Source organism: Daejeonella sp. (genome assembly GCF_046590655.1).
GTDB lineage: Bacteria > Bacteroidota > Bacteroidia > Sphingobacteriales > Sphingobacteriaceae > Daejeonella.
The window spans coordinates 1-106,044 of the sequence record NZ_JBKJUM010000017.1 but is presented as its reverse complement, the minus strand read 5'-3'; the positions used below and the strand labels follow the sequence as shown (position 1 = coordinate 106,044).

General features: G+C 41.4%; 84 protein-coding genes. 58 read left to right on the top strand and 26 right to left on the bottom strand.

What is annotated here, in order from left to right; all coding sequences use genetic code 11:
* From ACLL8Z_RS01760 to ACLL8Z_RS01745, 4 genes are all read right to left on the bottom strand, one after another.
* The coding region (locus ACLL8Z_RS01760) for a hypothetical protein (RefSeq protein ID WP_411273028.1) at positions 1-185 on the bottom strand (185 nt) is incomplete at its 3' end.
* A 404-nt stretch (positions 186-589) separates the two neighbouring features.
* Entirely contained in the window at positions 590-2,878 is a 2,289-nt protein-coding gene (locus tag ACLL8Z_RS01755; protein ID WP_411273027.1) for a glycoside hydrolase family 3 N-terminal domain-containing protein, read from the bottom strand.
* A gap of 472 nt (positions 2,879-3,350) precedes the next feature.
* A complete protein-coding gene (locus ACLL8Z_RS01750) occupies positions 3,351-5,549 on the bottom strand; it encodes a DUF5916 domain-containing protein (protein WP_411273026.1) in 2,199 nt (732 codons plus the stop codon).
* 127 nt (positions 5,550-5,676) lie between these two features.
* Positions 5,677-8,025: a glycoside hydrolase family 3 N-terminal domain-containing protein gene (locus ACLL8Z_RS01745; RefSeq protein ID WP_411273025.1), complete on the bottom strand. Its 2,349-nt coding sequence runs from the start codon at positions 8,023-8,025 to the stop codon at positions 5,677-5,679.
* A gap of 583 nt (positions 8,026-8,608) precedes the next feature.
* Between ACLL8Z_RS01745 and ACLL8Z_RS01740 the strand changes: the two genes are divergently transcribed.
* The 9 genes from ACLL8Z_RS01740 to ACLL8Z_RS01700 all read left to right on the top strand — a co-directional run bounded on the left by ACLL8Z_RS01740 (position 8,609) and on the right by ACLL8Z_RS01700 (position 19,494).
* Positions 8,609-9,985, top strand: coding sequence for a sulfatase (locus tag ACLL8Z_RS01740; protein WP_411273024.1), 1,377 nt, complete (start codon positions 8,609-8,611; stop codon positions 9,983-9,985).
* A 100-nt stretch (positions 9,986-10,085) separates the two neighbouring features.
* Positions 10,086-11,096: a formylglycine-generating enzyme family protein gene (locus ACLL8Z_RS01735; RefSeq protein WP_411273023.1), complete on the top strand. Its 1,011-nt coding sequence runs from the start codon at positions 10,086-10,088 to the stop codon at positions 11,094-11,096.
* A 175-nt stretch (positions 11,097-11,271) separates the two neighbouring features.
* Positions 11,272-12,528 carry an Nramp family divalent metal transporter gene (locus tag ACLL8Z_RS01730; protein WP_411273022.1) on the top strand — a complete coding sequence of 419 codons (1,257 nt, stop codon included), beginning with the start codon at positions 11,272-11,274 and terminating at the stop codon, positions 12,526-12,528.
* A gap of 6 nt (positions 12,529-12,534) precedes the next feature.
* Positions 12,535-13,797: an N-acetylglucosamine-6-phosphate deacetylase gene (nagA, locus tag ACLL8Z_RS01725; RefSeq protein WP_411273021.1), complete on the top strand. Its 1,263-nt coding sequence runs from the start codon at positions 12,535-12,537 to the stop codon at positions 13,795-13,797.
* Positions 13,798-13,916: 119 nt separating this feature from the next.
* Complete coding sequence (locus tag ACLL8Z_RS01720) at positions 13,917-15,233, top strand: sugar MFS transporter (protein ID WP_411273020.1); 1,317 nt, start codon at positions 13,917-13,919, stop codon at positions 15,231-15,233.
* Between the two features lie 165 nt (positions 15,234-15,398).
* Positions 15,399-16,214: an SDR family oxidoreductase gene (locus ACLL8Z_RS01715; protein WP_411273019.1), complete on the top strand. Its 816-nt coding sequence runs from the start codon at positions 15,399-15,401 to the stop codon at positions 16,212-16,214.
* 5 nt (positions 16,215-16,219) lie between these two features.
* Positions 16,220-17,416, top strand: coding sequence for a mannonate dehydratase (gene uxuA / locus ACLL8Z_RS01710; protein WP_411273018.1), 1,197 nt, complete (start codon positions 16,220-16,222; stop codon positions 17,414-17,416).
* A 174-nt stretch (positions 17,417-17,590) separates the two neighbouring features.
* The gene (locus ACLL8Z_RS01705; protein ID WP_411273017.1) at positions 17,591-17,890 is read left to right on the top strand and encodes a DUF485 domain-containing protein; all 300 of its coding nucleotides are present in this window, start codon (positions 17,591-17,593) and stop codon (positions 17,888-17,890) included.
* Positions 17,891-17,913: 23 nt separating this feature from the next.
* The gene (locus ACLL8Z_RS01700) at positions 17,914-19,494 is read left to right on the top strand and encodes a sodium:solute symporter family transporter (protein WP_411273016.1); all 1,581 of its coding nucleotides are present in this window, start codon (positions 17,914-17,916) and stop codon (positions 19,492-19,494) included.
* 303 nt (positions 19,495-19,797) lie between these two features.
* Here ACLL8Z_RS01700 and ACLL8Z_RS01695 read toward each other — a convergent pair whose 3' ends face one another.
* The 5 genes from ACLL8Z_RS01695 to ACLL8Z_RS01675 form a co-directional block, all read right to left on the bottom strand.
* Entirely contained in the window at positions 19,798-21,465 is a 1,668-nt protein-coding gene (locus ACLL8Z_RS01695; RefSeq protein ID WP_411273015.1) for an L-lactate permease, read from the bottom strand.
* Positions 21,466-21,620: 155 nt separating this feature from the next.
* On the bottom strand, positions 21,621-22,115 hold the full coding sequence (locus tag ACLL8Z_RS01690) for a RidA family protein (RefSeq protein ID WP_411273014.1): 495 nt from the start codon (positions 22,113-22,115) through the stop codon (positions 21,621-21,623).
* A 235-nt stretch (positions 22,116-22,350) separates the two neighbouring features.
* The gene (locus ACLL8Z_RS01685) at positions 22,351-22,494 is read right to left on the bottom strand and encodes a hypothetical protein (protein ID WP_411273013.1); all 144 of its coding nucleotides are present in this window, start codon (positions 22,492-22,494) and stop codon (positions 22,351-22,353) included.
* Positions 22,491-22,838: a hypothetical protein gene (locus ACLL8Z_RS01680; RefSeq protein ID WP_411273012.1), complete on the bottom strand. Its 348-nt coding sequence runs from the start codon at positions 22,836-22,838 to the stop codon at positions 22,491-22,493. Before ACLL8Z_RS01680 ends, ACLL8Z_RS01685 begins: the two co-directional genes overlap by 4 nt.
* A 24-nt stretch (positions 22,839-22,862) precedes the next feature.
* Positions 22,863-24,197: an amidohydrolase/deacetylase family metallohydrolase gene (locus tag ACLL8Z_RS01675; protein ID WP_411273011.1), complete on the bottom strand. Its 1,335-nt coding sequence runs from the start codon at positions 24,195-24,197 to the stop codon at positions 22,863-22,865.
* Positions 24,198-24,510: 313 nt separating this feature from the next.
* Between ACLL8Z_RS01675 and ACLL8Z_RS01670 the strand changes: the two genes are divergently transcribed.
* Entirely contained in the window at positions 24,511-25,047 is a 537-nt protein-coding gene (locus tag ACLL8Z_RS01670) for an RNA polymerase sigma-70 factor (protein ID WP_411273010.1), read from the top strand.
* A gap of 25 nt (positions 25,048-25,072) precedes the next feature.
* Positions 25,073-25,219: a hypothetical protein gene (locus ACLL8Z_RS01665; protein WP_411273009.1), complete on the top strand. Its 147-nt coding sequence runs from the start codon at positions 25,073-25,075 to the stop codon at positions 25,217-25,219.
* A 170-nt stretch (positions 25,220-25,389) separates the two neighbouring features.
* Here ACLL8Z_RS01665 and ACLL8Z_RS01660 read toward each other — a convergent pair whose 3' ends face one another.
* Together ACLL8Z_RS01660 and ACLL8Z_RS01655 are read right to left on the bottom strand one after the other, a co-directional pair.
* Positions 25,390-27,006 (bottom strand): amidohydrolase, encoded by a 1,617-nt coding sequence (locus ACLL8Z_RS01660; protein ID WP_411273008.1) that lies wholly within the window; start codon positions 27,004-27,006, stop codon positions 25,390-25,392.
* Between the two features lie 49 nt (positions 27,007-27,055).
* Entirely contained in the window at positions 27,056-29,056 is a 2,001-nt protein-coding gene (locus ACLL8Z_RS01655) for a prolyl oligopeptidase family serine peptidase (RefSeq protein WP_411273007.1), read from the bottom strand.
* 823 nt (positions 29,057-29,879) lie between these two features.
* Here ACLL8Z_RS01655 and ACLL8Z_RS01650 point away from each other — a divergent pair.
* Together ACLL8Z_RS01650 and ACLL8Z_RS01645 are read left to right on the top strand one after the other, a co-directional pair.
* Complete coding sequence (locus tag ACLL8Z_RS01650) at positions 29,880-31,094, top strand: exo-beta-N-acetylmuramidase NamZ domain-containing protein (RefSeq protein ID WP_411273006.1); 1,215 nt, start codon at positions 29,880-29,882, stop codon at positions 31,092-31,094.
* Positions 31,095-31,269: 175 nt separating this feature from the next.
* The gene (locus ACLL8Z_RS01645; RefSeq protein WP_411273005.1) at positions 31,270-32,802 is read left to right on the top strand and encodes a M20/M25/M40 family metallo-hydrolase; all 1,533 of its coding nucleotides are present in this window, start codon (positions 31,270-31,272) and stop codon (positions 32,800-32,802) included.
* Positions 32,803-32,952: 150 nt separating this feature from the next.
* On the opposite strand, the gene ACLL8Z_RS01640 is transcribed toward ACLL8Z_RS01645, so the two are convergent.
* A complete protein-coding gene (locus ACLL8Z_RS01640) occupies positions 32,953-33,189 on the bottom strand; it encodes a hypothetical protein (RefSeq protein ID WP_411273004.1) in 237 nt (78 codons plus the stop codon).
* 565 nt (positions 33,190-33,754) lie between these two features.
* Here ACLL8Z_RS01640 and ACLL8Z_RS01635 point away from each other — a divergent pair.
* The 12 genes from ACLL8Z_RS01635 to ACLL8Z_RS01580 all read left to right on the top strand — a co-directional run bounded on the left by ACLL8Z_RS01635 (position 33,755) and on the right by ACLL8Z_RS01580 (position 53,143).
* The gene (locus tag ACLL8Z_RS01635; RefSeq protein WP_411273003.1) at positions 33,755-34,924 is read left to right on the top strand and encodes a FecR family protein; all 1,170 of its coding nucleotides are present in this window, start codon (positions 33,755-33,757) and stop codon (positions 34,922-34,924) included.
* A 170-nt stretch (positions 34,925-35,094) separates the two neighbouring features.
* On the top strand, positions 35,095-38,670 hold the full coding sequence (locus ACLL8Z_RS01630; protein ID WP_411273002.1) for a SusC/RagA family TonB-linked outer membrane protein: 3,576 nt from the start codon (positions 35,095-35,097) through the stop codon (positions 38,668-38,670).
* Positions 38,671-38,686: 16 nt separating this feature from the next.
* On the top strand, positions 38,687-40,294 hold the full coding sequence (locus ACLL8Z_RS01625) for a SusD/RagB family nutrient-binding outer membrane lipoprotein (protein WP_411273001.1): 1,608 nt from the start codon (positions 38,687-38,689) through the stop codon (positions 40,292-40,294).
* A gap of 129 nt (positions 40,295-40,423) precedes the next feature.
* Complete coding sequence (locus ACLL8Z_RS01620; RefSeq protein ID WP_411273000.1) at positions 40,424-41,653, top strand: aminotransferase class I/II-fold pyridoxal phosphate-dependent enzyme; 1,230 nt, start codon at positions 40,424-40,426, stop codon at positions 41,651-41,653.
* Positions 41,654-41,791: 138 nt separating this feature from the next.
* Entirely contained in the window at positions 41,792-42,970 is a 1,179-nt protein-coding gene (locus ACLL8Z_RS01615) for a sialidase family protein (RefSeq protein ID WP_411272999.1), read from the top strand.
* A 282-nt stretch (positions 42,971-43,252) separates the two neighbouring features.
* Positions 43,253-44,251, top strand: coding sequence for a 2-dehydro-3-deoxygalactonokinase (locus ACLL8Z_RS01610; protein WP_411272998.1), 999 nt, complete (start codon positions 43,253-43,255; stop codon positions 44,249-44,251).
* The gene (locus ACLL8Z_RS01605; RefSeq protein WP_411272997.1) at positions 44,244-44,879 is read left to right on the top strand and encodes a bifunctional 4-hydroxy-2-oxoglutarate aldolase/2-dehydro-3-deoxy-phosphogluconate aldolase; all 636 of its coding nucleotides are present in this window, start codon (positions 44,244-44,246) and stop codon (positions 44,877-44,879) included. The genes ACLL8Z_RS01610 and ACLL8Z_RS01605 overlap by 8 nt, the downstream gene beginning before the upstream one ends.
* Positions 44,880-45,186: 307 nt before the next feature.
* Positions 45,187-46,497 (top strand): MFS transporter, encoded by a 1,311-nt coding sequence (locus ACLL8Z_RS01600; protein ID WP_411272996.1) that lies wholly within the window; start codon positions 45,187-45,189, stop codon positions 46,495-46,497.
* 205 nt (positions 46,498-46,702) lie between these two features.
* Positions 46,703-47,080, top strand: coding sequence for a transmembrane 220 family protein (locus ACLL8Z_RS01595; RefSeq protein ID WP_411272995.1), 378 nt, complete (start codon positions 46,703-46,705; stop codon positions 47,078-47,080).
* A 546-nt stretch (positions 47,081-47,626) separates the two neighbouring features.
* Entirely contained in the window at positions 47,627-50,704 is a 3,078-nt protein-coding gene (locus ACLL8Z_RS01590) for a SusC/RagA family TonB-linked outer membrane protein (RefSeq protein WP_411272994.1), read from the top strand.
* A 19-nt stretch (positions 50,705-50,723) separates the two neighbouring features.
* On the top strand, positions 50,724-52,274 hold the full coding sequence (locus ACLL8Z_RS01585; RefSeq protein WP_411272993.1) for a SusD/RagB family nutrient-binding outer membrane lipoprotein: 1,551 nt from the start codon (positions 50,724-50,726) through the stop codon (positions 52,272-52,274).
* A 260-nt stretch (positions 52,275-52,534) separates the two neighbouring features.
* Entirely contained in the window at positions 52,535-53,143 is a 609-nt protein-coding gene (locus ACLL8Z_RS01580) for a c-type cytochrome (protein WP_411272992.1), read from the top strand.
* An 86-nt stretch (positions 53,144-53,229) separates the two neighbouring features.
* Here the strand turns inward: ACLL8Z_RS01580 and ACLL8Z_RS01575 are convergent, their stop codons facing one another.
* On the bottom strand, positions 53,230-53,481 hold the full coding sequence (locus tag ACLL8Z_RS01575; RefSeq protein ID WP_411273030.1) for a four helix bundle protein: 252 nt from the start codon (positions 53,479-53,481) through the stop codon (positions 53,230-53,232).
* A 441-nt stretch (positions 53,482-53,922) separates the two neighbouring features.
* Between ACLL8Z_RS01575 and ACLL8Z_RS01570 the strand changes: the two genes are divergently transcribed.
* The 15 genes from ACLL8Z_RS01570 (at position 53,923) to ACLL8Z_RS01500 (ending at position 70,740) form a co-directional block, all read left to right on the top strand.
* Positions 53,923-54,861 (top strand): SMP-30/gluconolactonase/LRE family protein, encoded by a 939-nt coding sequence (locus ACLL8Z_RS01570; protein WP_411272991.1) that lies wholly within the window; start codon positions 53,923-53,925, stop codon positions 54,859-54,861.
* Between the two features lie 25 nt (positions 54,862-54,886).
* The gene (locus ACLL8Z_RS01565) at positions 54,887-55,354 is read left to right on the top strand and encodes a RidA family protein (RefSeq protein WP_411272990.1); all 468 of its coding nucleotides are present in this window, start codon (positions 54,887-54,889) and stop codon (positions 55,352-55,354) included.
* A 174-nt stretch (positions 55,355-55,528) separates the two neighbouring features.
* A complete protein-coding gene (locus ACLL8Z_RS01560) occupies positions 55,529-55,999 on the top strand; it encodes a c-type cytochrome (RefSeq protein WP_411272989.1) in 471 nt (156 codons plus the stop codon).
* Positions 56,000-56,050: 51 nt separating this feature from the next.
* Positions 56,051-56,722 carry a hypothetical protein gene (locus ACLL8Z_RS01555; protein ID WP_411272988.1) on the top strand — a complete coding sequence of 224 codons (672 nt, stop codon included), beginning with the start codon at positions 56,051-56,053 and terminating at the stop codon, positions 56,720-56,722.
* Positions 56,723-56,868: 146 nt separating this feature from the next.
* On the top strand, positions 56,869-57,795 hold the full coding sequence (locus ACLL8Z_RS01550) for an RraA family protein (protein WP_411272987.1): 927 nt from the start codon (positions 56,869-56,871) through the stop codon (positions 57,793-57,795).
* A gap of 37 nt (positions 57,796-57,832) precedes the next feature.
* Complete coding sequence (locus tag ACLL8Z_RS01545; protein WP_411272986.1) at positions 57,833-58,951, top strand: bile acid:sodium symporter family protein; 1,119 nt, start codon at positions 57,833-57,835, stop codon at positions 58,949-58,951.
* 34 nt (positions 58,952-58,985) lie between these two features.
* Positions 58,986-59,492, top strand: a complete 507-nt coding sequence (locus ACLL8Z_RS01540; RefSeq protein WP_411272985.1) for a nuclear transport factor 2 family protein — start codon at positions 58,986-58,988, stop codon at positions 59,490-59,492.
* An 81-nt stretch (positions 59,493-59,573) separates the two neighbouring features.
* Positions 59,574-60,206, top strand: coding sequence for an HAD family hydrolase (locus ACLL8Z_RS01535; RefSeq protein ID WP_411272984.1), 633 nt, complete (start codon positions 59,574-59,576; stop codon positions 60,204-60,206).
* Between the two features lie 145 nt (positions 60,207-60,351).
* Positions 60,352-61,299 carry a hypothetical protein gene (locus tag ACLL8Z_RS01530; protein WP_411272983.1) on the top strand — a complete coding sequence of 316 codons (948 nt, stop codon included), beginning with the start codon at positions 60,352-60,354 and terminating at the stop codon, positions 61,297-61,299.
* A 94-nt stretch (positions 61,300-61,393) separates the two neighbouring features.
* Positions 61,394-62,830, top strand: a complete 1,437-nt coding sequence (locus tag ACLL8Z_RS01525; RefSeq protein WP_411272982.1) for a PP2C family protein-serine/threonine phosphatase — start codon at positions 61,394-61,396, stop codon at positions 62,828-62,830.
* Position 62,831: 1 nt separating this feature from the next.
* A complete protein-coding gene (locus ACLL8Z_RS01520; RefSeq protein WP_411272981.1) occupies positions 62,832-66,983 on the top strand; it encodes an FtsW/RodA/SpoVE family cell cycle protein in 4,152 nt (1,383 codons plus the stop codon).
* A gap of 64 nt (positions 66,984-67,047) precedes the next feature.
* The gene (locus tag ACLL8Z_RS01515; protein WP_411272980.1) at positions 67,048-67,839 is read left to right on the top strand and encodes an FHA domain-containing protein; all 792 of its coding nucleotides are present in this window, start codon (positions 67,048-67,050) and stop codon (positions 67,837-67,839) included.
* The gene (locus tag ACLL8Z_RS01510; protein WP_411272979.1) at positions 67,839-69,464 is read left to right on the top strand and encodes a serine/threonine protein kinase; all 1,626 of its coding nucleotides are present in this window, start codon (positions 67,839-67,841) and stop codon (positions 69,462-69,464) included. The genes ACLL8Z_RS01515 and ACLL8Z_RS01510 overlap by 1 nt, the downstream gene beginning before the upstream one ends.
* A gap of 1 nt (position 69,465) precedes the next feature.
* The gene (locus tag ACLL8Z_RS01505) at positions 69,466-70,329 is read left to right on the top strand and encodes a family 16 glycosylhydrolase (RefSeq protein ID WP_411272978.1); all 864 of its coding nucleotides are present in this window, start codon (positions 69,466-69,468) and stop codon (positions 70,327-70,329) included.
* Positions 70,330-70,347: 18 nt separating this feature from the next.
* On the top strand, positions 70,348-70,740 hold the full coding sequence (locus ACLL8Z_RS01500) for a hypothetical protein (RefSeq protein WP_411272977.1): 393 nt from the start codon (positions 70,348-70,350) through the stop codon (positions 70,738-70,740).
* A gap of 80 nt (positions 70,741-70,820) precedes the next feature.
* On the opposite strand, the gene yidC is transcribed toward ACLL8Z_RS01500, so the two are convergent.
* A complete protein-coding gene (yidC, locus tag ACLL8Z_RS01495) occupies positions 70,821-72,683 on the bottom strand; it encodes a membrane protein insertase YidC (protein ID WP_411272976.1) in 1,863 nt (620 codons plus the stop codon).
* An 18-nt stretch (positions 72,684-72,701) separates the two neighbouring features.
* Entirely contained in the window at positions 72,702-74,312 is a 1,611-nt protein-coding gene (locus ACLL8Z_RS01490; RefSeq protein WP_411272975.1) for a CTP synthase, read from the bottom strand.
* A 283-nt stretch (positions 74,313-74,595) separates the two neighbouring features.
* Between ACLL8Z_RS01490 and ACLL8Z_RS01485 the strand changes: the two genes are divergently transcribed.
* Positions 74,596-75,822, top strand: coding sequence for a DEAD/DEAH box helicase (locus tag ACLL8Z_RS01485; RefSeq protein ID WP_411272974.1), 1,227 nt, complete (start codon positions 74,596-74,598; stop codon positions 75,820-75,822).
* Positions 75,823-75,988: 166 nt separating this feature from the next.
* Positions 75,989-76,858, top strand: a complete 870-nt coding sequence (locus ACLL8Z_RS01480) for an aldose 1-epimerase family protein (protein ID WP_411272973.1) — start codon at positions 75,989-75,991, stop codon at positions 76,856-76,858.
* Here ACLL8Z_RS01480 and ACLL8Z_RS01475 read toward each other — a convergent pair.
* Positions 76,851-77,585, bottom strand: a complete 735-nt coding sequence (locus ACLL8Z_RS01475) for a class I SAM-dependent methyltransferase (protein ID WP_411272972.1) — start codon at positions 77,583-77,585, stop codon at positions 76,851-76,853. The genes ACLL8Z_RS01480 and ACLL8Z_RS01475 overlap by 8 nt on opposite strands.
* A gap of 145 nt (positions 77,586-77,730) precedes the next feature.
* On the opposite strand from ACLL8Z_RS01475, the gene ACLL8Z_RS01470 reads away from it, so the two are divergent.
* The 7 genes from ACLL8Z_RS01470 (at position 77,731) to ACLL8Z_RS01440 (ending at position 84,942) form a co-directional block, all read left to right on the top strand.
* Complete coding sequence (locus ACLL8Z_RS01470; protein WP_411272971.1) at positions 77,731-78,972, top strand: DUF2130 domain-containing protein; 1,242 nt, start codon at positions 77,731-77,733, stop codon at positions 78,970-78,972.
* A gap of 107 nt (positions 78,973-79,079) precedes the next feature.
* Entirely contained in the window at positions 79,080-80,321 is a 1,242-nt protein-coding gene (locus tag ACLL8Z_RS01465) for a DEAD/DEAH box helicase (RefSeq protein WP_411272970.1), read from the top strand.
* Positions 80,322-80,595: 274 nt separating this feature from the next.
* Positions 80,596-81,162 carry a UbiX family flavin prenyltransferase gene (locus ACLL8Z_RS01460; RefSeq protein ID WP_411272969.1) on the top strand — a complete coding sequence of 189 codons (567 nt, stop codon included), beginning with the start codon at positions 80,596-80,598 and terminating at the stop codon, positions 81,160-81,162.
* A gap of 73 nt (positions 81,163-81,235) precedes the next feature.
* On the top strand, positions 81,236-82,555 hold the full coding sequence (gene mtaB, locus ACLL8Z_RS01455; protein WP_411272968.1) for a tRNA (N(6)-L-threonylcarbamoyladenosine(37)-C(2))-methylthiotransferase MtaB: 1,320 nt from the start codon (positions 81,236-81,238) through the stop codon (positions 82,553-82,555).
* A gap of 58 nt (positions 82,556-82,613) precedes the next feature.
* The gene (locus tag ACLL8Z_RS01450) at positions 82,614-83,786 is read left to right on the top strand and encodes a prolipoprotein diacylglyceryl transferase (RefSeq protein WP_411272967.1); all 1,173 of its coding nucleotides are present in this window, start codon (positions 82,614-82,616) and stop codon (positions 83,784-83,786) included.
* A gap of 3 nt (positions 83,787-83,789) precedes the next feature.
* Positions 83,790-84,584, top strand: coding sequence for an inositol monophosphatase family protein (locus ACLL8Z_RS01445; RefSeq protein WP_411272966.1), 795 nt, complete (start codon positions 83,790-83,792; stop codon positions 84,582-84,584).
* Positions 84,585-84,606: 22 nt separating this feature from the next.
* Positions 84,607-84,942: a heme-binding domain-containing protein gene (locus tag ACLL8Z_RS01440; RefSeq protein WP_411273029.1), complete on the top strand. Its 336-nt coding sequence runs from the start codon at positions 84,607-84,609 to the stop codon at positions 84,940-84,942.
* Between the two features lie 14 nt (positions 84,943-84,956).
* On the opposite strand, the gene ACLL8Z_RS01435 is transcribed toward ACLL8Z_RS01440, so the two are convergent.
* On the bottom strand, positions 84,957-85,520 hold the full coding sequence (locus tag ACLL8Z_RS01435; protein WP_411272965.1) for a NifU family protein: 564 nt from the start codon (positions 85,518-85,520) through the stop codon (positions 84,957-84,959).
* Positions 85,521-85,599: 79 nt separating this feature from the next.
* Positions 85,600-86,943, bottom strand: a complete 1,344-nt coding sequence (gene purB, locus ACLL8Z_RS01430) for an adenylosuccinate lyase (RefSeq protein WP_411272964.1) — start codon at positions 86,941-86,943, stop codon at positions 85,600-85,602.
* 198 nt (positions 86,944-87,141) lie between these two features.
* Here purB and ACLL8Z_RS01425 point away from each other — a divergent pair, with 198 nt between their 5' ends.
* From ACLL8Z_RS01425 to ACLL8Z_RS01410, 4 genes are all read left to right on the top strand, one after another.
* Positions 87,142-87,759: a TetR/AcrR family transcriptional regulator gene (locus tag ACLL8Z_RS01425; protein ID WP_411272963.1), complete on the top strand. Its 618-nt coding sequence runs from the start codon at positions 87,142-87,144 to the stop codon at positions 87,757-87,759.
* Positions 87,760-87,765: 6 nt separating this feature from the next.
* Complete coding sequence (locus ACLL8Z_RS01420) at positions 87,766-89,103, top strand: TolC family protein (RefSeq protein ID WP_411272962.1); 1,338 nt, start codon at positions 87,766-87,768, stop codon at positions 89,101-89,103.
* A gap of 115 nt (positions 89,104-89,218) precedes the next feature.
* On the top strand, positions 89,219-90,313 hold the full coding sequence (locus ACLL8Z_RS01415; RefSeq protein ID WP_411272961.1) for an efflux RND transporter periplasmic adaptor subunit: 1,095 nt from the start codon (positions 89,219-89,221) through the stop codon (positions 90,311-90,313).
* A gap of 41 nt (positions 90,314-90,354) precedes the next feature.
* Positions 90,355-93,744, top strand: coding sequence for an efflux RND transporter permease subunit (locus ACLL8Z_RS01410; RefSeq protein WP_411272960.1), 3,390 nt, complete (start codon positions 90,355-90,357; stop codon positions 93,742-93,744).
* A gap of 326 nt (positions 93,745-94,070) precedes the next feature.
* On the opposite strand, the gene ACLL8Z_RS01405 is transcribed toward ACLL8Z_RS01410, so the two are convergent.
* Positions 94,071-94,268, bottom strand: a complete 198-nt coding sequence (locus tag ACLL8Z_RS01405) for a hypothetical protein (protein WP_411272959.1) — start codon at positions 94,266-94,268, stop codon at positions 94,071-94,073.
* A gap of 137 nt (positions 94,269-94,405) precedes the next feature.
* Here ACLL8Z_RS01405 and ACLL8Z_RS01400 point away from each other — a divergent pair, with 137 nt between their 5' ends.
* Together ACLL8Z_RS01400 and ACLL8Z_RS01395 are read left to right on the top strand one after the other, a co-directional pair.
* Positions 94,406-94,972 (top strand): RNA polymerase sigma factor, encoded by a 567-nt coding sequence (locus tag ACLL8Z_RS01400; RefSeq protein ID WP_411272958.1) that lies wholly within the window; start codon positions 94,406-94,408, stop codon positions 94,970-94,972.
* A 9-nt stretch (positions 94,973-94,981) separates the two neighbouring features.
* Positions 94,982-96,067, top strand: coding sequence for a S1C family serine protease (locus tag ACLL8Z_RS01395; protein WP_411272957.1), 1,086 nt, complete (start codon positions 94,982-94,984; stop codon positions 96,065-96,067).
* Between the two features lies 1 nt (position 96,068).
* Here the strand turns inward: ACLL8Z_RS01395 and ACLL8Z_RS01390 are convergent, their stop codons facing one another.
* From ACLL8Z_RS01390 to pdxH, 3 genes are read right to left on the bottom strand one after another with little or no spacing between them, the layout of a single operon-like run.
* A complete protein-coding gene (locus ACLL8Z_RS01390) occupies positions 96,069-97,250 on the bottom strand; it encodes an NADH-quinone oxidoreductase subunit D (RefSeq protein WP_411272956.1) in 1,182 nt (393 codons plus the stop codon).
* Positions 97,251-97,304: 54 nt separating this feature from the next.
* On the bottom strand, positions 97,305-97,775 hold the full coding sequence (locus ACLL8Z_RS01385; protein WP_411272955.1) for an NADH-quinone oxidoreductase subunit C: 471 nt from the start codon (positions 97,773-97,775) through the stop codon (positions 97,305-97,307).
* Positions 97,776-97,806: 31 nt separating this feature from the next.
* Positions 97,807-98,460, bottom strand: coding sequence for a pyridoxamine 5'-phosphate oxidase (gene pdxH, locus ACLL8Z_RS01380; protein WP_411272954.1), 654 nt, complete (start codon positions 98,458-98,460; stop codon positions 97,807-97,809).
* Positions 98,461-98,712: 252 nt separating this feature from the next.
* On the opposite strand from pdxH, the gene ACLL8Z_RS01375 reads away from it, so the two are divergent.
* A complete protein-coding gene (locus ACLL8Z_RS01375; RefSeq protein WP_411272953.1) occupies positions 98,713-99,273 on the top strand; it encodes a YqgE/AlgH family protein in 561 nt (186 codons plus the stop codon).
* Here ACLL8Z_RS01375 and purE read toward each other — a convergent pair.
* The 4 genes from purE to ACLL8Z_RS01355 all read right to left on the bottom strand — a co-directional run bounded on the left by purE (position 99,270) and on the right by ACLL8Z_RS01355 (position 102,119).
* Entirely contained in the window at positions 99,270-99,785 is a 516-nt protein-coding gene (gene purE, locus ACLL8Z_RS01370; RefSeq protein WP_411272952.1) for a 5-(carboxyamino)imidazole ribonucleotide mutase, read from the bottom strand. The genes ACLL8Z_RS01375 and purE overlap by 4 nt on opposite strands.
* 29 nt (positions 99,786-99,814) lie before the next feature.
* Positions 99,815-100,954 carry a 5-(carboxyamino)imidazole ribonucleotide synthase gene (locus tag ACLL8Z_RS01365; RefSeq protein ID WP_411272951.1) on the bottom strand — a complete coding sequence of 380 codons (1,140 nt, stop codon included), beginning with the start codon at positions 100,952-100,954 and terminating at the stop codon, positions 99,815-99,817.
* Between the two features lie 95 nt (positions 100,955-101,049).
* Positions 101,050-101,532: an NADH-quinone oxidoreductase subunit B gene (locus ACLL8Z_RS01360; protein WP_411272950.1), complete on the bottom strand. Its 483-nt coding sequence runs from the start codon at positions 101,530-101,532 to the stop codon at positions 101,050-101,052.
* Positions 101,529-102,119, bottom strand: coding sequence for an NADH-quinone oxidoreductase subunit A (locus tag ACLL8Z_RS01355; protein ID WP_411272949.1), 591 nt, complete (start codon positions 102,117-102,119; stop codon positions 101,529-101,531). The genes ACLL8Z_RS01360 and ACLL8Z_RS01355 overlap by 4 nt, the downstream gene beginning before the upstream one ends.
* Before the next feature lie 204 nt (positions 102,120-102,323).
* Between ACLL8Z_RS01355 and ACLL8Z_RS01350 the strand changes: the two genes are divergently transcribed.
* Both ACLL8Z_RS01350 and ACLL8Z_RS01345 read left to right on the top strand, forming a co-directional pair.
* On the top strand, positions 102,324-104,588 hold the full coding sequence (locus tag ACLL8Z_RS01350) for a Tex family protein (RefSeq protein WP_411272948.1): 2,265 nt from the start codon (positions 102,324-102,326) through the stop codon (positions 104,586-104,588).
* Between the two features lie 280 nt (positions 104,589-104,868).
* On the top strand, positions 104,869-106,044 hold a 1,176-nt coding region (locus tag ACLL8Z_RS01345; RefSeq protein ID WP_411272947.1), incomplete at its 3' end, for an NAD(P)/FAD-dependent oxidoreductase.

Sequence of the window (106,044 nt, the reverse complement as noted above, 5' to 3'; positions counted from 1 at the left end):
TACAAAACATAGGCCGCACCAGCAATGTCTTTCGCAGCTATTTCATTTCGAATATCATTTTCGAATGAATCAAGGATAGCATTAGATGCTTCTGTGATGGTTTTCCGCATTGTACGGTTTCCACTTTGCTGCGCTATGGAAACCGTACAGAATAATATTAATAAAAAGCTGAGGCCTAATTTCATATTGATGATTTTGAAATAAAAGTATTGAGCTTTTCGGTGTCATGCACAAAAAATCCGCCATCGACAGAATTAACCAGGTAAACGTACAATTTTTTATGTTTATGCTGTTTATGGTGCAATCTCTGTCGTTTACAGAAAACAGAAACTTAGCTTAAGTATAAACCCTAAATTTGGACTTTACAATTAATTAAATACTATAATTGTTACATATTAGCTTGGCGGATTAAAATATTCCATTCCTTTAATAGGAAACTTTTTAGATGCCTTTTAATATTTCTAAGTGCAAATAATAAGTGCAACCCGAATATTTAAAACAGATGGGGCTAGCCCCATCTGTTTTAGGCTCAATTATTATATTCGTCTTGGATGAAAAAATACAATCATTCTATTTTATTAGCCAAAGCCTATTTATATGCGGCTACCCTTTCATCGGAAATTACTCCTTTCCAGTTCAGTCCGAATGCAAAATCATAGGCATTCCCATCAGAATCGACATAGGGCTTCATATCCCTTGGCACATCTTCAAATTGCTTTTCTACAGTGGTCATATCTGCAGGCATTTGAAAGGGTAACAAAGCAGATGGTTCTGTTGCTCCTGAAATGATTTCCATCAAGGCTTGGTCTTGCACGCCCATGTGTACCAAAATCGAAGAGGCATTTGACTCAATTTCAGAAAATATCATGGGTTTTAAAACATGAACAATAACGATAACGGGTTTACCGCCCATTTTTGCTTTTGTTTCATTGACCAATTTCATATCGGTTGTATTGTTGGTCTTCACTGTTTTGCCTTGGTATGTGCGATTTATAAAATCCTCCAAAGGGCTACCTCCGGCCAAGCTCGTTTCCCTGGCGTCCTTTGCCGTGTAGGATTCATATTGTAAGCTGATAGGCACATAACCATTGCTTCCTTTTTCGAGGTCAGCCCTATCATACCCTACACCACCATCCGGACTTTTGATGCCCACCAAGGCAAAGTCGGCTTCTTTTGGGTTTTCGACCACCTCGAAATACTTCGACACTACTTCTATATTAAAAGGATATTCTGTCTTTTCAGGTGTTACCACCCCCCTCCAATTGGTGCTGGGCGCGATGTATCTTTTGGGAATATACACTTTCTGTTTTTCCTTCAGCGGAAGTGCTTTCCCTTGGTTTTTGAGTAAGATCACCGAGCGCAACTGGGCATCATATCCCGCTTGCATATATTCGGCCTTACCAACAATTTTTTCGGTTTCTGCAACATCCAAATAGGGGTTTTCAAAAAGTCCGGTTCTAAAAATGTTCTTCAACAAACGAATGGCGGAAGTCTCAAAACGTTTTCGCATTTGGTCTTCACCATGTTCGGCAACTCCCATTTTATAGGCTTCGAGTACAGGCCCCAAAACATTATTGCCACCAAACTGGTCCATTCCGGCTTCGATTGCCTTATAATGACGTTCGGCTACGCTCATTGTCTCAACGCCCCAACTTTTCCCTTCAAACTTGTCCATAGCGGAAACATCCCTAGTAATTCCCCAATCGGTACAAAGTACTCCGTCATATCCGTATTCTCCTCTAAGAACATCGGTAATCAAGTATTTGTTAAATCCATTGCCAACGGCTTCCCCTTCTCCCGTTGAAATCGTATAATAAGGCATAACGGCAGAAGCCATTTTAGTCGCACCTTTTAATTTGAAAGCACCTTGGGTAAAAGGTTGTATGTGGTCTTTAAGGTTTTTTCCAGGATAGACAGCATATGCTCCGTAACCAAAGTGACCATCACGACCCCCTTCTTCTGGACCACCACCTGGCCAATGCTTGACCATAGCATTTACACTTTCAAAACCCCAATCACCTCCGTTCGTGGACTGAAATCCGTCTACATAAGCCCTAGCCAAATCAGTTGCCAAATCTGGGTCTTCACCCATGGTTCCATCAAAACGGCTCCATCTAGGTTCTGTTGCCAAATCGATTTGTGGAGATAACGCTGTAGTAATACCTAAAGCACGGTACTCTTTAGAAGCTATTTCTCCGAATTGCTGCATCAAGGTTGGGTCAAAAGAGGCGGCGATTCCCAAAGTCCCAGGCCACATAGAAATGGCTCCACCCGCACCGGCATTGAACTCCGCATACGAATCAGTACCGTGCCTTGGATCCGAACTTGTGTTGACCGGAATTCCAAAATCAAGACCTTCAGCGAAGGATTGTGCATTGTTATTCCATTGCGCCGCTGTCGAAGGAGTTTCAACACGGGTAATCAAGACATGCCTCAAGTGGTCGTCTTTTAAAAACTTTTTTTGTTCGTCGGATAGATCACTGGCCACAGCGCCACTTTCTCCAAAAGGTTTTCCATTATAATTCGAAGAACCAAACCCGCCACTCGCACCGGGAATAGATTGGTGCGAACTATATAACATTAAACCTCCAATATCTACCAAGGTCAATTTAGTAGCAAGGTCGTTTGCTCGCACATCAGCAGATAATCGCCAATCTTCATAAGAATCTAATGTTCCATTTTTGTTCAGATCCTTAAAGGCGTATCCATCAACGGTCAACAATTTCACACCAGATTCAGGATGATAGCCTAAGGTGCTTCCATCTCTGTTTGAGACCTGAACGTAGCCGTCTTTTTGTTCGGTTGTGAATTTTTCGGCACAGCTGGTCAAAAAAACTCCTGAAATTAGAAGTACTAGGGATAATTTTTTTTCTATCATTTTCTGATTTATTTTGATTGTTGCGGTTGTATGCGAATGTCCAATATATTCTATTTGACCTTTATATAAGACTCCAAATCTGTAACCGACAGTTTTATCCTGGTGAACGACACTGCTCCGTTTCTTTGGAGTTGTTCAGAGCGGTTATGTAATCAAGCAATATGAATCACGAAGGCCAAGGCAGTTGCTCCACCATTAGGATTAACTCGAGTGTAATATCCTCTAGTCACAATTGGCGGGTAAATGGTAATGATGCCCTTTATGCCTGCGAAACCAATATTTACGAAATTCATATAGGTTTTATTACAGATCACTTTATAATTATTATTTCACAGATCGCATAGAGTTTACTTAAACGATATTTTCCTTGTGTTAAAATATATTTTTAGAATAGAGTTTAATTGAAATCTAAGTTCATATAATAAGTGTAACACACTTAAGGGTTGAACTCAGCGTTGTTAAAGCCTTATTATTAAAGATTTAACCAATAGGTTAATTTCAAATTGATAGATCGGGTTTTAGGCTGAAAACTATCCACGAAGTAATTATCATTATAGACAATGTACAAATCTGAGAGCGGAGCAAAACGCCATTGTAATCTTGAATTGAACCCTAAGTTGTCTTTTTGATTACTATACTGAATTAATGTGGACCAAAAAATAGACTTACTAAAAGTGACATCAATTTTCGGACTTAACAACCAAATGTCAGCACTTGCGTAAGGGTCTGGTAACGTAATTTGATCATAATTTAAAACTAGTGAAAGAAAGACTTTTGGCTGAAAGCGTAAGGTCATCATACTTTCTACTGAAAAACGTTTTCCGTTGTAAAACTGACCAACCTCAGAGCCCCCTTTAAAAGCAAAACGTTTTCGCATATCTGATTGATATCCAAATTTTACACTATTATAATGATAGCCTTGATCGCCTGGTAGTTCTAATGCCCCATCCGTGTTGGTTGGGTCAAAGCTGTCAAATAGAAAGGTAAAACTATTCGTTAGTTCTATCTCGAATTTTGATTGATCTTTAAAAGTTGCTTTCCAAGAACTCATAAGGTCATAATCGGTATTTTTAAAATCCAGGCTAGGATCCCATAAAAAAATAGGAAAAAATCGAAATCCGTGATTTTGAATGATACCTTTTTTTGGCCAAAAAACACGCTCAGCACCTACAATGCCTTTGAAAATTCCTGTTCTTCTGATAAAGCCCAAATCAGATGAAAAATCTTCATCTATCGAAATTCCTTTAATGTCGAAGTTATATTTTCTAGACTGATATGAAAGAATTGCTCCGGCAGACAAATTACCTACATTATCATCGGGCTGAAAAGACTTGTGGGCATACATTTTACCAGTCCACGTATTATCTTTAGATGCCAAATTATAATCAAGACCAACCACCCTATTGTAGTCATCTTCCCGCTCAACAAATTCATTCTTTCCAATTGATTGCCTATTGATATAGAACACCCCAATATTTGACCTCGAAAAAACCCTTTGCTGAAGGGCTATCATGGTATTGTTGTTGGAGGGAATTTCATTTTCTTCATCTTTGGCCGTCTGAATATTCAAAACACCTACTCTCAAGTCTTTTGTCAATTTGCCACTTAAACGAACACCACCAATAATTTTATTTTCTATGGAATTACCTGCCGTATCTCTAGCTATACCGATGCGTCTAGAGAAAAACGGATTCGCATCGCGTTGATCTCCAAAACTTGCGAATAGATCACCATTATCAACAAAAAACTGTCTTTTCTCAGGAAGCGATACTTCGAACCGAGTTAAATTTGTTACTTGATCGTCAACTTCTACTTGTGAAAAATCTGGATTTAATGTCAAATCTAAATTCAAATTATTGCCAATAGCAACCTTGGCATCCCCACCCACTTTTAAGTTATTGAAACCTTCATTGGTTTTAAAAATTTTTTGCGATATGGCATTGATATATGGGATAATGGCCAGCGGACTTCTAGATTCACCCAGGGGTTTTTCGAAAACCATTTCACCCATAAATGCTAGATTTGAAATTGATTGATTTTGTGGAATTTTAACCCAACTGCTACGCTCATTTGATTGGGTGTCAATACGATAGCTATTAAATCTCCATTTAGTTGCCCCTTCCTTAAATTTTAAAGAGGTTAATGGTATGATTATTTCGGCAGTAAAATAGCCATCGTAAATTTTAGAGTCTCCCTGCCATTTTACGTCCCAGGAAAGATTCAAATTGTTGATGTCAGTACCTCCGTTCGAAATGAGACCTTCTCTAAGCACACCTTGCGGATTAATACCAAATAAAAACGCATTGGTGCCATCATTGTAGGTATCAAAAAGAAATGAAAAGCTGTCATTACCACTCCCTCTAAAATCGCGCCTTAAAGATTGTAGTGCATAGTTCTTGCCAATAGAGTAAGCTTTTATACCTATATATAGGTTTTTATCATCATACAAAATTTTAATTTCTGATTGGTTTTGTGCTTGTACGGTATCGAGCGGAAAATATTGATTAAAGGTGCTAATACTTGGGGTAGTTTCCCAAATAGGTTCTTCAAGAGCACCATCAGGTTTTATAATTGCTGTGGTATGTTTTACAACAAAACTTTTATTTTGACTTTGTCCAAAGGAAAAAATTGAAAAAAAAAGTACAGGTAGAAGTAGAATTTTTCTTGTCATTGGTTTTAATTAGATAGAGGAGCACTTTAGGATTTTTAACTTTTTATGAATCTCCAAAACTTTTAGTTTTTTCTTAAAAGCCTGAACAGTAGTTAAGAATATTTGCCAAGCAGATAATCTTGTATAATCATTTTTTCTTATACTTTAAAACCCTGGCGTCTTTTATTACCCCTTTCCAATTCAGACCAAAAGCAAAATCATATTTATTGCCTTCTGAATCTACATAGCATTCCATATCATGTGGTACATCTTCTTTTTGTTGCTCTACTATTTTCATGTTTACCGGCATTTGGAAGGGCAACAGGCCGAAAGGTTCTTTTGCACCGGAAATGATATCTAACAAAGCCTGGTCCTGCACACCAAAACTTGCAATAATGCCCGATACTTCTTTTTCAAATTCGGCCACCACCGCAGGGTTGCCAAGCGCCATAGAAACTATTACCGGTTTGCCGCCCATGGCAGCTTTGGTGTCTAAAATGGTTTTTAAATCGCTAGTGTTGGCAGCAGTAAAAACTTTGCCTTTGTACGACCGGTTGGTGTTGGAAGCGTCAACCACCGGGTCGCCGGCAGCCATACTTTGCGCTCTTGCATAGTCTGCAGTATAAGGCAGGTACTGTAACGAAATAGGTACATAACCATTAGCTGTTTCCCTGTCCTTTTGTTCGTAACCAACACCACCGGCAGGGCCCTTTACAAATACAAGGGCTACATCAGCTTTTGACGGATCGTCGGAAACGGTAAAATATTTTTTTACCAGCTCCATATTAACCGGGTACTCTATTTTTTCTGGCGTGATATTGCCAAAAAAATCTTTTGCAGCAGGTATAAAACGCTTGGGTATATATACCGTTTTCATTTTTGCCAGCGGTAGTACGGCTGCTTTATTTTTTAATACAACTATGGATTTCACCTGGGCATCATAACCGGCTTGCATAAATTCGGGCTTGCCAACAATTGTTACAGATACGGCCGGATCGATATACGGATTTTCAAATAAACCCACCTGAAAAATGTTACGCAACAAACGGGTGGCACTCTGCTCAAAACGTATACGCATAAACGCTTCGCCATGTTCTTTTACGCCCATTTGATACGCTTCTAATACAGGGCCTGCGGCGCTGTTACCGCCAAACTGGTCAACACCTGCCATTAGTACTTTGTAGTGCCGCTCTGCTATGGATAATTTTTCTACACCCCACGATTTACCGGCAAATATATCCGGCGTTTTCCCTTCGTCGGCGGTGATGCGCCAATCGGTACATACCACGCCATCATAATTATATTTGTTGCGCAACAGATCGGTAATAATATATTTACTAAAGGCATTGCCTACATTTTCACCATTGCTTTTATCCTGGTTAAACGATACGGTATAGTAAGGCATCACTGCCGCAGCCTTTTTTGTTTTGCCTGCTAATTTAAAAGCGCCATCCACAAAGGGTGTAAGGTGTGCCTGGAAATTATTGCCCGGGTACACAGCGAACTTACCATACGCAAAATGTGCATCTCTGCCAGCCTCTCCGGGGCCGCCGCCGGGCCAATGTTTAACCATGGCATTTACGCTGGTAAAGCCCCAGCCATTTTTGATTTCAGCAGCGCCAACGGAAGTTTGAAAACCATCCACATAAGCCCGTGCCATATCGGTCGCAAGGGTTGGGTCTTCACCAAAAGTGCCTACCATCCGGTTCCAGCGTGGGTCCGTGCCTAAATCAATTTGTGGGGATAAGGCAGTGGACATACCCAACGCCCGATATTCCTGTGCACCAATGGCGCCAAATTTTTGTACAATGGCCGGATCAAAAGTCGCCGCGAGGCCCAACTCTTCGGGCCACATCGAAATGCTGCCACCAGCGCCGAGGTTGTACTCTGTGCTGGCCACTGCGGTATGGCGTGGGTCGGTACTGTTGTTGGAGGGAAGCCCCAGGCCCAGACCCTCTACCAGCGCTTGCACATTATTGTTCCACCTGGCTGCCACATCAGAGCTTTGCACACGGGTTATCAATACATGCCTTAAATTATCTTCTGTCAAAAACGCTTTTTGCTGATCGGTAATGTCGGATGCCTTTGCACCACTCTCTGGGAAGGGCTTACCACCATAAGTAGCTGCGCCCAACGCACGTAGGTTGGCAGGTACCGCCTGGTGGCCGCTGTACAACATCAGGCCGGCTATTTGTTCTTTCGACATTTTCGCCGCAAGGTCTTTTGCCCGTACATCCACATCCAGCCGCCAGTCTTCGTATTTATCCAATTGGCCATTTTTGTTAAGGTCTTTAAAATTCAACCCGCCAACGGTAATAATTTTTACACCCGACGCCGGCGAGTAGCCCAACACAGGGCCGTTCTTGTTACTAACAGTTTTGAAATTATTTTCTACCGCCGCATTATTTTGCTGTGCAACCAGGTTAGCGGTTATAAACTGCAACAAAAAAACAGCGGCAATACTTTTACAAAAGCGGGAGGAGGAAATAGCAGGCATAAGTTAATTTTTAGATTTTATATTTCAAATTTAAACCACATTGGCTGGTATGTATAATTTACAATAATAGCCCCTATACATATATGTGCACAATCTTTAAGACGAAGAACGAAAATGTCGCGACGAACGGGAATTATAATTATCAAAAATTTTTTGTCCGGGCTACAATAGTTTACTTACACGAACCGCATTAATCTTATAAAACTGATAGTTGCTATTAAAATAATTGTATTTTAGCTGGACAGGTTGGAATTCAAATGGTTTAAGGAAAATGATTTTAATTGCAAGATGAAAAAAAGATAGAAATTTCCGCCCAACATCATCCCAGATATTTTCTGCTCACCTTCTTGCTTTGAACCGGATTATTGAGAGAATTGGTAAAGTTTCAAACGACTTCGGATAGTGTGTTTTTAACTCAATATCCCAGGCAGCTAAAGGCAAGCCACCTGGCTTTCGAAAGAATTCTCGAACGAGTGCGAAACCTTCCGGTTTATTTACATAAACACATTTTTTAAATACAACCTCCCAAATGAAACCAGCTATCAGTTCAAAGTACCCAATACTGATAAAAGCAGTTTGTCTAATGCTTTTATCCTTATTAGCACTTGATATTAGTGCACAAGATAGTCGGCCAGCAAAACCCAACGGGCTTTTTATTTCGGTTGATGATTTAAATGATTGGATTAATCCGGCAACTTTTGGAGGGATACCGGGATTTAAGACTCCTAACTTTGACCGCCTGGCCAGAATGTCAATGAGGTTCACAAATGCTCACGTACCTTCTGCAGCTTGCGCTCCCTCAAGGGCCGCAATTATGACCGGGGTGCATCCGGCAAGGTCAGGTATTACGGGTTGGAAACATGCCCAATGGAGAAAAGAGCCTGCTCTTATAGATATACAGACCATTGAACAATTTTTTAAGGCCAAAGGATACACAACTTTGGCCGGGGGAAAAATTTACCATACACTCTCACCTCCCCGGGCAACCGTAAATCAGTCGGAAGCACAAGGATGGGACTTCTATTACCCCAGTCATGCAATTCCTATACCGTTCCAGGTCAGGGCTCCGCTAAATGTCATTGATCCAAAACTGTTCATAGGTAAGCAGCCGGATTATTTTGCATGGGGACCGATTGATCTGGGGGACGAGTATATGGCCGATTATCAAATCGTTGACTGGGCTAATTATCAGCTTGCTCAAAGATATGATAAGCCTTTATTTCTTGCAGTTGGGTTAACTAAGCCACACGATCCATGGGAAGTGCCGCAGAAATACGTTGACTTATATCCTCTGGAATCAGTGCCCGATATAAAAATTAAAGAGAATGACCTTGAAGATGCGTCCTTTACGGATGCCATACTAGGCAGATTACTTGATGCTTTCGAAAAGTCAGCTTACAAGAATAACACGATCATAGTTTTATGGTCCGATCAGGAAATGCATATGGGTGAAAAGGAAAATGGGGAAAAGTTTACTCTTTGGGAGCGATCTACTAAGACTCCTTTCTTCGGGATGGCACCGGGGATCACAAAGGGTGGTTTGTCTACAAACAAACCTGTTGGAATTATCGACCTCTATCCAACCCTGGCAGAGCTAATCGGAGAGAAGGCACCGTCACATATTGACGGCGAAAGCCTTGTACCGATGCTAAAAGGTGAGAATTTTAGTCATAAAGGTGTGGTAACAGGTTACGAGTTAAAAGAAGCGGCAAACGCTCCTGGGGGTGATGGTTATACTATTCGCACGGATAGATATAGGTACATCTATTATCCGTTTATCAATCTCGAAGAACTTTATGATCATGAAGTCGACGATCACGAGTGGGTGAATGTTGCTGAACATCCTATGTCAGACAGAAACGACGACTCCAGATTTTATCATATTCCCTTTAAGATTAATAAATTTAACGGCATGCCGTATCGCAGGCTTGGGGGTCCGGCCTTGCTGTTTCGGATATAGGGCTTGGAACATGGAACTGTTGACTTAAATTTTATTTACAAAAGGGATATTTAAACTACAGACAGGCTTTAAGTTTTTAATTAATCTTAGATTAAACGGTATGAAAAACATCTTACAACTATTGGTGCTGTTGTGCCTCGTTTCAGTAAGTTTTAGTTGTACACAAAAAGTTAAGGAGCCTTCATTGGATTCTTCTGATATTTCGGTTGATACAGTCCCGGAGAGAATGGTTTGGATCCCGCCGGGTACTTTTAACATGGGTTCTAATGATCCGGCTTTTGCCGATGCGCAGCCAATTCATAACGTAAGCCTTAAAGGATTTTGGATGGATGAGCACGAGGTAACAAATGCCGAATTTGAACGATTTATAAATACTACAAAATACAAAACTGTAGCAGAACAACCTTTAAATCCGGCGGACTTTCCCGGCGTGCCTCTCGAAAGTCTTGTGCCTGGATCAGGCGTTTTCACGCCTACAACCCAGCCTGTAGCCTATGACAATCCATTGCAATGGTGGACTTATGTTAAAGATGCGAGCTGGCGCAACCCTAAGGGCAATCAGTCTTCCATTGCAGGGAAGCCGAATGATCCGGTTGTTCACATAAGCTACACCGATGCAGCAGCCTACGCGGAGTGGGCAGGCAAACGCCTTCCGACCGAAGCTGAGTGGGAATATGCTGCCCAGGGTGGAAAAGGTTTGCAAGCTTATTATTGGGGAACTGAACTTAAGCCCGGGGGCAGGTGGATGGCAAATATTTACCAGGGTAGTTTTCCCGATGCTAATACCAAGGAAGACGGGTTCGAAGAACTGGCACCTGTAAAGTCGTTCCCGGCTAATGGGTACGGACTGTATGATATGGACGGTAATGTATGGGAATGGTGCAGTGACTTCTATCGCCCTGATTATTATTCAAATAGTCCTGAGTTAGATCCTAAAGGGCCTCAGGATAGTTATGATCCGGATGAACCTGGGGTAAAGAAGCGAGTGCAGCGTGGAGGTTCGTTCTTATGCAGCGATCAGTATTGCATCCGATACAAGCCTGGGAGTCGTGGCAAAGGGGAGGTTAACAGTGCCAGCAATAATTTGGGTTTCAGATGTGTAAAGGATTAGTAGGAATAAGGCTGCAGAACGTTGGATAGGATAGAAGGTTATTTATATCACTAAGAAATAATCGAATATAGAAATATAAATTAGTAAGGGTTTATTAATTTGGTTCATATAATAATAGGGGTACATTCGGGTATCTTCCGTTCAGCGGTAAATATATTTTTAAAAGGGGAATTTAATGAAGATATCAGAGCCGGAAACAGTTGTAAACAGCACAGTTGACAAAAATGGTTTTAGCCGGCTAAAGAGTACTTTACTTTCCCTGGGTCCGGGAATAATAATCGCTGCTGTGGTTTTTGGGCCAAGTAAGATGACCATCACCTCAAAACTTGGAGCACAGTTTGGATACTCGTTGTTATGGATCGTCGTTGTAGCTTGCTTTTTCATGACCATTTTTACTATAATGGGAGCAAGGATTGGAGTCGCAACAAAACAATCGCTTTTAACAACAATCCGCAAAAAATGGGGAAGGGCAGCAGGTATAACAGTTGGTGTTGGAATTTTTATTGTTACCACGTCATTTCAGGCAGGAAACTCTATAGGAGTAGGTATTGCACTCGCTGAGGCTACTGGTACTAAACCTCTTCTCTGGATCGTTTTCTTCAACCTTATCGGGATAGGGTTGCTCTTTTTCAGAGGATTTTATAAAGTGCTTGAAAAGCTTATGGTTTTCCTGGTTGCACTCATGCTTTTTGCATTTCTAACTACTTTTTTCCTGATAAAACCTGATTTTTCAGAAATAGCTAAGGGATTAGTTCCATCTATTGCCCCAGGTTCTTTTGGACTCGTTATCGCTTTTTTTGCATCCACCTTTTCTATGGTAGCTGCATTTTATCAGGCATACCTGGTACAGGAGAGAATTAAATTCAACCCGGAAATACAGGAGCACAACAGTAATAGTATAACCGGTATCTTCATTTTAGGATTAATGAGCGCGATTATAATGATCTGCGCGGCCTCAGTCCTCAATAAGCAAGGTATCAACGTTGTTAACGCTTCAGATATGTCGCGTGCACTTGAACCACTATTTGGTAAATATGCTTCGACTCTTTTTTTAGTTGGACTTTTCGGTGCTTCGTTTTCTTCCCTTATAGGAAATTCTACAATTGGAGGAACATTAATGGCCGATTCGCTGGGATACGGAAGCAACCTTAATTCCGGCAAAGTGAAGTTGTTTATAGCATTGGTTATGATCTTCGGGGCCATTATTGCGTTCAGATTTGGAAAACTCCCCCTGGAACTGATTGTTTTCGCCCAAAGCGTTACTATATTTCTTGTTCCTTTTATTGGACTTGCATTATACTCCGTTTCGAATGACGAAAAGATTATGGGATCGTATAAAAACTCCCCTGTCGTAAGGATAACTGGGGCGCTAGGTCTTCTTATTTTAGTACTGCTGGCAATTAGCAATGTCAATGAGTTGTTTTTTAAATAATTTATAATGGACAATAATAAATTAAAGATTTTTAATGCGCGTGTACTTACTCCTTACAGGATTCTCGAAAATGCAACAATTCTTGTTGAAGGTGGTAAAATAATTCATATTAGCCAGGAAAGCGTTAACGTGGACGACGCTGTGGAGATCAACGCTGAGGGCAATTATGTTAGTCCTGGTTTTATTGATATTCATGTTCACGGGGGTGGGGGTCACGATTTTATGGATGGCACCGAAGAGGCATTTCTAAAAATTGCCGAAACGCATGCGATGTACGGTACAACGGGCTTAATGCCTACCACACTAACCAGTGAGCTGAACGAGCTTTACCACACACTCGATCTTTACAAACAAGCAGATAAGAATAATATTAAAGGCGCCCAGTTTCTTGGTATGCATCTGGAAGGACCTTATTTCTCTATGGCGCAGCGTGGCGCTCAGGACCCTCGTTATATCCATAATCCTGATCCAAAAGAGTATATGGAAATATTATCCCGATCTTCGGATATCAGGCGCTGGAGCGCCGCTCCAGAGCTGGAGGGAGCAATTGAGTTTGGTAACCACCTTCGATCCAAAAACATTTTGGTTGCAATGGCGCATACAGATGCTATTTATGAAGAAGCCCTGGTTGCTTTCGAAGCTGGCTATACGCTGGCTACGCACTTCTATTCGTGTATGTCTGGGGTCACCCGTCGTGAGTGCTTCAGATATGCTGGTGTAATTGAAACTGCCTATCTTATTGACGAGATGGATGTAGAGATCATTGCCGATGGGATCCATCTTCCTGCCCCGCTGTTGAAGCTGATATATAAAATTAAAGGACCCGACAGGATCGCATTAATTACCGATTCGATGCGAGCCGCTGGTATGCCTCCCGGTGAGAGCATCCTCGGAAGTAAACATAACGGATTAAAAGTGATTGTGGAGGATGGTGTAGCCAAACTGCCTGACCGTACCTCTTTTGCGGGCAGTGTTGCCACTTGCGACCGCCTTGTAAGGAATATGATCAATATGGCCGATGTTCCATTGCTTGAAGCCGTTAAAATGGCTTCGCTGACCCCGGCAAACATCCTTGGTATTTCCAATACAAAAGGTTCACTAATCAAAGGGAAAGACGCTGATATAGTCATCTTTGATGAAAATGTAAGGGTGAGCAGTACTATTGTTGGTGGGAAGGTCATATATAATATGATCAACCATTGCATACGTGATAGTGCCGGGAGCATTAAAAGCAAATGCGATAGCTCACACAATAAATTCGGACATTAGTGAATTATATCCGTCTACAATTTTGAGAAGAGATGATAATGCAATACTTTTCATAGATGAAGACAGCGCTACTAAACTTTAACAAATCCTAAAGAAACCGAAATCAAACTATAATATTTATGAAGGAAAACAAAACCGTTGCAGTTGGTTCCTTAAGCCAAAAGGATACTCTAACAGGACTAGTAATAATTGGATTTATGTTTTTTATGTTCGGGTTTACATCCTGGATAAACGCCATATTAATTCCGTATTTTAAGATCGCATTTCAGCTCAGTCATGTTGCTTCTTACCTAGTAGCATTTGCTTTCTATATTTCGTATCTGATTTTCTCTATACCTGCGTCATACCTGCTCAAAAGCGTGGGATTCAAGAAAGGCATGATGATCGGCTTTTGGGTAATGTCTGCAGGTGCATTTCTCTTTGTGCCCGCCGCAATAACCATGACTTATGGATTATTTTTACTTGGGCTGTTTTCGATCGGGGCCGGACTTGCGCTTCTTCAAACTGCTGCTAACCCCTATATCACAATTTTAGGACCTAAAGAAACGGCCCTCAGGCGCTTTAGTATAATGGGTATTTGTAATAAAGGCGCGGGAATTCTTGCTCCCTTATTATTTGCTGCTGTTATCTTCCGGGTTACGGATAGCGATATGTTTGATCAGCTTTCTCAAATGAGTACAGCGGAGAAAGATGCAGCACTGCACGAACTCATACAAAGGATTATTGTCCCATACGCATGTGTTGGTACGTTCTTATTTCTTCTCGGATTGTTTATACGCTTCTCTCCATTGCCGGAAATCGATACTGAACATGAAAGCGATGAAGTTGCGCAGGCCAATTCATCCAAGACTAGCATTATGCAATTCCCGCACCTCGTTTTGGGGGCTATTGCTATTTTTCTACATGTTGGAACACAGGTAATTTCCATCGACACCGTGATCAGTTATGCAGGTACAATGAACCTGAATCTTATCGAAGCAAAGGTGTTTCCATCATACACACTTACTGCTCAAATATGTGCCTATCTGGTTGGTATTACATTTGTTCCAAAGTTTTTATCACAATTAACAGCACTTAAAATCAGTACTGTATTTGGTCTGATTTTAACTTTCCTGATCATTTTCGCGAAAGGTCAGGTCACTTTTCTCGGACATACCACAGATATTTCGTTATGGTTTGTAGTAATGCTTGGATTAGCAAATTCTCTGGTATGGGCAGGGGTCTGGCCTTTGGCTTTAGATGGTTTAGGACGCTTTACCAAAATAGGTGCATCGCTAATGGTAATGGGTCTTGCTGGAAATGCGATCCTGCCTTTGATATACGGCTATCTGGTAGATATCTCAAATGCACGTGAGGCATATTGGGTGTTGTTCCCTTGCTATGCGTATTTGATTTTCTACGCGTTCCGTGGCTATTCGTTGAGGAAGTGGTCCTGAAGAGTTGTACGCCTGCCGGCAGGCAGGTTATACGTTTTACGTTGTACGTGATACGTTGATGTTCAAACTGAAACTTAAAATATTAACTTGCCTCTTTAATTGTAGGACATAACTTATTACCTGCCTGCTGGCAGGCAGGCGTAAAACTCATAACGTACAACATAAATGAATGATTTCTCCCTCGAAAACAAAGTAATTATAGTCACCGGAGGTACCGGTATACTCGGCAAATCCTTTATTGAAGGAATAGTAAATGCAGGTGGTTCAGTCGGAATCCTCGGCCGAAATAAGGATCTGGCCTATGAACGAGCAGATCTTATCAACAAAAACGGCGGAAAAGCCATAGCACTCATTGCTGATGCCATGAATGAAAGTCAGCTTCTAGATGCAAAAAATAAAGTTCTGGATAAATTCGGACGGATAGATGGTCTCGTTAATGGAGCGGGTGGAAATCAGCCTGAAGGAGTACTGCTTCCAACTGAAGATCTCTTTAAGATGAATCTCGATGGCATGAAAAAAGTGATGGACCTCAACACCTGGGGCACGTTAATCCCAACGCAGATATTTGGTGAGGCTATAGTTGAAACTGCCAAAAGAGGGAGCATTGTAAATATTTCTTCGATGAATTCCAAAAGAGCGATTACCCGGGTGCTAGGATATAACATGGGTAAAGCTGCCGTGGATTGCTATAATCAATGGTTCGCAGTCGAGTTGGCAAATCGATATGGAGACACGATTCGGATGAATGCTCTTGCTCCAGGATTTTTTCTTACAGAACAGAATAGAAACCTTTTGACTAAACCGGACGGTTCATTCACTGAGCGCGGCCAAAAGGTAATCTCACAAACACCTTTTAAAAGATTTGGCCATCCCGATGAACTAAAAGGGGCCTTAGTATGGTTATTAAGTGACGCATCAAAGTTTGTTACTGGTTCTATGATCTGTGTGGATGGCGGTTTCTCAATTAATGGAGGGGTTTAATGGCTATGAAAAATCAAAATAATGAGAACTACCGAATGCAGCAAACTATGCGGTGGTACGGGCCAAAAGACCCGGTTAGCCTTTCGGATATCCGTCAGGCGGGATGCAGCGGAGTGGTTACAGCGCTGCATCACATCCCGAACGGTGAGGTTTGGTCTGTCAAAGATATAGAGGCGAGGCGAATTGAAGTAGAGCAGGCAGGGATGATATGGAGCGTTGTTGAAAGTGTGCCTGTCCATGAAAACATAAAAACGCAGACAGGGAAATATTTAGACTACATCGAAAATTATAAGCAAAGCATCCGCAATTTGGCGGGATGCGGTGTAAAGTGCATTACCTATAATTTTATGCCAGTCCTGGACTGGACCAGAACTGACCTTGCTTACACTGTTGACGACGGCTCTAAAGCATTGCGTTTCGAAAAGGCGGCTTTTATAGCCTTTGACCTTTTTATTTTAAAGCGCCCTAATGCAGATAAAGATTATAATAACGAAGAGATCGACAGGGCCAGAACGCGGTTTTCCACCATGTCTGATGACGAGAAACACCGGCTTACAAGAAATATAATCGCCGGACTTCCCGGCAGCGAGGAAAGCTTTACTATAGAACAATTTCAGGAAGCTTTAGACACGTATAAAGGAGTCGATCGTACAAAGCTGCGAGCAAATTTGATATTCTTTTTAAAGGAAATCATCCCTGTTGCGCAGGGCTGCGGTGTAAATATGGTCATACATCCCGACGATCCTCCCTATGCCATTCTTGGTTTGCCAAGGGTAGTAAGTACAGCAGATGACATTGATGCATTAATATCGGCAGTTCCTTCCCTGAACAATGGGCTTTGCTTTTGTACCGGCTCTTTTGGAGTAAGAAAAGATAATGACCTTCCAGCCATGGTCGCTCGCTTTGCCGATCGCATCAATTTCCTGCATCTTCGCAGTACCAGGCGTAATGATTTTGGTGATTTTTTTGAGGACAACCATTTGGAAGGAGATGTTGATATGTACGCAGTTGTTAAACAGATTGTCGAGATATCCAACCAAAGAAAAGTTTCCATTCCCATGAGGCCGGATCATGGCCACCAAATGCTTGATGACCTTAAAAAACATACCAACCCAGGTTATTCCGCAATCGGCAGGCTGAGGGGATTGGCAGAGTTGAGGGGTCTGGAATGGGGGATTGTTCATACTTTTCCACCCTCGTAACTTTTTATTCCTGTACAAACTTTACCCGCTATTTCCAATTTATTTCAATTTTTTTTCATAGACTTATAAACTGATTTATTTAACCTAAATCAATAAAATTTACTGGTCTGGAATGCATTTGCACTTCAGATTTTCTTTAATAATTAACTATCTGAACTAATTCACAGAATACTTATGAATGAGACTAAAACAAACGAAATCCTTCAAAGCCCGGCTTTCAGAAAGCTGGTGAAAAACAGATGGAATATCTCCCTTACATTTACTTTCCTAATGCTTTTTGTCTATATCGGGTTTTTGATGGTCGTTGCTTATAAAAAGGATACACTTAAATTGCCGGTAGGTGACTCGCTCAACCTTGCCATTATTGTAGGCATCGGTATCATTATTTTTTCATGGTTGATCACAGGCGTGTACGTCTACTGGGCGAATAATTATTACGATGCCGCCGTAAAGGAAATTAAGAAAGATCTCTAATCAGTTCAAAATTCATATAAAATATGTCTCTAAACTTACTTGTCCAGGTCAACTCAGCCGCACCCGTTTCCACTCTGGGGACGGCAAATCCGGTGTCAATTGCAATCTTTTTTATCTTTGTTGTAGTAACACTTTATATAACATACTGGGCCGCTAAGAAGACTAAAACCGGCTCTGAATTCTACGCTGCAGGTCGTAATATCTCTGGGTTCCAAAATGGTCTGGCCCTTGCCGGAGACTATATGAGTGCAGCATCTTTCCTTGGAATTGCGGGTATGGTTGCCACAAAAGGATACGATGGATTAATATATTCGATCGGGTTCCTTGTAGGATGGCCTCTTATTATGTTCCTGATTGCCGAACCCCTGCGAAACCTTGGCAAGTATACCTTTGCAGATGTCGTAGCTTATCGCTTAAAACAGCGGCCAATCCGGATTGCTTCATCTGTAGGATCTTTACTTACTATTTCCTTTTACCTTATTGCTCAAATGGTAGGTGCGGGGACTCTGATTAAAACCCTTTTCGGACTTGATTATGAGATCGCGGTACTTATTGTGGGTATTGTTATGACCTGCTATGTGCTTTTCGGTGGGATGATCGCGACGACCTGGGTACAGATCATTAAAGCAGTCTTATTACTTTCTGGTGCAACTATACTGGTAGTCCTGGCTATGGCCAAATTTAATTTCAGCCCTGGCGAGCTTTTCAATTCTGTGAGAACTCAGTATGGGGAAGATATGCTTGCACCGGGGGGCTATATCACAAATCCGTTGGATGCGATATCTTTAGGCCTTGCCCTAATGCTTGGAACAGCTGGATTGCCGCACATTCTGATGCGTTTCTACACCGTTCCTGATGATAAAGCCGCACGTAAATCAGTCTTTGTTGCAACGGGATTTATAGGCTATTTTTATATTCTGACCTTCTTCATCGGCTTTTCTGCCATGGCGCTTGTAGGAAAAGATTCTATAGAAGTTCTTGACAAAGGGGGGAATATGGCTGCGCTTTTACTCGCTGAGCATACGGGCGGAAGTGCTTTCCTTGGTTTTATAGCTTCAGTGGCATTTGCGACTATCCTTGCTGTTGTGGCAGGATTGACATTGTCGGGCGCATCAAGTATTTCACATGACCTTTATGTGCACGTCGTCAAAAAGGGAGTTTCGGATGAAAAAGGAGAGATCAAAGTAGCTAAACGGGCAACGATTTTCCTTGGATTGTTAGCCATAGGTTTAGGCTTAATATTCAAAGGGCAGAATGTGGCATTCATGGTTGGTCTGGCTTTCTCAATTGCAGCAAGTGCAAATTTTCCTGCCTTACTGATGTCGATTATCTGGAAAGGCTTTACCACACAAGGAGCAGTATTGAGCATAGTCACAGGTGCCTTGCTTTCCTTAGTGCTTATCGTGTTAAGCCCGACAGTCTGGGTCGATGTACTTGGAAACCCTGAAGCAATATTTCCGTTGAAAAATCCGGCATTGGTATCCATGACTTCTGCGTTTGTGGTAGGTATCCTCGTGTCACTTATCAAACCGGAACCAGAGGCTGCAGCAAAATTCGAAAGCGAGAAACTAAGGACTTACCTAGGGGTTGGTTCTGAACAATAGTGTAAAAATACAAGTAACATGAAACGCAGAGACCTCTTTAAAGGGCTTACTTTACTCCTTTTGGTTGGTGGAGCCCTGGCACAAACAGCACAAGCCAAAGTTGGATAGGTTGTAGGCCTTCCTAAACGCGATTTGTATAAGGAACTTGGTGTTCGCACATTTATAAATGGCAGGGGAATAATTAACTTTATAACCGGCTCCCTGATGCACGATGAGGTTTTTGAAACGATAAAGGATACTTCCAGGGCAATTGAGCCGAGCTGAGCGCCTTCTAATCCATCCTTCCAGTTTGACAACTGGTAACTACTTTACCACCATATCCGAAAAAGGAACAACATAAGCTTGCATAAACACCAACAACCCTACCAACGCCGCAAGTGCAATACTATGAAAAAACACATAGCGTAAAATCTGTCCTTCATGTCCGTACCAGTTGGTAGCGGTGCTGGCAACGACGATACTTTGGGCATCAACCATTTTACCCATGACGCCTCCGGAACTGTTGGCTGCTGCCATAAGAATAGGGCTTACGTCTGTTTGTTTTGCGGTTATAGTTTGCAGACTTCCGAAAAGTACATTTGATGCCGTGTCTGATCCGGTTAGTGCTACACCCAGCCATCCGAGCATGGTGCCGAAGAAGGGATAGAGAACTCCGGTTTTTGCCAAAGCGAGTCCGAGTGTTGCATCGGCTCCGGAGTATTTGGTTACGTATCCCAGCGCAAGCATCGCGGCAATAGTGATTAATGAAAACCGTACCCTCCACATGGTTTCGAGATATACCCTAAGCATTTCTTTCAAGGAATAGCCAATGGCAAATCCGGCAACAATTGCTGCCAGAAGAATTCCTGTGCCTGTTGCCGATATCCAGTTCAATTTAAATACCGCCTCTTCAGTTTTGGCAGGCTTTTCGAGGGTTGGCTCTGGTGCAATGGGAGGAGTACGTTTAACGAGCTTATGTAAGTATGCCACTTCGAATTCTGGCGCGGAGACTTTATTCAAACCGGTTTTGATAGTGGGAACGCCCCAGGCAAAAATGAAAACTACCAGTATTGCCCATGGAGTCCAGGCCCTTATCATATCTTTTGTTGTTACAATAACAGGTTCCTTCTCCATTGGAACGGTATCATCCGCAAGAGGTAATTCCCAGATAGTCTTTGGCTGCCAGTATTTTAATAAGACTATCAGAGAAATGATTGAAGCAATCGATGCAAAAATATCAACCAGCCATGGACCATGATAATTTGAAACCAGGAATTGTGTGATAGCAAAGGAAAGACCGGCGGTTAATGCAGCTGGCCACACACCCATCATACCCCGAAAGCCCGCCATTGCCCAGATTACCCAGAAGGGCACTATAAGAGAGAATAGTGGAAGCTGGCGTCCCACCATCGCCGATAGCTTGAGTATATCAATGTCTGTAACAGCAGCAAGGGCAATTATAGGTGTTCCAAGAGCACCAAACGCTACGGGCGCCGTATTTGCTATAAGCGATAGTCCGCAGGCGGCAAGCGGTCTGAAACCAAGCTGCATCAGTATAGCTGCAGTAATGGCTACCGGGGTTCCGAAGCCAGCTGCACCCTCGAAGAACGCTCCGAATGCAAATGCAATGAGAATAACCTGAATCCGCGGATCGGGAGCAATAGTTGCCAGGTGCATTCTTATCAACGTAAAAAGGCCTTTATTTACCGTTAACTGATAGAGAAAAATTAGGTTCAGAACTATCCACCCTATAGGAAACAAACCGTAGGCGCTTCCGTAAAGTGTGGTAGCTGCCACCGATCCACCCGGCATTCTGTATATGAACACAGCAACCGCAACAGCTACAACAAGGCCCAAAATCGCGGCCAGGTGTATGCGCATATGAAATACCGCAATACATCCCAGAAGGACAATTATCGGAAGGGCTGCCAAAACAGTTGACATCCAGGGATTATTTAAGGGGTCGTAGTTTTGTGCCCAGATTTGGTCCATTTTGTTGTTGGTTGTTGGTTATTTGTTGTTCGTTGTTGGTTGTTGGTTGTTGGTTGTTTGTTGTTGGTTATTAGCATTAACCGCAAGCCCTAATTATCGCAACAGGTAGTTTCGGTGGGCTCTAACAACTAACAACCAACAACTACTTCTAAAAATTATTTCAAAGGATCCCCCGGCGTATTCGCCAATTCAAAAAGACACTCAATCTCCACGGGAATATTATCAGGCAGGGATCCAAATCCCACAGCGCTTCGTGTACCGATGCCGTTTTCTTTGCCCCAAACCGTTGCGAAAAGCTCGCTGCAGCCATTGATCACCTTAGGATGAGCTTCAAAGTCTGATGTACAATTTACCATACCCAAAACTTTGATCACCCTTTTTACTTTATTCAGACTTCCGAGGTTAGTCTTAATAGTCGATAGGATCGTTAATCCGACTTGCTGAGCGGCAAGTTTGCCTTGCTCAAGATCCATATCTTTCCCTATTCTGCCTCTGATTAGTTTTTTGTCGTTCTGCACCGGCCCATGGCCAGAAACATACAGGTATTTACCGTCAATAAGATATGGTTTATAAACTCCAATAGGAGTAGGAGCAGGAGGTAAAGTTAGTCCTGTCTTTGCGAAATTCTGTTCGGGAGTTAGTTCTGGCATGTTTTATTTTTATATAATGTATTATTAAAATTAGAAAAATTTTGGGAAATAGGGAATCGGTGATCGTGAGTCGGTAATTGGTGATCCTCTTAGAGCCAAGAATCAAGAGCATGATTCAAGACTTTCTGCCGGCTCTTATTCGGTAATTACAATTTTGTACCCAGCAATTAGTTCCATCCCATCGAACTTTTCACTTTTCCACTCCATTTTAAATTCTCCACTCTCAATTCTCAACTTATTTCTTGCCCGGTAAACTTATCTTCCAAATCCTCCCTCCAGCCGAATCCGCTGCACCATGTTTTAATACATAGATCTTATTGCCCAGTAATACAGCATCTACCGGGGCATTGAAATTGTTGACCAGACTCGTGATATTCATGTAAAAATTGTCTGCTGCTTCATTGTTCCGTGATTGGCAGCCGAGAATATTTTATGCTCTGCAGCTCTTGGAGAATCAAAATCAGAGATCCGGAATACGTTCCCGTCGAATGTAGAATACCAGAACTCCCCCGTTTTGGGATTGCGAATCAGCCTGACTCCTAGCGGGACGGTATCCATAACCTTTTCAATAATTATATCAGGGCGAAGAGATAAAGGTTTTTTTACTGGTGCTACCTGCCTGGTTGCTGCGGTACTTGTTTGCTGAGCCTCAGCAAGTAGCGTACACGACAAAAACAGGGCTGTAATCCCTGTTTTCTGTAAATTGCAATGAAAAAACGTCATTGATTATATTTAAATTTTGATTTCTTACGGATTTTGAGGTGCGTTTGCCGGTTTTTGTCCTGGTGCAGCTGGCAGGACATTTGGTTCAGCTATTGCATTTAGGTTATATACAATTCTGCCGGCTCTTATAGTCATTTCGGTTTCCAGCCTATCTTTTCCTGCAATTTTACCATCGCGTGCATAATAGCCAAAATTTCCTTTACGAAGTGTGAATATCGCGATGTCTGCTTCAGATCCTACAGATAAGTGGCCAAGCTCTGGTCTTTTAATCTGCTGTGCCGGGTTCCATGTTGAAGCTTTGATAACTTCTTTGAAAGGCATGCCCATCGCCATAAACAGCGACATAATGTTTGGCATATTTTTCATCGCATTATTCATACTTCCTGTGTGCAGATCCGTACTGATTGAATTCGGATAAAAGCCGCTTTTTATTGCCGGAATGCCCTGAGAGAAAAGGAAGCTCGATCCTCCAAAACCAACGTCAAATATAACACCGCGTTTCTGTGCCCTTACCGCATATTCTTTAACTTTCTTAGTGCTGATATCAACAATGGATTCTCTGCCACTTTGGGAACTTAAACCTACCTCAGGATTTCCACCAAAAGCATGTGTGTACATATCGCCAGGGCGGAATTTAATATTAAATAGAGAGTCAAGGGGTAAATAAGGATCAGCTGAACCGAAATCAACCATAATCGGAATATTAGCTAACCTGCCAGCCTCCAGTGTCCTCTCCGTAGGGATCCAGGTATGAGCAAGGGGCCCACGACCGCTATAATGCGCTAATTTAACCCCTACAATGTGTTCTGGGTATTTTTTAGCCATATCGGCTGTACTTTTTGGATCCATATGCTCAATATCACTCTCGTTCTGGCTATCCATTCCTTCACTTACAATATTCAGCATGGCAAGCACCCTTGTCTGCGACTGATCGATCGTTTGTTTTTTATAAAGTTCGAAGCTTTTCCATCCCGGACTGCCTGCATCAACTACAGTAGTTACACCGGCAGGAAAAGTGAATCCGTCGGCTGGCAATCCTGCGCGGGCATTCATATAACCTGAACCATCCTGTCCCCAGAAAAAGTGCACGTGAAGGTCGATTAAACCGGGAGTTATAAACATACCCTTTGCATTAACAAGCTGTGTTCCCTGAGTTCCGTCGATACTTTTAGCGATAGCTGCTATTTTGCCGTCCTTAATAGCAATATCCATCACAGCATCGATATCGTTCTTAGGATCAATTATGTGCCCCCCTTTAATTACAATACTGTAGGGTTTTGCGGGCCCTGTCTGCTGGGCAAAAGCTCCAGCACACATACAAAGAAGCATGGAAAAGAAAATGAGTTGTTTTGGTTTCATCGTTAGTAGTTTAGGTATTTCTTTAGTCAAATTTATTAAGTTGAAATTACACCGCTTTAGGATAATTAGTCCTCTGTCATAGATTTATAGAAGCTTATATAGGCACGCTACAGTTAAAGAGTCTGAAAAGTACTTTTTCCCCTAGTAGGTATAAAAATATTCATACGTTATTCCTGAATTTTTCAACATTTATTGTATCTGGCTACTCAAATGCGAATAATCCAGTTTGACCGATTGTTAAGAAGAGATAAGCGAATTGTTATATTTTGAATTATAATTCTTTTTAGATAAATTTAAACTTCAAATAAATACAATGAGACTTATTGAAGACACAGAGTTGATGGTGCGTCTGCGTGAGGGTGATGATCTGGCTTTAAAGCTCATCTATAAAAAGTACTGGACCCAGCTTTATACATCTGCTTATAATATACTCCACGACCAGCATGCATGTGAAGATATAATTCAGGACCTGTTTATAAATCTTTGGAATAAAAGAGAACAAATCGAAATTAAAGCATCCTTAAAATCCTATCTTTTTGCCTCAGTACGTTACGAAGTGTTCCGCCAGGTACGACATGGCTCAGTCAGGGAAGATATTTTTGAGAACATTCAGGATCGCTTTCAAACACCTTCTGAATATGGAAACATCGAGCACAGGGAATTACTTTCCTACGTGAATTCAATCGTAAATAACCTTTCAGAAAAGTGCAAAGTCGTTTATAAACTCAGCCGTGAAGAACAATTATCTCACAAGGAAATCGCTTCCAAGCTTGACATCTCTTCAAAGACCGTTGAAAATCACTTAAATAAGGCACTCAGGCAGTTGAGGACTTCTTTGGGGCTTTGGTGAGAGAGTGGAAAATAGAGAATAGGGAATGGAGAGGTCGAGACATATTGCAGGCAACTGGGGAACCAGCTACAGAGGCTTCAGGAAAATAGATTTAATGAAAGACAATAAAATCGCCACCTACGTGCTCAATCCAACGGTTAAGATTAATGAGCATGTATTTGTGGCGGTATAATATTATATCATTATATGTTCAGGAAGATATCAAACGGCATTAAGAAGTTTCTGGTTCTTTTCGCCACTACAGCGTCCCCTATGGTACAGTGAATTTTACAGATGAATATCTGATAAAAAGTCAGTAGAATAGGGAATTCACAGAAAGTTGCATTTCATCTTGAGCCCCGCTTATTTTTTTTCTAATTCCGGATATTGAATACCCAACTGTTCGAGATAGGTCTTAAATCTTGAAGGATCGTAGTAATATTTTTTTAGTTGAGGTCGGAATTCATCCATTATCTTTTGGTTGAGATGAATAGCTGGACGGGTGGCAGGTTCCAAAAATGGAATATACTTTACATCTTTTGTTTGTACATTCTTATGATAATCCCACGCATTTGAAATAATAGCTGGATTTGTTAACATATCCAAAAGTGTAGTGGCTACTACTTTACTTCCTGCTAATACTCCTTTGTGAGCGATAGGGGTGGCCATTGCAATGGCATCAGCCCAGTTGTGTCCAGGTGTGCCCGGAATATTCGCGGGGTATCGTAATACCACTGTTGGCACATTCCAGGCAATATCGGCGATATCATCGCTGCCTGCTCCCCAGGAAAATTGCACTGGCCCCCGCAATGTATCAAGCTTCGTTGCCAGCCCGTCGATAATTTCACCCGTAGGTGTTTTTGGGGGAGCATTGACTAGTTTCTGCACTGCTCTTGCCAACTGCTGATCCGAAGAATCCCAAACCGGCAATCCAATTTTTTTAATATTAGCAGATACAGCTTCTGCTATAGATCTATTGAAATGCCCTGGCCAAGCCGTGCCCAATAATTGATGGGATACTGTAGTACCAGTCATTGCAGCAACTGACTTTGAATAAAGAATAGCCTGATCGTACATTTCCTTAATATCCTCATAAGTTCTTTCCCTAAGATAATACCATACTGAGGCTTTTGACGGTACAACGTTGGGCTGGTCGCCGCCGTCGGTGATCACGTAATGAGAACGTTGGGTAGGTTTCATGTGTTCTCGTTTAAAATTCCATGCTACGTTCATTAGTTCTACAGCATCCAGTGCGCTTTTACCGCGCCACGGCGAACCCGCAGAATGGGCAGAGCTGCCTTCAAACTTAAATTCGACAGAGACCAGGCCGTTGTTTCCAGCATCACCCCATGACACGCCCATATTATTTCCCACATGCGTAAAAATGCATGCATCTGCATCCTTAAAGTAACCATCCCGAATGTACCATGCTTTAGTCCCCACTAGTTCTTCAGCTACTCCCGGCCAGATCATAAGAGTTCCAGATAACTGTTCCCGTTCCATGATTTTCTTTACCTCGAGCGCTGACAGGATCACCAAAGGTAAGCCTGAATTATGGCCTTCTCCATGCCCGGGTCCCCCCTCGACAATGGGCTCCTTATAAGCGACTCCCGGCTTTTGGGAAGCTTTCGGAATACCATCTATATCACTTCCAAGGGCAATAAAAGGTTTACCATTGCCCCATTTAGCCATCCATGCTGTGGGAATTCCCCCTATTCCTCTTTCTATGATAAATCCATTTTTTTCCAGAATATTTGTGAGATAGGCAGATGTTTCCGTCTCCTGAAATCCGAGTTCAGAAAAGCTGAAAACCATATCCACCATTTCCTGGGCTGTTTTAGACTTACCATCAAGTTTACTTATCACCTCCTTTTTCCAGGTTTCAACTTTAGGATTAAGATTTGCTTTCTTAGCCTGCGCACCCGCATACATGGCAAAAAAAAGAAAAAGCAGGCTCAGCATTGATTTTTTGTAGACCATAATTTTCGTTTAAAAAGATTCTATTATACTTCTTTATCAGTGATCCCAATCAAAATGCTTTTTCCTTCCCCAGTAAATAATGCTCCATCCAGTCAAGGTTAGTCTGGTTTACTTTCAGTACCATTTTAGGCTCAGTAGGCCCGTGCGGTTGCCGGGGAAGGACTAAAAACCGGACAGGTACACCTTTTCGTTTTAATGCATTATAAAACATGAGTCCTTGGCTGAAAGGTACACGAATATCGGCATCTCCGTGCTGAAGAAGTACGGGTGTAGTTACGTTCTGCACAAAGCGGAGAGGAGAGTGGGTATCGTAAACATTCCAATCTTCCCATGGCTGTTTTTTCATATAGGAAGGAAGGAAACCTGCTATGTCATCCGTCATGTTTTGGGCAGCCAGGTCTACTACCGGAGCCCCGATACTTGCCGCCTTAAACCGGTTAGTATGTCCAATTGTCCAGCTGCTCATAAATCCACCATAACTCCAGCCCATCACAGCCAATTTTGTTGAATCGGCCAATCCACTTGAGATTGTATAATCAACCCCCGCCATCAGATCTTTATAATCAGCACCGCCCCAGTCCCGCTGGTTTGATAGTCTGAACTCAACTCCATATCCGGTCGATCCTCTTGGATTGGGACGAAGAACAAAAATCCCCTTTTCAGCGAGGGCAGCAATCGGGTAGGCACCGCCATTGCCAGCAATAAACGTTTCCGCAAACACTCCCGCAGGACCCCCATGAATATTCAGGATCAGGGGATATTTCCTACCTGCTTCATAATTTAAGGGATAGGTGAGCAAACCGTCTATTTCTTTGCCATCAAAGCTTTTCCATTTAACTATTTCTGTTTTGGGAACAGGGTAAGAAGCAATTTCAGGATTGATCGTACTTATTTTGAGTGGTAAGAAGTTAGCTGTACTGCTCACATAGCCATCACTGGCAAGGGAAGAATTTTGCATCACAAACCCAAAATGGGATCCCTTGTCATTAAGGGCAACCAACGTTATCATATTTTTCAACCCGGTTTTCCATTCGGTAATCTCATTGCCATTTGCTGCCAGGCGAAATATTTTAGTGCTTGTATGATATGGCTCTGATGTATAGACAAATTGACCGTTGTTGCTCCATCCCAGCAATTCACCCGGTTCATTTGGCGTATTTGCTAAAGTCACCACCTGACCACCAGCAACAGATGTTACTTTGATATAGCTTTTCCCACCCCAAATTCCCTCCTCATTTGTAGCCAAATATGCTATATATTTGCCATCCGGACTAAAGCTTGGACTACTTTCTCCACCTGTTGTATTGGCCACGTTTTTTACTTCGCCCGAAGCTATCGTCACCAAAGCGATATCACTATTCATATTATCATTTACACCCGGAGAAAGAGCATGGGTGTAAGCGATAGATTTCCCGTCAGGACTCCAATCAATACCACTGATGTGGCGGTTATCATTTGTCAGCTTGAGTACATTCTGTTTGCCGCTGGAATCTTTTTCGCTGATCGAAATCAAATAAAGACGGCCCTGCTTGTGCTCTTCATTCATAAAATACCAGTCGCTCTTTGACTTTTTGTTCTTTTCTTCCACGTCAGATGGCGCGTCGCTCATAGTGTAAGCGATCGCCTTTCCATCAGGGCTCCATTTAAAATCAGCAACACTGGTTTTCACGTCCGTGAGACGCTCCGATTCGCCTCCGCCTACCGGCAGCAGATAAATATTGTTCTTACCATCGCGATTGCTAAGAAAAGCAATCCATTTCCCATCAGGGCTCCATCGCGGGTTGCTGTTGTTTTTGTCGCCCCTTGTTAAATGAACCGAATTATCTGTACTGGCGTCGGATAGATACAACTGGTTAATATACTCGCTGCGATCCTCCGTCATTACAGCTTCTCTTACAGCATAAACCACTTTTTTTCCGTCAGGAGAAACACGAACTGCTGTAATGTTTTTCATCCTGATGGTTTGTTCAGGAGACCAATACGTGCGGGATTGCGAATAAGCAGTGCCAATCATTAAAAGGACCATGCACATAATAAAAAATCTTTTCATAATGAAGGTTGATTTAAGGTGAAATCTTGTTAAGTGGATTAGTGTCATACGTTTTATGAATATTCCATTTGGCGTTCATGGCCACATTTACCTGTTAATTAGTCTGCAGCTGTGCTATAGGTTTCTTTGCCGCTTCCAATCGTATCTTCTTATTCTTCTCTGTAGCGGCTAGATTCGCATGATTTCCGCCTTTGCTGTATGCAGTATGCTTAGCCGATAATATTCTAATGCAAGGTTTTTTTGACCTGTTTCGGAGTAGAAGGTACACCAAGATGTAAGCCTTTTTATGATTCACGTACGTTGAATTAATTGCTGATCAATCATGCTTAAACTATCTCAGATCTGTAAGAAGAGAATAGAATCAAGTAATATCCTACAAGATACAAAAGTTATTTCTGAAGTAAAATTAACCTATGGTATGGGTCTCTGGGGATATAAGTATACCTTATAGTGGGCATCGTTTCGCCTTCGTCTTCGAATACTTTTACTCTAGTAAGTTGACTGCACCCCTTTATACCGGGCTACATTATAAAAAACTTCGAATTCTGACCGTATTTGAACGATTTTGACCTTCTGCTCCGCATAAACCCGCAAAAAAGGTTTTTTTGAAATAATACTGCGGGTTCCTGCACTTGGTAGAGCGTGTTTAAGATCTTTTTTATCTATGTGTGATCTAAGTTCTTAGACAGTGTTGTGAAAGGTTGAAGGAAGGATCAAGAAATAGTAATCACTGGACTATATATGGCTTGCATTATGAAAATTCTGCGGTGTTATGCGTGATTCTGAGATCAAAAAATTATCTTTAGTCACAAAACCAAAGACTATGAAGTTCTTATTCGCCTGTCTGGCAGCTATTACCCTCAGCTGTTCAACGACTAACTCTCAAAATGCATCACGCCTGAATTCGGCAGCGCCATTAAGGACCGGTGCTGAGCGTACAGAAGAATATGTTCCTTACCTAAGTGGGAAACGGGTAGCGATTCTTGCTAACCTTACCTCCATAATCGGGAAAACTCATTTGGTAGACAGCTTAAAGAGCTTGGGAATCAATGTAGTTAAGGTGTTTGGGCCGGAGCATGGTTTCCGGGGTAATGCAAGTGCCGGAGTACACGTAGCGGATGAAATTGATGCCAAAACCGGCATCCCTGTTATTTCCTTATATGGAAAAAAGAATAAGCCGTCAAAAGAAGACCTTGCTGATGTGGATGTTATGGTATATGACCTGCAGGATGTTGGTGTACGTTTCTATACCAATATCAATGCGCTGAGCCGATTAATGGAAGCCTGTCATGAAAATGGCAAGGAACTCCTTATCCTGGACAGACCTAATCCTAATGGCTACCTGGTGGATGGCGCAATACTCGACATGAAGTACAAATCAGGGATCGGTATGTTCCCAATACCTATGTCGCATGGATTAACAGTGGCTGAATTTGCTCAAATGGCAAATGGACAGGGATGGTTAACAAATGGGGTAAAATGTAAGCTGAAGATTGTTAAAAATGCGAATTACAATCACGACATGCCTTACACACTGCCTGTCAGTCCTTCACCAAATTTAAATACCCAGCAGGCAGTTATGCTGTATCCATCTACCTGTATGTTTGAAGGGACTTACATTAATCTCGGCCGCGGCACTAAATTTCCCTTTACTGTACTTGGGAGTCCGGAGCTTAAAGGAAAATACGAGTTTAATTATACACCAACCAGTATAAAAGGCATGGCAGAAACGCCACTATTCATGAACCAGGTTTGTTATGGTCTGGACCTGCGCAATTACGATGTGGAACAATTGAGGAAGAAGCAGCAGATAAACCTCGGATGGATCATGGAATTGTATAAAGCACATCCCTATAAAGAAAAATTCTTCGACTCCAAACTAAGCAACCAGATGAATAACATCGAGGTTCAGATAGGTTCGGGCCTTTTCAGAAAGCAAATTATTGATGGTGTGTCTGAAACTGTGATCAGGGCGAGTTGGGAGCCGGGGCTAAGTGAGTATAAGGAGATGAGGAAAAAGTATCTTCTATATAATTAGTGCGGGGATGGGTTTAAAAAATATTCATTGCCGCTCGTGCCGGCGCAACGGTAGCTTATTATGAACCGGTTGGGTGAAATTTGTCCTAAGCTTATGGATTATATTTGGATAAGCAATGTTGAATTCCAAACGCCTGTTTACATAACTCAAAATCATTACACTATCAATATATATCATGAAAAAATGGATCTTCTTTTTTCTGTTGAGTATTTCGATTACACAATCAGTCCCCGCCCAAACAACTGAATCGCTTAAGATCAGAGCGTACGGAAATGATAATGCTGGCAGCATTATCAAGGAGTTTACTAACTTTCTGACTTTACCGAATGTTGCTACAGATACTCCTGGCCTTAAGAAGAATGCTGCGTTTATTATGGGAATGATGCGAAAGCGGGGTATTCAAAAAGTACAGCTTTTAAATGCTGCCACGGCTGGTACGCCCCCGGCCGTGTACGGGGAAGTGCTTGTGCCCGGTGCAAAACGAACACTCATTTTCTACGCACATTACGACGGACAGCCAGTTAATCCTGCTCAGTGGGCAGCAGAGCTCGATCCATTTACTCCGAAACTATTCTCCAATGTCATTGATAAAGGGGGAAAGAATCTTCCTTTTCCAGCAGACGGTAAATATGAAAGCGACTGGAGGATATATGCTCGCGGTGCATCTGATGATAAGGCGGGTATTGCCGCTATTTTAAATGCCTATGAAGCCCTCACTATAAGCGGCATAAGGCCCGGTTATAATCTAAAATTCTTTTTTGAAGGTGAGGAAGAAGCCGGCTCACCGCACCTTAATGAAATACTGGAAAAATACCAGTCCTTACTCCAGTCTGATTTATGGATCATTTGCGACGGACCTGTTCACCAATCAGGTAAAAAGCAAATTGTATTTGGTGTCAGGGGCGATACCAATCTTGATCTGACAGTTTATGCTTCAAAAAGGCCGCTCCATAGCGGACATTACGGTAATTGGGCTCCCAACCCGGCTATGATGCTGGTAAAGTTGTTATCATCTATGAAAGATGAAAACGGAAGAGTGACTATTAAGGGATTTTATGATGATGTAACGCCATTATCCGCTTTTGAAAGAAAATCATTAAACGAAGTACCTCGGGTGGACGAACAAATGAAAACTGAACTGGGAATCCATTCCGTAGATATGCAAGGGGTATCCTTAAGTGAAGCTATCAATCAGCCTTCTTTGAACATTAACGGTATGCAAAGCGGTAATGTGGGAAAGATGGCTTCCAATCAAATACCCACCTATGCAACTGCTGTTCTTGATCTGAGATTGGTTATAGGCAATGATTGGAAGAGGCAGCAGCAAAAAGTAATTGACCATATAGAGTCAGAAGGCTTTTATGTAACAGATAAAAATCCTACCGATGAAGAAAGGCAGAAACACTCAAAGATTATTAAAGTCATAGGAAAGGATGGGATGAATGCACAGCGCACTTCAATGGACCTACCTGTAATACAAGAAGTTATAGCGGCCGTCAGAAGCACGTCACCAAATCAACTTGTCATTCAGCCGACAATGGGGGGTAGTTTGCCACTCTTCTTATTTGAAAAGTATCTGAATGCCAAAACAATAACCATTCCTATAGCCAACCATGATAACAACCAGCATGCTGAAAATGAAAACATTCGCATTGGAAATTTATTCGATGGAATGGAAATCATGGCGGCACTGATGATGATCAGATAGGCTCCGGATAAGGGAGTTTTTTTGATCATCTATTAATTGTGAGATTTTCTTTCTTTATTGATTGCAATATCTGCCTTAATGCAGAATATAACACATGGAAGCAATTAGAGCATCGTACCCAACTCGTCATCAAGTCAAATATTATGGATTTTAACTCAGTCTGAATCGCAAAGAGAGAGAGTGGCCGATCGCATTAAGCAGTTCAGGGTCTAAATGGCGAGTTCCTGAATTTTTTTGAGCCCAACCTGTTGGAGTTTTGCAAATAGAGATTTCTTCTTCTTCCAGTTTGATTTTGAACTCGGTGGTCTCTTTAGTGACCGGGCTGTCTTTAATTAATTTAAATATGTAATCGGAATTTTTGTGTGTTACTCTGAGAGGATGTTCCATATAACCTTTTCTAACGCACATTATACCATTATTGTATAGGAAATTAAAATAATTTTACTTCCTTTCACAAATCCCTGGTCCCATACTGGCGCACGTTTGTCGCGTGTACTATTTAATTTTTATACTGTAAAGAAACTGACCAGACAGAATTAGGCTCTTAGAAATTGCCTTTAAAATCACCATTCCGACTTTACTTGATTCAAAAGAACCTTTCTTCCTGGCTTACCGTTTATATCTATACCTTCAATTGCAACACGATAGGTACCTTTTTGCATGGCATCAATTCGACAGTTGCTTTTCCGAATTGATCTGTCAGGAAAAGTGGCTTCCAAAATACCGTATCAGAAAGCCTGGCCTTGTCGGGAACGCCAGTTTGCGTTGGGCAGACTTCGCTCCGCAATAACATGCTATTACTGACGGTAATCTTACGAGAGACTGAATAACAAATACTTGTTGCCCGATTAATTATTACCGATAACCAAATACCGATTCGAATAATATTTTCTTCATACAACTAGGGGATAGGCCCCAAATCTCACTCTTCCATATAAAATCATCTTATACTGTGGAAAAAGCAGCGTTTCTTATATTGCTGGATAAGTACATTTCGGGTAAAGCTTCTCCTGAGGAGGAGCAGCAATTGCTTAATTTTTACGGCAGCTTTAATAAATCCGATAAAGATCAGATTGATCGTGATATTTCGTCTCTTGATGATAAAATATACAACAGGATCATGGGGGGAATTGAGATTGAAAGCCCTGCTCCAACAAACCCTATACGAATTTTCAGGAACCTTTCGATAGCAGCCACGCTAATTGTTGCAGCGGCCGTATCGCTTTATTTCTATAATAAAGAGGAGAAGGTTGAGCCGGAGTATTTTACTGAGATAAGTCCGAAAAATGATATACTTCCCGGAGAAAATAAGGCGATATTGACGCTGGCAGACGGATCAAGGATCAGCCTTGATGATGCTGCCAAAGGTTTTGTAGCCAGCCAGGGAAACACCTCAATTACAAAGACAGAAGATGGGCAGATTGTTTATTTAAAAAATCAGGCCGGCATTTTAGGCACAAATGGTGCATCGGCTGCGAACACCATACAAACGCCTAAAGGCGGGAGGTATAAGATCAGTCTGCCGGATGGTAGTAAAGTATGGTTAAACTCTGCGTCTTCTCTAACTTATCCTACCACGTTTACCAGTGCTGAGAGGAAAGTTAAGCTTAGAGGCGAAGCATATTTTGAAATTGCTCGAAATAAGAGCCGCCCGTTCAGGGTTGAAAGTAATAATCAGGTTGTTGAAGTGCTTGGTACTCATTTCAACATTAATTCTTATGAAAACGAAGATTTTATCAAGACCACACTTTTGGAAGGTAGCGTACGTATTATACTAAACTCAGCAAAACCAAACGCCCAGTTATTAAAGCCGGGAGAGCAGTCGCTTACCAGTGCTTCGCATTCAGATATTAAAGTTCAGCATACCGACACCGAAAAAGCCATCGCCTGGAAAAATGGATATTTCAAGTTTAAAAATACGCCGATAATGGAAATAATGAAAGAAATAGAAAGGTGGTATGATGTCGAGCTTGTTTATGATGGCAAACTGGCTCCGGACGAATTTACTGGCTATATTTCGACGGATGTAAAAATATCCGGCGTGCTTAAAATGCTTGAAGAAAGCGGCGGTATTAAATTTACAGTAAAGGGCAGAAAACTTAAAGTTAAATCTATACAATAACAAACTTAAATAACGCAATATGAGAAAAAAGAATACCAGTTAATTGGAACTGGAAAGATCTTAAAAAAACCGCCCCGGAGTGCGCCCGGAGCGGCGTGTTTGTTAAGGTCTTTTTTGAATCCGTGAGTACGAAATTCTATTAATTCCAAAACAATTTAAAATGTAAAAATATGAAAAATGTTTTACTACGTGAATGGGGTAGTTCCTGCATAACAAGTGGTAATTTCCCTACCTTGAGACTCTCTAAAACGGTCTCAAATCAACTATTAAGAATCATGAAGCTGACTACCATTTTTATTCTAGTAACTTTTATGCAGTTAAGTGCTAAAGGCTTCTCACAAAATATTACGTTAAATGAAACGAACTCTAATCTGGATAAGGTTTTCACTGAGATTAGAAAGCAGACGGGGTATGATTTCTTATACAATACCAGGCTGCTGAGAAATACGGTACCTGTTACTGTAAAGACGAGGAATTCTCCGCTGGAGGATGTTCTATCGGTGGTTTTTAAAAACCAGCCACTGACCTATACCATTACTGAAAATACCATCATCCTTAAAAGAAAAGATGAGAGGTTTATGGAAGAGGTATCTAAATTTTCAATCATGCCTTCGAACCGTGATAGCAGGACTTTTACTGCAGGACAAACTGCCGGGGTTGTTTCAGATTTCGCAATAAAAATCCAGCGTATAGACGTGAGGGGTAAAGTAATCGACGCGAATGGCGAACCGCTGATTGGTGTAAGTGTGCGCATGAAAGGCTCTCAACTGGGTGCATCTACGGATGTTCAGGGTAATTTTACATTAGATGCACCCGCTAATGCTGTTCTGGTTTTTACCTATGTAGGTTATGTAACTCAGGAAGTTGCAGTAAACGGCAGAACCAGTGTTAACGTAACTCTTGCTGAAGATCGGCAGGCATTAAGTGAGGTTGTAGTAACAGCATTGGGGGTCACAAAAGCTAAAAGAGGTTTGGGATATGCAGTTCAGGAAGTAAGAGGCGACCAATTTACGGAGGCGCGTCAGAACAACATAGCAAACTCACTTACCGGTAAAATTGCGGGTGTTGATGCAACACAAGCGAATGCAGGTGTGGGTGGTTCCAGTCGTGTAATCATTCGTGGAAATACATCTCTAAACGGTAACCAGCAGCCATTATATGTTGTGGATGGTATGCCTATAAATAATACTAACCGTGGAGGTGGTTCAAGTACTGTTGGTTTGAATGTTGACCGTGGTGATGGTATATCAAGTATGAACCCGGATGACATTGCTACAATTTCCGTATTGAAAGGTGGGGCAGCTGCCGCACTTTATGGAAGTCAGGCTGCAAATGGTGTAATCCTTATTACGACTAAGAAAGGGACTGCACAGCAAGGAGTAGGTATTGAAGTTACATCTGATGCTAACTTCGGAACTCCATCCGTATTCCCTAACTGGCAATATCAATATGGCCAGGGTAATGACGGTGTTAAGCCGGCAACCGCTGCTGCTGCGCTTAGTTCAGGTCGTTTGTCGTATGGCGCTAAGCTTGATGGATCGATGGTTATGCAGTTTGACGGAGTGATGCGTCCTTATTCGGCGTTTAAAGTGAAAGATAATATTCTTAATTTCTACCAGACTCAACAAAATATTACAAATACAGTGGCATTTAATGCCGGTACTGAGAAGCTTAGAATGAGGTTATCTTTGAGTGACCTACGTTCTAAGGATCAGCAGCCAAATTCTGAATATTTCAGGAAAAATGCTGCTTTGAACGTTACTGGAAAAATGGGCAAAAATGATTTTATCACTATAGAAGGTAGCGCACAATATAATATTGTTGATGCGATAAACAGGCAGGGTATCGGATATGCTGAAATCAATGCAGCATGGCCAGTTTATCTTGCAGCCAATAATGTAGATGTCCGTAATATGGCTGGTACTGATCCAAAGAGGCCGGGAATCAAAGCTACAACCGGACGTGAATTAGATTGGAATCCTGTACCTGCTGCTGTGAATCCATATTACGCTGCTTATCAGTTAGGTAACGAGGATAATCAAAAGCGACTTATTGGTCGTTTGAGTGCCCAATTTAACATTCTAACTAACCTTTTTGTAAAGGGTACCGTGGCACTTGATAGCAGGGATTACAATGAATCTGCTTATGTTCCGATGACCAGTTCCTTTACGCCGCTTGGTTACTTCAATTCATATTATGATGATCAGGAAAAAACAAACTTCCAGGTTATCGCTAATTACAACCAGCGATTCTTATCCGAAAAGATTGGCTTTAATCTATTGGGTGGCGCGCAAAGAGAGCGTGATAATCGCTTAGAGAACGTCCTCAATGGAGATACCTGGGTTGTTCCAAATTTTTATAGTTTAACTAACCTCGTAAACAGAAGCCTCGTAAATGAGGGTGTAACATATAGCGGAACTAACTCAGTTTTTGGTGAAGCAAATATCGATTACAAAAACATCTTTTATCTCACTGTTACAGGCAGACAGGATTGGTTCTCTGTACTTAACCCCGGTTTTAATTCAATTTTCTATCCTTCAGTTGGTGCCAGTTTCATCCTTTCAGATGTTGTCAAAATGCCAGCTTTTCTGAATTATGCCAAATTGCGTTCTTCTTGGGCGGAAGTTGGTAGTGCCACGGTTAATGCTGGTAGTATAAACCAAACCTATGGAGTTAGTACAATTAATGCTTATGGATTACCAACTTTGAGTAACCCAACTACCCTGAATAATCCAAACATACGCCCGGTTACAGTGCAAACTGTAGAAGGTGGTGTTGAACTTCAAATGCTTGACAGCCGGATCGGTTTGGATGTTAACTACTATTCAAGAAGAACCCGGAATGATATCCTCTCTCCGCCGATTTCTGCAGCAACTGGTTTTAATGCTGGTCGTCGTAATCTTGGTTTAGTTACAAACAAAGGGTGGGAAATCAGTCTAAATGGAACACCAATAAAGAAAGATAACTTTAGCTGGGACGTTAATTATAATTTCGGGCATAACGTAAGTGAAATCGTTGAGTTAGCGGAGGGTATTACTACATTGACCCTCGGAAGCGCAATTGGTGGCCCAGCTCTGATCAATGCCGTTGGTCTGCCCTATTCAACAGTGAGAGCTAACGTGATGAGAAGAGATGCAAACGGCGTTTTGGTTTACAATGCAGCAACAGGCTACGAAGTTCAGGAACTTCGTGATTTAGGTGTAGGTAACCCTCCAACTCAAATGGGTCTGGGAAACAATTTCCGTTACAAGAGGTTCTCCTTGACGATTGACATCGACTCCAAATTTGGCGCCGTTGGTTACAGTAACCTTATCCAATATGCAACACGTTTCGGGCACACACCAGCAACATTGCCAGGCAGAGAGGGCGGACTGACTGTTACTGGCGTGACTACAACAGGCGCTCCTTTCACCAAGCTTTGGCCAGTAGTTGATCTGGATACGTATTATAACAATTTTGGAAGTGCATATCCTGGACAGTTTGTTTACAGTACAGATTTTGTAAAACTGCGTCGTGCTGTATTCCGTTACAACCTTCCTACAACTGCCCTTAAATTCATGAAAGTTCAGCAGGCTTCTATCGGTGTAACAGGTTTAAACCTTGCGATCCTTTACCAGGATAAGAGAGTTAAAGAAGCAGGTATAGATCCTGAAATGCAGGAAACCGTTGGTAACGCACAGGGAAGCCAGGGTGTTATGGCACCGAGAACAAGAAACATTGGCTTTAACGTGAATTTGAGATTCTAATTTTAAAACTAAGAACATGAAAAAGACATTATTTAAGATGATATATGCGGCGGGGGCAATTGTTCTGACCTTAGTGGCGCCTTCTTGTGATACAGAAGCGCTAACGGATCTGAATAGAAATCCCAATGCAATAGAAACCAACATACCGGAATATTCGTTCACAGCTTTAGTATTAGGTAGCGGCCCTGGCCAAAATTACAGGGCTCTGGGGCAAGGAATGCAATACTTTTCAAGTTATAAAGAAGTACCTGCGACCGGAGATAAGTTTTACAATTTCAGTGGTACAGCAGGTGATTTCGGGGTGTATACGGGTCAATGGAACAGGATTGTTAACCTGGTTGCTATGATTCCGGGTCCTGAGAACGTAAACAAAAGAGCAGCATGTGAAATCCTGAGAATATTGGATTTTCATCAGGCAACAGACGGCTTGGGTGACATGCCGTATGCTGAAGCAATGAAGGGGCTTGATAATCTTAAGCCTAAATATGATACCCAGCGAAGTATATATATTGCAATGCTTAATGAACTTGACGCAGCTTTAAAATCAATGGACGCGAGCAAACCTAATGTATTTGGTAACGCCGACCCCTATTTCAAAGGCGATGTAGCTAAATGGAAAAAGTTTGGCTATACATTAATGTTGCGCCTTGGAATGCGTATGTCCCAAGTTGATGCCGCTAATTCTAAAATATGGGTTGAGAAAGCTGTCTCAGGGGGCGTAATGACAGCCTTTTCTGATATCGCTTATATTAGATATGCAAACGTAACTGGTCAGATGAATCCACGTGTAGGTGGTATGATTAGCGGTGACTTTGCTGCACCTGGTGGTGATAACGTTGAAGGAAGCAAATGGACGACTCGGTTTATAGACCACTTGAAAAATACTCAGGATCCACGTCTGCCGGTTATATCTGTAGTTTGGGTTCCTTCTGGTAACTCATTTACTGCGAACAACACTTCAGCCATTCAGCGTGGAATGAAGGAGGGTGCTGTTAATACCAGGCCTTCAGATTTTGATAGTTATTCTGAGCCTTCTTTGCTTTATCTGGACCGCGCAGCGCCCATCATTACAATTGGATCTGCGGAATCTTTTCTAATACTTGCAGAGGCAGCCGCCAGGGGATGGAACGTTGGAACTACCGCACAAGCGGCATACACCGATGCAGTTCGCCAGGCGATGGCGCAATGGGCTTTATGGCCGACGGTTGCTCCGCACTCAGGAACGATAACGACCGCTCAGGTAGACGCTTATCTTGCTGCAAATCCATATCCGAGTGCAGGTACTTTTGCTCAGCAACTTGAATTTATTGCCACACAACACTGGGTTTCCATGTTAGGTGACGATTATGAAGTTTGGTCTAACTGGCGCCGTGTCAAATATCCGGTATTTAACTATGCAAACTGGACGAACACAGCTGGTCAAAAGGTTTCATATCCGGGTAATGTTACAGCTGGTAAGATGTTTAGAAGATTCTCCTATCCTCTAACAGAGCTTAATGTGAACCCAACCAATTATCTTGACGCTATAAAACGTCAGAATTTTACAGAGCAAACTGTTGACCTTCTTCAGGGAAGAATGTGGTGGGATGTTGGACCGGGAACCGGACAAAGTAACGTTAATTAACAATTATGTTATATCCCTTTATGAGTAGCTTTTCCACTCATATAGTATATTAGTAGTACGATAAGGGGAGATTAGATTATAATTTCCTCTTATTATTTCAAAAAATTCCATTCAAATTAAATTAAAAATATGAAACGCAGAGATTTGATCAAATACCTTTCCGTAGCTCCAATTGCAGGTGCTGCCATCAGTACAGGTATGCCGTTTGTCGCTGAAGCCGCTGAAGCCGCTACAGCTGCTCCGGCAAAGGCAAAACGTAATGTAATTAAGGAATTAGGCTTACGGACGTTCATAAACGCTGCAGGAACTTACACGACCATGACTGCATCTTTAATGCATGATGAAGTGATAGATACTATTAATGAATCGTCGAAGCACTTTGTGATGATTAATGAAGTGCAGGATAAAGTGGGCGAGAAGATTGCTGCGATGTGTAAAGCAGAGGCAGCGATGGTAACGGCCGGATGCTGGTCGGCATTAGTTCTGGGTACTGCAGGAGTGCTTACCCGAATGGACAGGAAAAAAGTTGCGCTCCTGCCAAATATATCCACTTTTGAAAAGACAGAAGTCATAACTCAGAAAGCCCATAACGTAGGCTATGTTCATGCGCTCACCAACACAGGTATTGTGCCGGTTGAAATCGAAACAGTTGAAGAACTAGAGAGGGCTATCACAAGCAAGACGGCGATGATGTGGTTTTTAAATTCCAGCGCGCCTATGGGGAATATTCAGCATGCGGAATGGGTAGCCATAGCGAAGAAGCACAATATCCCTACATTGATTGATATGGCCGCCGATGTGCCGCCAGTAGAAAACTTATGGAAATATAATGAGCTGGGCTTCGACCTGGTTTGTGTTTCCGGCGGTAAAGCTATGGCCGGCCCTCAAAGCGCGGGCATACTAATGGGCAAAAAAGACCTTATCGCTGCAGCAAGACTTAGCGCACCTCCAAGCGGCGGAAATATCGGGCGTGGAATGAAAGTGAACAAGGAAGAGGTACTGGGTATGTATGTCGCTTTAGAGAAATACATCAACCAGGACCATGATCAGGAATGGAAAATGTGGGAAGCACAGGTGGCTACTATTACGGATGCGTTAAAAAAGGTAAACGGTGTCACAGCAGAAGTAACCGTACCGCCGATTGCTAACCATACTCCAAAAATCACTGTTTCATGGGATCAAACTAAGGTGAAGGCTACACCAGCTGCCATCCAGAAAAGACTTCAGGAAGGAAGTCCTTCCATCGAAACAATGGGCGGTCTGGATAATATCGATATCACCGTGTTTATGCTTAAAAAAGGGGAAGAAAAGATTGTGGCGAAAAGGCTGCAGGAGGAACTTTCACGGGTAGCGGTTTAGGTGGGCAGTTGATGGTTGGAATTGGAATGGTTATTCAATATGTATTGTCAAGGCGCACCTGGGGACGCGATCAAACGCAGAGAGCCGGGTAATTAATTCGTTGGACAACAACCTCGATATAAAATGTAAAACTTAAAAATGAGATATTCAAAATTTTTAACCACCACCTTAATAATCACCTTTATTATCACAGCGATGGCACTGGCGGCATGTAATACTAGTAGAAAGGCAGATTCTGATAAATCTGTCGATTCCTCTACCATTGTTGCTGATTTCCGACTTTTGCCACAGGGGGATACTACGATTTCAAACAGAAAATTTGAGCAGGTTCCGGCTATTGCTGCCAGCGGAGATGGGAATGTTCTGTATGTCGCCTGGTATTCGGGCGGTGCGGCTCCCGGGGCTGGCAATTTTGTTACCGTTTCAACCAGTACAGATAATGGGGAAACCTGGGTGAATGACCAGTTAGTTGTTTATCCAAAATCTCCATCTACCCGACTTTTTGATCCGGCTTTATGGAGAGATGATAATGGACAGGTGCGCTTATACTATGGATCAGCTAAAGACAGTTTGATGTGGGATGGAATAGGTGGTGTTAATTCGCTTGAACTGAGCATGAATGGTTCCAGGATTGCCTATAATGCTCCTAAGCGAATCACAGATGGCGTTATGAGCAATAAGCCCATATATGTAAGCTCAAAAAAGTTAACGCTTCTTCCCGTATACGTCGATAAACCCGACAGTTCGGATAGTTCTGGCAAAGAATTCCCGGAAAACGGAGCATTCCTATTTGCAATTGACGATAAGGGTGTAACAAAATACTCATCAATTGTCCTTCCCGATTCTATTCGGATTCATGACGAACCGCAGGTTGTTGAAGTGAGTACACAGGGAGGTTTTCTAGCCTTACTGCGGACTACTAAAGGTATATTTTCAGCGATCAGCTCCGATTATGGTAAAATGTGGTCTGATCCAAAACCATTCACAGCCTCCGGGCCAACTACTTCAAGCCGATTTTATATTGGCAGGCTTGCCTCTGGCAATTTATTGCTGGTGTCAAATAATAGTACTACTAGAAATAATATGACAGCCTCCTTATCGAAAGACGGTGGTAAAACCTGGCCATACCAATTGTTGTTGGATTCCCGGGAAAATGTCTCCTATCCGGATGCAGATCAAACATCTGATGGAGCAATTCATGTGGTGTTTGACAGAGACAGAACCGGTGCAAAAGATATTTTGTATTGCAGATTTACTGAAGAGGATATTTTGAAGGGATTTAAGGAAAATGTTTTCAAGAAGAGGGTCAATAAGTAGGCTTGTCCCCCGACTGGATCGGTGATCTTGTGCAGACGCGGCGAAGCTCGCTTCCTCAGGATATGTTAAATTAAAATGGTTCACCAACAGGGCTGCGATTTGAATAGCTCAGAAAAAAAAATGCTAACTTAATGTCCCGATCGGCGCAGCGACGGAATCCGCGCGCCAATGAGGAGATCCCCGAACCAGTCGGGGAACAACCAACAACCAACCTGCCCGTCGGCAGGCAGGCAACTAACAAGCCGATAGCTATCGGCTAACAACCAACAACCAATACCAAAATTGACAACCACTAAAATCCTCCTCTGCTGCGACTGGGGCACAACATCCTTCAGATTACGCCTCGTGGATACCTCAGATTACTCTGTCATTGCTGAGCATCAATCTCCCGATGGAGTGGCTAGCACATTCAGGGCATGGGAGTTGGAGAGCTCAGTTAATAGATTTGATTTTTATGCGTCCCGCCTGCGGTCGGCGATCCATAATTTAGCTCAGAGTTCAGCTTCTAACCTTTCAGATATTCCTGTAATTGTTTCCGGCATGGCTTCATCCTCACTTGGCATGCAGGAAATTCCCTATGCACCATTGCCATTTGCTCTCGACGGAACGGGCGTCTCTTCTGCGATATTTCCTGATTTCAACGGACACGGATCACCTTTAATCCTGGTTTCGGGAGTGAAGAGCCACGATGATGTCATGAGAGGTGAGGAGGCGCAAGTCATTGGCCTTTTCAGCCTTAATGATATTTTTGGACTGGATAAAAGTGATTCTTTGCTGGTTTTTCCGGGTACACATTCGAAACACATGCGGGTGGCGAATGGAAATATCATCAGCTTCCGGACTTTCATGACTGGTGAGGTTTTCAACATCCTATCCGAACACAGTATTTTAAAGGATTCCATTACAAGCGGTGGTGATTTTACGGATGAAGCTAATCAAACCGCGTTCATCAGTGGGGTAGAGGCGTCCGGATCTTCAGGCCTCCTAAATACACTGTTTACTACCAGGACCAACCAGTTGTTCTCCAGATTTAGCAAAGAACAGAACGCATTTTACCTGAGCGGCTTGCTTATCGGTAATGAATTGCGGGAAATTTACAATGAAACCTATGGCGCTTTAGTGATATGCAGCGGGAAGCATTTATATGAACATTACAAGCTTGCTTCTCAATCGCTGAATTTAACAGAAAATGTTACTTTTATTAAAGCTGACTTGATCGATAATGCTGCAATTGCTGGTCAGGTGCAGGTATTCAAAGCATTAAATAATAGAAATGAATAAGAAAGAATTTTTCTGGGATATATTTAATAGTGTTCCTATAGTCGGAATCATTAGAGGACATTCCCTGGACGAGTTGAAGCAAATATTACCGGTATATGTCTCTTCCGGATTGACTACCGTAGAGATAACGTTGAACACGACATCTGCCGCGGAATTAATTCGCTATGCAGTTGATAATTACGGAGAACAGCTTAATGTAGGAGCAGGCACAGTGTGCAATGAAAATGATCTTGAAAACGCATTGTCTGCCGGAGCGCAGTTTATCGTCACTCCAATCATTAACGAAGCCGTCATAAAATCATGTGTGCAGCAAAAGATTCCCATTTTTCCCGGCGCATTTACAGCAACAGAAATATACCGCGCCTGGGAATTAGGAGCATCTATTGTAAAGGTTTTTCCTGCCACTTCAGTTGGATCGGGATACATCAAAGATATTAAAGGCCCCTTTGACCAGATCAAACTCATGCCCACAGGCGGAATTACTAAAGATAATATCGGAGAGTTCATGAAGGCCGGTTCTGATGGTTTAGGTATAGGTAGTCAGTTATTTGATAGAGAGTTAATTGAGCAAGAGAATTGGAAGGGATTGGAGGAGCATTTTAGGGGGTTTGTGAAGTATTTTATTTAGGATCAAGGAACAAAGAGCAAGGAGCAAAAACCGGCGGAGTAATGTTCCCCGACTGGGTCGGGGATCTCGTGCAGACGCGGCGAAGCTCGCGTCCTCTAAAAATTATAAATTAAGCCGGGTCAATCATCTGGCTGCGAAATGAATTACTGATTAAATGCATACTTAATGTCCCGGTCATCGCAGCGGCGGGAGCCGCGCGCTGGTGACAAGATCCCCGACCCAGTCGGGGAAGAGTCGCGCGCCAATAGTGAGATCCATCCCGGGCTTAGACCAGGGACCTGCTCGGGGAAGAGCTAAAACCAAATAAATGAAAGTAAAAAACTACCGTTGGATAATCGTAACTCTCCTCTTCACAGGAACTGTAATAAATTATCTCGACAGACAGGTTATTGGTTTATTAAAACCTACACTGGAAGTAGAATTCAACTGGTCGGAAACAGATTTCGGGAGTTTGATGTCTGCATTCTCTTTTGCATATGCGATAGGCTTGCTCATTTCAGGAAAGTTTATTGATAAGGTTGGGACGAAGATCGGCTATAGTGTGTCAGTCATTGTTTGGAGTATTGCAGGTATGTTTCATGCAGCGGCTAGGTCGGTTACTGGATTTGGCATTGCCCGTGCGTCCCTTGGTATTGGAGAAGCTGGAAATTTCCCTGCTGCTGTTAAGGCTGTATCGGAGTGGTTTCCGCGCAAAGAGCGTGGGCTGGCTACAGGTATATTTAATTCGGGAACAGCCGTAGGTAGTGTGCTTGCTCTTATATTGGTTCCGCTGATCATGCAAGACTATGGGTGGAAAGGTGTTTTTGTTATAACCGGGGCATTAGGTTTTGTTTGGCTGGCATTCTGGCTTATTTTCTATGAGATTCCATCCCGCCAAAAAAGGCTTACAAACGAAGAGCTTTTGTATATTGAAGGAGATAATGACGACGAAACCGGAACTCAGGTCGAGAGCAAAAACTCTGCTTCCTGGTATAAACTATTTTCACTTCCTCAAACGTGGGCAGTAATTACAGGCAAACTGTTAATCGATCCTATATTTTGGTTTTTCGGTATATGGCTTCCTTCGTATTTTTCCGCGGCGTTCAATCTGAATCTAAAGGTAATCAGTCCTGAGTTATTAATAATCTATGGAGCAACCATCATCGGCAGTATTGCCGGCGGATATTTATCCTCTGTATTGATTAAAAAGGGTTGGCCCACTTTAAGAGCGAGGAAAAGTGTACTCTTATTCGTTGCCATCCTTGAGCTGATAATCATGATCGCTATTGCCCGTTTTGTAACAGATAAATGGGTAGCAGTAGGTTTAATCAGCATTGCCGTGGCGGTCCACCAGGCCTGGGCTACAAACATATTTACCATGGCATCGGACATGTTCCCCAAGGAGGTTGTCAGTTCGGTCGTTGGTATTGCGGGAATGTCGGGGGCTATCGGCGGCATACTTTTTCCCTTGCTTGTTGGCCAGATACTCGATGTTTATAAAGCCGGTGGCAATTTAACAGGAGGATATAATGTAATTTTTACCATATGCGGTGTAACGTATTTCATTGCATGGATAATTATTCATTTATTAACTAAGAAATTTACCAAAGCGCTAATCCCACAACCTGGACTAAAATAAAATTTGTGTAATGAATCTAAATTTTTTCAAACAAGGCAGTAAGCAAGTGAGAAGAACAAAGCTTGCGTTTCTGTCCTGGACTATCTTAATTGGTAAGACGACAAATGCTCAGCTCTATAATTTAACTGAAGATCAAATGAAGAGTTTCACTGTTGCGGTAGGTACGCAAGCAACTTATAACTTATAACGTAAAACGTATAACTCCATGAAAGTCTTCAACATCCTCTTCACCCTACTATTCATAATTTCGGCTGCCCTCCAGTACAACGACCCAGACCCGTATTTATGGATTCCAATTTACCTTTATGGTGCTTTTCTTTGTTTCAAAGCCTATCAGGGAGTTTACTTCCCCAAAGCCTACCTGGCAGGAATTATAGTATACCTGATTTATGGCACTTTTCTATTCTTCGATAAATATGGAGTTCTGAGCTGGCTTAATGATCATGATGCCGAAGACATTGCCCAGAGTATGAAAGCTACAGCGCCATGGATTGAAGAAACACGCGAGTTTTTCGGTCTTTTAATACTCAGTTTCGTCTTATTTATTAATTATACTTCATTCCGGCGAAAGCGAAATTTTTAAGGGTCTAACCAAATGATATAAAAACATGAAGCCTGGATAATTTCTGGAGTATAGAGCTCGCAGTTCCACTAAGAACGTTTCGCTACGGCGGAAATAGCTTCATGCCGAAAGTTGGCAGCACCTGAAAAATGAATATTTCAAGGGTTTACAGAGAAGTAGATTTTAAGGAGGGTAAATAGTGAAAAAAATTAGGAGCTAACGGCAGACCTATTCAGCCCGAGCACAGCTGTTGGTCAGTCCCAATAATAGTTAATTTTCATTATCCTGAACGATGGGGGTAGTTCGATTTACTGACGAGAATGAAACCAATTTGCAGTTCCTTAATGTAGAAGCAGAAGTTTTCCATTTAGAATACCTGTGTATCTTCAATTCTTCTAATATTGCTCGAAAAGTATTGGTACTTAGTTTTTTTTGTCAATTTTTTCAATTCCTAAATTGTTTTAAATATTTTTTTTATTTAAATTTAAGAGCGAATTGTGGTTTCGTCAAAACCTTAATTCATTATGCAAAGAATAGTCTTTAAATCTTAAACACAAAAAAGCGAATATGAAAAAAATTTACAAACTCTTCGTGTTACTGTTACTTTGCCAAACATATGTTTTTGCGCAAAATATCAACGTAACTGGTAAAGTTACTGACTCCGACAATTTGCCCCTTCCGGGCGTAAGTGTGAAGGTAAGCGGATCTGCTCAGGGTACCAGTACTGACGCCAATGGTAATTTTACGATTTCAGTACCTACTGCGTCATCACTGGTGTTCACTTACATTGGGTACACCAGCCAGACAATTGCTGTAAACGGCCGATCATCTTTAAATGTTGTTCTTGCAGCTGATGCAACTGCTTTAGGTGAAGTAATTGTTACAGCCTTAGGTATAACAAAGGATCAAAGGGTCCTAAGTTATGCGACTCAACAGGTTGATACTGAAAATTTTCAAAAAGCCAGAGAATTAAATATTGGTAAATCGTTGATCGGCCGTGTTGCTGGTCTTGATGTTGCTACTACTGCAGGTCTTGGAGGTTCAACCCGCGTTGTACTTAGAGGTGACCGTTCCATCACTGGTAATAACGGAGCATTGATCGTTGTAGATGGTGTTCCAATGGATAACTCAAACTACAGTCCTGGAACCGGTGGCGGTGGCCGTGATGGTGGTGATGGTTTATCAAGTATCAACCCTGATAACGTGGAGTCAATGACAGTATTGAGAGGTGCTTCAGCAACCGCCCTTTACGGTTCACGTGCTGCCAACGGCGCTTTGTTGATTACTACGAAAAAAGGAAGTGCACAGCAACCAGGTGCAGGCATTTCTTTCAACAGCTCTTCTCAGTTAGAGACAATGATGGAGCTTTATGATTTCCAGAATGAGTATGGTCAGGGTGCTGCTGGAGTTTATAACAGAGCTCAGGAAGGTTCCTGGGGTCCAAAAATGACAGGTCAGCAAGTTGCTTTATGGGGCAATGATCCTGCAGATGCTGGGAAGACTTACAGCTTCACTCCACAGCCAGACAACTATAAAGATTATTATTCGACAGGAAAGCAATTGTCTAATACACTTGCTTTCTCAGGTGGTAATGAAAGGACTCAGACTTATTTCGCATACACAAGGGTAGATGCAAGTGGTATTGTCGATAATAATAAGTTGATAAGAAACAACCTTAACCTGCGCATTACAGGAAAAGCGGGTTCCAAACTGTCTTATGATTCTAAGGTTACTTACCTGAAACAGGATATTGACAACAGGCAGTTTACTGGTGAATCATTTTTTAACAACCAGCGCCACATTTTACGTATTCCACGTAACATCAGTTTGGAACAGGCTAGAAAGTATGACTATGTTGATCCTTCAACGGGTAAATTAAGACAAAACTACTGGAATCCTGGATCTAACGGTGGTGAGAACCCGTTTTGGACTAAAAACCGTATTTTAAATGATGATTCGAGAGATCGTGTAATGGGCTTTGGTTCATTAAGCTATCAGATTACTCCCGCCTTAAGTTTGATGGGCCGTGCGGGTATTGATAAAACTATTGATGCTTACGAAGCCAAATTGTTTAACGATACCTATACTATTGCTGATTTTGGTAACTATCTGACTGATAACAGAGATGTTGCGGAAACAAACTTTGACCTTATCGGTATTTTCAAACGGAACCTTCTTGAAGATTTAACTATTGATGCAACATTCGGAGGAAGTCTTCAGCACGTTGACAGAACATTTCGTTCAACTAGCACAGGTGGTTTGAACCGGGATAACTTGTTTATTCCTTCGAACGGTCGTGCTCCTTCAGATGGATACTCATTCGTTCAGACAGAAAAACAAGGTGTTTTTGCAACAGCAGATTTTACGTACAAAAATGCAATTACAGTCTCTGGTTCAGTTCGTAATGACTGGGCATCTACCTTACCAAAAGCAAATCGGTCTTATTTATTTGGTTCCGGAGGTTTTTCAGCGATACTTTCAAACATTTTTACCTTGCCAAGTGGAGTGTCTTTTGCTAAATTAAGAGGCACTTATGCAACAACTGGTAACGATGCTTCGCCATTCCTGATTTCTCAGTTATATAACTTTGCTGCTGGGGGTAATGCTGGTTTCATCAGCAGAGATGGTACCAAACCTTTCCCAGATTTGAAACCGGAATTAACAACAGCAAAAGAAATTGGTTTAGAAGCTAAATTCTTTAATGGTCTTTTTGGTTTTGACTTAGGTTTCTATACTTCTGATACTAAAAACCAATTGTTTCGGGTTTCTCTTCCTCCTGCATCAGGATGGAGCTCTGAGTATGTAAATGCTGGTAAGGTAAATAACAAAGGTGTGGAGTTAACTTTGAATGGTAGTCCGATTGCTAAAGGCGATTTCCGTTGGAATATTGATTTAAACTTTGCCAGAAACATTAATAAAGTAGTTGAGTTGTCACCAACCTTAAAGACACTAAACTTAACTAATGATTTTATGGTATTCCAGCGTGCTGTTGAAGGCGAGCCATTGGGTCAGATGTATAGCAGAGGTTACCAAAGAAATGCTAATGGACAAGTATTAGTTGGAGCTAATGGATTGCCTTTAATTACTCCAGGAACCACGGTTGATATCGGTAATTCACGTCCGGACTGGACCGGTGGTTTGAGCAATTCATTTAATTTCAAAAGATTCAGTGTTAGTGCTTTAATTACAGCTCGTGTTGGTGGTACAGTAACTTCAATTACTAATGCAATAATCTATTCTGATGGCCAGGTAGCTGAGACATTAGATGGAAGACAATCAATGATATTCCCTGGTGTAACGGCAGCTGGAGCAGCAAATACAGTTGCAACAACTGCTGAGGCATACTGGAAATTTGTAGGTGGACGTAATACACCGGTAGGCGAAGTTTGGGCTTATGATGCTACAAACGTTCGTTTACGTGAAGCTTCTATAAGTTATACATTGCCAAATAATTTGATTAAGAGAGCACCATTCCAGGGCGCTTCCGTATCTTTAACAGGACGTAACTTATTCTTTATTGTAAATAGGGCTAAGGGTTTTGATCCTGAATCTACAGCAGGTGCTACTAACACGTCTGTTGGTCAGGAAGGATTTTCTTTACCATCAACCCGTCAAATAGGGTTGAACTTGAACTTATCGTTTTAATTTCTAAAAATTATCAATTATGAAAAAAAGTAGATTATATATCATTGCTGCAAGCTTGGCCTTGGTTGCAGCTATTGGTATTTCAGCTTGTACAGACAAGTTTGAAGAGTACAATACGGATAAAACCAGATTAACAGAACTTGATGCCTCAGCTGTTGGTAATGCATTTGCGGCAAGCCAGCACAGGGGCGTCATGTTTTCATGGCAGACTTATCAGAGTTTATTTGGAGATTTGTATGCCCAGTATTTTGGTAATATTGCTCAAAACTTTAACTCTGACCGTTATGTAATGGTTGGTAACTGGTTGAATGGCGCCTTCAATGGTTTTTACAATAATGGTGTAAATCCATTGTTGGGTGTATTGGAAAATACTAAACCAGGTGGTGTAGCTGAAAATCCTGGAATTTATGCCATGGCTAATATCTGGAAAGTTAAGATCTATCAGCCAGTGACTGATTACTGGGGTCCGATTCCATATTCTCAAGTTGGTAATGGATTAAAAACAGTTGAATACGACGCTCAGGATGTTATTTACAAAGATTTCCTTGTTCAATTAGCGAAAGCAACCGCTGATTTGCAGGCCTACAAAGGAAAAAATCTTCTTGGTAATAATGATCTCATTTATGGTGGCGATGTTAATAAATGGATACTTTTTGCTAATACTTTACGTCTTCGTATTGCGATCCGTATCTCAGGAGTAGAGCCCGCATTGGCAAAATCAAATGCAGAGGCTGCTATAGCAGGTGGTGTTATGGAAACCAATGCTCACGATGCTTATATCAAAACTACTAAAGATAACATCAACAGCATGAATCAGGCAACGGCCTGGAATGAGTTCCGTATGAGTGCTGCGATGGAGTCAGTTTTAACTGGTTATGAGGATCCCCGTACCTCTAAGTTTTATGCTCCGATTCCGGGTACGGCTTCAACCTTTAAAGGAATCCGTAACGGTTTTACTCAGGTTCAGTTAGGTTTACCGGAAAATCAAAACACAAAATTGTCAAACGTGGCTGACAGATTCTTACCTATCAATTCAGTTTCCAATCCATTTGAAGTTATGATGGCTGCGGAAGCCTGGTTCTTAAGAGCAGAAGGTGCATTGAAAGGTTGGAACATGGGTGCTGGTACTGCTAAAACTTTCTATGAGAAAGGTATCGAAACTTCACTGAAACAATGGGGAATTTCTGATGCTGCTGCAATAGCTGCCTATACTACAAGTATGAAGACACCAATTGCTGTCACAGGCGCTGTAGTTTCACCAGCATTAACTGACCTTCCGGTTTCCTGGACTACTAACGCTGCAAGGCAATTGGAGCAGATTCACACCCAAAAGTGGCTTGCATTATGGCCAAATGGAGTGGAAGCCTGGGCTGAATACCGTCGTACTGGTTTCCCTAAATTATATCCGGTAATGAACTCTGAGAGCTCGGTGGTGACTAAGGATCAGGTTATTCGTCGTGTTCCATACACTATTGGCGAAGGCCAGACAAACGCAGCAGGTGTTGCAACAGGAGTATCAAAACTTGGTGGTGCTGATAATGAAGCTACCCGTTTGTGGTGGAATAAATAGAATTAAATACTTTTACTGAAAAAGGCCGTTCCTTGTATTAAGGAACGGCCTTTTTTGTTGACGTTGACGTTAGCATCGGATAGTGGACAATAGTGTTCAAGACATCGCTCGCGTCGGTTATTGATTTTAGTACGTTAGTTTCTAACAACTTACTTCGAACAACCAAAAACCAACAACCAACAATATTTCTAGGCCAATTCGAATATTTTTCATAAAATTGCGTTACATATCTTTCTATGCATCTTTTTTAATTTACTTGAATGAAACAGTTATTTATTCTGGGGGTGTGTGCCCTCTTTCTAGCGTGCGGATCTTCGACAAATGAGCGAGGAATAGCTTCTACCACAACAGATTCAACGGCATCTGGAAGCGCCTATAAAAGCTCTGATGGTTTCGCTCCTACAAGTGCCACTACTGCTACTCAGCAGGCTCCAGTAAGTGCTCCTAGTGTTTCTCCAACGGTTGCGACGACCCCGGCTGGCACTGCTATTAACAGCCCAACTGGTACCGCTGTAAGCACACCAGCTAAAACCACAACTCCTGCGGCATCGGCTAAGCCCGCTGCGACTGTAGTTGCTGCCGCGAAGTCCACTGTAGCTGATAATAGCGCTGATGTTAAACGAGGTGAGGCGCTTATATCAAAATCAGACTGTCTAGCCTGCCATAAAGTTGATGCAAAGCTTTTAGGCCCCTCGTATAAAGATGTTGCAGCTAAATACGCAAATAATACTGCTACAATTAGTCAGTTAGCAGAGAAGATCAAAAAAGGCGGCAGTGGTGTTTGGGGTGCAATTCCAATGTCTCCGCATCCTGCACTTTCTGATGATGATGCGAAGGCGATGGTGAGGTATATACTGTCTTTGAAGTGAAGAGATAGTAATCGGGTAATCAGGTAATCGGTAATCGGGTAGATGTCGGAGAGGCAAGGGGGGTTAACATTGACCATTCAGGATATTCAACTGCAAAGCGAATGGGATTTATCGATCATTGAATGCAGCATTCTCCCAATTGATTTAAATTGATTGATAAGAACCGTAGCTTCTTCCGAGGATATATAGGAGCAGTCTAAAGCTACCTCCAACCAATGTTGCGTTTTTAATTGTTCACCGTCAGCATCTTTAAGCTTACTTATGAAGTGTTTTTCGTATTTACGTTTTGCCCAGCACTCTGCTATTTGCGCCCCGACTGATCTTGAGGAACGCCGGATTTGGTCGGTTAGTGAATATCGTTCCTCTTTGGGGATTTATGTGAAACTTTGAAGATAGCCTCAGACAAATGCCTTGAAAGTTTATAAACTTCTAAATTTCTGAAGCTTTTCACATATTCCATTCCTAAATTTATAAAGAAGCTACTGATTAATCTACACGATACCGTTCTCTCAATAGTTTTGATGTCTTAGTGCCAATTTAACCCTGTTTACCCGATGTGTACGATCGCACCGATTCCTGATTACCTGATTACCGATAACCAGGTCATAGGTCATTCCAACACTTAATGGACCTGATTAGTGACCACAGATTCTAGAACCACCCACTCAAAAGTGTAACATAATTACTAAAAAATTGCTCCCCACAGCTAGGAATCATATATTGCAGTAGTAATAATTCGCTGAGAACAGCTCTCAGTTCATTTAAACCCCTTGTTAATTTTGAAGGCTACCCCTATTTCTCTTAAAAAGTACACAGTTAAAATTGCTGTTCTAACTGTTTATTTTTCCTTGGGACTTTTTACGGCTTGGGCACAAAAAATTAGTGTACCGCTCTTTCAGTCTGCCGCCTTTACTCCTCTTAAGAGTTTTCCCAGTGGCGTTGAAGGACCTGCAGTTAGTTCATCAGGGACGGTGTATGCTGTTAACTTTGGAAAGCCTGGAACTATTGGTCAGGTGACGCCCGGCGGCGAGGCCAGTTTATTTGTTTCGTTGCCTCCAGGAAGTATTGGCAATGGTATCCGCTTTAATAGTAAAGGTGAGATGCTTATAGCTGATTACACCAAGCATAATATTTTGAAAGTTGATATGGCTACAAGGGCAGTGAGTGTATTTGCTCATAATCCTAAGATGAGTCAGCCAAATGATATCGCAATTGATAGTAAGGACAGGCTCTACGCAAGTGACCCGAACTGGAAAGCAAGTACCGGAAGGATATGGAGCATTGACACTAATGGCTGGTTTAAACTGCTTGATACAATGGGGACTGCCAACGGTATTGAAGTTAGTCCCGACGATAAATTTCTTTACGTTAATGAATCCGTACAGCGCAAAGTGTGGGTGTATAATCTATCTCTAGATGGGACAATTAGCAATAAGCGTCTTTTTCATGAATTTCCCGATTTTGGAATGGACGGTATGAGATGTGATATGGATGGGAATTTATATATCTCCAGGCATGGAAAAGGTACTGTTGCTAAGCTTTCTCCCACAGGGAAATTAATTAAGGAAATCACTCTAATAGGAAAGTTGCCCAGCAATGTAGCATTCGGCGGAGCTGACGGGCGTACAATGTATGTTACCTTACAGGATAAAGGAAATCTTGAAAGCTTCAGGGTAGACAAGCCGGGACGCGAATGGAGAATGCAAAAACGGAAGTAATTAATTTAAACGGATAACAAAACACATGAAAACAGAAAGAAGATCAGTATTGAAGAAATTATTTGCTTCTGCTGTAGGTATCACCGGACTAGGTGCGGTAGCAAATGCCAGGGTGTTGGACACAACTCCTGAAAAAGTTGCGGGTAATATAACCGAATATAAAGCTCAGCAGTTATTTGCTGGACATACAATTCACAACGGCCTGGTTTATATAGCCGGTAAAGGTGCACATACAGATCCTTTTGATATAAAATCTCATACTGAAATCGTACTAAAAGAACTTGAAAAGGAACTTGTCCGAGCAGGTTCTTCCATGGAAAAAGTTTTGAAAGTAACTGTATATTTAAACGATATCGCCGATTACAAGGGGATGAACGAAGTTTATAAAGGCCGTTTCGGTTCAAAGCCGCCAGTTCGATCTACTATAGCTGTTGCAAAAGGGGGAGTGCCAGGCGATTCTTTGGTAGAGATGGACTGCATCGCATACATATAATACAATAAGGTTCAGTCGTCTCAGTTATATTTTAATTTGTAGATATAATGTTGCGTTATCGCTATAAATTTTCTATAAAGGGCAATATCCATAATTTATCAGTATTTCAAGTCATATTGATTACAAACAAAGGATAAGTAGGCTTTCGGCTAAGCATTGATAATAATTACATAAATGAAGAAGATTAAATTTTACCGGGTTTTAATATTATGCGTTTTAGGAATTTTCCTGGTATCAGCATCAACAGTTTACGAGGCTAGAGTAGTTAGTTCAAAGTTTGACCGTTCGACTGCCCTCGCAGACACAATTGTGGAGGAGACATTTGCGGCACCAGCCTGGGCTGATACTATTAAAAATCCGATAGGTAATTCACCTGAAGTTATAGCCAAAGGCGAGGAGATATACAATTTATACTGCTTTGTCTGTCATGGTGAGACGGGTTTCGGTGACGGAGCGGCAGGGGGAGCAATGGGAGTGAAGCCAGCGAATTTTCACGATCCCAAATTTTCTAAACAAAAAGATGGGGCGATATTCTGGAAGTTAACTAATGGTAAAGGAAATATGCCTCCCTTCAAAGAAATCTTAAAGGAAGACCAAAGATGGCAGCTTATAGCCTATCTAAAGGAATTCGGGAAAAAACAATGATGCTCCACGCGCCGGTATCTATTCAGAAGAAAAAAAGTAACTAACCATCAATTGATAAAAGATGAAAAAATACTTTTTCTTGTTTCTGGCATTCAACGTTTGTACTTCGCTGGCGCAACTCCTAATTTATCCATCGAGGAATCGTTTATGAATCGTTTCCGACGTGGCGATATCTTCACGCATTGTTTTGGTCAGCTAAACGGCCGTGAATCGATCGTTGATACACTCACTCAAAAGGTAAAGCCTTTCGTTTGGGCTGCCCAAAAACGGGGGGTCGTTTTCGATGTGGGATATGGCGGTATTAGTTTTGCTTACTCTCAGGCCATTCCGGCACTTAAGCAAGGATTTTTCCCGAATACAATCAGTACTGATATTCATACTGGGAGCTACAATGAGGCGATGAAAGATATGCTTACCACTATGTCAAAATTCATGGCTATGTGTATGGATTTCAAGAGCGTTATTAAGGCAAGCTCATGGGCACTGGCACTAACGATCAAAAGAGAAGCGCTCGGTAATCTGTCGGTAGGTTCAGAAGCTGATATTGCAATCCTAAATATAAGGCTAGGCAAATTTGGTCTATTTGACTATACCGCACGTAAGCTGAAAGCGAGCAGAAAACTTGAATGCGAAATGACTGTAAGAGCCGGAAGAATTGTCTACGACTTTAATGGACGTGCAAACCCGATTGTTAGGCCGGTACAACCGAATGTTAACAGATAAGAAAAAAACCAGGAACCCAGAACCAGAAATCGAGAGTTGCAATCCCCGTACCTGGTGGTTATCCACTCCCTCTAACAACTAAATACCAACAAAACACTCCCTGATATAAAAAAAAATTGTTTATTTAGATATAATAAATGCACGTGATGAAACCTAAATACGTCCTGTTACTTTTGATAACTTTTTGCCTAGCATGCATAGGACCACTTTCTGCGCAGACAATCTCAAAGGAGGAACTGACATTTTTAACTTCTGAATGGAAGGGAGAGCGGTTTGCTGATGGCAGGCCGAAGATCGCCGAAAATCTCCTGGCAAGGGCGAAGAAGGTAGGAATAGACGACGCCTGGACAGTTCTAAAAAATCTGGGCTATACCAATCAGTTTGAATATGGATGGAAAACGGTCAATGATCTTCCTGTTACGGGCAGGGCAATGACTGCCATGTTTATGCCTACGAGGCCTGATATTGAAAAAAATATTAAGGACAGAGGTTCGAAACTAGGCAGAATTGGGAATACAAATGCATGGCCCATAGATGTTTTAATTAAAGGAGATATTTATGTTGCTGATGGATTCGGTAAGATAGGCGGGGGAACTTTGATGGGCAGTACGCTGGCTACTTCTATCCTTACTAAATCGGGAAACGGAGTAGTTTTTGACGGTGCAGCCAGAGACGTTCAGGGGCTTGCTGAAATTCCTGGCTTCAACGCGTTTGTCCGCGATTTTCATCCTTCATTTCTTGAGGATATGGTACTTATGGGGCTTAATACTCCAATTCGTATTGGTAAGGTAATGGTACTTCCCGGCGACCTGGTGATTGGGGGCCGAATAGGCGTACTTTTCGTTCCCGCACATCTTGCTGAGCAGGTTGTTGCCACAGCAGAATTTGTAACACTAAAAGATAAGTTTGGCTTTGAAGTAATTAAAGCCGGTCGCTATACAACAGGGCAGATAGACAGCCAGTGGCCAGACCCAATTAAAGTTGATTTTCTTAAATGGCTTGATCAGCATCCGGAAGAAGGGAAAATGACGAGAGCAGAGTTGGATGTGATGATGAGTAAAAGAACCTGGTAAAAATCATTGAATCATATACCAAACCAAAACCTCAAAAATGAAACTCACCACCTACAAAATTGCATTAGGGCTTGCTGCCCTTTTGATGCTCGTCGCCCTTGGGATGATCTTCACGGATAACATTGAGATGGCCGGGCCCATTCTTATAGCATTCTTTTTAGTACTTGCGATAGGCTTTCGGGGCTACGACAGCTTGAAAGGATTTGTTTACACCACTATCATTTTTGCTGCTGTAACTATGGCTTTATATTATCCGCAGTACTTTCTTAATGTCGGTAATTTCAAGCTTACAGGTTTGATTACGCCGTTAATTCAGATCATAATGTTTGGAATGGGAACTTCAATGAGCGCCAAAGATTTTGTCGCAGTAATAAAGACTCCAAGAGGAGTTTTGATTGGTATTGCAGCTCAGTTTATGATCATGCCGGGGATGGGTTACCTCCTTGCTTCTATGACTAATTTCCCGCCGGAAATCGCCGCAGGTATAGTGCTGATCGGATGTTCTCCGAGTGGTCTGGCATCTAATGTAATGTCATATCTGGCTAAAGCTAACCTTGCTCTGTCGATTACTATCACCTCGATAGCTACTCTGCTTGCCCCAGTTTTAACCCCTGCATTAATGAAATTACTGGCCGGAGAGTTCATACAAATTGATATGCTGGGGATGATGTGGGATATAGCTAAAATGATCATTATTCCAATTGGGCTTGGGTTACTTGTAAATAAGCTTTTAAGCGGCAGATCAAAATGGTTAAACGATGTGATGCCTCTAGTTTCCATGTCGGGAATCGCACTGATCATTGTTGTTATTACCGCTGCAGGCAGAAACAGCTTGTTGGATATCGGTGCTCTCTTATTGCTTGTGGTATTTATACATAACGTTTTTGGGTATACTTTGGGATATTGGTTTGCACGCTTGTTTAAGATGCCTGAACGTGATGCCAGAACTGTTGCCATTGAAGTTGGGATGCAAAACGGTGGACTAGCTTCAGCAATCGCAAATTCACTTGGAAAAATCGCAACTATGGGTCTGGCAGCTGGAATTTTCGGCCCGTTGATGAACATTACTGGCTCAATACTCGCATCCTACTGGCACAAAAGACCACCTGCGGGCTATGTTGAACCTGAGACGGAAGAGATAGTACGATCACATTAAAACATAATTCAAAAGCACTTTTAAAGAAATAAACATGAGAAATCTAAGAAATATTTTTTGCCTCTTAACTATTCTGGCCATGGCCGCTTGTGGTCAGAACGAAACTGCCAATAACTCATCAACTCACGACACAACTACTGTTGCTCTATCCGGTGGTTCGTCGGAGGATGAAAGCGCAGTTGCTGCTGCAGTTGATAGCCTGAACAAAGGCATTCTCGATCCGGAGAAAAATTTGCTGGAAATTATAGCATCTGAAGATTTATCTTATGGCCACTCAGGCGGGAAGGTTCAAAATAAGGCTGAATTTGTAGATGATCTCACAAACGGATCCTTCGATTTTCAAACAGTAAATATTGCTAACCAAACTATTAAAATAGCTGGCGATAACGCTATCGTAAGGCATACATTTACCGCTAAAGCTACAAATGCAGGAGCACCAGTGGATTTGAATATTGGCAATTTGTTAGTTTGGCGGAAAGAAAGCGGTCAGTGGAAACTGATTGCCCGACAAGCTTTCAAAGTTCCGGAACCCGCGAAATAGAATAATTGGTATACCATAGTAGAATGCGCAGGAAATCCTGCGCTTTTTTTTTGTATTATGGCCTTTAAAATATATTAAACGATGAACGATACAGACAGCTTAATATTTGACATGGATGGGACTTTATGGGATGCTGTTGATTCTTATGTTCAGTCTTGGAATGAAGGTGCAAAAATTGAGAATATTGATCGGGTGTTTACCCGCGCCGATCTTGATCATGTGATGGGCTGGGAGCGGGGCAAGGTTCTTCCTTATATGTTTCCAGATAAGAGTGTAGAAGAACAGGAACGGATTTACCAGACAATAAACGAATGCCGGGCGAAAATAATACCCCGGTCAGGCGGGGTGTTGTATGAGGGAGTTCGCGAAGGTATTATAGAACTGGCCACGAAATATAAACTCTTCATCGTAAGTAATTGTCCTAAGGGTTTGATTACCGAATTCATGATATGGGCGGGACTTCAGGGTTATTTTGTTGATGAGATGGCACATGGGGTTAATTCCATGCCAAAAAGCCATAATATTAAGCTGCTGATGGACAAGCATTCTTTACTTAATCCGGTATACATCGGTGATACTCATGGAGATAGCAGGGACAGTAGAACAGCAAAAGTCCCTTTTGTTTTAGTGACTTATGGATTCGGAGACACTGATGATTTTGACCAGAAATTTGACAACTTTAGAAGTCTGACTAATTATTTCATGGATTTGTAATGTCTTTGTAATAATTAAACTAATATATAATCTACAGATGCAGCAATAGGGTATAGTTCTTGTATAAAAGACCGGAAACATCATCAGGTTTTTGTGGTTATAAGGACATATACGTAATTTTACAAAAACTAAAAAAACTATTTACATGAAGCCTGAGACAAACTTTTGGAAGCGTATTGGAATTCAGGATTGGTTTTTAAGCGATACAGGGGTATCTGCTTCGACACCCAAGTCCCTTACGCCTGATGAAGTTTATAAATACATTATTGAAAAGTTTAAAGACTCAATATCCGCCTTATCATTTGCTGATAGAGTTGTTTTCTACCATGAGTATATCATCTGTTTTAATCCAGAGGACTATAAGGAATTTATGGAGAATAAAGGTGGCATTTTTGGATTAATTGTACAGGAGGCTGTTAAGAAGTTTTATGAAATTCTCACCCAATCCCGCACTGAACTGAGAGTTGTAGAACCTTCAAGTAATAAATGGGTATTCCGGTTTGTTTCCCACCCGGATTATGAAAAGGGAGACAAAGGGTTTATTGGTAGATTGTTGCCGGGTACTACGCAAAAAGAAGAAAACCTTAAAGTTACGTTTATCCCAAGGCAGACGGGATTAGCACAAACTTTTGACATAAACCAGGAAAATCTTAAAGGCTTCACTTTTTACAGCGAAGGATATTATGAGGTACCCTATGTGAATGACCTCAATCCAACTGAAACCAATGTGAAGAATGTTGAAAACCTGTCATTTGCGCGTTTCGAGACCATACTTCCCGATAAAGCCTACTCAGGCCATAAGGTTGAATATTTTATGACCGATGAGGAGATTGTTGTATCCGGGGCAGAAGAAACACGTGATAAAAGCAATATTTTCAAAATCCCTTCAGAGTGGGTTGATACGCCTCATTTAACAATTAAGCATAACAAGTCTGACTCTAAGTTTTATCTGGCCTCCTTTGGCGAGAAAACTATGGTAAACGAGAAGCTAATTGATAAATGCGATATTAATTCTCCGGTATGGACTGAATTGCCATTAAATTCAAAGTTGATATTAAATGGAATAATTGGAGTAAATATTTTTAAGGCCTAGAATATGTCTAATCTACTATCTTTTGTACTTCTCGCTGTTTGTATTTTTCTTCTATTTGCTCACTTTACAGATATAAAAAACACCTATAAAAAGAATGGCTGATAACTATTTTGGACTCACGGACATAGGAATGGTTCGTGGAAATAATGAGGATACATTTATCCTGCAGCCTGCAAAAGGAGGGGAATATATTATTGCCTGCGCTATTGACGGCGTTGGGGGATATTCAGGTGGTGAGGTTGCAGCTGCTCTGGCGAAAGACAGCATTATTGAATATTTGCAGAATCTTCGTTCAGACGTGTCAGTAATGATGACGGAAGCATTGATCACCGCCAATGAAAAAATATGCTATCAAAAAATTGAGGTAAAAGAGCATGATAGCATGGCCTGCGTTCTAACTATGGCTGTCGTGAATGTAAAAAACAATGAATTCCATTATATTCATGTTGGGGACACAAGGCTTTATCTTTTAAGAGACGGCTCTTTGGTGAAGCTTACAAAAGATCAGTCCTTTGTAGGATTTTTGGAAGACAGCGGCCGGCTGACTGAAGATGAAGCTATGCGCCACCCTAAAAGGAATGAAATTAATAAAGCACTTGGATTTAACAGGGAACTGGAGAAGGATGTCAATTATTTTGAATCGGGCACTTCGCCTTTCCTTCCGGGAGATCTGATTCTTTTATGCAGCGACGGTCTAACTGATATGGTAAATAAACAGGATATAACCGATATCCTCACCAGTAATATTAGTCTTGAGGAGATGGCGGAAAAGTTAATAAGCAGTGCAAATTCAAATGGCGGGAAAGACAATATTACCGCTGTTCTGGTTAAGAACGATAAACCATTTCAAAAGCAGGAAGCTGTGAAACCATCGCCTGTCTCAAAAAAAAAAGAAATCCTGAATACTGAAGATTCTATTTCTGAAAAGACAAACACAGGCAATGTGGTTCTACAGGCTGCCGGACCGATACACCGCAGTAACCGGACAGCTGTAATGCTGCTTTCCATTCTTTCTATCGGATTATTGTTAAGCACAATTTACTTACTTTGGCTTCGTGGTCAGGAACGAGCCTCAGGGAATCAGACGGTCATTGCGGATACCACCAGTACCGTATCTGAAACCAGCTTCTCCAAATTGATCAGCACTTTTCCTGGGGATACTTTAATTCTAAGTGATTCTGTTTACATTGAGCCGATACTTTTCTCAGCCCCAATAAATATCAGCAGCGACACTCTTTATATTTTATCGAGAGGAAAAATAGTATTCAAAGGAAACTCCACTTATACAGGTCCTGCTTTCCTTATTCCTGCAACTGCAAAAAGTATTGTATTGAACGGGATGACCTTTGATGGCTTTGACATTGGTATTTCCAGCCAAAGTAAGAATGTTCGTATGGAAGGAGTGAAATTTCTTAATACCCGTGCACCGCTACAATATCAATTTACCACTCCTGCTGATAGTTTTTTCAATGGAACTGTAGCCGAGATGTTTTTCCGGAACGATTCATTATCAGTTCAAACGGGAAATTAAGATGGCTCAAATTAACTCACAAAGTAGTGGCAGAAGGTTTGAACGGCTTTTTATTGCGCTTTTGGCTTTTGTATTTGGCTTACTATTCTTTAGTTTGTTTCAAGTGCATCAACGTGATTTTGAGGATGTTCAAAAACGTATTTCTGAAGGAAGTATGGTTAATTTGAATACCGGAAAAACAGCAGAGCGCATTAACGACTTAATGTTCAAAGGGTACTACTTTGAAGATAAAAAAGATATCGAACTTATTCGCTCAGTTGTAGAGAAAGGTAACCTGAAGGATAATTCAGTTATTGATAATATTGGCGAACTCAACAAAAGAAAGTTTTTTGTAAACGCAGAGCAAGCTTATTCTGAAGGAGGAGTAGCTTTTAAGATGAGGGCTAAATCCTCACGCGCACTTCTTGGTTTCACTGGCGACGACTCCCTTCGTTATAAGCAGGAAAAATTAAGCCCTCCCAATATTCCTACAGTTACCGACGTAAGATCAGGTAAAAATGGAGTTTCGGGAAAAATTTCTGATATAGAGAAGTTGCCCGTAAGCGGGGTGCTGGTACGCTTGATAATGATACTTCCGCAGGATAGTGTTTACAGTGACGAAGTTCAGGAAATTGAGCGGCGATTTACCGAAACAGGTACTGGTTACACTAAAACATTACTTACAGACAGCCTAAAAGGACGTCAGCTGGAATCATTAATTGCATATGCCCGGACAGATGGGCAGGGGAAATATGAGTTCACCGGATTGCCCGATAGTAAAGCATATCAGATTCTCCCGCTTCAGCCAGGCTTCCAATTTGGAACTTCGAAAGGAGTACAGGAGTTAGATAATGATGTGTCACTTAATTTTACTCAAAATATTCATACCATAAGATTGCTTTCGACGCGGGATTTCAACATCCTTAAAAAAGAAAAAACCCTGATTGTACGCACCCCGGAAGAATTCACCAATTGGTTCTGGATAATTATCGGTGCTTATCTGGGATCGTTTCTACTTGTCCATCTGCTGCTTACAGCAAGGTTCCCAGAATCAGATCAATTAATTCTTCCTGTAGTAATGTTTTTTGGGGGTATATCGCTATTAACCCTGCTTAGTCTACAGGATCCATTAAGGGATCGTTTCTTCGCAAAAGACACTTTGTTTTATTTGATGGCCGGATTAGCTGGTCTTAGTATAATACTCTTTATTAACCTTAAAAAGCTTAACCCTGATTCAACTTTCTACCGGATGTTTTTGTTTAAAAACAATCGGAAAGCTGCAAATGGCTGGCCCTGGATAGCTCTGGCAATAAGCCTGCTTATTATGACTATAGTTTTCGGTACTGGACCTGAGGGCAGTGGAGTGAAGGTTAATCTGTTTGGTGTTCAGCCAAGCGAGATTGTTAAATTCGGGATAATATTCTTCCTGGCGGGCTTTTTCGCAACAAACGAAAAGTTTATTTCCGAATATCGCACCTATAGAAAGCGATGGTCATTTTTTTCCTTTGCTTTGATAGCAATTCTGATCTCAATATTTCTTTTTCTAATCTTGGGGGATCTTGGGCCTGCGATGGTAATCTGCTTTACTTTCATAATTCTTTTCTCCTTTTCCAGAGGCGATTTTATGTTTATGATCGCTGCCGTAGTATTATACGTTTTATCTATCTGGTTTTCAGATAGTTTGTGGCTTGGAACGATCATAACGACTGCCCTTCTCTCACTAGCTATGGTTTTTAAACGCAAGCAAATAAGTGAATCAGCGTTGATGGCTCTGGTAGTTATATCTGGTTTTTTGCTTATTGATCAGATTCCCCAATTGGATAAACTATTCCCCGGCCCTGTTCAAAGGTTAGTTGAACGCAAATCAATATGGCGTGATGCATGGAACAATGAAGTATATGGAGGCGACCATGTAGCCAATGGAATATGGGCGATGTCTGGAGGGGGAATAAGCGGACAAGGTATTGGTGAAGGATTTGCCAAAAATATTCCTGAGGCGCACACAGATATGATCCTCCCGGCAATCGGTGAAGAATTTGGTCTGGCGGGTATTGCCTGTATCTTTATCCTGTTTTTGATATATCTTCATCGGTCAATCCTGATTGGGCGGCAAACTGGAACGCCTTTTCTTTTCTATTTATGTGCCGGAATTGGCATAAGCACCTTTGTGCAATTTTTGTTAATTGCTGGCGGATCTACAGGTGCCTTGCCTTTGTCGGGAGTATCTCTTCCTCTGGTGAGTTATGGAGGCTCATCGTTATTGGCGAATATTTTTGCGGCAGGCTTTCTTTTATCGGCTTCCAGGGTCAAAGGAACGGAAGTACAGATGGCCTTTATAAGCAAACAGCAAGATCGGAATCTTGTGCCTGCACTTGCGGCTGCTTTCATCGGAGTTTTATTACTGACCATAAACGTTGGATCATACATCATAAATAACAAATCGTGGGTCGTGCAGCCAGCGCTGGTAGCCGATCGTAGTGGCGTAAGGATGTTTAGCTATAACCCAAGGATCAATATATTGATGAACAAGCTTCAGGCGGGGTCGATTTACGATCGCAGAGGCCGTATTCTTGCGACCAGTAATCCAGGTTTAATCAAATCGCAAAAAGGTCTTTTGTCACAATCAGGGGCAGGTACTTATGATTTGGATTCAGCCATGCATAAGCGTTTAGACCGCTATTATCCATACGAAGAGCAGATGTTCTTCTGGACGGGTGACGCCAATACCGGTATTTTTAACGGGAGCACAAATGGATATTTTGCTGAATATGAACATTCCGCTGAGCTTCGCGGATTTCACACTCCGATTACCAAATTTAATACTATTGCGACAAGATTTCGGGAAGACCGTTTTCTGGCGCGTGGCGTAAAGGAAATGACGGTAAGTAAGAAGGACTACCGAGAACTGTCGCCTTTGTTGCTGGCCGGGATAAATAGCAAAGAGGTAGATGAGTTCAAGAAAAGAAACCGGGATGTGACTCTATCACTTGACGCTGCCTTACAGACTAATATCCAAAGATCGATTGCAACTGACGATTCACTTAAAGACAACAGGGTTTCAGTTGTTATTATGGAAGACGCTACCGGCGATGTTCTTACATCAGCGGTCTATCCGCTTCCGGTTATTAAAGACTGGGATATGATGACTATGAACCAGGTTGAGCAGAATAAACTATCGAATTGGGTAACTACAGCTGACCTTGGTTTTACTTACGCAACCCAGCCCGGATCAACCGCCAAAGTACTTACAGCAATGGCTTCTTTCAATAAATTAGGTTTGGCTGCGGTTGAAAAGAAGTACCGGGTGAGTGGCTTTGAGCGTATCCGCACTAAAGGGCTTGAGCCGGATGAGACAGGTTTAATAGGACTCGAACGTGCTCTTGTTAAATCAAATAACGTTTATTTCATCAAACTCGCGAACGAAGAAAAGCTTCAGGAACCAATGGCTGAACTGTATTTGAAAACAGGAATGTTTTTAAGAGGTGTAGGGGGTTATTTTTACTCAAAGGAAGGGAATAACACGGATCAGGAAAATAGATGGAAGGACATGTGGCGAAAGACTGAATTTGATACGAGGCCGAAATATAATCCGGCTAATATAAGAAGAACTCGTGCAAAAGGGATATCGGGTATGTCGTGGGGACAGGGCGAATTAATTGCAACTCCGGCGGCTGTTGCACGACTTGCATCATCAGTATCAAATCACGGAAGCCTTACCGATCATCGTTACGTTTTAAAGATTAGTGAAACTGAGATGCCTGTAAAATATGCTTTGCCGCTCACTAACCCACAGAATGCCGCTTTGCTGAAACAATTCATGATCAAACAAAGCGAAACAAAAACTCAAACTCTTGGAATCGCTGTAGGAGGTAAAACGGGGACGCCAGAGCGCATTTGGAAAGGTAAAAGAATAAATGACGGGTGGTATGTATTCTTTGCCCCAAAAGCCTCAGGGCGTGGCAATATTGTGGTTTGCATTAGAGTGGAATCAACAAAGGGTTCAAGTGATGCTGTGAAACTGGCAGGTCAGCATGTTATTCCGCAACTGTTGAAAGCCAAATATATAAAAGGTATCAGTAATACTGTGCAGAATCCTGCTAGACAGGCGCAATCCTCCCGGCCATTAAATGGGCGGCAACGAAACGATGTACCTGATAATGTCGTGCAATTCTGAGATCTAAACCATCGGATCTAAGATTGGACTATTTTTTGAAGTAGATATAAAAATTACAAATAAGATGTTTGAATTATTCAAAGGCGATAAGGAAGATCAAATGGATGTGAAGGCTTCCCGGGACGCTGCCCTTAGGTTCATAAAAGAGGAGCTTCAAAAATTAGAAGGGGGAGAAGGAAAGAATATTAGGGGACTTCAGTTATTTGTGTCCTCCTCAGGCGAAGAACGCCATGTCTACGAAGCCGCCTTATATGTTCAGGAACCACAAAAACTTAAAGACGAGGTTCAAAAAATTTCTGATGACTTTGACATAGAATTGCCAGCCAACTGGAACATGGAAGTGGAGTTCGCGGATGTTTTGCCACCCCAGGTTAAAAAAGCGCCTGACCTTGACCTTGGACTTTTTGTTAAAACACGTCAGAATCTGATTCAAAAAGATTTAAAGGCCTCTATTCGTGTTTTGAACGGGGAAGCTGAAAAGGAAGAGTATATTATAAATTCAGGCATTGAAAAAATTACCATCGGACGGGAGAGAACTGTGCAGGGATCGGATGGTTTTTTTCGTATCAATACCATAGCATTTCCCGCCGATAGTGCAAACGAAGCAAATAAATACATAAGCAGGCAGCATGCTCACATTGCATGGAATTCTGAAAACGGTTATTTCATGATATTTGCTGATGAAGGGGGAGTGCCGCCTCATAATAAAATTAAGATCAAGTCTTTAAATGATGAATCCCCTGTTAAATTAAATTCTACCCAAATCGGTCATGTTTTGCGCGAAGGTGATCAGATAATACTTGGTGAATCGGCTGTTATTGAATTTAGATTTTCAGTTAAGGAATCTAATTTATAATGGGAAAAGTATTCACCATAACAGAAGGATTAGAGAACATGGGTGCCATACGCACCGGTGGCCAGGGTTCTGTGTATAAGGGGCGCCGCCAGGGTGAAATTATTAGCGCCGTAAAGCTACTTCCGACCCCCATACATACAGAAGATGAGCAGGATAAGAATTATAGGGACTTTTATAATGAAGTTGAAAAATTAAAAAAGGTCAATGAAGTCCCGAATCCAAACGTAGTAAAAATTCTAAGTTCAGGCCTTACTGAAAGCGGATCATTTCCGTTTATCGAAATGGAATTTATAGAAGGGCCCGATCTGGAGGAATTGCTGCAAGCTCCCAATGATCCGGTGTTCAGTATTCAGGAACTGATTAAGGTTGCAAGCCACCTTAGTAACGCACTGGCTCACTGTCATAATGTTGGAGTAAAACATGGGGACATTAAAAGCAATAATGTAAAATTTAACTACTATACAGGCAACTATATTCTTTTGGATTTCGGCCTGGCAATTATGTCTGATGAGCAGCGACGTACAAGTTTACGTCATGCAGGTGCGGTCGAATTTATGGCACCAGAACAAAACGAAGGCCAGATGCTCTTTGAAAGTGACGTATATAGCTTTGGAGTAATCCTTTACGAGCTCGTTGCGGGTGTTGTTCCATTCCCTCTTAACGATAGGGGTGAGACTGCGAGAAACAAAGTCATGCTATCGCATATGGAGGCCGTGCCACCGGATGTGATGGAGATTAGAAAGCAGAATTTGCCGAAGAGCTGGTCTGCCGAACGACGTGAGATTGAAATGCGAGTGCCAGCTTGGCTACTCGATATTATTTCAAAATGCCTCAAGAAAGATGCTTCTCTGAGATTCAAAAATGGTGTTGAACTGCATAAAAGTATAGTTCATAATTTCACAACCGAGGTTGGCGGCTCTGAAGCAATTGCAAGACGGAATAATGAGCTTGAAAAAGAAAATAGAAATTTAAGAGAGAAGGTTCTTTTACTTGAAAATCGTTCTGTAGTCGAGGACAACCAATCGCCACGGTATTATGCAGACCCTGATAAAATAAGCATTTCGAAGCCATTGTATTATGTGATAATGCTTTGTCTTTTTGGGCTTCTCGGTTTTGCAGCGTATTCAGTATATAATAATAATCCGGCCACTCAGAACTCACAGGTTTTCAATTCAGTTGATTCTTCTGCAGTTGATTCTTCGGGTATAACAGATGAAACTCAGCCGAGAGTGAAAGATAATTACGATAAGGAAATTCGGGCGATGATCGATTCGGTTCAAAGGGCTGATAGTAATGCTGACACGTTAGGCGCTAATCAGGAACCTCAAAATAATGAAGAACAACAGAACCCCCAAACTGATGAGCCTAATCCTCGTTTGGACGAAGAAGCCGATAATCAGAATAAGAGGTCAAAAAAATATACTCTTTCGGCGACCCGCGCATACTTTTATGATGAATCAAATGAAAACTCACGAAGGAATAATTTTCTGGCTAAATGGAATAGTCCTGAACTCACTGCTCTGGACGATAAAAACGGGTTCATTTATGTTGAGTTTTTCACCATCAACGGTGAAATTACAAAAGGTTGGCTTCGCAAACGTGATTTAAGAAAAATTGGAGAATAAAATGAAAAGACTAAAAACTTACATCTTAGCTCCACTTATCGGCGCAATCGCAATTATCAGTTCATGTTCCAAAACCAGTGCTCCGGGGGCAACTATCCTAAAGGCCGTAACTACTGTACCAGTAAATAAAGAATGGAGTTTTGAGGCCACTCCAATGTGGTCTGATGAGTTCGACTACGCAGGCTTGCCTAATTCGGCGAAATGGAATTATGATATTGGTGGCAGTGGCTGGGGTAACAATGAGCTTCAGTATTATACCGATAATATCAAGAACGTTGAAGTTGGGAATGGTGTTTTGACGATCACGGCCCGAAAAGAAATGATGGGTGCGAAGAATTATACATCAACCAGGCTTATTTCTAAGAACAAAGGCGACTTCTTATACGGAAGAATAGAAGTTAAGGCTAAGCTACCTTCCGGAAAGGGAACGTGGCCGGCCATTTGGATGCTGCCTACCGATTGGGCTTACGGTGGCTGGCCTAAATCGGGGGAGATTGATATTATGGAACATGTAGGCTATGATCAGGATAAAGTTCACATCAGTGTTCACACCGAAGCATATAACCACTCAATTAAAACCCAAAAATCAGGAGCAAGGATGGTATACGGTTCGAGCACGGATTTTCATACATATCGCGTTGACTGGACTCCTAAATCAATTATTGGTTTCATAGACGGCGAGCAACTTTTTCAATTTCTTAATGAAGACAGAGGCTCAGCAGTATGGCCTTTTGATAAGCGCTTTCATCTATTAATCAATGTCGCATTTGGCGGTAATTGGGGAGCGGCGCAGGGAATCGATCCATCCGTATTACCACAAAAACTTGAAGTAGACTATGTCAGGGTGTATAAATTGAAAGAATAGTAATCGGTTTATGCTTGTATGAGATTGTTCCTGAATGCCAGTGCGATAGTTCTTTTAGTGCTAACATCGTGTTCAAACACTATAAAACCCGAGGAATTATATGGGCGTTGGAATTACATTAAAGTCGACAATTCAAATCTACAGGATACTCTTCCAGATGGCGAATTAGAACTTCAGTCACCCGCAATAATATTTAGCAATAATCGGGACCTAATAATTGAATGGGGTGGTAAAAACCTATCATCAGGTAAATTCAGAATGGAAGGGAAAATAATCAGGTATACTGAAGATCTTCCAAGGGGTCAGAAGAGAGAGTTTCCTTTTCTGATTAAAAGTCTTAATAGCAAGGAACTGGTATTCCAAACTATGGAGGAGAGTCCTACTACTGTTACGGCAAGAATAAAACGGTAATCACTTTGCTTGCCGCTAGGCAGGTAATCACTTCTACACTGCCGAAAGGGTACGCTGACCTCCGACCTCCGACATCAGTACTATTTCTTCTTCCCGCCTTTTAAAACCGGTACTTCTTTCCCCTTAGTCTGCTGCTGCTGCCTCATATAGTCTTCCATTCTTTGCTGAAACCCAGACTTTTTCTTTTCGCTTGCGGGTTTCTTTTTGTTTTCCTGTATTCGTGCATGAATCTTATCATCGTTGACAAACATCCGGATAATATACTGCTGGGCGAATGTTAGCATGTTGGCAAGGAAGTAGTAATAGTTCAGCCCTGATGGATAGCTGTTAAGTACTCCAAAGAATATGATAGGAGTGATGTAACCAATATATTTCATTTGCCCGGTTGCACCTGAGACCTGATTATTAAAATAAGTGTAAATCAGAGTAGAGATGGTCATAAGGATACACATCAAACTGATGTGATCTCCAAGGAATGGTACTGCAAATCCAAGCTTGAAAAAGGCATCAAATGTTGACAAATCTTCCATCCACAAGAAACTCCGTCCACGAAGCTCAAACAAATTAGGAAAAAAGAAAAAGAACGCCATGATAATCGGCAGTTGAAGGAGCATCGGCAAACATCCTCCCAATGGATTAACTCCAGCTTTTTTATACAACTTTAAATACTCTTGTTGTAAGAGAGTAGGATTGTCATCACCAACCTTGCCTTTAATTTCATCCATTTCCGGCTTAAGTACTCTCATCTTTGCCATCGACAAATATGACTTGTAAGTAAGCGGCAGTAAAACTGTCTTAAGTAGGATAGTCAAAACGAGGATAATTAGTCCATAACCCCATCCAAAACCTTCAAGGAAGTTAAATACGGGTAATACAATCCATCTATTGATATATAATAAGGGCCAGTAACCGAGGTCTATTTGTTTTTCTATATCGAAGCCCTGCTTTTCCAGAATATTAAGCTGATTGGGGCCGAAATAAAATTCCATCGGGAAATTTGTGACATCCTGCCTCCCAAAGGGAAGCTGCATATTAGCTGAAAAGCTCTTAACCGTATTTGAATCCGGACTTGTGTTTACTTCCAGCAAACCCTTTTCAAAACCATCTTTCGCAATAAGTACGTTCGAAAAAAAATGCTGTTTAAACGAAAACCATTTGATCTTTCCTTCTGATAGGTCTTTCTTCTCAGATTCTGTCAGACTTAGATAATCGACACTTTCATCTCCCTGTTTATAGTATGCTGAGGAATAGCGTTGCTCACTTGGGAGATCTTTCTCCTTCTGCTTTAACACTGTTTCCCAGTTTAATATTAGCTGCTGTTGAGTAGGAGCAACAACGTCCTGCATGCCTTTTGTAGCAATTGTCAACCCTACGTTATAGCTGTCGCCCTTAAGCGAATAGATATAATCAATATATTTACCTTCTGAGTGGATAAGGCGCATTGTCAAGGAAGCGGAATCAGCTTTTGCGACCGACAATGAACTCCCGGATGGGGTAAAATAGAGGTCATTCGTACTGATGTTCTTTCCTGCGGCGCCAAATATAAGCCCAAACCTATTGCCTTCCCCACTGAACATGATGAGCGGTTTTTTTGAATAAGTCTGGAAGCCTTTTAATTGTACAGATGAAATGCGGCCTCCTTTAGGGCTGATCTCAATTTTAAGTTTCTCGTTTTCAAGTGTAAGGGGAGCCGAAGATCCTGAACTTGCAGCTCCGAACGGGCCAGCTAATATTAGTGTTGAATCTATTTTGGGGGCGACAACTGCAGAGTTTACCGTATCAGCGGCTGGTAGCTTAGCAGGTTGTTTTATGCGGGCAAGTGAATCCTGTGTGTTTCTCGCTTTCTCCCGTTTGATATCTTCATCAGAAGGCTGCATCAACCAGGTGGAGCCTACTAAAATGATAAGTATTAAAAAAAGGCCTGTAAATGTATTTCTATCCATTCTTTTCTAAAAGTCTGTTTACTTCTTTTTTGAGTGTGTTAAAGAAGCGGCGACAAAGTTAACAAAAAGTGGATGAGGATTATCAACTGTTGATTTTAATTCCGGGTGAAACTGTCCTCCTATGAAAAAAGGATGATTTTTTAATTCTACGATCTCGACCAGATTATTCTCCGGGTTTATTCCCGAAGGGATCATGCCCGCTTTTTCATATTGGTCTAAATACTTATTGTTAAATTCATAACGATGGCGATGCCTTTCCGAAATGTGCGATCTACCATAGATCGCAGCTGCTTTACTTCCCTTTCTGAGGTCGCAGGCATAAGCTCCGAGACGCATAGTCCCGCCTTTGTTTTTAATCTTCTTTTGTTCCTCCATCATAGAAATGACGGGATTTAAAGCATTTTCATCCATCTCTGAGCTTTGTGCATCCTTCAGCATGAGCACATTTCGTCCAAATTCAACTACTGCGCATTGCATTCCGAGGCAAATTCCAAAAAACGGTATGTCGTTTTCACGCACATATTTTATAGCTATGATCTTGCCTTCAATACCGCGGCTCCCAAAACCAGGCGCCACCAAAACCCCATCGAGCCCTCTCAATTTTTCAGCAACGTTACCTTCGGTGATGCTTTCAGAATGTATACACTTCACTTTTACTTTGCACTCGTTTTTTGCACCAGCATGAATAAAAGATTCTGTTATGGACTTATAAGCATCAGGAAGTTCGACATATTTTCCGATCAAACCTATGACTACTTCTGAAGTAGGGTTTTTTAGGTGTCCCAGAAAATCTTTCCAGCTTTCGAGATCCGGATCGTTTTTTAGAGGTAATTTTAGTTTGCCCAAAACAATGCGATCTAATTGTTCTTTTAACATGAGCAGGGGAACGTCGTAAATAGTTGACGCATCAATTGATTCTATAACAGCATTGATATTTACGTTGCAGAACAGGGCTATTTTTTTACGAAGTTCTTGTGGAATATGGTGTTCTGTGCGACAAACCAGAATGTCGGGTTGAATACCATATTCAAGAAGCATTTTTACAGAGTGTTGTGTGGGCTTCGTCTTTAATTCGCCCGCGGCTGCCAAAAAGGGTACAAGGGTTAAGTGTATTACCAAGGAATTGCTGGATCCCAACTCCCACCTTAATTGTCGTACAGCTTCAATAAACGGAAGGGATTCAATATCGCCAACCGTTCCGCCAAGTTCCGTAATTATAATATCAAAATCTCCGTTTTCACCAAGGATCTGCATATTGCGTTTGATCTCATCAGTAATATGCGGAACCACTTGAACGGTTTTCCCTAAATAGGCTCCTTCGCGTTCTTTATTTATTACATTTTGATAGATACGCCCGGTTGTAATATTATTTGCCTGGGATGTTGGCACATTCAGAAATCGCTCGTAGTGGCCGAGATCAAGATCGGTTTCAGCTCCGTCTTCTGTTACATAACATTCGCCATGCTCATACGGATTTAATGTTCCCGGATCAATATTGATATAGGGATCAAATTTTTGAATAGTAACACGGTAACCCCTTGACTGAAGTAATTTTGCAAGAGAAGCGGAAATAATACCTTTTCCTAACGACGAAGTAACGCCGCCCGTAACAAAAATGTATTTAGTCATGATATCTAAAGGATTTGCAAGAATGCGTTATTGCTTAAGTAGCCACAGAGGCCTTTTTCTTAGAATAAAAACATCGTTTTATACGGGATTCAAAAGTATGAAAATAATTGATACAAAGGGGATTTGTTGAGAAAAAATGGAGGTGTTGAAAAAGTTGAGAGTTGACCGTTGACGGCAGCAAAGCTTCTGGTCGACCCAGCTAACTTTCATTGTCTTTTGTCCAATGTCAACTATCAACTCTTTTACCTAACTTTGTAATTATTAATAATTAATTTTTATTCGTTTGACTTTCAGTGATTTCAATTTTGACCCTCAATTATTTGAAGGTCTCCAAAGCATGGGTTACGTAAAACCCACTCCAATCCAACAACAAGCTATTCCCTTAATTTTAGAACATAAAGATCTGATTGCTTGTGCCCAGACCGGAACTGGTAAGACTGCTTCCTATTTATTACCCGTACTTCAGCATATCAGTATCACGGATAAGAAACATACAAAAGCACTAATTTTGGCTCCGACGCGTGAATTAGCCCAGCAAATTGACCAGCAGGTTGAAGGCCTGGCTTACTTTGCGGGAATCAGTTCTATAGCAGTATACGGAGGCGGCGATGGAATGATATATGAGCAGCAGCGCCGTGCAATGCTTGATGGAGTCGACATTATTATTGCTACGCCGGGCCGCTTGATTGCCCAGCTCGCTTCTGGCGCTATCAAACTGGATCATCTGCAATATCTGGTTTTAGATGAAGCCGACAGGATGCTGGATATGGGATTCTATGACGATATCCTCCGCATAATCAGCAGTCTTCCGAAAGAACGCCAGACCCTACTTTTCTCGGCAACTATGCCACCAAAGATCAGGACATTGGCTAATACTATCCTCAAAAGCCCGGAACACATCAATATCGCATTGTCACAGCCAGCCGAGGGTATTTCCCAGCAGGTTTATATGGTACATGATCCTCAGAAGGTTAAACTTATCACAACACTCCTTAAAGACTCAGATTATAAAAGTGTTCTTATTTTTTGTTCAAGAAAGGAAACCGTTAAGGACCTGAACCGGACATTGAGAAGAGAAGGTATTAAAGTTGAGGCATTTCACTCTGATCTCGAGCAGGAACAGCGGGAAACCATTCTCAGAGCCTTTAAAAGCCGGCAGTTACCTGTAATTATTGGGACTGACGTACTGAGTCGCGGTATTGATGTTACAGGTATTAGTCTGGTAATTAATTTCGATGTGCCACCCGATCCTGAAGACTATATCCATCGTATCGGTCGGACTGCACGGGCGGAAACAAAGGGTACTGCCATAACTTTCGTGAATGAAAGGGACCAGCGTAAATTTTCTTATATTGAGGCATTAATCGCTAAAGAGATCCCCCGCATGACTTTGCCGGAAGATATAGGTGAGGGCCCAGCCTATAATCCGACTATGAGGAGGTCATCAGGCCCTAGAACAAATAATAAAAACGGCCGGAGTAAAAAGACCTGGCCTAAAAAACAGGCCTGATAAGAATTATGGGATACAATCTACCAGATTAGCCCATCTGGAGATAAATTCTATTATATCGATTTTATTGTAAATTTAGAAGGACAAACAGCCTCTGTCATTTTGGACTCCAATTATTAAAAACAAAGCGATTGAAAATGTTATTTAAAAGCTATTAATAATTACTATGATAATTCTTCAGAATGAATTTTTAAACGTACAGATAAGCCCATTGGGTGCACAGCTTACGTCGCTGTTCAATAAACTCAACCAAACCGAACACCTTTGGCAGGCAGATCCTTCAATTTGGGGATTTCATGCTCCAAATTTGTTTCCGGTAGTAGGCGAATGTTTTAATCGTGAAATCCAGGTTAATGGCCAGCCTTATCCAATGGAAAGGCACGGGTTTGCACGCACATCCGAGTTTGCGATTCATGACTGTTCGGAGGTACATGCAAAATTCTCCTTAAGCCATTCTGATATTACATCAAAATCTTATCCTTTTAAATTTTCGTTTCAGGTGCTTTTCGACCTTTTCGATGCAGAACTAAGGATAAGCTACAAAGTGATTAATCAGGATGAAAATGCGATATATTTTTCAGTTGGGGCACATCCAGCTTTTAACATTCCATTTTTTAAAGGTGAAAGCTATAACGATTATTATATCGAATTTGAGCAGGAGGAGGAGCTAGTTCAGCATTTATTATCTGAGGAAGGATTTTTTAACGGCCTGACTGAACCAGTTATTCAGAGTAGCAAAAAAATTGATTTGGACAAACGACTTTTTGATAGTGGAGCATTGGTCTTCAAAAAGCTTTCATCCAGAGAGGTACTTATCAAAAATCACAAAACCCCTAATTTCATATCAGTATCTTTCCCCCACTTCGAATCGCTTGGGATATGGGCAGCACCTGGTGCAGATTTCGTATGCATTGAACCCTGGCTAGGGTATGCCGACAGTGTTGGCGGTACAGGAGAGTTTTGCAACAAGGAAGGTATAAGGACGCTCGAACAGGGACACGTATTCGAAATTGACTATACCATTGGGATTACCTGATTTTAACAATTCTGGCAAGGTATTGATCCATATCATCTTCAAATACTAATTCACAAAATAATTCGTGCTTTCTAGATATGGTTTTAAGACGGTCAAAATCAATGTATAGCCACTTGAACCAGTTCCCTTTAAGTGATTCATATTCATATTGATATGAAATCTGTCCATAGTAATTCTCAACTGGTAAATCCTCATTAGAATAGAGGTAAGAAATATCAGACGAGTCGAGAAGGATCTGACCGTCCTTTTTAAGTAAGGTCTTCAGGTGTGGCAATAAAGTATTCAAGCCATTCATATCCCCGCAAAGGCCAATACCATTCATCAGGAGCAGCAGTGTATCATATTGCTTCTGCGCGGTGAATATATCTCCGTGAATTACTTTTTTAACACCCCTGCTTTTCATGATCTCACAGGCAGCGGACGAAATTTCCAGCGCCGTAATGTCCTGGGCATATCCCTGCAATATGAGGGAATGAGCACCAACTCCAGCACCTATATCGAGTATCGATCGCTTGCTCAAGCTTAATGCAAATTCCTCCAGTTCGGATATTTCATCCTCGGATCGAAAAAATACTTCGACCGGCATCTCTTCCGGCTTTCCGTAATTATTATGAAGCCATAACTTTCCAGATTCCCCAAACTGGTGGAAATCCTGTAATGCTTTTCCAAATACGTCCGAATTCGACGCTGTTATTAACGGAAGAGAATTTTTCCGGACCGATTTCACTTTTTAATTTAAATCTTAGTCAAAAATACGTTTTTAGTTTATCTTAACCCTCTTGCGAAGGCTGAAATTATAACACTTTATACTAAAAATATTAGTATATTGCATCCCGTTAATTTATCGTCCTACTTTAATTAATTTACAAAATATGTCGACTGAAGTTAAATGCCCTGCCTGTAGTCATTCGTTTCCTCTGGAAGAGGCCATCGGCAAAGAGTATGAACAGGAGCTAAGGGATAAAATGATAGCGTGGCAGAAAAAAAAGGATGAGGAATTCCAAAGGAAAGAGGAAGAATTAAAGGGACAGCAAAAAGAGCTTGCATTGAAGTATGAGCGGCAATTAGTAGCAGAACGAAAAAATTTGGAAGAAGGGGTAAGAAAGAGTATTGCTGCGGATTTTGAAAATCAATTAGCGCTACTGGAAAATTGCAATAAGGAAAACGAAGAAAAATTGAAGTTAGCACGTGAAAAAGAGCTTGGGTTTTTACAGAAGGAACAGGAACTAAAAAATAAAGAAGTAGAAATAGAACTCAGTTTTCAAAGAAAACTTCAGGATGAGCGTGTGCAAATCTCCGAACAGATTAGAAAACAGGAGCTTGAGAGAAATCAGATAAAGGAAACTGAACATCAGCTAAAATTAAAAGAGTACGAGAAGCAAATTGAAGATCAAAAAAAATTAGTGGAAGAAATGCGCCGGAAGGCCGAACAGGGATCCATGCAATTACAGGGTGAAGTGCAGGAACTGATTTTGGAGGAGCTTTTGAGAAATAATTTCCCATTTGATGAGATTGGAGAAGTAGGAAAGGGAATCAGAGGTGCAGATTGTATTCAGACAGTAAGGAATAAATTTGGGCAGGATTGCGGTAGAATTATTTATGAGAGTAAGCGGACAAAGGATTTTGGTAACGACTGGATCGACAAACTTAAAAAAGATATGCGCGGTGCCGGAGTCGATGTAGCTGTTATTGTAACACAGTGTTTTCCTAAGGGAATGGATTGCTTTGGTGAAAAAGACGGCGTGTGGATATGTTCTTTTGAAGAGGTTAAAGCTGTTGCTTATGTACTACGAGATGGTATCATCAAGCTTTCCAATGCAGCCAAATCACAGGAGAACAGGGGTGATAAAATGCATATGCTGTATGACTATCTTACTGGTACAGAATTTTCGGAACAGTGGAAGGCGATTCGGGAGGGATATATGAGTATGCGGCTCTCCATTCATAAAGAAAGGGATGCCATGGAGAAAATGTGGAAAATGAGGGAAAAGCAGTTGGATAAAGTCCTTATAAATGCATCTGGTATAAAGGGTTCTATCGAAGGAATTGCCGGGGCGGACACCATTTCGCTGAGTTTGACAGATGACGAGGATGATACTTTGTTGTTGGAGTAGATTCACCTGTCTCCGCGCTCACTCCAATTCGTTACCTTCGCATATTAATTTAAGCTATAATAGTGCTATTAGACAAACTCAAACTCAGCAAGCCTTTAATACGATCAATGACAGAAGCAGGCTTTCTTGGTCCGAAGGAAATCCAATCGAAATCCATGTCACGCATTCTGGGTGGGCAGGACCTTATTGCAGTAGGACCGGAGGGTTCGGGTAAGACAACAACTTATGTTCTGGCTGTTTTAATGCGCTTGAAGTATGGCTTTGAAGAAGCGCCGAGAGCTCTGATTCTCGTTCCCGACAAGGAACGTATAATTGAATTGAACGAAAAGTTCGACCTTTTGAATCGAAATAATACTATCCGGATAGTTACTCTGCATCCGGATGGAAACGTGGAAGCGCAGATAAATGCCGTTACTGATGGTGCGGATATAGTTATCGCCACCCCAGACCGCGCGCGTGCGGTATATCTTAAATTAGGTCTGAATCTCAATAAGATTATCATGTTTATTGTTGATGATGCCGCTGAAATTATAAAAAAAGGAATGCAGCTTCCTGTTGCGGAACTTGCACGAAGTATTGTCAAATGTCAGCATCTGATTTTTACAGAAGTGATACACGATAAACTGAACTTACTGATCGATCAGTTTATGAATCAGCCAACAGTAATCGAAGTTTCTGAATTAGTCGAAAAACAGCTTGAAACGCTTGATCAGGTTCTATATCAGGTTCCGGATTACAAGACTAAACTGAATCTTTTGAATATGCTGATGGAAGATGCAGAAGTGTTCAACAAGGTAATTGTATTTGTAAATACAAGATTAACTTCCGAAAAGGTATTCAAAAGCTTATTTAAAAGATTTGACAAACAGGTTTCAGTATATAAACCTCTTTTTTTTGATCATCCCGGTTTTGATCTGATTAGTGAATTTATAAATTCTAAAGAGACAAGGATATTGGTGGTGGCGGATGATCTTAAAGAAAACTTTGATTTGAGTGGGATTCCATTCATTGTGCATCTTGAAATTCCTGCAGAAAAAGAAACCTTTATAAGCCGAATTGTAAAAGGTACTGATAATACTGAAGGTATAGCAATTAGTTTGGCAACTGATATTGAATTGGTTACAGTAAAAAAGATTGAACAGGCTATTGGTCGGATTATTCCTGTGACAGAACTTCCAGATAATCTAATCATTGAGAAAAATACCGTAAAGGGATCAAGAGTAAAACACAAGTCTACGGGTGAAGAAGAAATGGCGGGTGCCGCCTTTCATGAGAAGAAAGATAGCAATAATAAAGACTACAATTATAGCTCGCGTGAGAAGGCGAAAATGAAGTTTAAGAACCGTTGAGGGGGAGGTCTGAAGTCGTAAGGCGGAGCACTATCTATCAAAATGTGTAGCTCTTGTTTTGAAAAATGCTACAAGAAGTTTTTAGCAAATTTTCATCTGGAATATTGTTAAAATTCGTAATAATAATATATTTGTTCTGCCTCTTCCAAGGGGCATGTTTTTCATAGATAGATGTAGGGTCGAATACTTGTATTCGACCCTTTTTTATTTCATATAATAGGAGGATATTTGACTTCTGTAAAACATGTAGGGTATCAGTGTCTCACTTAATAATATGAAAAGAAAAATAGCAATTGCCATAACCGGTGCAAGTGGGTCAGTATATGCGAAGGTATTGCTTGATAAAATTGTATTGTTGCGAACTCAGGTCTCTGAAGTAGGAGTTATAATGTCTGATAATGCTATGGATGTCTGGAAACACGAATTAGGCAATACCGCTTATGAAAATTATGACTTGAACTTTTTTGATAAACACGATTTCAATGCCCCCTTCGCCTCAGGCTCGGCCGGATATGATACCCTGATTGTTTGCCCTTGCTCTATGGGTACTCTTGGAAGAATAGCTACAGGTCTCTCTAACGATTTGATAACGCGGGCCGCTGACGTTATTCTTAAAGAAAGACGCAAACTCGTCCTGGTAGTGAGGGAAACTCCCTATAACCTCATCCACATTAACAATATGAAAACGGTTACTGAAGCCGGAGGGATCATTTGTCCGGCAACCCCTTCTTTTTACAGTATTCCAAAAACAATCGAAGAAGTAGCGACGACGGTCATAAGCCGGGTAATAGATTTGGTGGGATTAGATGATGAGTCATTTAGGTGGGGAGTTAAAAATTGAGAATAGAGAATTTCAATTCTCCGCTTTCTACTCTCCATTCTCCATTAAATTGTTTCGTATATTTGCACCTTACATGAACAAAAAAGTTGCATTTTATACTCTCGGCTGTAAACTAAATTTTTCCGAAACCTCGGCTATTGGACGTCAGTTTAATGAGGCTGGTTTCGACACGGTTTCTTTTACCAGTAATGCCGATATCTTTATAATCAACACATGTTCAGTAACAGATCATGCTGATAAGAAATGCCGTAAAGTAGTACAGGAAGCTTTAAAACACTCGCCCGAAGCATATATAGTAATTGTAGGATGTTACGCCCAGCTCAAGCCAGAAGATATATCAAACATTCCCGGTGTCGACATTGTGCTGGGAGCGGCAGAAAAATTCCGGATCATTGAATATATCAGCGACCTAACCAAAGAAGCCAAACCTAAAGTTTATAACCAACCAATCGGGTTGACCAGGGAATTTATTCCATCATTTTCTTTTGGCGATAGAACCCGAACCTTTTTGAAAGTTCAGGATGGTTGTGATTACATTTGTACATTTTGTACTATTCCTTTGGCAAGAGGGAACAGCCGGAGTGATACAATTTTTCATGTGATTCAGCAAGCAAAAGAAGTAGCTGCTTCAGGAGTTAAAGAGATTGTTTTGACTGGAGTCAACCTGGGCGATTTCGGCATCCGTGATGGCGATAGAGAAGACAGGCTTTTTGACCTTATACAAGCCTTGGACAGTGTCCAGGGTATTGACCGTATCCGGATTTCTTCAATTGAGCCCAACCTTTTATCTGACGAGATTATTGAATTTGTAGCAGGGTCAAAGAAGTTTGTTCCGCACTTTCATATTCCTCTTCAGTCAGGATCGAATAAGATTCTTGGGCTGATGCGCAGGCGTTATCGGAGAGAGCAATATGCCGAGAGGTTAGCTTTGATCAAAAAGCTTATCCCTGATTGCTGCATAGGAGTTGATGTGATTATTGGCTTTCCTGGCGAAACCCGCGAGGATTTTATTGACACTTACAACTTCCTTAACGATCTTGAAATATCCTATCTGCATGTTTTCAATTACTCGGAAAGGGATAATACTCCGGCCGCTGCGATGGAAGGAAAAGTGCCCGGGTCCCAAAGATCAGACAGGAGTAAAATGCTGCACATTCTTTCAGATAAGAAACGCCGGGCATTCTATCATACTCAAGTTGGAAAGCCAGGCTCTGTGCTTTTCGAAGCGGATCATAAAGATGGTTTTATGCATGGTTTCAGCCGTAATTATGTTAAGGTTAAAACTCCGTATGATCCTCTTTTGGTTAATGAACTCAGAGAAGTGAAATTTGAAACCATCGCTTCTGATGGGGATATGGAAATTAGTGAAACCGCGGAAATGTTTGCACATTGATCTGGCTTTCATCTTTAAATACCCTTTTTTTATTGTTTCGAGCATGTATATTTGACCTATGTTTCCAACTATAACCCATCTTATTGAATACCTGACAGGCATTCATATTCCCTTACCAATCCAAACTTTCGGTTTTTTTGTAGCTCTTGCTTTTGCAGCAGGCTACTGGGCACTTTCCCAGGAGTTCAAACGGAAGGAAAAACTTGGACTTGTACATCCATTCACGAGGGAAATTATAGTCGGAGAGCCTGCTTCAATTGCTGAGTTATTTTTCAACGGTTTCTTCGGATTCCTTATGGGCTTTAAGCTGCTTGAAGGCTTATTGCATTATTCGGACTTTGTGGCCAACCCCCAAACTTTTATACTTTCTGGTCGGGGCAATATCATTGGGGGCCTTTTATTGGGCGGACTCTTTGTTTACTGGTCTTACGCCGAAAAGAAAAAAGAGGTTTTAACTCAGCCAAAAACTATCAAAGAATTGGTACATCCTCACCAGATCATGGGTAGTCTTTTAATGTGGGCGGCTGTTGGAGGTTTTTTAGGAGCTAAAATCTTTCATAACCTGGAATATTGGGACGATTTTATGCAAGATCCAATAGGAGGCTTACTATCATTTAGTGGTTTAACATTCTATGGAGGGCTTTTTGTAGGAGGGGCAGCAGTCCTTTATAAGGCGAAACAATATGGAATTAAATGGATCCATATGATAGACATCGCTGGTCCGGGTCTAATGCTTGCTTATGCAGTCGGGCGTATAGGATGCCATTTATCAGGTGATGGCGACTGGGGAATAGTAAACCAGGCTCCAAAGCCGGGATGGCTAAACTGGGCTCCGGACTGGGTTTGGGCTTTTAAGTATCCTCATAACGTTGTGAACGAAGGTATTCCTATCGCCGGTTGTGTCGGTAATTTCTGTAATGAACTCCCCCTTCCGGTATATCCTACTCCCTTTTACGAGGTACTAATGGGTTTGGCTATATTTGGCTTTCTCTGGTCGATCCGCGACAGAATTAAAATTCCAGGGATTATGGTTTCCCTGTATCTTATACTGAATGGAATTGAACGTTTCCTTATAGAAGGCATTCGGGTGAACTCAAAATATCATGTCATGGGATTTGGGTTTACCCAGGCTGAATTGATCTCTGCGTTTTTGATATTAACGGGTATTGCCGGACTTTTCTGGTCCGTCAATCAGGCGAAAAAGCATCAGGAAGGCGCTCCACATAAATAGTCTATGGAGCTTTCTGACCTTATAAAAAAAGTTATACTACTTACTAACGAGGTCGGGGAATTTATCCGTTGCGAGTCACAGATTTTTGATAGTAAGAACATTGAGTACAAGGGCTTGCATGACATGGTCTCGTATGTTGATAAAACTGCCGAGAGAGATCTTGTTGAGGGTCTCGCCCGTATTCTCCCGGAGGCCGGGTTCATCACCGAAGAAAAAACAAATATTACCCTTTGCGAGGAATACAACTGGATAATCGATCCGCTTGACGGTACAACCAATTTTATACATGGAGTGCCGACATTTTCCATTAGCATTGCACTTCAATATAAAGAAGAACTTGTACTTGGAGTGATTTATGAGATCAATCGTGATGAGTGTTTTTCCGCATGGAAGAATGGTGGCGCTTATCTCAATGGAAAGAGAATTTGTGTTTCAAATGCATCAACTCTCGAAAATACCCTGCTCGCGACTGGTTTTCCATTCTATGAATTTTCGAAAATGGAAAAATATCTGAATGTCCTGCGTGTTTTGATGCAGAAATGCCACGGTCTTCGCCGGATAGGATCCGCCGCAGTAGACCTCGCTTATGTGGCATGCGGACGTTTTGATGGTTATTTCGAATATAATCTAAACTCATATGATATAGCTGCGGGTATGATATTAGTACGGGAGGCAGGTGGCCATACATCTGACTTTAAAGGTGGGGAGGAGTGTTTTAATCGTCGTGAAATTGTAGCGACTAATGGAAGAATTTCCTCTCAATTGCTTAATGTAATAGGAAAAGAGTTCGGCGATTAATTATTAACTTGGATAATTACCAATCGCAATTACTAAGAAAATCTTATCACGACTACTTTCCATATTTGTTCTCATTCAATTCGTGAGGCCAGCCAGGAACCAATCAAATGTCATTGAACCAGACGATATATCCAGTGATTATCCAGCTCCTGACAATATCAAAGCAATGATAAAAACTTCCTGCTACGACTGCCATTCCAACAATACAAATTATCCATGGTATTCCCAGATTCAGCCCCTGGCATGGCGGCTAAACCATCATATTGAAGAAGGAAAGGATGAGCTTAATTTTTCAGACTTTGCCGCTTTCAATACTCGCTACAAATCACATAAACTGGACGAAATTATGGAATTTTGATATTTGATCCTCCTCTAAAGTGCTTCCGAGACTACCTCTGTTACCTCTGGGACCATACGTTTCAGTAAGTTCTCTATTCCTGATTTCAGTGTGATTGTAGAAGAAGGGCAACCGCTGCACGATCCGCGTAATTCTACGGTTACAACTCCCTCATTATATGATTTGTAACTTATCGCACCGCCATCCTGCTCCACGGCTGGGCGAACGTAGTCGTGAAGTATCTGCTGTATTTTAATTTCTGTTTCTGTCCCTTCAAAATTGGCAGCAGTATCTTCTTTATCTTGAATGATCAGCTCGGATTCAACAGCTCCCTTAACAAATTCTTTAAGAATTGGTTCGATATCTTCCCAGTCTGCACCTTCTGATTTAGTAATAGTAACAAAGTTGCTTGCGAAAAATACTCCGGTCACAAAATTGAATTTGAATAATTCGCGTGCGAATTGTGATTTCTCTGCGCTTTCTTTCGTAGGGAAGTCAACACTGTTATTCGTCAGCAGTTTATTAACTAAAAATTTCCTTGTAGCCGGGTTAGGGGTACTTTCAGTATAAACGTTGGTGATTGATGTTGCTGTGCTCATGTCATAAAAATATATGTAAAATTACGATTTTTTAGAATTACGAATGCAGCCTAATAAGTTATGACAAGTGTATGACTGCTTACAGACCAGTATAGTTAAAAGGGCTTACAGCCTTCAATTCTGATTTAACTTCTTCTGAAACATCCAGCGTGTCTACAAATTGACTGATGGTTTTCTGATTCACACCACTATTAGTTCTAGTTAACTCCTTTAACGCTTCATACGGATTTGGATACCCTTCGCGCCGAAGCACTGTTTGTATAGCTTCCGCAACGACCGACCAATTCGCTTCCAGATCTGCTTTGATAGCGTCTTTATTGATCAGTAGTTTTTTCAAGCCCCTGACGGTCGACTTTATTGCAATGAGAGTATGAGCAAGTGGAACGCCAATATTCCGAAGTACTGTCGAGTCTGTAAGGTCACGTTGAAGACGGGAGATGGGCAACTTCGCCGCAAGATGCTCGAAAATTGCATTCGCCAGGCCCAGATTCCCTTCAGAATTTTCAAAATCGATAGGGTTAACTTTATGAGGCATAGCAGATGATCCAACTTCTCCGGCTTTAATTTGCTGCTTAAAGTAATTCATCGAAATATACGACCACATATCCCTGTTGAGATCGATGAGAATATTGTTGATTCGTTTTAACGCATCACAATGGGCGGCGAAATTGTCATAATGTTCAATTTGAGTCGTAAATTGAGAACGGTTCAGTTTCAAGCCAAAATTGACAAACCGATTTGCAAAAGCAATCCAATCTACTTTGGGATATGAAATATAGTGAGCATTGAAATTGCCTGTTGCACCGCCGAATTTCGCAGAGAAAGGTATTGTCCTTAGCTGGACTAATTGCGCTTCGATTCTTTCAATAAATACCTGCAGCTCTTTACCAAGCCTTGTGGGTGAAGCAGGCTGGCCATGGGTGTGAGCAAGCATCGGTATCTCAGACCATTCTGAGACACGTTTTTTCAATTCCTCTCCAAGCTCATTTAATGCAGGTATATAAGAATTTTCAATCGCAAGTTTAAACGAGTGGGGAATTGCGGTGTTATTTATGTCCTGCGAAGTCAGCCCGAAATGGATAAATTCCTTAAATTCATCAAGATCTAATTTAGAAAATTCATCTTTTATGAAATACTCCACAGCCTTAACATCGTGATTGGTTGTTTTTTCAATCTCTTTCACTGCTTCAGCATCCAAATTATCGAATTTGAGGTAAAGTGACCTTAAGGCTCCGAATTTTCCTTTATCAAAATTAGAAAGCTGTGGCAAAGGTAGCTCGCAAAGGGAAATAAAATATTCGATCTCTACATATACTCTGTACTTGATTAGCGCAGCTTCAGAAAAATACTCTGCAAGTTCTGAAGTTGCTTTATGGTAACGTCCGTCAATTGGAGAAATAGCTGACAATGGCGATAGGTTCATTCGTATAAGTTTTCTGCAAAGGTAAGGTTTTTGAAACTAGCTGAACCCCGGAGGTATTTTCAGACCTATATTTTCTAATCAAAGGCTTATGCTCATCCTAATGTCATTTACGAATAAATTAATATTATTAATGTAGGAAACTTTGGTATTAAAAAAAGTTTCCATAGTATTGCATCGAAATTATTAGAAGGTAAGCAATTGGAAGTAAAAGAATATATAATCTCTGAATCAGACAATCTTTTTTGTCAGCATGGATTTAAGAGTGTCACGATGGATGACCTTGCCAAACACCTTGGCATGTCGAAAAAGACGATTTATTTGCATTTCAGCGATAAGAATGAGATCGTAAATATGGTGATCGAAAATAAGCTAAATTGCCAGAAATGCCTCATAAAGGAAGGTGCAGAAAAAGCAGAGAACGCTGTTCACGAAGTTTTCTTTGCTGTAACAAATATGAAGGAACTTCTCTCTAACATGAACCCTAATCTTTTTTACGATCTTCAAAAATATCATCCCCAGGCCTGGATGTACTTTAAAAATTTTCGTCAGAAGAATGTCTATGAAACAATATATAATAACCTGATGAGAGGAATAAAGGAAGGTTATTATCGAAGAGATATTAAATGTGATATTTTGACCCAAATGAGGCTTGAACAAATTGATTTGATTTTTTCAAACAGTTCAGAATACACAAACGGAAAGTACGGTATAGCCAGGGTAATGTCAGAATTGACAGAGCATTTTCTATATGGTATCTGTTCCCTTAAAGGACACAAATTAATTAATAAATACAAAGAGATTACAGAAGAAGAATAAGTACTTATGAAATACAAATACCTAACCTTAATTTTATTCCTTTTGCTCGGGCTGGCTGTAAAGGCTCAACAATTAGATACGATTGCGGCATTAAGCCTTAAACAAGCGATTGATTATGCCCAAAATCATCAGGTTGCAATACTTAACGCACGTATAGACGAAGATATTGCGCGAAATACAGTTATGCAAACTATCGGTATGGGACTTCCTCAGGTAAGCGGGAATGCCAACTTTCAGGATTTTATCAAGCTGCCAACCAGCCTGTTGCCGGGTGAATTCTTTGGCCAGCCCGGTACCCAGGTCCCTGTTCAATTTGGAGTTAAATATCAATCATCGGTAGGACTTGAACTGAATCAACTCTTGTTTGACGGATCATACCTGGTCGGACTTCAGGCATCCAGGACTTTTAAAGAGTTATCAAATAAAAACCTCACCCGGACGCGCATCGAAACAACTGTGGCGGTAACCAAGGCATATTTCTCGGTTTTGGTTAGTAATGAGCAGTTAAAGCTTCTCGATGCAAATATGGAAAGACTGCGAAAGACGCTTAGTGATACCGAAGCTCTGTTTAAAAATGGCTTTGTCGAAAAAATAGATGTAGATCGTCTAACGGTCCTCAAAAACAACCTGGAAACAGAAAGGGAGAACGTAATAAGGCTTCTTGCTTTGAATGTTAATCTCTTAAAGTTTCAAATGGGTATGACGGTAAATAGTCAGCTGACATTAACTGATTCGATTACAAGTCTCCAGACAGATCAGACAGTATTGGCTCGCGATACGAGCGTCTACCGTAACAGGATTGAATATTCCTTGCTTGAGACACAAAAGAAATTGTATGAGTTCGACCTAAAGCGTTATAAGAGCCAGTTTCTTCCATCCTTGTCGGCATTTGGAAACACTTCCCAAAGTTTTCAGTCGAACAATTTTTCACAATTGTTTGATACAAACTTCCCCAGTACTATAATTGGTTTGCGACTGTCTGTACCTATTTTTTCGGGTGGCATAAAACTGAATCAAGTACGGAACGCGAAAATGGTGATATTAAAAACGCAAAATAATTTGATGAATCTCCAAAATGGGATAAATCTTGAAGTTGATCAGGCACAGACAAATTACACTAACAGCCTTAAGTCTTTGGATAATCAGAAAAGGAATATGGAACTGGCGCAAGAAGTATTAAGAGTTTCCAAGATTAAGTATGAGCAGGGAGTAGGATCGAGTATTGAAGTTACCACCGCTGAAACTTCATTGAAAGAATCCCAAAATAATTACATCAACGCGCTTTATGATTTAATGATCAATAAAGTTAATGTTGATAAAGCATCAGGTAGAATTACTTATTAATAGTTCATAAGAAATATCTGATATGATTATTTCAAAAATTAATTAGCAACCAAAGAATACTGCCAAAGGCTTTTTCGGGCAGATAAATCTCATTTTAAAAACCAACAACACTTCTATGAAAAACTTAATATTTATAGGTATTGCTGTTTTCCTGACAGCATGTGGAGGAAAATCCATTGATAAAAAAACTGAGCTCGAAACGCTTAAAAAGGAGAGGGTTGAAATCAATTCTAAAATAGCCGCCCTGGAAGCTGAGCTGGGAGCCTCAAAGAATTTGCAAGACGTTAAAATGGTTAGTATACTTGAAGTACAGGAAAGTACATTCAGTAATTTTCTGGAGGTTCAGGGAAGGATTGATGCCGAAGACAATGTTCAGGTCAGCCCCGAAGCCCAGGGAGTAGTAACTGCCGTATACGCGTCAATTGGACAAAATGTGGGTCGGGGACAAATATTGGCGCAAATTGATGACAAAGTATTACGACAAAGCATTTCGGAACTTCAAACGCAGTTGGATCTTGCAAATACCTTGTTTCAGCGTCAGAAGAATCTTTGGGATCAAAAAATTGGTACCGAGGTTCAGTTCATTAATGCAAGAACACAAAAAGAAGCCGCAGAGCGCCGAATTGCAACCCTTAGGTCTCAAATAGCAATGTACAAGATCAAAGCTCCAATCTCAGGAACAATAGATGCGATGGATATGAAAGTGGGTTCGATTGCATCGCCGGGTATGTATTCCATACGGATCATTAATGCAAGCAAATTAAAAGCAAAAGCTCAGGTCGCCGAATCTTATGCGGGAAGAGTTAGTCAGGGGGATGATGTGCAGGTAATACTTCCCGATGTACCGGATACAATCACTACCAAAATATCTTTTGCTTCAAAAAGCATTGATCCGGTATCAAGAAGTTTCAATGTTGAAATCAAACTTCCCTCAAATTCAAGATACCGTCCGAATATGCTAAGTATTTTGAAGATTGTAGATTACAGAAATGATAAAGCATTGGTAGTACCTGTTAATGCTATACAGAAGGCTGAAAACGGGGACTATTTATTTATTTCTGAAAATGGCAAAGCAAAACGCGTGAATATTCAAACCGGTAAGGTTTCTGATGGGAAGGCTGAAGTTCTTTCAGGTCTTAAAGCAGGTGATAAAATTGTGGTGGCTGGTACTAATGGGCTAAGTGAGGGCGACATTGTAAAAGCTAATTAATTTAATACTATCCGGCTTTTGGAGAAAAAATTAAAATAAAAATGGAAGACATTAACAAAGAGTTTAAACCATCCAGTTGGGCTATCGAGAATAGGACTGCAATCTATATTCTGACAGTTATCATCGCCATAATCGGATATTCATCATATCTGGGCCTTCCGAAAGAAAACTTTCCTGAGGTGATTATTCCCAAGATCTTCATACAAACTGTATATCCTGGTACTTCCCCTGCAAATATGGAGAACCTGGTGACTAAGCAGATCGAAAAACAGTTAAAGTCTACTTCAGGCTTAAAGAAAATAACGTCAAATTCCTATCAGGATTTTTCGATCATTACTGCTGAGTTCAATACGAATGTAGATATTAAAGATGCAAAACAGCGAGTAAAAGATGCAGTTGATAAAGCCCGGCAAGATCTGCCTACAGATTTGCCGAATGATCCTAACGTGATGGACATTAACCTTTCAGACCTTCCGATCATGTACCTGAATATTTCAGGTGATTATGATCTCAAAAGTTTGAAGAAATATGCAGAGGATATACAGGATCAGGTTGAAAGTTTAAAGGAAATTTCAGGTGTGGATATCGTTGGCGCCCTTGACCAGGAAGTTCAGATCAATGCTGACCTAAATAAAATGGCCGCTGCACAAATCTCTTTCGGCGATATTGAACGGGCTGTGGGGTATGAAAACCTGACTATTTCAGGCGGTACCATTAAAATGGATGGTGTCCGCAGAACACTAAATGTTAAAAAGGAATTTGCAAGCGCAAATGAAATTGCAAATCTGATTATTAAAACTCCGACAGGCGCTTCAGTTTATTTAAGAGATATCGCAGAAGTAAAAGACTCATTTAAAGAACAGGAAAGTTATGCCCGTTTATATGGAAAGAACGTAATCACACTTAACGTTAAAAAGAGAAGCGGCGAAAATCTTATCGATGCATCGGATAAGATCAATACTCTGGTTCAGGAGTTAAAGGCTACCGCATTGCCTGAAAATCTGAATGTTACAATTACAGGCGATCAGTCTAATAAAACGCGTGTTACACTCCACGACCTGATCAATACTATAATCATTGGTTTTATTTTGGTGACCCTTATTCTGATGTTCTTTATGGGTGTTACCAATGCCATTTTCGTAGCGCTATCAGTGCCATTGTCTATGTTTATTGCATTTATGGCGATGCCTGCACTGGGAGGTCTTTTTGGCTTTAGTTTTACTATGAATATGATGGTTCTATTCTCTTTTCTTTTGGGATTGGGAATAGTTGTTGATGATGCTATCGTAGTTATTGAAAATACTCACCGCCTTTTTCAAAACGGTAAAGTGCCGATTAAGAAGGCTGCAAAGGAAGCCGCGGCTGAGGTGTTTCTGCCGGTCTTGTCAGGAACTCTTACAACGCTTGCACCTTTTGTTCCATTGCTGTTTTGGCCCGGTGTAATAGGGGAATTTATGTTTTTCCTCCCTATGACATTGATCATTACTTTACTTGCCTCACTGATTGTTGCTTATATCATAAATCCAGTTTTCGCCGTGGACTTTATGAAACCTGAAGATCATAGTCCCCTTAAACCAAAATTTGATAAAAGTGTGAAAAAAACCTTATTGTTTTTTGGAGGCGTGGCTGTACTTTGTTATCTGATAGATTTTGGTCTGGGAAATTTCGTGGTGTTTCTGGCACTTTTGTATTTATTACATCACTTTTTCCTCGCAAAAAGCATACAAAAATTCCAGACTATAACATGGCCTGGTATACAGAACCGTTATGTATCTGTACTTGATTGGGCATTAAAGTGGCCGAGGGCGATACTTTGGGGTACAGTTGGATTATTCGTGTTTACAATCGGTTTGATGATGGTGGTTCCACCGAAAGTAGTGTTCTTTCCAACCAGCGACCCTAATTTTGTATTTGTCTACATCCATTTGCCTGTGGGAACTGATCAGGCCTTCACAAACGAGGTCGTTAGGAAGGTAGAAAATGATGTGACCAAAGTAGTCGGTAGAAATAATGTGGATGTATCTTCTATCATTTCTAACGTGACTATTGGTGTTACCGACCCTCAAAGTGAAGATCAGGGTCAGTATACAAATATGGGAAAAGTTACTGTGGCCTTTGTTCAATTTGGCAAGCGGACCGGAGAACGCACTTCCATTTATCTGGATAAGATCCGCAAAGCTGTAAAAGGTATTCCAGGGGCCGAGATAACTGTAGCTCAGGAGCAAGGCGGTCCGCCAACAGCGAAACCAATCAGCATAGAGATAACAGGAAATAACCTCGACTCGCTAGTCAAAACTTCTGAAAGCTTAAAGCAGTACCTGGTTGCAAAGCAAATTGCCGGTGTAGAGGAACTTAAGTCTGACTTTCAGAACAACAAACCGGAAATCATTTTTGATATTGACCGGGAAAGAGCTAATAGGGAAGGGATATCATCCGGCCAAATAGGTATGGATCTACGGACCGCCATTTTTGGGAAAGAAGTTTCTAAGTTTCGGGATGCAGATGAAGATTATGAAATCAATCTTCGCGCTGCTGAATCACAGAGAAACAACCTCGAGGCTTTAAGGAACATGAAAATGACCTATCGGGATATGGGTATGGGGGGAATAATCCGGCAGGTGCCTTTGTCATCATTTGCTTCAATTGATTATGTTAACACATATGGCGCGATAAAGCGTAAACAGGAAAAAAGGATCATCATACTCTCATCCAATGTATTGGGCGAGTATAATCCGAATGAAGTCGTGGCAAATATCCAAAGCGAAATTGATCAGTATAGCCCTCCGGCAGGTATAGAAGTTAAAATGGCGGGCGAGCAGGAGGAACAACAGGAGACCATGAATTTCCTTGGCACCGCATTAATGATCTCAATGGGACTCATTTTGATCATTTTGGTTGCTCAATTTAATTCAATATCTAAACCATTAATAATTCTGAGTGAAATAGGACTTAGCATTATTGGTGTGTTATTAGGTGTAACAATCTTCCGAATGGATATGTCTATAGTAATGTCCGGTGTTGGAATTGTTGCACTTGCAGGTATTGTAGTTCGTAATGGAATTCTTCTCGTTGAGTTTACTGAACTGATGATAGAACAGGGCATGAGTGTTCGCGATGCCATTCTTGAAGCAGGGCGTACACGCATGACGCCTGTGCTATTGACTGCAACGGCTACGATGCTCGGGCTTATACCACTTGCAGTAGGTTTAAATATGGACTTTACAACTTTGTTCAGCGAATTCAATCCACACCTTTATTTTGGTGGAGATAACGTTGCATTCTGGGGACCACTATCATGGACTATGATTTTCGGGCTTAGTTTTGCAACATTCCTGACCCTTGTTTTAGTTCCTTGTATGCTGCTTCTCGCAGATTCAAACAAAAAGAAAATCCGGAGCCTGTTTAAGAAAGAAAGTCCTGAAATAGTTTAGTTTTAGTTTAGGTTTATGGGCGGGCTTCGAAAGGAGCCCGTTTTTTTTAGAAATGAGCCAAGAACCAAAACCCAGGAATCAAGACAGGGGCGCGTGATAGATGTAAAGGCTGATTATAGAAAGGTTACCACAGGCTTTGCTTAGAAAAGAAAACGTCATTAATAGAAAAGAACCAGGAATAATGAGCCACCACAATGCTTCGTAATTACTGAAAGTCCCAGTCATTGTATCGTTGAACCATCTTGATTCTTGATTCTTGGCTCTTGGTTCCTGGACAAAAAAAAACCCTCTCAAATTGAGAAGGTCTTTCTTGTAATTTTGGTTAATTAGTTTTGAACTGAATCAACAGCAGCTGCAGCAGCTGAATCAACAGTATCGATTTGGGCTTCTAAAGAATCAGTAGTCATTTCTGCTGTAGAATCAATTGTGTCAGTAGCAGCTTCTTCAGTTTTGTTTGAGTTACAAGCAGCAACTGATAAAGAGATAGCTAAAGCTAAGAAACCGAATTTGAATAAATTTTTCATTGTTTAGTGGTTAAAAGTTATTTAAATAATTTACACTTAATACCCGTTAATTAAAAAGGTGACCCTCAATTTCAAAAAATATAGAAAAAATATTTTTGCTATCATTGGGTTACAATTTCGAATAAAAAGTATTAATAGTGAGAAAAGAGATAAAAAGTTCAGTTCCAGCCGATAATGAGATTATACTTGGAATACTGAATGACTCTAAGGAAATTTTAAATCGTCTGTACGAGACTTATTTCCCCATGGTGCTACAGTTAGTACTGAACAATAATGGAAATGAGGATGATGCAAAGGATGTTTTCCAGGAGGCAGTTATCGTTCTTTATAATAAGGTTAAAAGTGGAAATTTTGAGCTCAACAGTAAGCTCAAAACTTTTATCTATTCTGTTTGTCGTCGTTTATGGCTTAAACGATTAAATGCAAAGAGCCGGAATGTTAGAAATATTGAAGACTTCTCCGAGTTTATTCCTGTTGAGGATGATATGGAGAAGCATGAAGAGAAAGATAGGCAGTTTACAATAATGGAGCATGCTCTTACACAATTAGGGGAACCTTGTAAGACCATCATCGAAGATTACTATTTGCAAAACAGATCTATGCAGGAGATCTCGGAGAAATTTGGCTATACCAATGCGGATAATGACAAAACTCAGAAATATAAATGCCTGCAGCGCCTGAAAAAACTATTTTTTCAAGCTTAAATAGAGAAAATGAACAAGGATATTGAAATATACAATCTGATCGATTCTTATTTAAGAAGCGAGCTTTCTTCTACTGAGCTTGCTGATTTTAAACATCGAAGAAGCATCGATCCGGGTTTTGATCTCATGGTAGTTGAACATGAAAATCTGGTGGGCTATTTGAAGGAATATGGTGATAGAGTCCAGCTTACCTCTGAAATGAATGCCATTTACCAGGAGATAGATGTCGAAGCCCTTAAAAGAGAGGTTCAGCCGGAGCTTCCTGTTGTTCGAAAAATGTGGGACAAATACCGCGTGAGCGCCGCTATCGCTGCTATTGTAGCAATGATAGCAGTATTTGGAACATTATTTTCGACGGGATACTTTACTGAAAAAATTTCCAACAACTACTTGAGAAGAAAGCTCAGCAGTATTGAGCGTTCTCAAAATGCCATAAATAAGAAACTTACTGACAAGCCATCTATTGGACCGATTAACCCGGGCCAATTCGGAGGTACAGGTTTTGCTATAACTTCTAATGGTTATATCGTTACTAATTATCATGTAGTTAAAGATGCTGATTCCATTTATGTTCAGAATTCTGCGGGTGAATCTTATAAGGCTAAGCAAATCTATATCGATCCCACTTACGACCTGGCTGTTCTCCAAATTATCGATCCGGCGTTCAAAGATCTGGCTTCACTACCTTATACCTTCAAAAAATCGGCTTCAAGTGTAGCGGAAAGCGTTTATACTGTAGGTTTCCCAAAAGACGATCTTGTTTATAACGAAGGTTATGTAAGTTCCAGTAATGGCTATGAAGGCGACACCGTTGCATATCAGGTTTCAATTCCTGTAAATCCGGGTAATAGCGGAGGGCCTTTGCTTGATAACAGAGGTAATGTAGTTGGAATTATCAACCGGAAACAAACTTTGGTAGACGGCGTAGCATTTGCGGTTAAATCAAGTTATCTGCTCAAATCTATTGAAGCGATTCCTCAGGATTCGTTGGAAGATAAACTGATCCTTAATAAACGCAATCAGTTGTCAGGATTAAAACCGTCGGAGCAATATGATAAGCTGAAGCCGTATATTTTTATGGTGAAGGTGTATTAAACTACCTATCAACTTCCCCTAAAACGATATCAATCGATCCTAAAATAGCAACCAGGTCGGCTATGAGTACCCCCCTTGCGATTTCTGGAAGAACAGATAAGTTATTAAAACTTGGTGCCCTGGCTTTTACCCGTTTTGGAATTTCGGTTTTGCCATCAGTGATAAAATAATATCCAAGTTCGCCTTTTGGATTTTCTGCCCGGATATAGAAATCCTGCTCTTTCGGTATGATTTTCTTAGGAAGTTTTGCCCGTGGATCAAATTCAGGGGTACGTCTTAACTCTTTTTGAAGCCTTTCCAGGCACTGTTCTATAATGTGTACTGATTGTACAATCTCATCAACGCGAACCTTATACCGGTCCCAGCAATCGCCTGCTTTGCCCATTTCACCTTTGCCTACCGGGATTTCAAACTCCAGTTCAGGATAAACTGAATATTCATCAACACGGCGTAAATCCCATTTTAACCCGGAGCCTCTTAACATCGGGCCTGAACAGCCGTAGTTGATCGCCACACCAAGCGGGAGCACACCTACGCCGGCGGTTCTGTTTATGAATATCTGGTTATCAGTCAGCAGCTCATCCAATTCTTTAAGTTTGGGCTTAAAATAATCTATAAATTCTTTACATCGTTCTTCAAAGCCGACGGGCAGATCGTAGAATAAACCTCCAATCCAGATATAATTATATAACATTCGTGAACCGGATGCCCATTCCAGCATGTTCATAATATGTTCCCGGTCGCGGAAACACCATAGAAAAGGAGTGAAAGCTCCTATATCGATCCCGTAGGTACCAATTGCTATAAGATGCGATCCTATTCTGTTCAGTTCGCAAACCAGGACCCGTATATATTCGACACGTTTCGGAATGTCCTTATCGATGCCCAGCATCCTTTCCACACCCATTACGAATGCATGATCGTTATTCATGGAAGCCAAATAATCCATGCGGTCAACGAAAGGAATAATTTGCTGATAGCTCAGACTTTCGCAGTGTTTTTCGAAACAGCGGTGAAGGTATCCCATGTGCGGGATAACTTCCTTTACAATCTCGCCGTCGGTTATTAATTCAAGCCTCAGAACCCCGTGAGTGGAGGGGTGCTGCGGCCCCATATTAATAATCATCTCCTCCGGTTCAAGATGCTCAGTTAATTGCGTATATCTGGTCTTTGATTCTACCATGCTATTTGACTCTGGATCCTTAGGCCGGAGAATAATGTTTTGCGTTCTCGAAGCTTAATTTATCTTAATGCCTTTATATTCTTCGGCAGCAACATAGTCTTTTCTCAACGGGTAGCCTTCCCAATCATCCGGCAGTAATATTCGCCGCAGATCTGGATTTCCTTCGAAATATAAGCCTGTGAGATCATATGCCTCACGCTCATGCCATTCAGCAGTTTTCCAAACAGCTGAAACACTTTTAAACAACGGTAATAGTGTACTACTTCGATCATGCACTTTAATCACTTTTAAAGTTAACTGCGACTTGAATGGGATAGAAGCCAGGTGGTAAACAACGGCAAACTTATTTTCTTCGATTCCGAAATCTACACCAGTAAGACAGGAAAGGAAATCAAAATACGTAAGTTCATTATCGCGCAATTCCATACAAACATCTGCTATCTGATCCGGATTTATGATCAATGCTGGCTGAAGTCCTGTTAGTTGTTCATCAATCACCACGCCAGCTCCGAATTTATTAGTCAATAGATTTTTTATGCTGCTGACATCCATATTGTTAAGGCGCAAGACGAACAATTTTCCAGTTCTGTTTATCGGCTCTTTTATATACAATTCTATCGTGAAGTCTGCTTTCCCTGCCTTGCCAAAACTCGACTACCTGGGGCTTAACTACATATCCACCCCAATAAGCTGGTTTTGGAATATCCCTGTTTTCATACCTTGTCTCATTTTCTTTCCAGCTTTTTTCCAGCATATCACGACCCTCAATAACCTGACTCTGAGGCGATACCACAGCACCGATCTGGCTTCCTTTGGGACGGGTTTTGAAGTACAGCTCTGATTCTTCTTTGGTCAACTTCTCCACCGTTCCTTCAATGCGGATTTGTCTGGCAAGTTCCGGCCAGAAGAATACCAGGGCTACCACAGGATTTTTAGCCATTTCCTTGCCTTTTGCACTTAAATAATTACTGTAGAATAAAAACCCTCTCTCCTCATAGCCTTTCATCAGAACAATGCGTGCCGACGGCTTTCTGTCAATGCTGGTTGTAGCAAGTGTCATTGCATTGGGCTCGTTGATATTCGCCTCCATCGCTTCCTTGAACCACCTGCCGAACTGTTTTATTGGATCTTTGGCTACATCCTTTTCTGATAAGCTTTCAGAACTATATTCCTTTCGGAGATTTTCAATAACTTCCTTTTCTACTGACATTATATAATTTTAAGCACAATTTGTTCAGGAACGCTTTCCCTATGCAAACTTAATAAATGCACATTGCAATCTATCATCCCACAGATTTTTACGTATATATTTATGTGAAAGAATCAAGTATCAGGCATCAAGCATCAATTTGCCTGCCGGCAGGCAGGAATTGAGGAAATGTAGCCGGATAAGTAGATCTGATAACCCTGTACTTGATACTCAATTCCCTAAACCAAAAAACTAACTTATTGTTAACCATTTATGCTTAGTCCAGTTAAACCCCTCAAAGGAAACCTGCTTGTTTCAGAGCCATTCATGCTGGATCCGACTTTTAAACGTTCCGTTGTATTCTTAACTGAATTGGAAGAGCAAGGCGCTCTTGGATTTATATTAAATCAGAAAAGCGATTTGTTAGTAAGTGATTTGGTTTCGGATTCAACTTGCAATTTTCCTGTTTATATTGGCGGGCCTGTAGCAAACGACACTCTTCATTTCATTCATTCATGTTATGATAGGTTGAATAGTGGCATTGAAATAATGGATGGCGTTTATTGGGGCGGAAATTTCGAAGCTTTGCAGGTGTTGATAAACAATAACCAGATAGAAAGGTCGGAAATTAAATTTTTCATCGGATACTCTGGCTGGGGCGTGGAACAACTTGAAGGAGAATTAGAGCAAAACTCGTGGCTTGTGGCAAACAGTTTTAATTCGGATGTGATCTTTGTTGAAGATGAAGAAAACCTCTGGAGGGAGGTTGTTATTGGTTTAGGCCCAAAATATGCTCATATTGCCAACTTTCCGGAGAATCCGCAATGGAACTAAAGCCCTTCCATCTCCTTTGCACTCTCCTCAACCTTTTTTCTTAATTCATCTTTGAAATCTATCAATTTCTGTGATAATACACCATCAGCTGTTGCGAGTATCTGGGCTGCAAGTATACCGGCATTTTTAGCCGCATTTAAAGCAACAGTAGCTACCGGGACACCGTTGGGCATCTGAAGAATTGAAAGGACAGAATCCCAGCCATCTATTGAATTTGAGGATTTTACAGGCACTCCAATGACCGGAATGTGTGTGATCGAAGCCACCATTCCCGGAAGGTGGGCTGCCCCACCGGCACCTGCAATTATTACTTTTAAGCCACGGCCGGAAGCCGACTTAGCATAGTCAAACATTCTCTGAGGAGTACGGTGGGCCGAAACAACAGTGATCTCACAATTTACTCCGAGTTCTCTTAACACGTCTGCTGCATCCTGCATAATGCCCAGATCAGATTTGCTTCCCATAATAATTCCGACAAGGGCCGGTCCTGCAGAATTCGATTTATTAATCATATTGATAGTCATGTTATTATGACAAGATATTAAATTTTCACTTTAATTGTATTCTGTACTAATTTTGCCTTTTGTATCGCTTTTTCACGGTCATTATCCATGATTGTTACATGTCCCATTTTCCGGAAAGGTTTCGTTAATTTTTTCCCGTAAAGATGTATATATACTCCTTCGATTTTCAAAATCTCATTAAGGCCTTCATATTCAGCAGGTCCTTCAAATCCTTTTTCTCCCAGCAGGTTAATCATCACTGCATTACCTATTGAACGGGTATCGCCTAAAGGCAGATTAAATATTGCTCTGAGATGTTGTTCAAATTGTGAGGTATAATTACCCTCGATACTTTGATGGCCGCTGTTATGTGGGCGCGGCGCAATTTCATTAACAAGTATTTCTCCATCTTTTGTCAGGAACATCTCAACAGCCAGTATGCCAACTATTTTGAGATCTGCGGCAATCATTATGGCCAGTTCATCAGCTTTCTGAAGGATCTCGCTAGATAAGGTAGATGGAGAAATTAAAAATTCAACAAGATTAGCCTCCGGATTAAACTCCATTTCAACGCAGGGAAATGTTTTTATCTCTCCGTTTTCGCTTCTAGCGACAATAACTGCAATTTCCTTTTCGAAATATATCCAGTCTTCTATCAGACTTGGTGCGTCAAACGCGTTAGCCAGATCAGCCTTGCTTTTCATCGGCTGCACCCCACGGCCATCATAACCGTCCTTTCTAAGCTTTTGAATAAATGGAAATGGAAAATTCCCGTTTAAAAGATCAGCCTTATTTTGTATAAGCTTGAAAGGAGAACTCGGAATATTATTTTCTTTGAAAAACTGTTTCTGAACCCCTTTATCCTGGATTAGCCTGATCACGCGGGATTGAGGATAAACGATAACCCCTTCATTCTCCAGCTGCTCAAGGGCATCAACGTTCACTTTCTCAATTTCAATGGTCAATAGGTCCACATTCTTTCCAAAGTTATAAACCGTTTGATAATCTGTTAATGAACCTCGGACAAACTTGCTGCATAAGTCCTTACACGGAGCTTCGGGGTCAGGATCAAGAACATGCGTAGTAATGTTAAAATTTATTGATTCCTGTATGAGCATGCGTCCCAATTGACCTCCGCCTAAAATACCAAGTTTAAGATCCCCGTAAAACGACTTCATTTATGTATTTATTTATTTTTTGTCAGTCACCTGCCTATTCTTTTATCCGCCCTGTCAGACTTCAGACCTCAGACCTCCGATTTCAGACCTCCGTTCTAGCTATTAAGCAGACTTTCCCGTTCTATCTTTTTCTGCAATTCAAGTATTCCGCCTATCAGTGATTCTGGCCGCGGAGGACATCCCTGCACATACACATCTACTGGGATTATTCGGTCGACGCCCTTAACCACATGGTATCCATGCTGCCAGTATGGCCCGCCGCAATTTGAACATGAGCCCATCGAAATCACATATTTAGGTTCCGGCATCTGTTCGTAAAGGCGTTTAATACGCTCAGCCATTTTAAATGTTACCGTACCTGCAATAATTATCACGTCTGATTGTCTTGGTGAAGGCCTTGGGAAAACTCCAAAACGATCAAGGTCATAGGTTGAAGCCATTGATCCCATCATCTCTATAGCACAACAGGCAATTCCAAAGCTCATAGGCCATAAAGATGAAAGGCGTGCCCAGTTGAGTAGATCGTCCATCTTCGTGATTACAATCCCTCCATCTTCACTTTTTAGTTCTAAGCTCACTCCGAAGGTTTTTTAAACTGAGGTCTGAAGAAATGCCTTGCAGCAGCAGGTTTGTTTTCTACTTGGATGGCTGCCTGTTCAGAGCCACTACCAAAATTAAATTCCTTCACTGTGTATTTTGTGTCGTTAATTTTCTCGTACATGGCCATGGGCACTCTCCCCTGGCAAGAGGGTAACACGCTTTCAGGTCTGATCCAGTTCAGGTCTCCCTTTTTCCAAACATACATGAGGCCGATGAGTAGTATACCGATAAATATAAACATTTCAATAAGGCTTAACCAGCCCCATCGGCTATCGGCTGCCAGCAGTATTTCCTGGCTAAAAATTGTAGCCCATGGAAAAATGAAAACCATCTCAACATCAAACAGCAGAAAGATAAGTGCCACAACATAAAAGCGGGAGTTAAACTGGATCCAAGAGCTTCCAGTCGGTTCTTCACCGCATTCGTATGAGCTAAGTTTAACCGGGTTTGGTTTCCTGAGTGCAACCAGCCATCCCAGAAAAAAAGTGAAAAGCACGAATAATATTCCCATTACGAGGTAAATAAATACTTTGCCGAACTCCGTAATCTGCGTGGGCTCAATCATTAGCTCAAAAATAGCAATAATTGCCTAAAGCTAATTAAGAGAATTAGCAAATTAGACAATATTAGACAATTAGCAAATTTGCTCATTTCCAAATTTGCTAATTTCAGATGCACTCATTTTTAACTCTCCATTCTTCAAGTGTTGATAAGCTTTTTTTGAATTTAAAACACTTAAACGCAATTTCGCATCACAATAACGAACAGGATGAGTCACAATAAATTTAAAAAGATAGCTACCGAACTGTCAGTGCTGGAAAAACAGGTAGAGGTTACTGTGAAATTATTGAATGAGGGTGGTACAGTTCCGTTTATCTCTCGATATCGGAAAGAGATGACTGGTAGTTTAGACGAAGTTCAGGTGGCGGCTATTCGCGACAGGATGCAGCAATTAATTGACCTGGATAAACGCAGGGAAGCTATATTAAAATCGATGTCTGAACTAAATGTACTCAGTCCTGAACTTGAGAGGCAGATCAGTGAGGCTGAGACTATGATGATTCTGGAAGACATCTATCTGCCGTACAAACCTAAACGGAAAACAAAAGCATCGGCAGCCCGAGAACGTGGCTTACAGCCTCTGGCTGATAAAATTTTTGATCAGTCGAATATTGATATTGAACTTGAGGCTTTAGAGTTTATTGATGTGGAAAAGGGGGTAAATTCTTCGGATGATGCCCTGGCCGGCGCCAGGGATATACTTGCAGAATATTTCGCGGAGAACGCAGAACTGCGTGCTAAAATGAGGGATCTGTTTCTAAAGCAGGGTAGTTTCCATTCCAGACTCATAAAAGGAAAAGAAGAGGCCGGTCAGAAGTATAAGGATTATTTCGATTGGACTGAACCGATAAAATCGGCTCCATCTCATCGGGTGCTTGCGCTGCGGCGGGCTGAAAAGGAGATCATTCTCACCCTGGATATTGAAGTCCCGGAGGACGAAGCATTTAAAATCCTTGAAAATATGTTTGTCCGAGGTAAAAGTGCTTCTGCCGCAGAAGTTAAAATAGCTCTTGCAGATTCATTTAAAAGATTAATTAAGTCTTCCATGGAAACGGAGATTAGGTTGTTGACGAAGAAGTCGGCCGATGTCGATGCTATTAGGGTGTTTGCTGATAATGCACGTCAGCTTTTACTTGCAGCACCCGCAGGGCAGAAGCGGATAATGGCAATTGATCCGGGCTTCCGTACTGGATGCAAAGTTGTTTGTCTGGATGAACAAGGGCAATTAATAGAAAATACCAATATTTATCCCCACACGGGTAACGAGAGTGCCAGGGAGGCTGCAAAAACGGTCAGACATCTGGCTGAAAAGCATAAGATTGAAGCCATAGCTATTGGAAACGGCACTGCGGGCCGGGAAACAGAAACTTTTGTTCGGACGCTTGACATAGCCGGTGCAATTATAGTTATGGTTAATGAAAGCGGCGCATCCATTTATTCTGCATCTGATGTTGCAAGGGACGAATTTCCTGATAAGGATATAACAGTCAGGGGTGCCGTTTCTATAGGGCGACGATTGATGGACCCGCTCGCTGAACTTGTTAAGATTGATCCTAAATCTATAGGTGTGGGGCAATACCAGCACGATGTTGACCAGTCAAATTTAAAGACTTCTTTGGACGACACGGTGATTAGTTGTGTAAATTCCATCGGTGTAGAGCTTAATACTGCATCCAAACAGATACTTTCGTATATTTCTGGTTTAGGGCCGCAGCTTGCTCAGAATATTGTAGAATACCGGAATAAGAATGGCGCATTTAAAAGAAGGTCTGAGTTAAAACTTGTACCGAGGCTTGGCGACAAAGCATTTGAACAGGCTGCAGGGTTTTTAAGAATTCGGAATTCTGAACATCCGCTCGACGGCAGCGCCGTTCACCCTGAGAGGTATACACTTGTTGAAAAAATGGCAAATGACCTGGGCTGCACGCTCGACGATCTTATAAAACAAGATAATTTTCGGAAACAGATCAAATTGCAGAATTATGTTAGCGATTCGGTAGGCCTTCCCACTTTGAATGATATACTGAATGAACTTGCAAAGCCGGGCCTTGATCCCCGGGAACAGTTTGAAGTTTTCAACTTTTCCGATGGGGTCAATTCTATAACAGATCTGCACGTCGGTATGATCTTGCCGGGAATCATAACGAATATAACTGCCTTTGGTGCTTTCGTTGATATAGGGGTACATCAGGACGGACTTGTGCATGTAAGCCAATTGTCTAACAAATTCGTAAAAGATCCAAATCAAGTAGTTAAAGTGAGCCAGAAAGTACAGGTAAAGGTAACTGAGATAGATGTAGCACGTAAACGTATTGCCCTAAGTATGAAGACTGATGAACCAGCGCTTGCAAAACCGAAGTTCAAAAAGCCTGAACGAATTGAAACCCGGCAGGTTCAAAACCCGAAAGCTAAATCAGAGCCGGATACGGATATTGCGTCAAAGCTGGCTGCGTTGAAGAATAAGTTCACATGACCTTGACTCTAATTAAATGTGCTCACGTATTTAATCTCGGAGTGTGATATAGGGGGAAACCCTATGTTTTATATAAAATGAACTCTTGAATGGCGATTAACTACCACGGAATAAACGGAGGAAAAACCTGCCTGACGGCAGGCACGGAGAGCAGGAATCTTAACGATTTAGCCTTGGTGCCTTCCTCCGTGGACTTAGTGTTTATATCAGCATACGACGTAGCGCAGAAAAAATCTAAACTCAGCGGCCTCGCGTTAAATTTGTCACTCATAAAGTTTAGATGACCATCAACCAAGATTTCGACGCGATAATAATTGGCGGTGGCGCCTGCGGCTTGATGTGCGCGGTTCAGGCAGGGTATTTGGGCAAAAAGGTATTGATACTTGAGAAGAATGATAAAGTCGGTGCAAAGATCCTAATCTCAGGTGGCGGACGCTGTAATTATGCAAATATGCATGCAACGGAAGCAAACTTCATATCCAAAAACCCTCATTTCTGCAAGTCTGCTTTTTCGCAATTTACTGTTCAGGATACAATAAGCTTTTTTGAAACCTACGGAATACAGGGACAGGAAAAAACATTAGGGCAATTGTTTCCGGAGAGCAATAACGCGAAAGACATCGTGCGTATTTTTGAAAATCTCTGCGCAGAAATGGGGCAAGAGATAGTATGCGGTGCGGAGGTCAAAGCCCTATCGGCCAGCAACTCTGGCAGATTTGATATTTCTTATGAAAAGGGGGGTACAACGAAGACATTTTCCACATCAAAAGTTGTAATTACATCCGGAGGGCTACCCATTCCAAAGATGGGCGCTTCAGATTTCGCTCTCCGCATTGCAAAGCAGTTTGGATTGAAAGTTTGTCAAACAGCACCTGCACTTGTACCGCTTACCATTACGGGGAAAGACTTAGAGTGGTATGCCCAGCTAGCCGGTAATTCTATTTATTGCCGGGTATCAAATGAACGTATCAGTTTTGAAGAAAATATACTTTTTACACATTGGGGTCTGAGCGGTCCGGCAATTCTTCAAATATCTTCCTACTGGCGGCCTGGTGAGGTACTTTCTATTGATCTCCTTCCAGATAAAAAGATTAAAATAGTGATTGATGCAGCAAGGCACATTAATGGCAGAAAAAGCCTTTTCGGGTTATTATCAGAGATTTACACTAAAAAGTTTTCAGAAGCCCTGGGAAAGTTTCTCCCGGTTGAGAAAAATCTCGCATCGCTGACGAAACAGGATATTACCGATATTGAGAAACTGATCCATTTTTTTGAAGTTAGACCAGCCGGAGATAAAGGTTATGATAAGGCGGAAGTTATGCGGGGAGGAGTCGACACGGATGAATTATCGTCGAAAACACTCGAGGCCAAAAAGGTACCGGGACTATTTTTTGGAGGAGAGTGCGTTGACGTAACTGGCTGGCTAGGAGGCTATAACTTTCAATGGGCATGGTCC

Excerpts from the sequence above, each read along its gene's own strand:
- ACLL8Z_RS01535 (WP_411272984.1), top strand. The coding sequence starts at position 59,574 with ATGAACGATACAGACAGCTTAATATTTGACATGGATGGGACTTTATGG.
- ACLL8Z_RS01600 (WP_411272996.1), top strand. The coding sequence starts at position 45,187 with ATGAAAGTAAAAAACTACCGTTGGATAATCGTAACTCTCCTCTTCACA.
- ACLL8Z_RS01715 (WP_411273019.1), top strand. The coding sequence starts at position 15,399 with ATGAATGATTTCTCCCTCGAAAACAAAGTAATTATAGTCACCGGAGGT.
- ACLL8Z_RS01480 (WP_411272973.1), top strand. The coding sequence starts at position 75,989 with ATGATAATTCTTCAGAATGAATTTTTAAACGTACAGATAAGCCCATTG.
- ACLL8Z_RS01735 (WP_411273023.1), top strand. The coding sequence starts at position 10,086 with ATGAAAAACATCTTACAACTATTGGTGCTGTTGTGCCTCGTTTCAGTA.
- nagA (WP_411273021.1), top strand. The coding sequence starts at position 12,535 with ATGGACAATAATAAATTAAAGATTTTTAATGCGCGTGTACTTACTCCT.
- ACLL8Z_RS01670 (WP_411273010.1), top strand. The coding sequence starts at position 24,511 with ATGAGACTTATTGAAGACACAGAGTTGATGGTGCGTCTGCGTGAGGGT.
- ACLL8Z_RS01705 (WP_411273017.1), top strand. The coding sequence starts at position 17,591 with ATGAATGAGACTAAAACAAACGAAATCCTTCAAAGCCCGGCTTTCAGA.
- ACLL8Z_RS01690 (WP_411273014.1), bottom strand. The coding sequence starts at position 22,115 with ATGCCAGAACTAACTCCCGAACAGAATTTCGCAAAGACAGGACTAACT.
- ACLL8Z_RS01355 (WP_411272949.1), bottom strand. The coding sequence starts at position 102,119 with ATGATTGAGCCCACGCAGATTACGGAGTTCGGCAAAGTATTTATTTAC.
- ACLL8Z_RS01595 (WP_411272995.1), top strand. The coding sequence starts at position 46,703 with ATGAAAGTCTTCAACATCCTCTTCACCCTACTATTCATAATTTCGGCT.
- ACLL8Z_RS01740 (WP_411273024.1), top strand. The coding sequence starts at position 8,609 with ATGCTTTTATCCTTATTAGCACTTGATATTAGTGCACAAGATAGTCGG.
- ACLL8Z_RS01445 (WP_411272966.1), top strand. The coding sequence starts at position 83,790 with ATGGAGCTTTCTGACCTTATAAAAAAAGTTATACTACTTACTAACGAG.
- ACLL8Z_RS01685 (WP_411273013.1), bottom strand. The coding sequence starts at position 22,494 with ATGAATATCACGAGTCTGGTCAACAATTTCAATGCCCCGGTAGATGCT.
- ACLL8Z_RS01695 (WP_411273015.1), bottom strand. The coding sequence starts at position 21,465 with ATGGACCAAATCTGGGCACAAAACTACGACCCCTTAAATAATCCCTGG.
- ACLL8Z_RS01700 (WP_411273016.1), top strand. The coding sequence starts at position 17,914 with ATGTCTCTAAACTTACTTGTCCAGGTCAACTCAGCCGCACCCGTTTCC.
- ACLL8Z_RS01550 (WP_411272987.1), top strand. The coding sequence starts at position 56,869 with ATGAAACCTAAATACGTCCTGTTACTTTTGATAACTTTTTGCCTAGCA.
- ACLL8Z_RS01645 (WP_411273005.1), top strand. The coding sequence starts at position 31,270 with ATGAAAAAATGGATCTTCTTTTTTCTGTTGAGTATTTCGATTACACAA.
- ACLL8Z_RS01620 (WP_411273000.1), top strand. The coding sequence starts at position 40,424 with ATGAAACGCAGAGATTTGATCAAATACCTTTCCGTAGCTCCAATTGCA.
- ACLL8Z_RS01750 (WP_411273026.1), bottom strand. The coding sequence starts at position 5,549 with ATGACAAGAAAAATTCTACTTCTACCTGTACTTTTTTTTTCAATTTTT.
- ACLL8Z_RS01680 (WP_411273012.1), bottom strand. The coding sequence starts at position 22,838 with ATGACGTTTTTTCATTGCAATTTACAGAAAACAGGGATTACAGCCCTG.
- ACLL8Z_RS01545 (WP_411272986.1), top strand. The coding sequence starts at position 57,833 with ATGAAACTCACCACCTACAAAATTGCATTAGGGCTTGCTGCCCTTTTG.
- ACLL8Z_RS01525 (WP_411272982.1), top strand. The coding sequence starts at position 61,394 with ATGGCTGATAACTATTTTGGACTCACGGACATAGGAATGGTTCGTGGA.
- ACLL8Z_RS01530 (WP_411272983.1), top strand. The coding sequence starts at position 60,352 with ATGAAGCCTGAGACAAACTTTTGGAAGCGTATTGGAATTCAGGATTGG.
- ACLL8Z_RS01465 (WP_411272970.1), top strand. The coding sequence starts at position 79,080 with ATGACAGAAGCAGGCTTTCTTGGTCCGAAGGAAATCCAATCGAAATCC.
- ACLL8Z_RS01650 (WP_411273006.1), top strand. The coding sequence starts at position 29,880 with ATGAAGTTCTTATTCGCCTGTCTGGCAGCTATTACCCTCAGCTGTTCA.
- ACLL8Z_RS01390 (WP_411272956.1), bottom strand. The coding sequence starts at position 97,250 with ATGGTAGAATCAAAGACCAGATATACGCAATTAACTGAGCATCTTGAA.
- purB (WP_411272964.1), bottom strand. The coding sequence starts at position 86,943 with ATGAACCTATCGCCATTGTCAGCTATTTCTCCAATTGACGGACGTTAC.
- ACLL8Z_RS01405 (WP_411272959.1), bottom strand. The coding sequence starts at position 94,268 with ATGAAAAATTTATTCAAATTCGGTTTCTTAGCTTTAGCTATCTCTTTA.
- ACLL8Z_RS01415 (WP_411272961.1), top strand. The coding sequence starts at position 89,219 with ATGAAAAACTTAATATTTATAGGTATTGCTGTTTTCCTGACAGCATGT.
- ACLL8Z_RS01505 (WP_411272978.1), top strand. The coding sequence starts at position 69,466 with ATGAAAAGACTAAAAACTTACATCTTAGCTCCACTTATCGGCGCAATC.
- ACLL8Z_RS01665 (WP_411273009.1), top strand. The coding sequence starts at position 25,073 with ATGGAGAGGTCGAGACATATTGCAGGCAACTGGGGAACCAGCTACAGA.
- ACLL8Z_RS01730 (WP_411273022.1), top strand. The coding sequence starts at position 11,272 with ATGAAGATATCAGAGCCGGAAACAGTTGTAAACAGCACAGTTGACAAA.
- ACLL8Z_RS01625 (WP_411273001.1), top strand. The coding sequence starts at position 38,687 with ATGAAAAAGACATTATTTAAGATGATATATGCGGCGGGGGCAATTGTT.
- ACLL8Z_RS01640 (WP_411273004.1), bottom strand. The coding sequence starts at position 33,189 with ATGGAACATCCTCTCAGAGTAACACACAAAAATTCCGATTACATATTT.
- ACLL8Z_RS01605 (WP_411272997.1), top strand. The coding sequence starts at position 44,244 with ATGAATAAGAAAGAATTTTTCTGGGATATATTTAATAGTGTTCCTATA.
- ACLL8Z_RS01515 (WP_411272980.1), top strand. The coding sequence starts at position 67,048 with ATGTTTGAATTATTCAAAGGCGATAAGGAAGATCAAATGGATGTGAAG.
- ACLL8Z_RS01585 (WP_411272993.1), top strand. The coding sequence starts at position 50,724 with ATGAAAAAAAGTAGATTATATATCATTGCTGCAAGCTTGGCCTTGGTT.
- ACLL8Z_RS01460 (WP_411272969.1), top strand. The coding sequence starts at position 80,596 with ATGAAAAGAAAAATAGCAATTGCCATAACCGGTGCAAGTGGGTCAGTA.
- ACLL8Z_RS01655 (WP_411273007.1), bottom strand. The coding sequence starts at position 29,056 with ATGAAAAGATTTTTTATTATGTGCATGGTCCTTTTAATGATTGGCACT.
- ACLL8Z_RS01420 (WP_411272962.1), top strand. The coding sequence starts at position 87,766 with ATGAAATACAAATACCTAACCTTAATTTTATTCCTTTTGCTCGGGCTG.
- yidC (WP_411272976.1), bottom strand. The coding sequence starts at position 72,683 with ATGGATAGAAATACATTTACAGGCCTTTTTTTAATACTTATCATTTTA.
- ACLL8Z_RS01490 (WP_411272975.1), bottom strand. The coding sequence starts at position 74,312 with ATGACTAAATACATTTTTGTTACGGGCGGCGTTACTTCGTCGTTAGGA.
- ACLL8Z_RS01565 (WP_411272990.1), top strand. The coding sequence starts at position 54,887 with ATGAAAACAGAAAGAAGATCAGTATTGAAGAAATTATTTGCTTCTGCT.
- ACLL8Z_RS01500 (WP_411272977.1), top strand. The coding sequence starts at position 70,348 with ATGAGATTGTTCCTGAATGCCAGTGCGATAGTTCTTTTAGTGCTAACA.
- ACLL8Z_RS01755 (WP_411273027.1), bottom strand. The coding sequence starts at position 2,878 with ATGATAGAAAAAAAATTATCCCTAGTACTTCTAATTTCAGGAGTTTTT.
- ACLL8Z_RS01720 (WP_411273020.1), top strand. The coding sequence starts at position 13,917 with ATGAAGGAAAACAAAACCGTTGCAGTTGGTTCCTTAAGCCAAAAGGAT.
- ACLL8Z_RS01395 (WP_411272957.1), top strand. The coding sequence starts at position 94,982 with ATGAACAAGGATATTGAAATATACAATCTGATCGATTCTTATTTAAGA.
- purE (WP_411272952.1), bottom strand. The coding sequence starts at position 99,785 with ATGATTAATAAATCGAATTCTGCAGGACCGGCCCTTGTCGGAATTATT.
- ACLL8Z_RS01540 (WP_411272985.1), top strand. The coding sequence starts at position 58,986 with ATGAGAAATCTAAGAAATATTTTTTGCCTCTTAACTATTCTGGCCATG.
- ACLL8Z_RS01580 (WP_411272992.1), top strand. The coding sequence starts at position 52,535 with ATGAAACAGTTATTTATTCTGGGGGTGTGTGCCCTCTTTCTAGCGTGC.
- ACLL8Z_RS01660 (WP_411273008.1), bottom strand. The coding sequence starts at position 27,006 with ATGGTCTACAAAAAATCAATGCTGAGCCTGCTTTTTCTTTTTTTTGCC.
- ACLL8Z_RS01410 (WP_411272960.1), top strand. The coding sequence starts at position 90,355 with ATGGAAGACATTAACAAAGAGTTTAAACCATCCAGTTGGGCTATCGAG.
- ACLL8Z_RS01520 (WP_411272981.1), top strand. The coding sequence starts at position 62,832 with ATGGCTCAAATTAACTCACAAAGTAGTGGCAGAAGGTTTGAACGGCTT.
- ACLL8Z_RS01510 (WP_411272979.1), top strand. The coding sequence starts at position 67,839 with ATGGGAAAAGTATTCACCATAACAGAAGGATTAGAGAACATGGGTGCC.
- uxuA (WP_411273018.1), top strand. The coding sequence starts at position 16,220 with ATGAAAAATCAAAATAATGAGAACTACCGAATGCAGCAAACTATGCGG.
- ACLL8Z_RS01375 (WP_411272953.1), top strand. The coding sequence starts at position 98,713 with ATGCTTAGTCCAGTTAAACCCCTCAAAGGAAACCTGCTTGTTTCAGAG.
- ACLL8Z_RS01590 (WP_411272994.1), top strand. The coding sequence starts at position 47,627 with ATGAAAAAAATTTACAAACTCTTCGTGTTACTGTTACTTTGCCAAACA.
- ACLL8Z_RS01675 (WP_411273011.1), bottom strand. The coding sequence starts at position 24,197 with ATGAAACCAAAACAACTCATTTTCTTTTCCATGCTTCTTTGTATGTGT.
- ACLL8Z_RS01435 (WP_411272965.1), bottom strand. The coding sequence starts at position 85,520 with ATGAGCACAGCAACATCAATCACCAACGTTTATACTGAAAGTACCCCT.
- ACLL8Z_RS01365 (WP_411272951.1), bottom strand. The coding sequence starts at position 100,954 with ATGAAGTCGTTTTACGGGGATCTTAAACTTGGTATTTTAGGCGGAGGT.
- ACLL8Z_RS01450 (WP_411272967.1), top strand. The coding sequence starts at position 82,614 with ATGTTTCCAACTATAACCCATCTTATTGAATACCTGACAGGCATTCAT.
- ACLL8Z_RS01615 (WP_411272999.1), top strand. The coding sequence starts at position 41,792 with ATGAGATATTCAAAATTTTTAACCACCACCTTAATAATCACCTTTATT.
- ACLL8Z_RS01745 (WP_411273025.1), bottom strand. The coding sequence starts at position 8,025 with ATGCCTGCTATTTCCTCCTCCCGCTTTTGTAAAAGTATTGCCGCTGTT.
- ACLL8Z_RS01470 (WP_411272971.1), top strand. The coding sequence starts at position 77,731 with ATGTCGACTGAAGTTAAATGCCCTGCCTGTAGTCATTCGTTTCCTCTG.
- mtaB (WP_411272968.1), top strand. The coding sequence starts at position 81,236 with ATGAACAAAAAAGTTGCATTTTATACTCTCGGCTGTAAACTAAATTTT.
- ACLL8Z_RS01630 (WP_411273002.1), top strand. The coding sequence starts at position 35,095 with ATGAAAAATGTTTTACTACGTGAATGGGGTAGTTCCTGCATAACAAGT.
- ACLL8Z_RS01350 (WP_411272948.1), top strand. The coding sequence starts at position 102,324 with ATGAGTCACAATAAATTTAAAAAGATAGCTACCGAACTGTCAGTGCTG.
- ACLL8Z_RS01560 (WP_411272989.1), top strand. The coding sequence starts at position 55,529 with ATGAAGAAGATTAAATTTTACCGGGTTTTAATATTATGCGTTTTAGGA.
- pdxH (WP_411272954.1), bottom strand. The coding sequence starts at position 98,460 with ATGTCAGTAGAAAAGGAAGTTATTGAAAATCTCCGAAAGGAATATAGT.